This window comes from Pseudomonas sp. P129 (genome assembly GCF_020312195.1).
Lineage (GTDB): Bacteria > Pseudomonadota > Gammaproteobacteria > Pseudomonadales > Pseudomonadaceae > Aquipseudomonas > Aquipseudomonas fragariae.
This window is the reverse complement of the sequence record NZ_JAGPYS010000003.1, coordinates 170,286-285,628: the sequence shown is the minus strand read 5'-3', so window position 1 is coordinate 285,628 and position 115,343 is coordinate 170,286. Positions and strand designations below refer to the sequence as shown.

Sequence of the window (115,343 nt, the reverse complement as noted above, 5' to 3'; positions counted from 1 at the left end):
GGCCGGCAGCCAGCAGCTCGCGAATCAGGAACGACATGCCGCCTGCCGCCTGGAAGTGGTTGATATCGGCCTTGCCGTTGGGGTAGACGTGACTGAGGGTCGGTACCACTTCCGACAGATCGGCCATGTCCTGCCAGGTCAGCTGAATGCCGGCGGCCTGGGCAATGGCCGGCATGTGCAGCGTGTGGTTGGTCGAGCCGCCAGTCGCGTGCAGCGCAACGATGGAATTGACCAGCGAGCGCTCGTCGACGATCTCGCCGATCGGCATGAAGCTGCCACTTTGCTTGGTCATACGCGTTACCTGGCGGGCCGCCTCGGCCGTCAGCGCATCACGCAAGGGCGTATAGGGATTGACGAACGAGGCACCGGGAAGGTGCATGCCCATCACTTCCATCACCAGCTGGTTGGTGTTGGCGGTGCCGTAGAAGGTGCAGGTTCCCGGACCGTGATACGACTTCATTTCCGAGTCGAGCAACTCTTCGCGGGTGGCCTTGCCTTCCGCATAACGCTGCCGTACGTCGGCTTTTTCCTTGTTGGAGAGGCCTGAAACCATCGGCCCGCCGGGCACGAAAATGGTCGGCAGATGACCGAACCGCAAGGCGCCCATCATCAGGCCGGGCACGATCTTGTCGCAGATGCCCAGCATCATGGCGGCGTCGAACATATTGTGTGACAAGGCAATCGCCGTGGACATGGCAATCACTTCACGGCTGGCAATGGCCAGCTCCATGCCCGGCTCACCCTGGGTCACGCCATCGCACATGGCCGGCACACCGCCGGCAAACTGACCGACCGAACCAATGTCACGTAAAGCCTGTTTGATCTGGGCTGGAAAGTGTTCGTAGGGCTGATGCGCCGAAAGCATCTCGTTGTAGGAAGAGACGATGGCCACGTTGGCGGCGTTCATCAGACGCAGACTTTGCTTGTCTTCCGGTCCGCAGGCGGCGACGCCATGGGCAAAGTTGGCGCATTGGAGCTTGCCGCGCATCGGGCCATCGCTCGCTGCGCCGCGAATCAATTGAAGGTAGCGCTGACGGGTATCGCGACTGCGGGCGATGAGACGCTCGGTTACTTCAAGGACGCGGGGATGCATGTGATGAACTCCAGGCTAACGTCTAAGGTCACCCGTAAAGACGGCTCCGGTTTTCGAGCAGTGACTGTCAGGGAGCAAAACCCTGATCTCGATCAACTGGGAGGGCCTTTCAGGCTTGTAGTTGTAGATAAAACAAAATATTGCCACTAAAAAGGCTTGTTTTCTATTTCTATGAGAATAATCTTGTAATTCCAACAACAAATTCAGAAGGACGGCTGTATGACTCTTCGTATCGCAATCAACGGTTTTGGCCGAATCGGCCGCAACGTCCTACGCGCACTGTATACCCAAGGCTACCGCCAGGACCTGCAGGTCGTCGCCATCAACGATCTTGGCGACAGCGAAATGAACGCACACCTGCTGCGCTTCGACACCGTACACGGCCCTTTCAGCGGCACGGTCGAGTGCGACAAGGACAGCCTGACCGTCAATGGTGACCGTATTTCGGTCAGTGCCATTCGCAATCCGGCCGAGCTGCCGTGGAAAGCGCAGGACATAGACGTGGTGTTCGAATGCACCGGTCTGTTCACCAGCCGTGACAAGGCTGCCGCGCACCTCACCGCCGGCGCCCGCAAGGTGATTATCTCCGCGCCAGCCAGCGGTGCCGATGCCACCATCGTCTATGGTGTCAACCACGACACGCTGCGCCAGTCGCACCAGATCATCTCCAGCGCCTCGTGCACCACCAACTGCCTGGCACCGGTCGCTCAAATACTGCATCGCGAGCTGGGTATCGAAAACGGTCTGATGACCACCATTCATGCCTACACCAACGACCAGAACCTGATCGATGTCTATCACACCGATCCGTACCGCGCCCGCTCGGCCACGCAGTCGATGATCCCGAGCAAGACCGGCGCTGCCGAAGCGGTAGGTCTGGTACTGCCGGAGCTGGCAGGCAAACTCACCGGCATGGCTGTGCGCGTACCGGTCATCAACGTTTCGCTGGTCGACCTGACCGTGACCCTGAAGCGCGAAACCACCGCCGATGAAGTCAACGCGCTGATGAAAGAAGCCAGTCAGCACTCCAAAGTGCTCGGTTACAACTCATTGCCGCTGGTCTCCCACGACTTCAACCACAACCCGCTGTCGTCGATCTTCGACGCCAACCACACCAAGGTCAGCGGCAAGCTGCTCAAGGTACTGTCGTGGTACGACAACGAATGGGCGTTTTCCAATCGCATGCTCGACAACTGCCTGGCACTGCATAACGCGCAGTAAAGGACAGACGTCCAGACAAGCGCCTGCTCTCATGCCCATGCACTGCGTGGGCATGCGGCTTCGGGCGTCCTCGCGCGGTCTTGAGCGCGCCTCTGGCGGACAAATATTTACAGATCCAGGCTTGACCCTCCCAGAAGATGAGAAGCATTATCATTTGCTCGAATCTCCGGTCGGGCTCCTTCGTGTCGCACTCAGACTTCAACAACGTGTTTCTGGCCCAGCGCCCGGTCCTGTTACGTACTCTGCAACGCATGGTTGGCAATCAAAGCGCTGCTGAAGACCTGCTTCAGGAAACCTGGCTGCGCGTCAGCCGTGCATTGACCGAACACCCGGTCGCTCATCTTGAACCCTTCGTTTTCCAGACCGCTCGCAACCTGGCGCTGGATCATTTGCGTGCGCGGCGCATCCACGGCCGGACCATGCTCGAAGACGTGTCGCCTGCACGGCTCGAAAATGTCGTGGCCCAGCTGGGCTCGCCCGAAGATGCTGCACACGCCAAGCGCCTGCTGGAGAACCTGAGCGCCAGTCTGAGCACGCTGAGCCCGCGCCAGCAGAAAATCTTTACCCTCAGCCGCCTCGATGGCCGCAGCTATCTGGAAATTGCCGAGCAGTTGCAGGTCTCTGCCAGTACCGTACAAAAAGAATTGAAACTGATCATGGCGATCTGCATAGGCGTCCTTTCCAGGCTTGACCCGCCCTGAACCCTACCGCACGCTGCCACACTCATATCGATACAGTTTCAGGATTGCCGAGGAACACCGTGGCCCCGAAAACAGAACGTCCGCACGCGATCGCGCAGGACGTGTTGAGCAACGCTGCAATGGATCAGGCCCTGACCTGGCTGATCGAGCTGGAAGGCGCAGACGATGCGCACCAGGCGCGTTTTCAGGAATGGCTGAATGCCGATCCCGACCACGCTCGCGCATTCGAGAAGGCCCGGACGCTCTGGAGCTCGCAGCCGGTTCGGTGCGCAGCCGAAAATATCGCACCACCGCGCAAGCGCTCGGCATGGCAGCGTGCCCGTTCCCACTGGAAACCTCTGGCCACTGCTGCGGTGCTGCTGTTGGGGTTGTTCAGCTTCAGCAATCTGCCCTTGCGCCTGCAGGCCGATCATCTGACGGTCGTCGGTGAACGCCAGCGCCTGGAACTGGCGGACGGCTCGAAGGTGCTGCTCAATACTGATTCGGCTTTCTCCAGTCAGGTCGGAGAAAAACAGCGCTCTGCCCGCTTGTACCAGGGTGAAGCCTTCTTCGATGTCACGCCCAGGCCCGGGCTGCCCTTGGAAATCGAAGCAGGCCCGGTGCGCATGAGCGCCAACAGCACCGCGTTTTCGGTGCGCTACCTGAACGGCGTCGCGCAGGTACACGTGCAACGCGGCGCTGTCGACGTGCACGCCAGCCATGGCGACTCCAGCCTCAGTCTGGGCGCTGGAGACAGCGTTCGCGTGGGGCCTGACGGGTTTGGGCAGCGTGAAAAGCTTGACCCGGCCCGGGACCTGGCCTGGGTGCAGGGCCGACTGATCTTCGACAACTCCCCGCTGGGCGACGTACTGGCTGAGCTGCGCCGTTACTATCCAGGCTGGATCGTCAGCACCAATGCGCAACTGGACCGTGTTGCCGTAACCGGCAACTACCGCCTGGACAACCCGCTCGACGTGGTGCGTTCGCTGGCGCAGATCACGTCGGCAAGCATTCACGAAATGCCCGCGCTGGTGATTCTCAACTGAAGAAAAGTTTTTTTACTCGATAGCGACTGGCCGTTCGTCTAGTCATAGCCAATGCAACTGATTCTCATTGTGAAACAGCTTGTAAACACTATGACGAGCAACACCCCAGGGAGCGCTACCGATGTCATCCACGTTCACGCCTGTCGCCCGACAACGCGCAAGGCTTACGCTTTCTCTGCTGACGATTGCGGTACTGGGCGCCAGTCTGCAGCTGACAAACGCCAGTGCTGCCAGTGAAAGTACTCATGCGACCCGCCCGGCGGCCACCTACCCCTTCTCGATCAGTCAGCAACCCCTGGTATCGGCGCTGAACGAGTTCAGCCGCGTGACCGGCTGGCAGGTAGGCATGTCGGCGGGCCTGGCCCAAAACGTCATCTCCCCTGGGGCCAGCGGGGAACTGAGCGCTGCCCAGGCGCTGGACAGCATGCTTTCCGGAAGCTTGCTGAGCTACCGCAATCTGGGCAACAACAGCGTCGTGCTGGAAAAACGCGCCCCCACCGCTGGCGTCATGGCGCTGGATCAGATCACTGTCAGCGCCACACGCCAGGCCCAGGATGTCGCCACGGTGCCGAGCACTGTCAGCGTACATTCCCGTGAGGAACTGGACCGCGACAACGTCAACACGCTCCGCGACCTGGTGCGTTACGAGCCTGGGGTTTCGGTGGGTGGCGCAGGCCAGCGTGCGGGCACGACCGGCTATAACATTCGCGGCATCGACGGCAACCGGATCCTGACCCAGGTCGACGGCGTCGAGGTGCCCGACAGCTTTTTCACCGGTCCCTATGCACAGACTCACCGCAACTATGTCGACCCGGAGATCGTCAAGCGCGTGGAAATCCTCCGCGGTCCCGCTTCGGCCCTCTACGGCAGCAGCGCCATTGGTGGTGTGGTCAGCTACTACACACTGGACCCGGACGACATCATCAAGCCCGGCAAGGATGTCGGCGCACGGTTGAAAACCGGCTACAGCTCGGCAGACCAAAGCTGGCTCAACTCGGCCACCGTCGCAGGCCGTCAGGGCGAGTTCGACGGCTTGCTGCACCTCAGCCAGCGCAATGGCCATGAAACCGAATCCTATGGCAGCACCGGCGGTAGCGGATTGAGCCGCACGCAAGCCAACCCTGAGGATGCGCGCAGTACCAATGTGCTGGGCAAACTGGGCTGGAATTACGGCGACGGTTCGCGTCTGGCGCTGGCCTATGAAAAGTACAAGGACGACCGCGACAGCAATCTGAAAAGCGCAGTCGGCGGGCCATTCGCCAACGGCAGCGGTCTGGGGATGTATCAGGCGCGCGAAGGTAACGACACCATCACCCGCGAGCGCTTTGGGATCGAAAACAGCTTCGCCCTCGACAGCCTGCTGGTCGACAACGTCAAGTGGAGCTTGAACTATCAGATCGCGAAAACCGATCAGAGCACCCGGGAACGTTACTTTCCGTTCTCCCGCGATGTCATTCGTGAACGCGACACGCAGTATCAGGAAAAGCAGTGGGTGTTCGATGCCCAGCTGGACAAGGCATTCTCCGTTGCCAGCACCGACCACGTGCTGACCTACGGCACAACGATCAAGCGCCAGAAAGTGACCGGATTGCGCAGCGGCAGCGGCACTTGTGCGCGAGTCTTCGGCTCCTGCCGCGCTGTCGGTGCAGACAGCCCGAGTGACCGACTGGCCGCAACGAGTGATTTCCCCGACCCGACCATCACCAGCTACGCGTTGTTTGCGCAGGACCAGATCAGCTGGAATGACTGGACCTTCCTGCCCGGCGTGCGCTACGACCATACCCGGCTCGATCCGACATTCACCTCGCAATTCCTCAGATCGGTCAGCCTGACCGACCCAGACCAAGCGAACGATGAAACGCGAACCTGGCATCGCCTGTCACCCAAGCTGGGCGTGACGTACGCACTCAGCGATGCCTACACGTGGTACGGCCAGTATGCCGAGGGCTTCCGCACGCCTTCAGCCAAGTCACTGTACGGACGCTTCGCAAACCCGACCGCCGGGTACGTGGTCGAGCCCAATCCGAACCTGAAGCCCGAAACGAGTAAAAGTTACGAAACCGGGCTGCGCGGTCGCTTCGAGTCCGGCTCGTTCGACATCGCGGTGTTCTACAACAAGTACCGCGACTTCATCAACGAAGACGCCATCACTCCCGGCTATAGCGATCTCACCTTCCAGTCCAACAACATACGCCACGCCACCCTCAAAGGCGCCGAACTCAAAGGCCGTCTGAACCTCGACAGCCTGGGTGCGCCGAACGGTCTCTACAGCCAGGCCTCGGTCGCCTATCTGCACGGCCGCAACGACGACACGGGCGAGCCGCTCAACAGCGTCAACCCGCTGACCGGTGTCATGGGGCTCGGTTATGACCGCGATCACTACGGCGGTCTGTTGAGCTGGACTCTGGTCAAGCGCAAGAACCGCGTGGATGACAGCAACTTCCACACGCCGGACGGCACCTCCAGCCAGTTCAGGACACCGGGCTTCGGCATTCTGGACCTGACCGGCTACTACAAGGTCAGTGATGACGTGACCGTCAACGCAGGCCTGTACAACCTGACCGATAAAAAATACTGGCGCTGGGACGATGTGCGCGGCTACGACGGCGTGGGAGAAGCCGGCGTAACCGCACCCGCCAACCTCGATCGCCTGACCCAGCCGGGACGCAATTTCAGCGTCAATGTGGTGTGGGACATCTGAGCCCGAACGTCTCTGAAGGCCGCCGCTGGATGATCGAGCGGCAGGCTTTTTTTACGCTTTCGGGCCTGACTGTTCGTCTATTCAACAAGCCCTTTTTCAGCAAGGAAGACTACGATGCCCCTTGATCAGAACCGACCGACCCTGCGTTCGCAACGCCTGAGCCAGATCACCCACGCACCGCATGAACAGCTCGACAAGGCGGTCAAGGCACATGCGCCGTTTGACACCCTGGCCAGCTATTCGCGCTTCGTGGTTGCCCAGTACCTGTTCCAGAAAGAGCTGCAACCCCTGTACAGCGACCCCACGCTTCAAACGATCATCAGTGACCTGCCGGCCCGCTGCCGGGCCGAACAGGCCAGAGCAGACCTTGCCGACCTGAACATGGACCTTCCCCTGCCGGTGGCGGGCGCGGTACAAAAGCCGAGCAGCGCTGAAGCGCTCGGCTGGCTGTTCGTCTCCGAGGGCTCCAAGCTCGGTGCAGCATTCCTGATCAAACGTGCCCAGGCCCTGAACCTGAGCGACAGCTTCGGCGCGCGGCACCTGGGCGAGCCTGCCGGAGGCCGGGCTGCAGGCTGGAAAGCCTTTGTCCGAACGCTTGATGAACTGCCACTGACTGCCGAACAGGAAGCAGAACTCGATCGCGGCGCCATCGCCGCATTCGAGCGTTTCAACGTGTTGCTGCAGTGCGCCTACGCCGATGCTCCCGTTGCAGACATGGCACAGGCATGAAAAAGCGCCCGGTGCTGTTAAGCTGGCCGGGCTCCCCGAACCTGCCTGTAGAGACCATGACGTACAAACCACCCGGCTCAAGACTTTCACGCCTTTTATACGGCATCCTCGCCTACACCGCGCTGGGCATAGGCATCGTTGCGATCTTCGTTCCCGGCCTGCCAACCACCGAGTTCATTCTGCTGGCCGCCTGGGCGGCAACACGCAGTTCGCCGCGACTGAACGCCTGGCTGGAAAATCACCGGGTGTTCGGACCGATACTGTACAACTGGCGTAACGGCCGACTGGTCGCGCGCAAGGCCAAGATCAGCGCTACCATCAGCATGCTTGTCTGTGCCGTGGTGATGCTGAGCCTGATCGGCCATGCCTGGTGGCTGTACCTGGCACTCACGGGGATGGCGCTGGGCAATCTATGGATCTGGTCGAGGCCGGAGCCGGACAAGATAGAGCGTTGAGCGCAGGCATGATGCGCGTGGCACCCTGCGCAAGGCTGAACCGTCCTGTCTCGGTCAGTGTCAGACTGAGCACACTCACACCTTGATGGAGTCACTTCATGTACGAGCCAGGCCATCTGCACCTCACCCACGTGGCGCTTCAACCGTCGGATATCAGCTATGACATCCACTTGCGCTACAACGTGGAGGAAGATCCCAAGCAAGGCACGTCCATGCACTTCACCATGCAGGGCGAAATCAACGGCAAGCCGTTCGAGGAGCAATTCCAGTTGCCCCGTGACCTTGCCTTCAACTTCGCCCATGACGCGAGTCGCATCGCGATAAGGCACGGCTTGCCCAACTCGGCCGCACTGCCCATCGCCCAGCACAAGGACTATGACCGAATGTTCGCGGACATTCGCGACAAACTCCACGCCAAGTCAGGCGACCCGGTTAAACCGGAGCATCTGGAGTAAGCCAGCGCAGCCGAGGCCTGGAGAACACCAGCGGGCAGTAGCTGGAGGAATCAGGCATCGGAAAACACCATCGTGCCCATGCTCCGCGTGGGTATGCCGTTCTGGACGCTCTGCGTCCTCGCCTGAATAGGCGGCATGGCATAAATCCATGACGCAGAGCGTCACGAAGGGCATTCCACTGGGCCGTGAGGAACGATAGGTGCCTGCAGGAGCGTGAAGAGTGACAGGTGTCTGCAAGGACACCAGCGGATTTCACCAAACCTGCCGCCACAAGGCATACTTGCCGCCTTCTCATTCGCGAACCGTCAACGCCTCATGCGCATCCATGTCAGCTTCATCGACCGCGTCGGTATCACCCAGGAAGTGCTGGCGATTCTGGGTGGACGCAATCTGAATCTGGACGCGGTGGAGATGGTACCGCCCAACGTGTACATCGATGCGCCGACGCTCAGCCATCAAATGCTCGAAGAGCTCAAGGACGCGCTGTTTCGGGTCCGTGGTGTGGAAGCGATCACCGTGGTCGACATCCTTCCGGGTCAGCGTCGCCACTTGCAGCTGGACGCGTTGCTCGCCGCCATGACCGATCCGGTGCTGGCTCTGGATAGCGCCGGGCACGTGCTGCTGGCCAACCCGGCACTCATTGCACTGATCGGCAGGGAGCCGGCGGGCGAATCGATCGGTGAGCTGTTCAGCGACCCCAGTCTGCACGTCGCGTTGCTGGAAAACGGCTTTCGCCTGCCGCTGCGCGAGATCACCCTCAATGGTGAAGCACTGCTGCTGGATGCCACGCCGATCACCGAGGCCGGCGCGCTGATTACCCTGTACCTGCCCAGCCGAATCGGCGAACGCCTGTCGGCATTGCACCATGATCACGCCGAAGGTTTCGACGCTCTGCTCGGCGACTCGGCCGCCATCCGCACTCTCAAGGCACGCGCGCAACGGGTGGCGGCGCTGGACGCACCGCTGCTGATTCAGGGCGAAACCGGCACCGGCAAAGAGTTGGTCGCCCGGGCCTGTCACGCCAGCAGCGCACGCCACGGCGAACCGTTTCTGGCCCTCAACTGCGCGGCGTTGCCGGAGAACCTCGCCGAAAGCGAACTGTTCGGCTACGCCCCGGGAGCGTTTACCGGGGCACAGCGTGGCGGCAAACCGGGATTGATGGAGCTGGCCAACCAGGGCAGCGTATTTCTCGATGAAATCGGCGAAATGTCACCCTATCTGCAGGCCAAACTGCTGCGTTTTCTCAACGATGGCAGCTTCCGGCGCGTCGGTGGCGATCGCGAAGTACGGGTCAATGTGCGCATTCTCAGCGCCACCCACCGCGATCTGGAAAAGATGGTCAGCGAAGGCACCTTCCGTGAAGACCTGTTCTACCGCCTTAATGTCCTCAATCTTGAGGTTCCACCGTTGCGCGAGCGCGGTCAGGACATTCTGCTGCTGGCCCGATACTTCATGGAGCAGGCATGCGCACAGATTCAGCGCCCGGTCTGCAGACTTGCACCCGGCACCTACCCTGCACTGCTCGGCAACCGCTGGCCAGGCAATGTGCGGCAATTACAGAATGTGATTTTTCGCGCAGCTGCCATCTGCGAACACACTCAAGTGGATATAGGCGACCTGGATATCGCCGGCACCGCAGTGGCGCGCCAGAACGACAGCCCGATCGACAGCCTCGAAAATGCCGTCGAAGCCTTCGAGCGGAATCTGCTGGAAAAGCTTTACGCGGATTACCCTTCCACCCGCCAACTGGCCAATCGCCTGCATACTTCGCACACCGCCATCGCTCATCGCCTGCGAAAATATGGAATTCCTGGCAAGCGTTAGTCGATTGAAGTCGCTCATCGAAAATATATTCCGAAAGGATTCATTTAATAACTAGTTTGCCGATAACGATCTGGTATCGTCCATGAACCTCTTATCATCCATTTGAATGGATGTCCGTAGTGTGATTACGGCCGTAATGGCAAAAAGGTCAGGTAGTACCGGGAAGTCATATGCCAACCTCGCCAGTGGACCGCCCGCTTGTCGACGCTCAGTCTCGCGCTGAAAAAATCGTCGAATCTCGCCGTCAGAAAATCCTTCTCAAGACCGGCGCGCTGCAGGACGCAATTTTCAACAGCGCCTACTTCTCCAGCATCGCAACCGATGAGCACGGCGTTATCCAGATATTCAATGTCGGCGCCGAACGGATGCTCGGCTATCACTCCGAAGACGTGGTCGACAAGATCACACCTGCGGACATCTCCGACCCCGCCGAGCTCATCATCCGCGCGGCGGCCCTCAGCCATGAACTCAACACGCCCATCACGCCGGGTTTCGAAGCCCTGGTATTCAAGGCTTCGCGCGGCATCGAAGACATCTACGAACTGACCTACATCCGCAAGGATGGCAGCCGCCTGTCGGCCATGGTCTCGGTCACGTCACTGCGCGACAGCGCCGAAACCATCATCGGTTATCTGCTGATCGGCACCGACAACACCGCGCGCAAGCAGGAGGAAGAAGCTCAGGCCTTGCTCGATCAGCGCTTGCGGGACCAACAGTTCTATACCCGTTCGCTGATCGAATCGAACATCGATGCGCTGATGATGACCGACCCGCAAGGCATCATTTCCGACGTCAACAAGCAGATGATGGCGCTGACCGGGCGCACCCGCGACGAATTGATCGGCGCGCCCTGCAAGAACTTCTTCACCGACCCGGCGAGTGCCGATGCCGCCATCAAGCGCGTGCTCAGCGAGCACAAGGTCAGTGACTACGAACTCACCGTGCGCGCCTACGACGGCACTGAAACCGTGGTGTCCTACAACGCCGCGACCTTTCATGACCGTGACCGCAAGCTCAAGGGTGTCTTCGCCGCGGCCCGCGACGTGACCGAGCGCAAGCGTTTCGAGCGAACGCTGGAAGAAAAGAATATCGAGCTGGAACACGCCAGCCACATGAAGTCCGAGTTTCTTGCCACCATGTCGCACGAGTTGCGCACCCCGCTCAACGCCGTGATCGGTTTCTCCGAGGCACTCAGGGACGGCATGGTCGGCGACATGACCGATGCCCAGCGACGCTACATAGGCGATATCTTCAACAGCGGCCAGCACCTGCTGTCGCTGATCAATGACATCCTCGACCTGTCCAAGGTCGAGGCCGGCATGATGACGCTGGAGCTCGAGTCGGTCGATCTGGACGAACTGCTGAGCAACAGCCTGCTGATCGTGCGTGAGCAAGCCGCCCTGCAACACATTCAGCTGAAACTGGAAACAGAGGCCGAATTCGGTGAGCTTGAGCTCGATCGACGCAAGACCAAGCAGATCGTCTACAACCTGCTGGCCAACGCCGTGAAATTCAGCGAGCCCGGTGGCTGGGTGACGCTGGCGGTGCGTCTGGTGCCGGCTTCCCAGGCAGGTCTTATCGACGGTGACTGGCCGACCTACGGGTTTGCGCTTGCGTCCGGTGACTGTGAGCAGTTTCTGGAACTGAGTGTCAGCGACACCGGAATCGGCATCGCCCAAAGCGACATGAACAAGCTGTTCAAGGCGTTCAGCCAGATCGACAGCGGCCTGGCACGCAAATTCGAAGGCACCGGACTGGGTCTTGCGATGGTCAAGCAACTGACCGAACTTCACGGCGGCTGCGTCGCGGTCGCCAGCGTGAAGGACCTCGGCGCACGCTTCGTGGTCTGGCTGCCCATCCGCTCACCTGAATCAGCGGAGGCGCGATGGCCCAGATCCTGATCATTGAAGACAATGCGGCGAACATGCGTCTGGCAGAACTATTGCTGACCAGCGCCGGGCACACTGTGCTGTCGGCCGTCGATGCCGAAACCGGCCTGAAACTGGCTCGCGAGCGTCAGCCCGACCTGATCCTGATGGACATCCATCTGCCGGAAATGGATGGCCTGACCGCCACAGCGCTGTTGAAGAAAGACGCCGGCACCGCCGCGATCCCGGTGGTCGCACTGACCGCGATGGCCATGAAGGAAGACAAGGAGAAGATCCGCCTGGCGGGCTGCAACGCTTATGTCATCAAGCCGTTGCGCTACAAGGAGCTGTACCGGGTCATCGACACACTGCTGGAAAAAAATCTGCCTCAACAGCCCATTACCTGAGCATTCGATATGACCCAGAGCGCCGCGACCATCCTGATTATCGATGACGACGTCCATGTCCGGGACCTGCTGGAGGTTCTCTTGCAGAACCAGGGTTACCGGACACTGACGGCGGAATCAGGCGAGCTGGCGCTGGCCATGATCAAACGACAGGCACCCGACCTGATTCTGCTGGACATCATGATGCCGGGCATGGACGGCTATGAAGTCGCCAGCCAGCTCAAGGCCGAAAAGGGCACCGCCAATATACCGATCATCATGCTCTCGGCACTCGACGACCAGAGTTCCCGTCTTTCAGGGCTGGAAGCGGGGGCCGAGGAATACCTCAACAAGCCTGTGGACAGCGCCGAACTGTGGCTGCGCGTGCGTAACCTGCTGCGTCTCAAGGCGTTCGGCGACTACCTGAAGAGCCACAGCCTGATCCTCGAAGATCAGTTGCAGCAGCGCACCATCGATCTCGAGCGTTTTCGCACGGTAATGGACGCCTCCGAAGACGCGATCTTCCTGATCAACCGCAACACCATGAGCCTGATCGAATTCAACCGCCGGGCCTGCCAGTTGCTGGGCTACACCGCCGAGGAGCTGTCGCACAAGACACCTGCGGAACTGGGCGAGACGTCCATGGAGCAGCTTGAGGTCGTGTATGACCAGATCATCGCCGGCAAAGGCCCCAGCGAACCGCTGGAAACCCAGATTCGCGACAAGAGCGGCCGGGATGTCGAGGTCGAAATCCATCGCCAGGCCTACCGAACCGGCGAGGACTGGGTCATCGTCGGCATCGTGCGCGACATCACCCGGCGCAAGGAAAGCGACCAGCGCCTGCTGACCATGGCCCACTACGACACGCTGACCGGCCTGCCCAACCGGGATCTGTTTTTTACCAGCCTGCAAATGGGCATGACCCAGGCGGCCATCAGTCGCTGGAAGCTGGCGGCATTGACAGTCAATATCGACGGTTTCAAGAACATCAACGAAACCTGGGGGCATGTGCTGGGCGATGAGGTGCTGCTGGAAGTCAGCCGCCGACTGTCGAACTGCCTGAATGCCAGCGACACCCTCGGCCGCGTGGACGGCGATCAGTTCGCCCTGATTCTGATGCTTCGTCCCGGCCAGGCGGATACCCGGCAAACGCTCGAACGCATCCGCAACGCATTGCGAGCGCCCTTCCGCATAGAAGGCCAGAGCCTGGTCATGACCGCCAGCATCGGCATTGCCCTGTACCCGGAGGATGGCGAAGACTCGCGCGAGCTGATCAGACATGCCTACACCGCCATGAACAGCGCTCGAAAGATCGGCCCGGACAACTACCGGTTCTATACGCCGCAGATGAACGCCGACGTTTCGGCCCGTCTGGACCTTGAGGCCGCGCTGCGCGAAGCGGTGCGCAACCAGGCCTTCGAAATCGTCTACCAACCCAAGCTGGACCTGAACAACGACCGTATCTGCGGACTTGAGGCGCTGTTGCGCTGGCCACGCCCTGGTCATCCAGGCGTTTCGCCTGTCGTATTTGTCCCCGTACTGGAAAGCCTCGGCCTGATCGGTGAAGTCGGCAACTGGGTGGTCGACAGCGTCTGCGCCCAGATTGCGCGCTGGCAACGCTCCGGATTGGGCTCGTTTCAGGTCGCGGTCAACATCTCCGGGCAACAGATTTCCAGCAGCAGCCTGGTTGCCGACATCCGTCAGGCCCTCGAAAAACACAATGTTGCGCCGCAGTGGCTTGAGGTCGAGCTGACAGAAAGTTCGTTGATGGAAAATACCGCACACACCATCGCCACCCTGGGAGCACTGCGAGCCAACCGCGTGAGTATTTCCATCGACGACTTCGGCACCGGCTATTCAAGCCTGGCGTACCTGCGCCGCTTCCCTATCGACAAGCTGAAAATCGACATCGCATTCATTCGCGAGGTGACCAGCAACCCACAGGACGCGGCCATCGCCAGAGCCATCATCGAGCTGGCTCACAGCCTCGACCTGCAGGTGATCGCCGAAGGGGTTGAAACCCCAGAGCAACTGGCGTTCCTGCGCGAAAACCATTGCGATCAAATTCAGGGCTATCTGATCAGCAAGCCACTGCCGCTTGAAGAGCTCGAAGCGTTTTTGTGCTCACCGGCAAGCCGCGTCGGGTAACTGCCGACGCGCTAGCGACGGGTTCCGGGTGATAGCCATTGGTAGCCGGGTGCAATCATGCCGGCCCGATCGTAACGAAAACGCTCCAACGTAACGATTTCGCTCCAAAACAGCTCACTCCCCACGCATCAAGGCCTTGATCAGTCAGGTATTTTCAAATACCTGACGACCGTAGCGTTTTCGCTACACCCGATATCGTCAAGCGTAGCCAAATAACATACAAACCATTGATTTAAAAAGAAAAATAAAACATGGCCGCTAAATTGCTAGGTCATGGCTCATATTGTTCGCGTCCTGCGCGAGCCCTGTTCTCCGAGGAGTTTGTATGAGCGATTTGCGATTCACCGTTGACCATGAATGGCTGCGTGCCGAAACCGACGGCAGCGTGACGGTCGGCATTACGCCCTACGCACAGGAATCGCTGGGCGATGTGGTCTTCGTGCAGCTCCCGGATTTACAGGCCTACACTCAACACGCTGAAGTGTCGGTGGTGGAATCGGTGAAGGCCGCCAGCAGCATCAACATGCCGCTGGACGGTGACGTCGTCGAGGTCAATTCCGCCCTCGATGCCACGCCGGAGCTGGTCAATGAAGATGCCCTCGGTGCGGGCTGGTTCTTTCGCTTCGTTCCACAAGACGCCAACGCCATTCACGGCTTGCTGGATCAGGACGCCTACGACCGCCTGATCAAAGCCAACGCCGAAGCCTGAGGAGCACGCCATGACTGACCGTATCGAACTGACCACTGCCAACGAATTCATTGCCCGTCACATTGGCCCGCGCGCGGCTGACGAGCTGGCCATGCTGCAAACACTGGGTTTCGATTCCATCGAAGCGCTGAGCGAAAGCGTTATCCCGGAAAGCATCAAGGGCACCAGCGTTCTGAACCTGCCTGCCGGGCAGAGCGAAGCCGATGCGCTGGCGTCCATCAAGGCCATCGCCAGCAAGAATCAGCTGTTCAAGACCTACATCGGCCAGGGTTACTACAACACCCACACGCCAGCACCGATTCTGCGCAACCTGTTGGAAAACCCGGCCTGGTACACCGCTTACACGCCTTACCAGCCAGAGATTTCCCAGGGCCGCCTGGAGTCATTGCTCAATTTCCAGACACTGATCAGCGACCTCACCGGCCTGCCGATTGCCAACGCCTCTCTGCTCGACGAAGCCACCGCCGCCGCCGAGGCAATGACCTTTTGCAAACGCTTGAGCAAAAACAAGGCCAGCCAACAGTTTTTCGCGTCCAGCCACTGCCACCCGCAGACCCTGGATGTATTGCGTACCCGCGCCGAGCCGTTGGGCATTACCGTGGTCGTGGCCGATGAGCACGAGCTGGGCGATGTCGGCGATTACTTCGGCGCACTGCTGCAATATCCGGCCAGCAATGGCGACGTGTTCGATTACCGCGAACTGGTCGAACGCTTCCACGCGGCCAACGCACTGGTCGCCGTGGCTGCCGACCTGCTGGCCCTCACCCTGCTGACCCCGCCAGGCGAATTCGGCGCTGACGTGGCGATTGGTAGCGCGCAACGCTTCGGTGTGCCACTGGGCTTCGGTGGCCCGCATGCGGCCTACTTCTCGACCCGCGATGCGTTCAAACGTGACATGCCGGGCCGTCTGGTCGGCGTGTCGGTGGACCGTCACGGCAAGCAGGCCTTGCGCCTGGCCATGCAGACCCGCGAACAGCATATTCGTCGCGAAAAGGCCACCAGCAACATCTGCACCGCACAGGTGCTGCTGGCCAACATCGCCAGCATGTACGCCGTCTACCATGGTCCACGCGGACTGACACAGATCGCCAATCGTGTTCACCAGCTGACCGCGATTCTTGCCGAAGGCTTGAGCGCGCTGGGCCTGAAGGCCGAGCAGGCATTTTTCTTCGACAGCCTGACCCTGCACACCGGCGACAGAACCGCTGCACTGCATGCCGCCGCACGCGCCAGGCACATCAATCTGCGCGAAATCGATGACCAGCGTCTGGGTCTGTCACTGGACGAGACCACCTCGCAGTCGGCCGTCGAAACGCTGTGGGCAATCTTCGCCAGCGACGGCCAGAGCCTGCCGGACTTCGCCGCGCTCGCAGACAGCGTGCAGTCGCGCCTGCCGGCCGGGCTGTTGCGTCAGTCAGCGATCCTCAGTCATCCGGTGTTCAACCGCTATCACTCGGAAACCGAGCTGATGCGCTACCTGCGCAAGCTGGCCGACAAGGACCTGGCGCTGGATCGCACCATGATTCCGCTGGGCTCGTGCACCATGAAGCTTAACGCCGCCAGCGAAATGATCCCGGTGACCTGGGCCGAGTTCGGCAACCTGCACCCGTTTGCCCCGGCCGAGCAGAGCGCCGGTTATCAGCAACTGACCGATGAGCTGGAGGCCATGCTCTGTGCAGCCACCGGTTACGACGCGATCTCGCTGCAACCGAACGCCGGCTCGCAGGGCGAATACGCCGGGCTGCTGGCGATCCGCGCCTATCACCAGAGCCGTGGCGACGAACATCGCGACATCTGCCTGATCCCTTCCTCGGCGCACGGCACCAACCCGGCGACCGCCAACATGGCCGGTATGCGCGTCGTGGTGACCGCCTGCGATGCACGCGGCAACGTTGACATCGAAGACCTGCGCGCCAAGGCCGTTCAGCATCGCGACCAGCTTGCGGCGATCATGATCACCTACCCGTCGACCCACGGCGTGTTCGAAGAAGGCATTCGCGAAATCTGCGGCATCGTTCATGACAACGGTGGCCAGGTCTATATCGATGGCGCAAACATGAACGCCATGGTTGGCCTGTGCGCACCGGGCAAGTTCGGCGGCGACGTGTCGCACCTCAACCTGCACAAGACTTTCTGCATCCCCCACGGCGGTGGCGGCCCGGGCGTTGGCCCGATCGGCGTGAAATCCCATCTCGCCCCGTTCATGCCCGGTCATGCCCGCATGGAGCGCAAGGAAGGCGCGGTCTGCGCGGCACCGTTCGGCAGCGCCAGCATTCTGCCCATTACCTGGATGTACATCCGCATGATGGGCGGTGAAGGCCTCAAGCGCGCTTCGCAACTGGCGATTCTCAACGCCAACTACATCTCGCGCCGTCTGGAGGAGCATTACCCGGTGCTCTACACCGGCAGCAACGGCCTGGTCGCGCACGAGTGCATTCTCGACCTGCGCCCGATCAAGGACAGCAGCGGCATCAGCGTCGACGACGTGGCCAAGCGCCTGATCGACTTCGGCTTCCATGCCCCGACCATGTCGTTCCCGGTCGCCGGAACACTGATGATCGAGCCGACCGAGAGTGAATCCCGAGAAGAACTGGACCGCTTCTGCGATGCCATGATCAAGATCCGCGAAGAAATCCGCGCAGTTGAAAACGGCACCCTGGACAAGGATGACAACCCGCTGAAAAACGCGCCGCACACCGCTGCCGAAATCGTCGGCCAGTGGAGCCATCCTTACAGCCGCGAACAGGCGGTGTACCCGGTCGATTCACTGATCGAGAACAAGTACTGGCCTCCGGTCGGTCGTGTCGACAACGTCTTCGGCGACCGCAACCTGGTCTGCGCCTGCCCGTCCATCGAGAACTATCAGGAAGCGTGACAGCCGCTGCCTGGCACTGCCTGATTGCGCTGCACGCACAGGCAGTGCCACCGGTATGACCCGCTCAACAAGGAATCGAACATGTCCACAGAATCACTGCTGACCACTCCCCTGCACGCCCTGCACCGCGAACTCGGCGCGAAGATGGTGCCCTTCGCCGGTTACGACATGCCTGTTCAATACCCGGCGGGCGTAATGAAAGAGCACCTGCACACCCGCGCTCAGGCCGGTCTGTTCGATGTCTCGCACATGGGCCAGATTCGCCTCACCGGTGCAGACGCCGCCAAGGCGCTGGAAGCCCTGGTGCCGGTAGACATCATTGACCTGCCGGTCGGCATGCAGCGTTACGCGATGTTCACCGACGAGAACGGCGGCATTCTCGATGACCTGATGGTTGCCAATCTCGGTAACGACCAGTTGATGCTGGTGGTCAATGCGGCCTGCAAGGATCAGGACCTGGCGCACTTGTGCAGGCACCTGGCCGGGCATTGCAAAATCGAACCACTGTTTGAAGAACGCGCCCTGCTCGCGCTGCAAGGGCCTGCCGCTGTAACCGTACTGGCACGCCTCGCCCCGGAAGTCGCCAAAATGACCTTCATGCAGTTCAACAGCGTCACGCTGCTGGGCGTCAAATGCTATGTCAGTCGCTCGGGCTATACCGGCGAAGACGGCTATGAAATTTCGGTGCCTGCCGAACAGGCTGAAGCCCTGGCACGTCGCCTGCTGGATGAGCCGGAAGTGGCCCCGATCGGTCTGGGTGCACGTGATTCGCTGCGGCTGGAAGCCGGTCTGTGCCTGTACGGCCATGACATGGACACGCAGACCTCGCCGATCGAGGCCAGTCTGCTATGGGCGATTTCCAAAGTGCGTCGCGCCGACGGTGCGCGTGCAGGCGGCTTCCCGGGAGCCGAGCGCATCTTTGCCCAGCAACAGAGCGGTGTCAGCAAGAAGCGAGTCGGCCTGCTTCCGCAGGAGCGCACGCCCGTGCGCGAAGGTACCGAGATCGTCGATGAACAGGGCGCGGTCATCGGCACGGTATGCAGCGGCGGCTTTGGCCCTTCGCTGGCTGGCCCACTGGCCATGGGTTATCTGCATAACGATTACACGGCGCTGAATACACCGGTGTGGGCAATGGTGCGCGGCAAGAAAGTCCCCATGCTCGTTGCAAAAATGCCTTTCGTTGCGCAACGTTACTTCCGCGGTTAAATAGCGGCGTCAAAAAAACAGCAACACTTCGGTGTTGCTGGGGCACTGTTCCCCTGCAGTGTTTCGTGAGTATTTCAGCCGCGTGAACAGCCTGTCATATATGCAAAAAATGCACCTATAAAGTGCAAAATGTTATGACGGATCAAACACCGTGCACACCATGCAAACACTGCAGGTATAAGGCCAAAGCCCCGAAAACAGGGAGCCAGGCAAGGGGGTTGTATTTGCAACGAGAGTTGGCGTAGAGTTTCCGGACTGTGTTTGCATGGGTCGCCGAATCTGGACCTGGGCAGTAGCTCTAGGTTTGCTACAACCCGTTCTACGTTTCTTACTTCCTGCAACCAGCCCCAGTGCTCTTTCATGCGAAAGAGGCTGTAACCAATTCAAGTCAAGCGTCAAGGAAATAAGAAAATGGCTGAACGTCAGAGCGGTACCGTCAAGTGGTTCAACGACGAAAAAGGTTTTGGTTTTATCACTCCTGAGAGCGGGCCGGATCTGTTCGTACACTTCCGCGCTATTCAGGGTAACGGCTTCAAGAGCCTGAAAGAAGGCCAGAAAGTTACCTTCGTTGCAGTTCAGGGCCAGAAAGGCATGCAGGCTGACGAAGTTCAAGCCGAAGGCTGAGAACGACGCACCACGCATTTACAAGAAAGCCTCTGGCAGCGATGCCAGAGGCTTTTTTGCATGCGGGATTAGCAAGCGCCCATGAAAAAGCCGACCCGGGGGTCGGCTTTTTCAGTCCGGCTGATGCATTACCCGGCCCGGCGTAACAGAAGTACTCCGGCCAGCGCACAGGCGGCAGCTGGCAGCAGCACCGCCAGCAACGGCGGGAAACCGAACAGCAGGCTCGATGGACCGAGCAGGTCCTGAATGATGCGGAAGGTAAAGCCCACCACTACACCCGTAAATACGCGCTGCCCCAGGGTAACCGAGCGCAGCGGGCCGAAGATGAACGAGATCGCCATCAACACCAGCGCGACGGTCACCGCCGGTTGCAGGACCTTGGTCCAGAACGCCAGCCAGTAGCGGCCATTGCTCAAACCCTGATCAGCCAGGTAATGCGCGTAGCTCCAGAGGCCGCTGATGGACAGCGACTCGGGCGGCATGATTACCGTGCTCAGCAGTTGCGGGCTCAACGCCACGTCCCAACGCTCGACCGGGGTGTTGATGACCTCGGTGCGGCCGTCATTGAAGTGCGTGGTGGTGACGTCCTTCAATTCCCAGTAATCGGTCTTGAAGTTGGCTTCTTTGGCAAAGCTGGAGGTCTGCATGTGGCGCTGGTCATCGAAACGATAACGTGTCACACCGAGCATCAGGCCATTGGGCTGTACCGTGTTGATATGGATGAACTCGTCACCCTGGCGGTGCCACAGACCATGGCGGGCGCTCTGCGCATCACCTGAGCCCTGGGCCAGCGAGCGCGCGGCCTGAGCCTGGTTCTCGGCATAGGGAGCCACGTACTCGCCGACCAGCACGCCTGCGATCATCAGCACCAGCATGGGCTTCATGACCGCCCAGACGATGCGCCCGATGGACACGCCCGCCGCACGCATGATGGTCAGCTCACTGCTGCTGGCCAGCGTACCCAGACCGATCAGGCAACCGATCAGGGCGGCCATCGGCAAGGTGTCGTAGACGCGACGTGGCGCCGTCAGCATGACGTAGCTGAGCGCATCCGCCAGTGTGTAGGTGTCGCTGATATCGCCCATCTCGTCGATGAACGCGAACAGCGAGACCAGCCCCAGAATGATGCCCAGAACCGCGAGAATCGCCAGCAGGACGCTTTTGCCAATGTATCGATCAAGCTTGACCACGAGTCACCTCCGTGACGCTGCGACGACTCGCCATCTTCAGGCGCAGAGGCTCCCAATAGAACAACAGCAGTCCGATGGACAGGTAGATGGCATGCACCCACCACATCCCCAGGCTGAGCGGCAGCTTGCCTTTCTCCAGCGAACTGCGCACCGAAATCAGAATGGCCAGGTAAGACATATACAGAAGGATCGCCGGCAGCAGTTTCAGGTAACGGCCTTGACGCGGATTGACCCGTGACAGCGGGATGGCCATCAAGGTCACGATGAACACCGACAGCGGCAGCGAAATACGCCACTGCAGCTCGGCCACGGAACGCGGTGCCGGGTTGCCGATCAGCTCGCTGGTCGGAATGGCTTCACGGTCGGTGATTTCCTCACTGATTTCCGGCTTGGGCAGCATCGCCCCGTAGGTGTCGTACTTGATCACGCGGTAGTCGGCAGCCCCCGGATTGCCGTCATAGCGATAGCCGTTCTCGAGGATCAGGAAGCGACTGCCATTGGGCCGTACCTCCTGGTGGCCCTTCTCCGCGACCAGCACGGTGATGCCGTTGTCCTTGCTCTTGTCGCTGGACATGCGCTTTTCCGAGATGAACACGCCGGCCAGTTGCGAGCGGTCTTCCGACAGCTCCTTGGTGTAGGTGATACGCGTACCGTCACGCAGCGCCTGAAAACGGCCCGGCACCAGCGTGTCGAACTCGGTCATGGCGTCCTGCTGATTGATCAGCAACGAAAATTGCGTCGCACCCTGCGGAGCCAGGCTGAAGCTCAGCCAGGCGACCAGCAGACCCACCAGCGTGGCCGGCCCCATGGTGATAGCCAGCAGGCGCTGCTGACTCATGCCGGTTGCGGCCAGCACGGTCATCTCGCTTTCCAGATACAGGCGTCCGTACGCCATGAGGATGCCGAGGAACAGGCCCAGCGGCAGGATGACCTGCAGAAAGCCCGGCAGGCGGAAGCCCATGATCAGGAACAGTACGCCAGGATCGAGCGCACCGGACGCGGCCTGCGCCAGGTACTTGATGAAGCGCCCGCTCATGATGAACACCAGCAGTACGGCGCTGACCGCACTCAAGGTAAGCAGCACTTCTCGGGACAGATAACGGAAGACAATCAAACCAGACACTCCAGAGTTGTCAGGCTCAGGCAGCCAAACAGGGAAAATTTGTGAGCCACGGCAACCAGAGCTTCACGCCGACAAAAAGCGTGGGCCTCAAAAAATATGCGGCATTATCCTGTGATTGTGTGTTTCTGTCACTGCGCACCGGGGATAGTTCGCACATAGACGCCAGACAGGCAGCTCTGCGGGGTTGTCAGCAGTCGTGCAGCGGGGTCAAACTGCAAGGCTTAGCGCAGGCATCGCCCCTGAAAACACTCGGGCCATGCTGCGTACGACATTCATATTGCGACTCTCATCGTCTATTCGGGGACCCCACATGGAATTGGTTGTTAAAAGCGTAAGCCCAGAAACCTTGAAAACCGCAACTCTGGTGGTCACCGTCGGTGAAAGCCGTGTACTGGCCGGTGCTGCCAGAACTGTGGATATTCTCAGCGGCGGAGCCGTTTCGCTGATCCTCAAGCGCGGCGATCTGGCCGGCAAGGTCGGCCAGAGCCTGCTGTTGCACAATCTGCCCAACATCAAGGCCGAGCGCGTTCTGCTGGTCGGCACCGGCAAGGAAGACGAGCTGTCGGACCGTCAGTTGAAAAAGATCGTCGGCGCAGCGCTCACCTGCCTCAAGGGCCTGGGCGGCACCGATGCAGCGATTGCGCTCGATGACCTGTCGGTGAAAAACCGCGACACCTATGGCATGGCTCGCCTGCTGGTCGAAGCCCTGGCCGACGGCGAATACGTCTTCGACCGCTTCAAGACCCAGAAAGCCGAAGTTCGTGCCCTGAAGAAAATCACCCTGTTGACCGACAAGGTCAAGGCGGCCGACGTCGAACGCGCTTCGACTCACGCTCAGGCAATCGCCACTGGCATGGCGCTGACCCGCGACCTGGGTAATCTGCCGCCGAACATCTGCCACCCGACCTACCTGGGCGAAGAAGCCAAGGCACTGGGCAAGGCACACAAGAACCTGAAAGTGGAAGTCCACGACGAGAAGAAACTGGCCGATCTGGGCATGGGTTCGTTCCTCGCGGTAGCACAGGGCAGCGCCCAGCCGCCGCGCCTCATCGTCATGAACTACCAGGGTGGCAAAAAAGGCGACCAGCCGTTCGTGCTGGTCGGTAAAGGCATCACCTTCGATACCGGCGGTATCAGCATCAAGCCTGCTTCGGGCATGGACGAGATGAAGTTCGACATGTGCGGCGCAGCCAGCGTGTTCGGCACCCTGCGTGCGGTGCTCGAATTGAAGCTGCCGATCAATCTGGTGTGCATTCTGGCCTGTGCCGAAAACATGCCGAGCGGCACTGCGACACGTCCAGGCGACATCGTCACGACCATGAGCGGCCAGACCGTCGAAATCCTCAACACCGACGCCGAAGGCCGTCTGGTGCTGTGCGATGCACTGACCTACGCCGAGCGTTTCAAGCCGCAGGCGGTGATCGATATCGCAACCCTGACCGGCGCCTGCGTCGTTGCACTGGGTGGCCATACCTCCGGCCTGCTGGGCAATAACGACGCGCTGATCAATCAGTTGCTCGACGCGGGCAAACAGGCCGATGACCGTGCCTGGCAGCTGCCGTTGTTCGATGAGTACCAGGAGCAGCTCGACAGCCCGTTCGCCGACATCGCCAACATCGGTGGCCCGAAAGGCGGCACCATCACCGCGGCCTGCTTCCTGTCGCGCTTCACCAAGGCCTACCACTGGGCTCACCTAGACATCGCCGGCACCGCATGGCTGAGCGGCGGCAAGGAAAAAGGCGCCACCGGGCGTCCGGTTCCACTGCTGACCCAATACCTGCTCGACCGCGCCGGCGTATAAGAAAGAGACCCTGGCGTATCGGCTGCACAGTCGATACGCCTCCGGTTCTGGAACCCACATGACTCAAGTCGACTTCTACATCCTGCCCAGCGCCGATCCTGCGGCCCGCCTGGATTTTGCCTGCAAGCTGACGGAAAAGGCCTGGCGCCTGGGTCACAAGGTCTATCTGCATTGCAGCGATGCTGCGCAGCGTGAGGACCTCGATGCCCGGCTCTGGCGTTTCAGAGGCGAAGTGTTCCTGCCCCATGGCGACGCCGAGAGCGATCACGATGCGGCCGTGGTACTGGGTCTGGGCGACGACTCGGGCGAACACAGCGACCTGCTGGTCAATCTCGACCTGAGCATTCCGGCCTTCTTCAAACGTTTCGCCCGCGTGGCCGAAGTCGTTGTCGAAGACCCGGCCATACGTCTTGCCGCACGCGAGAGTTTCCGTTCCTACCGCGAACAGGGCTATCCTCCGCAAGATCACCGACTGCAGCGCCTTTGAGGACACGATGGATACTTCAAAAAAAGCTGAATCCGCGCACTTGCTGAACGACCTCGAGTCGATCCGCCAACTGCTCGGCGATGACCCCGCACATTCCCCCCAGTCGAACGACACAGCTCGTCCCGAAGGTCAGATTCCCCTGTTGTTCGATGTTGTCGGCGCTCGCCCCGACGCGGCGTATCAACAGGACTTCGACGAAGACGACATCCCGACGCTGACACCTGATGCGCACACAGCACCCGCCCCGCAGGCGCAGCAGGCAGCCCAGCCGCAAGCGCTGCCCAACCCTGATGCACTGCTGCACCTGGACAACGAGTTGCGCGCAGCCGCGCGATTGATCATGCAGGACGTCATCGACGACTTCGCCCCGCATATCGAAAACGAAATCAAACGCCGGCTGGAGGCAAGGCTGGAGCGGTTATTGGCGCAGCAGCAGAAGTGAGCGTGTGATCAGGAGTCCGGAATACACGCACATAGAGACGCTGTCAGGGAGTATTCAATAGGGAGCGGATATCTGCTACGCGCCGCTCCATTTTCCCCTTGAGACCAATTTGGGTGTACCAGGCTCCCATGAGCGTCGTGCGTCTAGCCACATCTCTATTAATATTTAGCAGCATTTCGAGAGACCCTTCGTGCTCCTTGCGCTTACTAACCAATGCTTTCTTGAAATCGTCGTAACTGGTATTGGGTTTACCCGTGAATTTATCAGAGAATGATTGCTCGGCATGCTTGGCCTCCTTGATTCGATCACTCATTTTTTGGCTGGCGTTCGCCACGACCTCATCAAATCGTGTTTTGAAGTCTTCACTCTTGAATACACTGGGCAAAACACCCGTTTCGCTTTTTATAGCGCTGCGAAGGTTCGACAGTACGCCTGGGTCACTGGCGTCTACAAAACGCTTATTTAACTGCAAGGCTATCAGCCCGGCTCCTCTCTCATTCAATGTATTAGACGCTCCACTCACTGCGGCCATGTCCTTGAAAGACAAGTGCCTGAATATTCTGCCAAGCGCCAGGTCCGGTAACTTGTCGAGAAAGAGTATGTGGACCCCGACGTGCCCACCCGGATCACTCCGATTAACCGGATCGCCCTGACAGTAGGCATACGCATTCAGGCCTCCCCGCCCAAATGGACTCAGCGAGTCTGGTCGGTTGAAACGCATCAGCACCGGGTTGAACGCGCGGTAGCCGTTACCCAGCAGGTAATGCCCGGTCACAGGGTCCGCGCCCTCGCCGTTGAAGCCGGAAAACGGGCCGCCCTGCGCGCGATGTCCGTAAGGGCTATAAGCCAGCGGCTGCCGCCCCTCTGAACTCAGGGCATGCAGCACACTGCTTTGCCTGTCGGTGCCCAGCAGGTCCACTCGCTCGGCAGCGCCGTCAGCCTGATATTCCGCCAGCAAACGGTCTTCACCGAGAAACACACGACGGCGCATTGCACCCTGTATCTCGACCGTCAAACGTTTCTTTTGATAGAACCGCGACACTGCTTCCTGTGCATCGGGATCGACAACCGCAACCCGGTCCAGCGCGTCATAGCGATATCGACACAGCACGCGTCTGCCTTCAGGCGTATCGTCCATGGCAGCATCCGCCCTGCAAGTAAAGTCTGAATACCGATCATGCCGTCTGGAAGACACGCCGCCTACTGACAGAACTACCAGCTTGCAGCTTGAAGCTTGAAGCTCACAGCTGCTCCTGTGGCTTGTCGCTGGCCGTCAGGTCTATACTTACCGGTTTCCGAATCAATGCCACAGGTTCCCGCCGCGCATGGACAAGACTTACCAGCCGCACGCCATCGAAACTTCCTGGTACCAGACCTGGGAGTCCGAGAACTACTTCGCTCCGCAAGGCGTGGGTGACTCGTACACCATCATGATCCCGCCGCCGAACGTCACCGGCAGCCTGCACATGGGTCACGGTTTCAATAACGCGATCATGGATGCATTGATCCGTTTCCGTCGCATGCAGGGCCGCAATACGCTGTGGCAACCGGGCACCGACCACGCGGGTATCGCCACGCAGATGCTGGTCGAGCGTCGTCTCGAAGCGCAAGGCGTAAGCCGTCATGAACTGGGCCGCGAGAAGTTTCTGGACAAGATCTGGGAATGGAAAGCCGAGTCCGGCGGCAACATCAGCCGCCAGATCCGCCGCCTGGGCTCGTCCGTCGACTGGAGCCGCGAGCGCTTCACCATGGACGACGGCCTGTCCGAAGCGGTAAAGGAAGCTTTCGTGCGTCTGCATGAAGACGGCCTGATCTACCGTGGCAAGCGCCTGGTCAACTGGGACACCAAGCTGCACACCGCCATTTCCGACCTCGAAGTGGAGAACCACGACGAGAAAGGTCATCTGTGGAACCTGCGTTATCCACTGGCTGACGGCGCAAAGACCGCCGAAGGTCTGGATTACCTGATCGTGGCTACCACGCGCCCGGAAACCATGCTCGGTGATGCCGCCGTTGCGGTGAACCCGCAGGACGAGCGCTACAAGGCGCTGATCGGCAAGTTCGTCGAATTGCCTCTGGTAGGCCGCCGCATCCCGATCATCGCGGATGATTACTGCGATCCCGAGTTCGGCACCGGCTGCGTGAAAATCACCCCGGCCCACGATTTCAACGACTATGAAGTCGGCAAACGCCACAACCTGCCGCTGCTGAACATTTTCGACAAGAATGCCAACGTATTGCCCGCCGCTCAGGTGTTCAACCTTGATGGCACATTGAACGAAAGCGTCGACGGCAGCCTGCCTGCAGCCTATGCCGGGCTGGATCGCTTCGAAGCGCGCAAACAGATCGTTGCCGCGTTCGACGCCGCCGGGTTGCTGGTCAGCGTTGATGATCACGCACTGAAGGTGCCGAAAGGCGACCGCTCCGGCACCATCATCGAGCCGTGGCTGACCGATCAATGGTACGTCTCCACCAAGCCGCTGGCCGAACCTGCGATTGCCGCTGTCGAAGACGGCCGCATCGCGTTCGTGCCCAAGCAGTACGAAAACATGTACTTCTCGTGGATGCGCGACATCCAGGACTGGTGCATCAGCCGTCAGCTCTGGTGGGGCCACCGCATTCCGGCCTGGTACGACGAATCCGGCAAGGTTTACGTCGGCCGCGACGAAGCCGAAGTCCGTGCCAAGAACAACCTTGGGCCTGAAGTCGCGCTGCAGCAGGACAACGACGTGCTGGACACCTGGTTCAGCTCGGGCCTGTGGACCTTCTCCACGCTCGGCTGGCCGGAAAAGACCAAGGCACTGGAAACCTTCCACTCCACCGACGTGCTGGTCACCGGCTTCGACATCATTTTCTTCTGGGTCGCCCGGATGATCATGCTCACCATGCACTTGGTGAAGAACGAGGACGGCACGCCGCAAGTCCCGTTCAAGACCGTCTATGTGCATGGTCTGGTGCGCGATGGCCAGGGCCAGAAGATGTCCAAGTCCAAGGGCAACGTGCTTGACCCGCTGGACATCGTCGACGGTATCGACCTCGAAACGCTGGTAGAAAAACGCACCAGTGGCCTGATGCAGCCGCAACTGGCGAAGAAGATCGAGAAGCAGACCCGTCAGGAATTCGCCGACGGCATCGCCAGCTACGGCACCGATGCCCTGCGCTTTACCTTCTGCTCGCTGGCATCCACCGGTCGCGACATCAAGTTCGACATGGGCCGCGTCGAAGGCTACCGCAACTTCTGCAACAAGATCTGGAACGCGGCGCGCTACGTACTGGACAAGGGCGAAGACTGCGGCCAGAACGGCGAAGCGGTCGAACTGTCGCTGGCTGATCGCTGGATCATCTCGCAGTTGCAGCGCACCGAAGCCGAAGTGACCCGCCAGCTGGATCAGTTCCGCTTCGACCTCGCCGCCCAGGCGTTGTACGAGTTCATCTGGAACCAGTATTGCGACTGGTATCTGGAACTGTCCAAGCCGGTACTGTGGGACGAGACAGCGCCGGTCGAGCGTCAGCGCGGCACACGCCGCACACTGGTTCGCGTTCTGGAAGTGGCGTTGCGTCTTGCGCACCCGTTCATGCCGTTCATCACCGAAGAAATCTGGCAGCGCCTCGCGCCGCTGGCCGGTGCGCAAGGCAAGACCATCATGCTGCAACCCTGGCCGGTGGCCAATGAAGCACGCATCGATCAGGCGGCCGAAGACGACATCGAATGGCTCAAGGGCCTGATGCTCGCCGTGCGTAACATCCGTGGCGAGATGAACATCGGTCCGGGCAAGCCGCTGCAACTGTTCCTCAAGAACGTCAGCGCCGAAGATCAGCGTCGTTTGAGCGAAAACGATTACCTGCTCAAGAAGCTCGCCAAGCTCGAATCCATGACCGTACTGACCGAAGGCGCAGAAGCACCGCTGTCCGCCACCGCCCTGGTCGGTGACATGGAAGTGCTGGTGCCGATGGCCGGGTTGATCGACAAAGGGGCCGAGCTGGCGCGCCTGGACAAGGAAATCCAGCGCCTGCAAGGCGAAGTGCAACGCGTCGGCGGCAAGCTGTCCAACGCCGCCTTCGTCGACAAGGCGCCGCCTGAAGTCATCGCCAAGGAACGCGCCAAGCTGACCGAAGCCGAACAGGCACTGGGCAAGCTGGCCGAGCAACACGCACGCATCGCCAGCCTGTAAGGTGGCCAGAAAAGCCAGCCCGATCATGGGCTGGCTTTTTGTTATCTGAACGTCTGTACTGACTTATTCGCGAGCAACGCGTACTACGCCAAAGGCGACGCTGCGCTTGCTCGCGAATAAGCCAGGCAACTCAACCTCACGGCTGACATCGAATCCATGACCGATACCCGCAAACCACCGCGCAAGAAGCCTCAGCGGCCAGCCAAACCTGCTGCGCCGCGTGAAAAGGCCACCTTGCACCCGCGCAATCGGCATCAGGGCCAGTACGACTTTGCGAAGCTGATCAAATCCAGCCCCGAACTGGCAGCGTTCGTGATCCTCAATCCTTACGGCAAGGAAAGCATCGACTTCGCCAATCCGCAGGCGGTACGGGTGTTCAATCGCGCGCTGCTCAAGGCGTTCTATGGCATCGCCCATTGGGACATTCCGGCCGATTACCTGTGCCCGCCAATTCCCGGGCGTGCGGACTACCTGCACTTCCTCGCCGACCTGCTGGCCGAAGACAATGAAGGCGTGATACCACGCGGCGCCTCCATCAAGGCGCTGGACATCGGCACTGGCGCCAATTGCATCTACCCGTTGTTGGGGCATAGCGACTATGGCTGGCAGTTCGTGGGTTCGGACATCGACAGCACCGCCATCGCCGCAGCCACCACGATTGTGAAGGCCAACGGCCTCAGCAAGGCCATCAGCGTGCGCCAGCAGGCCAATCGCAGGCAGATCCTGCTCGGGCTGCTCGACAGCAGCGAACGCTTCCACGTCAGCCTCTGCAACCCGCCCTTCCATGCCTCGCTGGAAGAAGCGCAGCGTGGCAGCCAGCGCAAGTGGCGGGCGCTGGGCAAGGCTGATCCCAAGCGCAAGCTGCCGGTGCTCAATTTCGGTGGACAGTCGCAGGAGTTGTGGTGCGACGGCGGCGAGATCGGCTTCATAACGCAGTTGATCCAGGAAAGCGCCTTGCTGCCGAACCAGGTGGCGTGGTTCAGCACACTGGTGTCCAAGGCCTCCAACCTGCCGCCGATCCACAGCGCCCTGAAAAAAGCCGGCGCGCTGGAAGTGAAGGTCGTGGAAATGGGCCAGGGCCAGAAGCAAAGTCGTTTTGTGGCCTGGACCTTCCTCGACAAGGCACAGCGCGCACCAGGCTGACTCGACTATCGTGAACACGCGCCTAATCTCGACTATCGTGCGACGCCGCGTCGGCAGGCCGTAATCTCGACTATCGTGCGACTCCGCAGCGACATGCCTTAACATCGACTATCGTGCGACGCTCCGCGTCGGCATGCCGCTCTGGACGCTCTGCGTCCTCTCTTGAGTATGCAGTGCGGCACAGATCTGTGACGCAGAGCGTCACGCAAGGCATTCCCACGCTGGAGCGTGAGGAACGATAATCTCGACTATCGTGCGACGCCGCGCCGGCAGGCCGTAATCTCGACTATCGTGCGACGCTCCGCGTCGGCATGCCGTTCTGGACGCTCTGCGTCCTCTCTTGAGTATGCAGTGCGGCACAGATCTGTGACGCAGAGCGTCACGCAAGGCATTCCCACGCTGGAGCGTGAGGAACGATAGGCGTCTGGAGGACCGTTATGGACGCTCTGCGTCCGACTTTGCGGGAGGTGTCCAATCAGGCGCCCACAAAAAAGCCGTGCCCGGTTAACCGGTGCACGGCTTTTTCACAGCAAGCGGTTGCTTACTTGTTGATCGAGTCGGTCAGCACTTTGGCTGGTACGAACTTGATAACTTTCTTGGCAGCGATTTCGATGGCAGCGCCAGTCGAAGGGTTGCGGCCAGTGCGAGCTGGACGCTCTGCAACTTTCAGTTTGCCGATACCTGGCAAAGTAATTTCCACGCCGTTTTCCAATTGGTCGGCAACAATTTGGCCCAATTGCTCAAGAGCATTACGCGCGGTGGTTTTTGGCGCTTCGATAGATTCAGCGATATCGGCGATCAATTGGTCTTTAGTAAGAGCCATGGTGGTGTTCCTTCCCTATCAAATTCATTTGGATTGCAGAGCGCAACGTCGGCCCGTGGCCAGGCAACGAACCTGGCCACCCGCTAGCAGCCACGATTAATCGCGAAAGTGTAGATACTGAAACCGGGTAATGGTTCGACCTACGTGTGCGCTAACTGCACGCTTGACGCGCTAAGTGCGCAAGACCGCGCAAAACTAGCACAGAGCCGGGCAAATATCCGCCTCTACCTATCCTTTTGGTCAGGTTTTAATGTTAATTGCACAAAAAACATCCAGCAAACACTCGCTGCTGGCGAAAACCAGCCCGTCCGGGGCCATCAGGCGCATGCGTGCGTTACACTGGGCATCTTGCAACGAGCTGCACGCTCTTCACCTTTTTCAGCCGAGAAGCCCATGCCGATCCGTCACTGCATCGTCCACCTGATCGAGAAGAAACCCGACGGTACGCCCGCTGTTCTCCATGCACGCGACTCCGAACTCGCTGAGTCCCAGGCCATCGAGAACATGCTGGCCGACCTCAACGAAAGCTATAACGCCAAACAGGGCAAGGCATGGGGCCTGTTCCATCCCGAGTCCGGTGCGCACCCTTTCAGCGGCTGGCTGAAAGAATATATCGACGGCGGCAGCGACTTCACGGCGTTCTCCCGGGTGGCAGTCGAGCACCTGCAAAAGCTCATGGAAGAATCCAATCTGTCAGTGGGTGGCCACGTGCTGTTCGCCCATTATCAGCAAGGCATGACCGACTACCTGGCCATCGCCCTGCTGCACCACAGCGAAGGCGTGGCAGTGAATGCCGAACTGGACGTGACCCCGTCCCGGCACCTGGACCTTGGCCAGTTGCACCTCGCCGCCCGAATCAATATTTCCGAGTGGCAGAACAACAAGCAGTCCAAGCAATACATCTCGTTCATCAAGGGCAAGAACGGCAAGAAGGTTTCCGAGTACTTCCGCGACTTCATCGGTTGCCAGGAAGGCGTGGATGGCCCCGGCGAAACCCGCACGCTGCTCAAGGCGTTCAGTGATTTCGTCGAAAGCGAAGACCTGCCGGAAGAATCGGCCCGCGAGAAGACCAAGACCCTGGTCGACTACGCCAGCAGTCAGAGCAAGATGGGCGAACCGATGGGCCTGGAGGAACTGTCCGAGCTGATCGACGAAGAGCGTCCGCGTGCCTTCTACGATCACATTCGCAACAAGGATTACGGCCTGTCCCCGGAAATACCGGCGGATAAGCGCACCCTCAACCAGTTCCGCCGCTTCACCGGCCGCGCCGAGGGCCTGTCGATCAGTTTTGAAGCGCACCTGCTGGGCGACAAGATCGAATACGACGAAAGCGCCGGTACCCTGATCATCAAAGGGCTGCCGACGCAACTGACCGACCAGTTGAAGCGACGGTAACCGAGATGCTGCTGCGTACCCTCAAGAAGTTTGCCCTGATCATGCTGGTGGTCGTGATTTACCAGAACTGGGGCAGGATCGAGCACTTCGTCAACCCGCCCCCGGCAGACGTCGCACAGAGCTACAGCCAGGCCAAAGTGGTGATGTACGCCACTGACTGGTGCGGCTACTGCAAGCAGACCCGGCGTTTTCTGGACAGCAAGGGGATTGCGTATCAGGAGTTCGACATCGAGAAGTCGGAAGAAGGCCGCAAGGCCTATGAAGCGCTGGGTGGCAGAGGCATCCCGCTGATCGACGTCAACGGCACACTGATCCGGGGGTTTGACCCGGATCAGATACTGGCGGCGTTGAAGTAACCCGCCTGGCTAGCGTGCCAACGCTCCGCGTCCTCTTTGCGACGCAGAGCATCGTTGAACCTCAGCGCTTCTCGATCCGATAGCCCATTCTCGGGAAGTGTACGTGCACGACACCGGCACGCTCGTCCTCGCGGCGCAGGATGAGCTCTTCGCGGCCGTTAAATACCAGCTCGCCCTCAACCGCTTCGACGCCATAGTCGACCGCAGAAACCGCAACCTTTTCACCTGCCTTGAAGCCATTTGGATCGACGAGAGTTTCATCGGGCAATGGCGCAGGCGTGGCGTTTCTGGCGATTTCGATGGCATCTGCCGAGCTCAGGTCGCTGAACGTGCCATGACCAAAACCCAGCACACGATCGAGCCAGGCCCTGACACTCGGATACTCATCGACAAAGGGTGCGGTCACCGGCGTCTGCTTGAGAAACCACAACGTATGGGCAACCGAGAAATCGGCAATCGACGCTACGCCGAACAGGAAGTCACCGCCGTGCGAGAGTTGCAGCTCCAGGCGTGACATCAGAGTGGGCCATTGGTGCTTGACCTGCTCCACAAGCGGGCGCGACGCAGTGCCGCCGTTTAACAGCGTCGAACGGTCGGCGACGAAGGCCTTGGCGGCGTCTGGCGGCACCTTGGCGAAGCGCACAGCCATTGATTCAGGCTGAAATACCAGACTCACGGCATGCATGAACAGCACCGAGTCGGCCCAGGCGGCCAGGCCGGCAACCGTGAACTCCTGCCCTTTCGGGTAAAACGCTGGCGAAGCTTTTTCCTGCTCCAGACGCCGCGCCATCAGCGCCGTATCACAGTAGATGTCCGCTCCGGCCTGCAATACCGGGGTCCTGCGATAACCGCCGGTCAATGCAGTCAGGTCAGGCTTGGGCATGATCGAAGGGATAGTCACCGAACGCCATGTGAGGCCTTTGAAACCCAGCATCAGACGGGCTTTTTCGGCGAACAGCGAGGTGGGGTAGTGGTGAAGGATCAACTCGGACATGTTCAGCCTCTGTGCACATGGGAAAAACACAGCTTAACCCGCAGTACCCTGGCCGCCCACGACCTCAAACTGATGGGACACCATCACGCGCATGGATCGGTGACATTACGTAGCTGGCAGCCAACGCCTCTTTGGCGCTTTTTTTGAGCTTCTTGATCAGCCGCTCATGGCGTAACGCCTCGCCCTTGCTGGGCCATTGTTCAACGTAGACCAGCGCCATCGCCGGACTCGAAGAGAAAAAGCGCGCGCCCTTGCCGCTCTGGTGCGCAGCGAACCGCCGCTGCGGATCATCGCTGATGCCACAGTACAGCGAGCCGTTGGCAGCGCGCACCAGATAGACAAACCAGGGTTTGCCGACCGCCTGTTCGGCAGTCGACGCACTGGCGGTGCAGGCGACCTCAGGCACGGCGGCTCTCTGAAAAGGTCTTCAGGCCCTTGAGCGCCTGAGCCCTGACGGCGTTGCGCACCAAAGGCGTCCAGCCAAGCAACAGGCCCTTCAAACCCAGGGCCTGGCGCGACCAGCGCCACATATCGAAATGATCGCGATGCTCGCAGATCCTGCCATCACGAAACACGAAACGGGCCTGAATATCGTTGACCACCGTGCGCCCGGTCTGACTGAACAGGTACGTCGCCACCCAGTGCGCACTGCCAGTCTGGTCATCGGCTCGCACCTGATCGAAGACCACCGAAAAATTCTTTGCCCGGGAAGTCAGCATGCGCCACATGTCACCGACCTGAGCACCGCGCAATTCACCAAAGGCAGGGTCGCTGAACAACACGTCATCGGTATAGCAGGCACTCATCGCCTCGGCATCCAGCTGCGCAAACGCCTCATAAAACCGGGTGATCAGTGCGCTGTTGGCCTGACTTTGTTCTTCGTAGTTCATGCGTGCACACCCCTTGGCGAATTATCCGTGCACGATAAGCGGCGCCGAAGAAAATGGCGAGGGGTTGATGGCGCATCAGCCATCACGTTTACCTGTCCAGATAACGATTTCGCGCCGCACTGAACGCCTCCGAATTTTCAATCACCCAAGTCCACAGCGGAATCATCTGTACCAGCAGCCCCATGCCCAGGTCGGTCAACGAATATTCCACCCTGAGCGGCTTCTCGCGGTAGTCGTGGCGGGTGATCAACCCGTCCTGTTCGAGCTGGCGCAAGGTATGAGTGAGCATGCGCTGGGTGACACCGTGCAGTTTTCGGCGCAATTGGGCGTGGCGCAAAGGGCTGCTGACGCCAAGGGCATGGACCACGCCCAATGACCAGCGATTACCGGCGTGGCCGAGAATGTCACGCTTGAGACCATCCTCATCATCGCTGAGCGCAGCACAGGCCGCTTCGGAGCGTCTGACCACTTCCTGCGCGTCCAGCCCGCCCGGTATCACCGATGTGCCTACTTTTTGTATGTCGACAGGCATGCCAGCATCTCTCCCGCCTGAATTGAAAGGCTGTCCAAAGGGATCACCATGCAAGCCGATAACGCAAACGTCAAACAACGCATTCTGGTAATAGGTGCAGGAGAGCTTGGGCTCGCGGTGTTGCGAGGGCTGGTCGAGAAAGCCGGGGCACATGGCTTGAGCATTGCCGTGCTGCTACGCCAGAGCAGCTTGAGCACTCAGGCGCCTGCCAAGCGTGTGGAAATCGAAGAAATCCGCGCGCTGGACATTGCCATCGAAACAGCCGATCTGGCCGTTGCCAGCGTGGACGAACTTGCCACTGTCATGACGCGCTACGACACGGTAATCAGCTGTGCGGGGTTTGCCGCTGGCCGGGGCACTCAACGCAAACTGACCGATGCAGCGCTCAAGGCCGGCATAAAACGCTACCTGCCCTGGCAGTTCGGCGTTGACTACGACCTTATCGGCCGGGGCAGCCCTCAGGATCTGTTCGATGAACAACTCGATGTGCGAGAAAAGCTGCGCGCCCAGCAGCGCACCGAATGGGTGATCGTTTCGACCGGCATGTTTACAAGCTTCCTGTTCGATCCCGCGTTCGGTGTCGTCGATCTGCAAGGCGGGCGGATCAATGCGCTGGGCAGCCTCGATACTGCCGTGACAGTCACGACCGCAGAGGACATTGGCAGGCTGACTGCTGCCATCGTGATGCACGAGCCGCGCATCGTGAATCAGGTGGTGTACACCGCTGGCGACACATTGACGTACGCCGGGCTGGCCGATCTGGTGGAGCGTGTCACGGGGCGCGACATCGAGCGGCACGTATGGAGTGTTGCGCAGTTGCAAGCTGATCTGACGGAAATGCCGGATGACAATCTGGGCAAATACCGGGCAGTCTTTGCCATGGGCCGAGGCGTGGCATGGGACGTCGCCAGTACCTACAACGCGAAATCAGGGCTGAGCGTCACCCGTGCCGAACAATGGGCACGGGCCAATCTGACCCAGACCTGAAGCAACTTAAGCCCGGGTCGCACGATCATCAATCATCGAACATCAAACCTTCTCGCTACTGACCTGCACCTGCAGCGCCCGACCGGCGCCCATGCCCGCGATGATGGCGCCCAGCCCGAGTACCGCGAAGATCCAGCCAATCGCGCTCCAGCTGCCGGTCATGTCATGCACCACGCCCACGGCAAACGGGCCGGTCGAGGCGATGGTGTAGCCGACGCCTTGCGCCATGCTCGACAGGTTGGCGGCGACATGTGAGTCGCGCGAGCGCAGGACGATCAAGGCCAGCGCCAGACTGAACGTGCCGCCCTGCCCGATCCCCAGCAGGATCGCCCAGCCCCACAGCCCGCCAAGCGGCGCATACAGGCAGCCGAACAGACCGATCAGGGTCAGCGACATGACCAGCATGATCGCCAGACGCTGATCCTTGCCGCGTGTGGCCAGATAAGGCACCGCCAGCGCGCTGATGACCTGCGCAATGATCGAGCCGGACAGCAGCAGGCCGGCCTGGGTGGGCGTCAGGCCGCGACCGATGAGGATCGACGGCAACCAGCCGAAGACGATGTACGACAGCGACGATTGCAGGCCCATGTACAGCGTGACCTGCCAGGCCAGCGGGTCACGCAACAAACCACGGACCCGGTAAACATCGCGATGCGTGCCATGCACTTCACGCGCCTGCGGAAACCATAATGCGGCGGCAATCAGTGCCGGAACCAGCCAGAAACCCAGGCCAATCTGCCAACTGCCACCCACGTACTGACTGAGCGGCACCGTCGAACCGGCTGCAATGGCCGCGCCCAGGCACAAGGCCATGGTGTAGACACCGGTCATGGCTCCGGCCTTGTGCGGAAAATCACGTTTGACGATACCCGGCAGCAACACGCCGATGATTCCGATGCTCGCACCCGCCAGCAGGCTGCCGCCAAACAGCCCGACCTGACCAAACAGACTGCGCACTGCCAAGCCTGCAGCCAGTGTCAGAAGCACCACCATGACCACCCGCTCACTGCCAAACCGGCGGGCGAGGATCGGTGCGAGCGGCGCGAACAGGCCCAGGCACAAAACCGGCAAGGTGGTCAGCAGTCCGGCCTCGGCAGCGGACATGCCCAGGCTGTCGGACACCGTGTCAAGCAGCGGCGCAATGCTGGACAACGCCGGGCGCAGGTTGAGGGCGACCAGCACCAGACCCAGCAGCAACAGCCAGGGGCGCTTCAAGGCAGAATGAGGTTGATCGGCAGTCGGTTGGGGGCTGAGTTGAGCCTTGGCAGTCATCAGTTTCTCGGTCATCAAGTATGTCGACCCTTTTCAGGGGGGCGGTATCCTGTTGGAGAATCATCGCGAATACAAGGTTCAGATCAATTGCATACAACCCACACAGCAACGACAGGCATAAAAAAACCGGGCACAGGGCCCGGTTTCCTTGTTCAGCAGAAGTCCACTCAGTGGATGATCTGACTGAGGAACAGCTTGGTACGGTCGCTCTGCGGGTTATCGAAGAAGTCGTTCGGCGCGGCCTGTTCGACGATTTCGCCCTTGTCCATGAAGATCACCCGGTTTGCCACGGTACGGGCAAAGCCCATTTCGTGGGTCACGCACAGCATGGTCATGCCTTCTTCAGCCAGACCGACCATGGTGTCGAGCACTTCCTTGACCATTTCCGGGTCAAGGGCCGACGTCGGTTCATCGAACAGCATGATTTTCGGCTTCATGCACAAGGCACGGGCAATCGCCACACGCTGCTGCTGACCACCGGAAAGCTGACCCGGAAACTTGTGGGCCTGCTCCGGAATCCGCACACGCTCCAGATAGTGCATGGCGATTTCTTCGGCTTTCTTCTTCGGCATCTTGCGCACCCACATCGGTGCCAAGGTGCAGTTCTGCAGGATGGTCAGGTGCGGGAACAGGTTGAAGTGCTGAAACACCATGCCCACTTCGCGGCGGATGGTCTCGATCTGCTTGAGGTCCGAGGTCAGTTCGGTGCCATCGACAATGATGCGACCCTGCTGGTGCTCTTCCAGACGGTTGAGGCAGCGAATGGTGGTCGACTTGCCCGAGCCCGACGGGCCGCACAGCACGATACGTTCACCCTGGCGCACATTCAGGTTGATGTCCTTGAGTACATGGAACTGGCCGTACCACTTGTGTACGCCCTCCATGCGGATCATGCCTTCAGCGCCCAGAGGCTTATTGATAACTTCACTCATCACAAAACTCCTAACGCTTGTGGCCTGTGTCCAGCTTACGTTCCAAATGCATGGAATAGCGGGACATACCGAAACAGAAGATCCAGAACACCAGGGCCGCGAAGACGTAGCCTTCAGTGGCCATACCCAGCCATGCCGGGTCGGCGGTAGCCTGCTTGACGCTGTTGAGCAGGTCGAACAGACCGATAATGATCACCAGACTGGTGTCCTTGAACAAGGCAATGAAGGTGTTGACGATGCCGGGAATGACCATCTTCAACGCCTGCGGCAGGATCACCAGACCCATGCTGCGCCAGTAACCCAGGCCCATCGCCGAGGCAGCTTCGTACTGGCCCTTGGGAATGGCCTGCATGCCGCCACGCACCACTTCAGCGATGTACGCCGACTGGAACAGGATGACGCCGATCAGCGCACGCAGCAGCTTGTCGAAGTTCATGCCCTCTGGCATGAACAGCGGCAGCATCACCGACGACATGAACAGCACGGTGATCAGCGGCACGCCGCGCCAGAACTCGATGAAGGTCACGCACACCACACGCACGGCCGGCATGTTGGAACGACGACCGAGCGCCAGCAGGATACCCAGCGGCAAGGCACCGACGATACCCACGGTGGCGATCACCAGGGTCAGCATCAGACCGCCCCACTGGCTGGTCGGTACGTTGGTCAGACCGAACGCGCCGCCATGCAGCAGGTAGAACGCGACAACCGGGTAGATCACCAGGAAGGCAATACCGTAGACAGCCTTGCGCGGAAACTTCGAGATGAACAGCGGCGCAGCGCCGACGATCGCCAGGATGGCGGTCAGGTCGACCCTCCAGCGCAGTTCATTGGGGAAGTAGCCATACATGAACTGACCGAAGCGCTGCTCGATGAACACCCAGCAGGCGCCCGCCTTGGTGCAGTCTGCCTTGGTCGTGCCGATCCAGTTGGCGTCCAGCAGGGCCCAACTGATGATCGGTGGTACGACCAGATAGATCAGATACAGCGAGAACAGGGTCAGCAGGGTGTTGATCCAGCTGGAGAACAGGTTCTGCCGCATCCACGCCATCGGGCCGAACACTTTGCCCGGTGGTGGCATATCAGGTTTGAAAGTATGAGTTGTCATGCGCTTTTCCTCACCGCTCGATCAGCGCAATGCGCTTGTTGTACCAGTTCATCAGCAGGGAAATGCTGATACTGATCGCCAGGTACACGCTCATGGTGATGGCAATGACTTCAATGGCCTGCCCGGTCTGGTTGAGCACCGTACCGGCGAACAGGGAAACCATTTCCGGGTAGCCGATGGCGGCTGCCAGCGAAGAGTTCTTCGCCAGGTTCAGGAACTGACTGGTCAGCGGCGGAATGATCACGCGCAGCGCCTGCGGGATGATCACCTTGCGCAGCGTCGGCCCAGGGCGCAGGCCCAATGAGCGAGCAGCTTCGGTCTGGCCATGGCTGACCGACTTGATGCCGGAACGCACGATTTCAGCGATGAACGCCGCCGTATAGATAGTCAGTGCCAGGGTCAGGGAGATCAGTTCAGGGATCAGCACCCAGCCGCCCGAGAAATTGAAGCCCTTCAGCTGCGGCAGCTCCCAATGCACCGGGCTGCCGAAGATCAGCATGCTCAGACCGGGGATAACCAGCAACAACGCCAGGCCGACCCAGAACTTGTGAAACGGCTGGCCGGTGGCTTCGAAGCGCTTGTTGGCCCAGCGCACCATCATCACGATGGCGATCACGGCAACCACCAGACTGATCAGGAATGCCCAGGCGCCTTCGGCAGGCAATGCTCTGGGCATGTTGAGCCCGCGGCTGCTGACGAAGAACATGTCCAGATAGCCATGCGCCTGACGCGGACCAGGCAGCGTGAGGAATACGGCGGTATACCAGAAAAGGATCTGCAGCAATGGCGGAATGTTGCGGAAGACTTCGACATACACGGTGGCCAGCTTGCTGATCATCCAGTTCGGAGACAGGCGAGCGACACCAATGACAAAGCCCAGCAAGGTCGCCAGGACAATACCGATAACCGACACCAGCAAGGTATTCAGCAGGCCGATGACGAACACACGGGCATAGCTGTCCGCTTCGCTGTAGTCGATCAGGTGCTGAGCGATACCGAAACCGGCACTGTTCTCAAGAAAACCGAAACCCGAGGTAATACCACGGTGTTGCAGGTTGGTCTGGGTGTTGTCGAAAATGAACCAGCCCAACGCGATCACCGCCACGACAGTGATGATCTGAAATAACCACGCGCGCACTTTCGGATCGCTCAGAGAGAGCTTTTGCTTGGGTGCGACGATTTGCTTTTCCATGAAATGCCCCAGGAAAAATCCAACAGAACAACGCCCGACAGGCTGGGAAGCCTGTCGGGCGCCGGGTCAATCAACGAATAGGTGGAGCGTACTGGATGCCACCGGCATTCCACAGAGCGTTCTGGCCACGCTTGATTTTCAGCGGGGTGCCTTCGCCCAGGTTGCGTTCGAACACTTCGCCGTAGTTGCCGACCTGCTTGACGATCTGCACGACCCAGTCTTTCTCGAGCTTCAGGTCTTTGCCGTAAGTGCCGTCTGCGCCGAGCATACGGGCTACGTCAGGGTTCTTGGTCGACTTGGCTTCAGCTTCAACGTTCTTGGAAGTGATTTTGGCTTCCTCGGCATTGAGCATGGCGAACAGGGTCCAGCGCACGATCGAGAACCAGTCTTCGTCGCCTTTACGCACGACAGGGCCCAGAGGCTCCTTGGAGATCACTTCAGGCAGCACGATGTAATCGTCCGGCTTGGCCAGCTTGCTGCGCTGCGCGTAAAGTTGCGACTGGTCGGAAGTCAGCACGTCGCAACGGCCGCCTTCCAGCGACTTGGCGCTTTCGTCGGAGGTGTCGAAGGTGATCGGGGTGTATTTCAGGCCGTTCGAGCGGAAGTAGTCGGAGACGTTCAGCTCGGTAGTGGTACCGGCCTGGATGCAGATGGTTGCACCGTCCAGTTCCTTGGCGCTCTTGACGCCCAGCTTGTTGTTTACCAGGAAGCCGATACCGTCGTAGTAAGTCACGCCGGTGAACACCAGGCCCATGCCCGCGTCGCGGGAGCTGGTCCAGGTGGTGTTACGCGAAAGGATGTCGATCTCGCCCGATTGCAGTGCGGTGAAGCGCTCCTTGGCGTTCAACTGGCTGAACTTGACCTTGGTGGCGTCGCCGAATACTGCGGCGGCTACTGCGCGGCAGACGTCAGCATCGATACCGGTGATCTTGCCGGTAGAGTCCGGAACGGAAAACCCTGGCAGGCCATCGCTGACGCCGCACTGGATAAAACCTTTCTTCTTGATAGCGTCAAGGGTGGTACCGGCGTTTGCAGCCCCGATCACACCAAATGCGGCCAAGGCAGTGACGACAGCCACGGTGGATTTCAACATCTTCATTCAAAAACCTCCAGTTTGCTCTTTGTTGTGTAGGTGTTTCAGTCGCGTCGCACCTTTGTGAGGCGCTAATGACCCGTGCTGGCTTATTTTTGGGTCATGCGACGCTGGGCCTGAATCATGAATTGCCTGCAGGATCATCCCGTCATTCGTCTTCATGATTCAGAATCGGCCCCGTGGACTGAAACCCCATGATTTTCCCGGACCTGAGCGGTACAGGTTGAATCGTGCCGCGAATCCTGACGCATGGACTCCCGAGCTGCTTTTCGATCGCTATAAGTAATAGCCTTATAGTGTTACCGAACGATGTGAGCGACTCGACTCCAATGCTGCTGTAGCAAAGCCCGTACCAGCATGCTGGCTAAGTCGAATTAGCGACAGGTCAAGACAAAAACTTGTAACCTTGCGACATCTTCTTTCATTTTTAATCTACCTGCGCACCTTATTAATGCGCTCAAAAAGAGCCCGCGCACACAAATGGAGCAGTCATGAGCGATTCCTTGATCATTGAACCTTCCAGCCCCGCCGACGCCTGCGTTATCTGGCTGCATGGATTGGGCGCCGACCGCTATGATTTTCTGCCGGTCGCCGAAGCACTGCAGGAGTCGTTGCGCACCACCCGCTTCGTACTGCCTCAGGCACCGACACGCGCTGTGACCGTCAATGGCGGTTATGCAATGCCCAGCTGGTATGACATCAAGTCCATGAGTTCAGAGGCCAGGGCCATTGACCATGATCAGATGGAAGCCTCGGCGCAGAAGGTGCTGGACCTGATCGAGCAGCAGCGCGACAGCGGCATCGACCCGGCACGAATCTTCCTGGCCGGCTTTTCCCAGGGTGGCGCGGTGGTCTTGCATGCCGGCTACCGCCGCTGGCAGGGTCCGTTGGGCGGCGTACTCGCGCTGTCCACTTATGCCCCTACATTCAGCAACGAGATGACCCTGTCAGCGAGTCAGCAACGCATCCCGGCCTACTGCCTGCACGGCAAGCACGACGCGGTGGTGCCTTATCCGATGGGCCGCGCCGTCTACGACCATCTCACCGCCCAGGGTGTAACCGTTGAATGGCAGGAATACCCAATGGAGCATCAAGTGTTACCGGAGGAAATTCGCGACATCGGCGTCTGGCTGGCTGAAAGGCTTCGCTGAAGCGCTCTGACCCCCTTGCGACGGACCGCTTTTGTAGCTCGCCATGGATGGCACTACGCCGAGCACGGTTCTTGCTTTACACTGCTCGGCGTACATTCCTTAACCAATTGATGAGATGACCGTGCTCAAAGCACTTAAAAAGATGTTCGGTAAGAGCGAGGCTGAGCAGCCTGCGCCTACTCCGATAACCTCTATTCCCGCCTCTCCCGCTGCCACAGGCGACACACCGGATCATGCTGTCCAGACTCAGGCTCTGGACACGACCAGCGAGCCCTCCAAAGCCAGAGCGCCGCGCACCGACAAGCCAAGGGCCGAGCGCCCGCGCCGCGAACGCGTAGCCAAACCGCCCGCCCCGGAATGGAAACTCGAGGATTTCGTCGTCGAGCCGCAGGAAGGCAAGACCCGCTTCCATGACTTCAACCTCGCGCCTGAACTGATGCACGCGATTCAGGACCTGGGTTTCCCGTACTGCACACCGATCCAGGCGGGCGTACTGGGCTTCACCCTCAAGGGCAAGGATGCGATCGGACGCGCCCAGACCGGCACCGGCAAGACTGCTGCGTTTCTGATCTCGATCATCGAGCAACTGACCCAGACGCCGCCGCCTGCAGAACGCTACATGGGTGAACCGCGCGCGCTGATCATCGCTCCGACCCGCGAGCTGGTGGTGCAGATCGCCAAGGACGCCGCCGACCTGACCAAGTACACCAACCTGAACGTCATGACCTTCGTCGGTGGCATGGACTTCGACAAGCAGCTCAAACAACTCGAAGCACGCCACTGCGACATCCTGGTCGCCACGCCAGGCCGCCTGCTGGACTTCAACCAGCGCGGCGAAGTGCATCTGGACATGGTCGAAGTGATGGTCCTCGACGAAGCCGATCGCATGCTGGACATGGGCTTTATCCCGCAGGTACGCCAGATCATTCGTCAGACGCCGCACAAGGGTGAGCGCCAGACCCTGCTGTTCTCCGCGACTTTCACCGAAGACGTAATGAACCTCGCCAAACAGTGGACGACGGACCCTTCCATTGTCGAGATCGAATCGTTGAATGTTGCCAGCGACAACGTCGAACAGCATATCTATGCCGTCGCCGGTGCCGACAAGTACAAGCTGCTCTACAACCTGGTGACCGACAACGGTTGGGAACGGGTCATGGTCTTCGCCAACCGCAAGGACGAAGTCCGACGCATCGAAGAGCGCCTGGTGCGCGATGGCGTGAACGCGGCGCAGCTGTCAGGCGATGTGCCTCAGCACAAGCGCATCAAGACCCTTGAAGGCTTCCGCGAAGGCAAGATCCGCGTGCTGGTCGCCACCGATGTGGCCGGTCGCGGCATTCACATCGACGGCATCAGTCACGTGATCAACTTCACCCTGCCCGAAGTGCCGGACGATTACGTGCACCGCATCGGCCGTACCGGTCGCGCTGGCGCCGATGGCGTGTCGATCAGCTTTGCCGGTGAGGATGACTCTTACCAGTTGCCCGCCATCGAGGAAAAACTGGGCCGCAAGATCAGTTGCGAGACACCGCCGACTCATCTGCTCAGGGCTGTGGTGCGCAGCAACGCCTGATGCTTACTTCCAGCGATCAGCCGCTTGGTGATCGCTGTGACGACCTTCGACCCAGCGCGTGCCTTCTGACGTGTTTTCACGCTTCCAGAACGGCGCGCGGGTCTTGAGGTAATCCATGACGAAATCACAGGCTTCGAACGCCGCCTGACGGTGCGCGCTGGCAACGCCGACGAACACGATCGGCTCGCCGGGCTCCAGCGCGCCAACCCGATGCAGTACGTCAACGCGTAGCAACGGCCAGCGCTGTTCGGCATCGGCAATGATTTTTGCCAGTGCCTTCTCGGTCATCCCCGGATAGTGCTCGAGAAACATGCCGGACACTTCACGCCCTTCATTGAAATCCCGAACATAGCCAACAAAACTGACCACCGCGCCGATGCCCAGATTCGCGGCATGCAGCGCGTTGACTTCAGTGCCGGGGTCGAAAGCCTCTGCCTGGACACGAACGCTCATCATCAACCTCCGGTCACGGGCGGAAAGAACGCGACTTCATCGCCATCGGCCAATGGTTCGGTCGGCTTGCACAGCTCCTGGTTGCGAGCACACATCAGGTTCTGTTCGGCAAGCACTTGCCAGACCTCGCCGCGCTGCAGCAGCGTCTGGCGCAATGCGTCCAGCGTGGCGAACTCGCCTTCAACGGACTCGCTGTCCAGGCCCAGGACTTCACGGTAACGGGCAAAATACTGAACCTGAACCTTCATGAGGAAACCTGTGCCTGGTCGGCAATGAAGTGACCGCTCTTGCCGCCCAGCTTTTCCAGCAGCCGGACCGACTCGATGACCATGCCGCGGTCTACCGCCTTGCACATATCGTAAATGGTCAGCGCAGCAACGCTGGCGGCGGTCAGGGCTTCCATTTCCACACCGGTCTGCCCGGCCAGCTTGCAGCTCGCGGTGATGCGCACGGCATCATCACCCTCGGCGGCGAGGTGCACCTTGATGCTGGTGAGCATCAACGGATGGCAAAGCGGGATCAGATCGCTGGTTTTCTTCGCCGCCTGAATGCCGGCGATTCGCGCGACGGCAAACACGTCACCCTTGGGATGACCACCGCTGACGATCATTTGCAGCGTCGTCGGCAGCATGCGCACGAAGGCTTCGGCCACCGCCTCTCGGGACGTCACGGCTTTATCCGTGACATCGACCATATTGGCGCGACCCTGGGAATCAAGATGAGTGAGCACAACGTTACTCCTTGGCAGAAGCAAGAAGTGTGGCAGCTGCAAGCTGCAAGCTACAAGCTGAAAGTGCCCGGCGTTTTACACAGGTTTTAAAGCGTACGAAAATCCTGGCTTCTGCCCGGAGGGCGTAGGAGCGAACTTGTTCGCGAAGAGGGCTGTACATGCACAAATGATTTATCGCCCACAATATAGCCTTCGCGAACAAGTTCGCTCCTACGCCTTTCGGCCAGAAGCGAACTTGTGTGTGGCGATAAGCTTGGCGCATGGGCGCGACAATCAAAAGCTGCAAGCGAGGGCTCTCGTACACCGAAGTCCCCCACTTGAAGCTTACAGCTGCTTTTCAGCTAAAGATGACTCTCCGCGTATTCGGCCAGTATCGAGCGTGGCACGCCTTGCAGGGTGATGTGCACGCCGTTCGGGAAGTCCTTGAAGCGCTCCGTCAGGTAGGTCAGCCCGGAACTGGTGGCCGACAGGTAAGGGGTGTCGATCTGCGCCAGGTTGCCCAGGCAGACCACTTTGGAACCGGCGCCGGCACGGGTGATGATGGTTTTCATCTGGTGCGGGGTCAGGTTCTGGCATTCATCGATCAGAATCAGGCTTTGCTGGAAGCTGCGACCTCGAATGTAGTTGAGGGATTTGAACTGCAACGGCACCTTGCTGAGGATGTAGTCGACACTGCCATGGGTGTTTTCGTCATCCATGTGCAACGCTTCGAGGTTATCGGTGATCGCGCCAAGCCATGGCTCCATCTTCTCCGCCTCGGTGCCGGGCAGGAAACCGATTTCCTGATCCAGACCCTGAACGCTGCGGGTGGCGATGATGCGCCGATAGCGCTTGGTGACCATGGTCTGCTCGATGGCAGCGGCCAGGGCCAGAATGGTTTTACCCGAGCCAGCAGCGCCTGACAGGTTGACCAGATGAATATCCGGGTCGAGCAGCGCGAACAGCGCCAGCCCCTGATAGATGTCGCGTGGCTTCAGCCCCCAGGCCTCCTGATGCAGCAAAGGCTCCTGGTGCATGTCGAGAATCAGCAGTTCGTCGTTCTTGACGCCCTTGATCCAGCCTACGAAGCCCTGCTCATCGACAATAAACTCGTTGATATGAACCGCCGGCAGCATTTCAGTGAGCTGCACGCGGTGCCAGGTACGGCCGCGCTCCTGACGGGTGTCGACCTTGCTGACGCGGTCCCAGAACGAACCGCTCATGTCATGGTAGCCACGCGACAACAGTGAAACGTCATCGACCAGCTGGTCGGTGCTGTAATCCTCGGCAGCAATGCCGCAAGCGCGCGCCTTGAGGCGCATGTTGATGTCTTTGGTCACCAGCACGACGCTCAAGTCCTTGTTGCGCGCGTGCAGGTCAATCAATTGGTTGATGATGATGTTGTCGTTCAGGTGCTCGGGCAGCAGGCTGTTGGGTTCCTCGCGTTTGCTCATCAAAATCGACAGGTAGCCCTTGAGCACGCCTGTACCACGGTCGATGGGCACGCCCTTCTCGACTTCCTCCGGCGAAGCTTCGCCCAGGGTCTTGTCGATCAGGCGGATGGCCTGGCGGCATTCGGCAGCAACCGAATGTTTACCGGCCTTGAGTTTGTCCAGTTCCTCCAGAACCGTCATGGGGATGGCGACGTGGTGTTCTTCGAAGTTCAGCAGTGCGTTTGGATCATGAATCAATACGTTGGTATCGAGCACGTAAAGGATTGGCTGGTTGGTGGAAGGGGTGCGTCCGTGGTCATCCATACTCGCTCACCTTTGTAGAAGCCGGGCGACGCAGAACCACGACAGTACTGCGCCACGAAAAGGCCGCCGGATTCTCCCCTTCAGGCAGGGCAGAAATGTCGCTCAAGGTGGGTCTTGGAAGACGCCACCTGTGTTGCAGGTTTCGGCGGTCTGTATTCGTAATACAGCAAAAGGGATGACAGAAAAAAGCTCTTTGACAGTTTTTTGAAGTTTATTTCACAGCCTGACGAATAGAGCTTGGCGGACGTACCCGGCACGTTTAAAGTCGGAAGTCCGCCCACGCCGAATCTGCCTTCACTCCGCTTCCGGCGCAGGCTCTTCACTGCTCTGCAGCCCTTGTTCCTCGGGCGCTTCAGAGATATTCCGGCAATCGTCCCAGATCAACTCGCTTTGCGCGGTATTGGCCAGCAGCAATGGCAGCGCCGACTGCGCCTTGTTGGCCACGTCGTGGAATACCACCGTCCCTTTGCGCCAGAGCAGCATGAGGGTCAGCACACGGTCGCCCACCTGCTCTGCAGAAAGCCGTCCGGTGTCGTCTTCAGCGTCGATATTCCACAATGACACGCGCAAATGCTCGGTGCGGAAGAAGTCGCCGCTGTCGGCACGTCGATGGCCATAAGGTGGGCGAAACAGCGGCACGAAGTTGTCCGGCAACACTTGCTGAACCAGTGCCGCGCTGCGTCGCACCGAGTCCTGCCAGTCCAGCCACTGGCTGTGCGAGCGGTACTCCCAGCCCTGAATGCCCACACACTGCTGGCGATACAGCGCCTGCACACCTGCAACCGACGTGCTGTCGAGACGCTCCTGAAGGCTCTTGCCCAGCACAAAGAAAGTGGCGGTCATTTTCTGCTGGCGCATGAAGTCGGCCAGCCAGTCGGTGCCACCGTCGGCCGGGCTCGGGCCACTTTCGAAGTTGAGCATGAACGTGCGATCCGGCATCTCGTCGCCACCCATCTCATCGGAGTTGTAACGCTCGATCTCGCTGCTGGTCTGCGGAAACAGGGCCGCCATGAACAGCAGCTCGTTCAGATAACGCTGGTGGAATGCGGCGCCGGGTCTGGCCCAATTGGCATAGAACGAATCGTTGGATACCTGATATTCCTCGGCGCGCTGTCGCAACTGGTCCATGTCCTCGACCAGCACACAGAAATTGGCGTCCTGCTCGCAGCTCTTTTGCGCGTTCTGGTAGTTCTCCAGCAAACGCATCCACAGCCGATGACGAACCACGTTCAACGACGGCACGTTGACGAAGCGCAGGCCGAGGCGCTGCTTGAGGCCTTCCTCGTCGAGCTTTTCGCTGAGGTACAGCTCGTGGGCAAAGGCGAGGATCTCCGCACGCGATGCGACGTCGAACAACCCCGGCGTCTCGAGCCGCTCAGGCCAGACGCTGCGGTCAATGGTGGCAATGACCGGCGCTGCCGCCTGCGCCTGAAGCCAGAACAGACCTGCACACACTGCTAAAACGATACGCAAACCCGATGCCCTCTCGATCAACCATTAACGTCATGACCAGCGCGCCACTATAGCTGATATGTGCCTGGCTTCTTATGTCGGCGCGCATACAAAGCTGCAGGTCCTGCTGCCATCTCCGGCGGAGCGACCTCTATCGCCACCATAGCTGGAGTCGCAGGCTGTCAGCCCCTAGAATCCACGGACGATAAAAGGAGACGACTTCATGCTGATGGTGATTTCCCCGGCAAAAACCCTCGATTTCGAGACACCGCCCACGACCGGCCGCTTCACTCAGCCGCAGTACCTGGACCATTCCCAAGAGCTGATCGACCAGCTGCGTGAACTGACGCCGGCGCAGATCAGCGAACTGATGCACCTGTCCGACAAGCTGGCCGGATTGAACGCGGCGCGCTTTGGCAGCTGGAACCCGGACTTCACCCTCGACAACGCCAAGCAGGCACTGCTGGCCTTCAAGGGTGATGTCTACACGGGCCTGGAAGCGGAAACGCTGAGCGAAGCGCAGCTCGACTACGCGCAGGGGCACTTGCGCATGCTGTCGGGTCTGTACGGCCTGTTGCGCCCGCTGGACCTGATGCAGCCCTACCGCCTGGAAATGGGCACCCGACTGGCCAACGCTCGGGGCAAGGACCTCTACGCCTTCTGGGGCACGCGAATCAGCGAATGGCTGAATGAGGCGCTGGCTGACCAGGGCGACGACCTGCTGCTCAACCTGGCCTCTACCGAATACTTCTCTGCCGTCAAACGTTCGTCGCTCAAGGCGCGAATCATCGACACCGAGTTCAAGGACTTCAAGAACGGGCAGTACAAGATCATCAGCTTCTATGCGAAAAAGGCTCGCGGCATGATGAGCCGCTTCGTTATAGAAGAGCGCATCAACGATCCCGAAGCATTACAAGCGTTCGATGTACAGGGCTACCGTTACAACCGCGAACAGTCGACCCCCGACAAGTTGGTGTTTTTGCGCAACATCGCAGAAGACTAGAGGCTGTAACCGTCGTGTAACGGAGCGCTGTTACACGACCTGTCCTACGATCCAACACCGAATGCCAACTTCATGACGCCAGACAAACGTCAAGTTTTCGACTCTTAACTGGCGTGCAATTTTTTCCAAAAAAAAATTCCACTTTTTTAAGTAGTGGCATTTCAGATTTTTGCAGTAGTGGCACTTCAACTGCCACCCCTCCAAACCCCTTATAATTCGAGGCTTTTAAGAAAAAAGCCATCACCTCGATACTGCGTGTGTCACAGAACGGATACACCAAAATTCGCAAATCAGGACGAGCGGCCAGGAACTAAATGCGAATTCGTACGCTCCTACATCCCGTAACAATTCTGGGCTGACGTGTAAGAGATCACTTACAGGTCGCCTTGGGAAACGGGAAGTTACCGACAAGGAAGCCAGGTCCACGTGATCCTGGTGTCAGGTACCAGAACTAAACTCACATCACTAGTTGATGTTGTAGACAGGCGAAGCGCCGGCCCGGTGCGACGCGCAGGATTCGAACAGGACGGCCCTGGCTAGCGCCAGAGGCAGTCTCACAGAGGTCCGCCGTCAATCGTCGAACAAGGAGTGGTTTACTGCATCCAAGGAGAGCAGGGCCCTGACCGAAAGGACAGGTTACTTGCCGCTTGCACTTAGTGTCATTTGAGTTCGCCTTACTTGTTTTGGGCACTCACTCATTAAATATGCCTGCGTTAGTTCTACGGCGTTGTTAGCCGTAAGGGATAGCGCGTGACATCTGCTGGCCAAAATTAATATCCAGCCAATCTATGGCGTGAAAAATCGAGGAGAATACGATGCGTATCAGCATATTTGGTTTGGGTTATGTCGGTGCAGTCTGTGCCGGTTGCCTGTCTGCCCGCGGTCACGAAGTAGTGGGTGTGGATATTTCCAGCACCAAGATCGACCTGATCAACAACGGCAAATCACCTATCGTTGAACCGGGTCTGGAAGAGCTGTTGCAGAAAGGTATCACTACCGGAAAACTGCGCGGCACTACAGACTTCGCCGAAGCCATTCGCGCCACCGATCTGTCGATGATCTGCGTCGGTACGCCGAGCAAGAAGAACGGCGATCTGGAACTGGATTACATTGAGTCGGTGTGCCGCGAAATCGGTTATGTCCTGCGTGACAAAGCCACCCGCCACACTATCGTGGTTCGCAGTACCGTACTGCCGGGCACTGTTGCCAACGTCGTTATCCCGATTCTGGAAGACTGCTCCGGCAAGAAAGCCGGTGTTGACTTCGGTGTCGCCGTCAACCCTGAGTTCCTGCGCGAAAGTACTGCGATCAAGGACTACGACCTGCCGCCAATGACCGTCATCGGCGAGTTCGACAAAGCGTCGGGCGACGTTCTGCAATCGCTGTACGAAGAACTCGATGCACCGATCATCCGCAAGGACATCGCCGTTGCCGAGATGATCAAGTACACCTGCAACGTGTGGCACGCCACCAAGGTTACTTTCGCCAACGAAATCGGCAACATTGCCAAGGCTGTCGGCGTCGATGGCCGTGAAGTGATGGACGTGGTCTGCCAGGACAAGGCGCTGAACCTGTCCCAGTACTACATGCGCCCTGGCTTCGCATTCGGCGGCTCGTGCCTGCCGAAAGACGTTCGCGCCCTGACCTACCGCGCCAGCAGCCTGGACGTTGAAGCCCCCCTGCTCAACTCGCTGATGCGCAGTAACACCTCGCAAGTGCAGAACGCGTTCGACATGGTTGCCAGCTACGACACCCGCAAGGTTGCACTGCTGGGTCTGAGCTTCAAGGCCGGCACTGACGATCTGCGTGAAAGCCCGCTGGTAGAGCTGGCCGAAATGCTGATCGGCAAGGGCTTCGAACTGAGCATCTTCGACAGCAACGTTGAATATGCACGCGTTCACGGCGCCAACAAGGACTACATCGAATCCAAGATTCCGCACGTTTCCTCGCTGCTGAACTCGGACTTCGACCAGGTCATCAATGACTCCGACGTCATCATCCTCGGCAACCGCGATGAGCGTTTCCGCGCCCTCGCCAACAAGACCCCTGAAGGCAAGCGCGTCATCGATCTGGTGGGCTTCATGGCCAACGCCACCAGCGAAGACGGTCGTGCCGAAGGTATCTGCTGGTAAATCAGCCGCAAGCCACAAGCGCCAGGCTCCAGGCCACAGGCTCAAGCAATGTGCTTGCAGCCTGGGGCTTGAGGCTCGCAACTGACTTAGGGATACGATTATGCAGAGGCTCAAGCACGGCCTGTTACAGGCCGCAGGTTGGCTGTTCTATTTAAGTTTACTCATGGGCCTTGCCGCGGCATTGCCTACCAGTATCTTCGACTCACAGTCGAAGAACTTTATATTCCTGATTGGCGCCGTTGGCATCTGGCGCTACTCGATGGGGATCACGCACTTCGTGCGCGGGATGATTTTCCTGTACATCGTGTACCCGCACTTGCGCCGCAAGGTTCGCAAGCTGGGCAGCGCAGCAGACCCGTCCCATGTGTTTCTGATGGTCACCAGCTTTCGTATCGACGCGCTGACCACCGCACAGGTCTACAACTCGGTTATCCGCGAAGCCATCGACTGCGGCCTGCCGACGACGATCGTCTGCTCGCTGGTGGAAATGTCCGATGAGCTGCTGGTCAAGAGCATGTGGGCCAAGTTCAATCCGCCGGAGCGCGTCAAGCTGGACTTCGTACGCATCCCGGGCACCGGCAAGCGCGATGGCCTGGCCTATGGCTTCCGTGCCATCTCGCGGCACTTGCCTGACAGCCGTGCCGTGGTTGCGGTGATCGACGGCGACACCGTGCTCAACGAAGGTGTGGTCGCCAAGACCGTACCGTGGTTCCAGCTGTTCGACAATGTCGGCGGCCTGACCACCAACGAGTTCTGTGAAGTGCGTGGCGGCTACATCATGAGCGAGTGGCACAAGCTGCGTTTCGCTCAGCGTCACATCAACATGTGCTCGATGGCCCTGTCCAAACGCGTGTTGACCATGACCGGTCGCATGTCGGTGTTCCGCGCAACCGTGGTAACCGACCCCGAGTTCATTGCCGACGTGGAAAGCGACTCGCTCAATCACTGGCGTCTGGGCACCTTCCGCTTCCTGACCGGCGACGACAAGTCCAGCTGGTTCAGCCTGATGCGCCTGGGTTACGACACGTTCTACGTGCCGGACGCAGCGATCAACACCGTGGAACACCCGCCCGAGAAGAGCTTCCTGAAGGCCAGCCGCAAGCTGATGTATCGCTGGTACGGCAACAACCTGCGTCAGAACTCGCGTGCACTGGGTCTGGGCGTACGTCGCCTGGGGATCTTCACCAGCATCGTGCTGTTTGACCAGCGTGTGTCGATGTGGACCTCCATTCTCGGTCTGACCGTCGCCCTGATCGCCAGCTTCAAGTATGGCGGCGCGTTCCTGCTGATGTATCTGCTGTGGATCGGCATGACCCGCCTGATCCTCACCCTGCTGCTGTCCCTCTCGGGACACAGGATCGGGCCTGCCTACCCGATCATTCTCTATTACAACCAGATCGTCGGTGCGCTGATGAAGATCTATGTCTTCTTCCGCCTGGACCGCCAGTCCTGGACTCGCCAGGACACCAAACTAAGCCGCGACATGGCCAGCTTTCAGGGCTGGTTCAACACGTGGTCGTCCCGAACCATGACTTTCTCGGCTGGCACCATCTTCGTCGCTGTGCTGTTGACGATGGTTTGACCGGGCCAACGGATTAATCGCTTAAGTAGGAAAAATAGCCATGAATACAGCCGTGAATGCGAACGTCGTACATGAATCCGAAGCCCAGCGCCAACACGCGCGGATCAAGATCCCTGCCAAGCTGCGCCTGCTGAATGATCAGCCCAACGCGCCACTGGTACGTGTCGAAGACCTGTCGGCCGGTGGCCTGAGCTTCGTTGCTCCATCCGGGCAGAAATTCAGCGAAGGTCAGATCGTCAAGGGACGCCTGCAATTCATCATCGACAACCTTGGCCTGGCCATGGACGTCGATCTGCAAGTGCGCTCGATCGACAACGCCAGCAACCGCATCGGTTGCCAGTTCCAGAACCTGGAACCTCAGGACATCGCAACCCTGCGCCACCTGATCACCTCGCACCTGTCCGGCGAAGTCGTCACCCTGGGCGAAGTGCTGGCCACGCTGCAGCGCGACAACTTCACCAAGGCACGCAAGGTCAAGGGCAAGGACGGCGGCATGAGCGCCATGGGTCGCCTGCGCGCCGTAACGTTCAGCCTGGGCGTGTTCATTGTCGGTCTGGCCGCTTTCGGCTTCATCTTCAAGACAATCTATGGCCTGTACTTCGTCAGCCATGCATCGGCCGGCCTGGTCACCATTCCAAGCATGGACGTGACCATGCCGCGTGAAGGTACCGTGCAAAGCCTGGTCGCCCCGAACGGCGAAGCCGCCAAAGGCGCACCACTGGCGTCCTTCAACACCAGCATGCTGGAAATGCTCAAGGGCAGCCTGACCGGTGAAGACCTGCAGCCAGCCAAGATCGAAGAGCTGTATGGCAAGCAGATGAGCGGCACCATGACCAGCCCGTGCGATTGCGTCGTGGCTCGCCAACTGGTGGCCGACGGTCAGTTCGCGTCCAAGGGTCAGGTGATCTTCCAACTGGTGCCACGCAACGCGCCGGCCACGGTTGAAGCACGCTTCACCTATCGCCAGTTCAACGACGTCAAGCCAGGCACACGTGTCAGCTTCCAGATCGCTGGCGAAGACAAACTGCGCACCGGCCAGATCGTCAGCAGCACCAACCTGAGCGACGCCGACCTGTCTACCGACATCCGCGTGCAGATCAAGCCTGACGAAAGCCTGAGCAGCTCGCTTGCCGGTCGCCCTGTCGAAGTGGTCAGCGATCGCGGCCCGTCCGTGAACTGGCTGATCGATAAAGCCATGGCTGCGGGTCTGTAACCATGAACAGCCCACTACGACGCCTGTCGACCCCCACGCTATTGAGCCTCGCCGTCGCGCTCGGCCTGAGCGGCTGTGCCGGCCTGCCTGATCAACGCCTTGCCAATGAAGCCCTGAAAAACGGCGACACGGCATTGGCGGAGCAGAACTATCGGCAGCTGGCGGACCTGGGCTATAGCGACGCGCAAGTCGGCCTGGCCGATATTCAGGTCGCGACTCGCGACCCCGCTCAGCTCAAGCAGGCCGAGGCCACTTATCGTGCTGCAGCAGAGACGTCGCCTCGTGCGCAGTCGCGCCTGGGCCGTCTGCTGGCGGCCAAGCCCGATGCCACAGAAGCCGAACACCGCGAAGCCGAAGGCCTGCTGAAGAAGGCCTTCGCCAATGGCGAATCCGGCACGCTGATCCCGCTGGCCATGCTGTATCTGCAGTACCCGCACACCTTCCCTGAAGTGAATGCGCAGCAGAAGATCAGCGAGTGGCGCGCCGCCGGTTATCCGGAAGCAGGTCTGGCTCAGGTGCTGCTGTATCGCACCCAGGGCACTTATGCTCAACACCTCGACGAGGTCGAGAGCATCTGCAAGCAGGCACTGTCGGCCACGGATATCTGCTACGTCGAACTGGCCACTGTCTACCAGACACGCGGCCAGGCCGAGCAACGCACGGCCTTGATCGAAAAGCTCAAGAGCGAATACGCCGCTGGCCGCGTCAATGCCCAACGAGTGGACAGCGTGGCGCGCGTACTGGGTGACTCCACCATCGGTACGCCGGACGAAAAGACCGCTCAGCAATTGCTGGAAAGCGTTGCGCCGGGCTACCCGATCTCATGGGTCACGCTGGCCAAACTGCTTTACGACTTCCCCGAACTGGGCGACGTCAACAAGATGATGGAATACCTGAACAACGGCCGCGCGGCGGATCAGCCACGCGCCGAGCTGCTGCTCGGACGCCTGTACTACGAGGGTAAATGGGTCACGCCCGATGCCGTCAAGGCCGAGGAGCACCTGAAGAAAGCCACCGCAACGGAAATCTCTGCCCATTACTACCTGGGTCAGATCTACCGTCGCGGCTACCTGGGCCAGGTCTACTCGCAAAAAGCCGTGGACGAGCTGCTGACCGCCGCCCGTGGTGGCCAGAACAGCGCCGACTTCGCCCTTGCGCAGCTGTTCTCGCAGGGCAAGGGCACTATGCCCGACCCGGTCAACGCCTGGGTGTTCGCGCAACTGGCGCTGGCCAGTCAGACCCCGCAAGCGACCGAGCTTGCCGAGGCCCTCAATACACAACTGCCGCCTGAAAAGCTCGCCACCGCCAAAGACCTGTTGGCACGCGAGCAAAAAGTCCGGGGCGCTACCGCCACTCAGAACGCGATGGCATTGCAGGCCCTGCAAGAAGAAAAAGACGGTGAGGAAGCATTATGAAGTTGAATCCCCTGATGGCCGCCGGCATGGGCCTTGGCTTCACCCTGTTGTGGGCCTGCCCGACGCTGGCAGCGCTGACCGAACAACCGCAGAATTTCGGTATCGAAATCAAAGCCACGGCGCAGGCCGAGGATGATCGCGATCTGGGCACCCGTTCGGGCGGCGACGTCAACGGTGTGGGCCTGGACCTGCGTCCCTGGGTCTATGGCGAGCGCGGCGACTGGAGCGGTTACGCGATGGGCCAGGTGGTCACCGCCACCGACATCATTCAGACCGACCCGCTGGAGCAGAGCAACAGCGACGGCAGCGGCACCCAGACTTCGCGTGGCACCGCCAGCGAGCGCGAAGCCGACAAAACCTACGCGGCACTGCGTGAGTTCTGGATCGGCTACAGCGGTTTCACGCCCTACCCTGGCGAGATCCTGAAAATCGGTCGTCAGCGTCTGCGCAATGACGACGGTCAATGGCACGACACCAACATCGAGGCCATCAACTGGTCGTTCGATACCACACTGTTGCGCGCTGAACTGGGTGCTGCCCAGCGTTTCAGCGAATACCGCACCGACCTGACCGAACTGGCACCTGACGATGAAGATCGCAAGCACCTGTTCGGCTCGGTCAGCTATCAGTGGACACCAGGCAACTGGGCCGGTATCCGCGCTCACCACAGTGCTGACGACGGCAAACTCAAGTCGCAGGGCCAGGTGCTGGATGATCTGGACAAGACGTCCAATGGCGATCTGACCTGGGTCGGCCTGCAGGCTGACAGCGATGCCTACAACTATCGCAGCAACACCAATCAGCTCAACTACTGGGGCAGCCTGACCTGGCTGAACGGAACGCGCGACGAAATCGGCGTGACCTCTGCTCCCAACGACCAGTTCATCGCCGGCGAAAAGAACAGCCGTGACATGAATGGCTGGGCCACCGACCTGGGCCTGCGCCTGCGCCTGGACCCGCAATGGCAAGTCGGCGCCGCCTACTCGCGCGCCAGCAAGGACTACGTCCAGAACGGTCTGGAAAGTAACCGCTCCAACTGGACCGGCACGCGTTCGCGCATCCATCGCTTCGGCGAGGCCTTCCAGGGCGAAATGGCCAACGTGGAAACCGGCTCGCTGTTCGCTTCGTGGCAGATGAACGAGGAATACGACGCATCGCTGATCTACCACAAGTTCCGTCGCGTGGACGGCAACACCGGTATCGGCGGCTCGGGCATCAACGCGGTGAACGACAACCAGGACGGTACGTTCAGCTCGCTGCCACTGGAAGACGGCAGCAAGGACCTGGGTCAGGAAATGGACCTGGTCGTGACCAAGTACTTCAAGCAAGGCCTGTTGCCGGCTTCGCTGAGCCAGTCGTTCGATGAACCTTCGGCACTGGTGCGCCTGCGCGCAGGTGTCTTCAAGCCAGGCGACGCGTATCAGAACAACGTGGACAGCTACATGCACCGCGCTGTTGTCGACGTCATCTGGCGCTTCTGATGCGAACCGCCAAAGGAGTGCCAGAGATGAACAGTCATACAAGCAACGGGCGCAGCCGGCACTGGCCGCACGCCCTGCTCGAAAGCGCACTGCTGACCAGCGCCCTGCTGCTGGCCAGCGGTGTGGCGCTGGCCAACGCGCCTGTCGTACCCGACGCACAGAAGGCGGTGGTCAAAGAATTGCACCAGGCCAAGACCTACACCATCACCAGCCCGCCGACCGCGCCGCTGGAAATGGCCAAGCCGGTGTTGCCCGACCTCAAGGGCTACACCGCCGAAGCCGCCTTGAAAAAGATCGTGCGCAACAAGCCGGGCAAGGTCACTGTTTCGCGGATGATGGAAGAAACCGGCCTGAAGGAATTCATCGGCGGTGACAACAAGATGGCCGAATGGGTCAACCGTCAGCGCGGCATCCCGCAGGCGATCATGATTTCCGACGGCTACGTGAACCTGCAGGACCTGGCCAGGAAGGTGCCCAAGCAGTTCCTCAACGAAGTCTCGCCAGGTGTCTACGTGGCGCGCCTGCCGATCCTGATCAAGGAAACCGGGACCTTCGAGATCGACAGCAAGACCAAGGAATTGCGTCTGTCTCAGGAAAAGGGTTCGTTCATCGTCAGTGAAGGCAAGATGCTGATCACTCACACTCAGGTCAATGGCTGGAGTGAAACCCGCAACAGCCTGGCGACCTATCGCAAGCCTGAAGAGTTTCGCCCGTTCCTGCTGACCTGGGGTGGCTCGGAAACCTGGATCGCCAACACCAAAATGGCGAGCCTGGGCTACGACCAGAGCAAGTCCTACGGCATCAGTATTTCCCAGTACACGCCCAACACCGCGAAGGTGCTCAAGCGTCCCGAACCGACCGGCTGGATCATCGATTCAGAATTCTCGGACATGTGGTACGGCTTCTACTGCTATGAAACCCGTGACTTCGTGGTCAAGGGCAACACCTACCGCGACAACATCATTTACGGCATTGACCCGCACGACCGTTCGCACGGTCTGATCATCGCCGAAAACGACGTTTACGGGACCAAGAAGAAGCACGGCATCATCATTTCCCGGGAAGTGGACAACAGCTTCATCTTCCGCAACAAGAGCCACAACAACAAATTGTCCGGCGTGGTTCTGGACCGTAACAGCGTCGGCAACATCGTCGCCTACAACGAGATTTACCAGAACCACACCGACGGCATCACCCTGTACGAAAGCGGCAACAACCTGCTGTGGGGCAATCGCGTGATCGCCAACCGCCGCCACGGTATCCGCGTACGTAACAGTGTGAACATCAAGCTGTACGAGAACGTCGCCATGGGCAACGGCCTGATGGGCGTCTACGGCCACATCAAGGACTTGAGCGACACCGACCGCGACATCGAGCTCGACCCGTTCGATGCTCAGGTATCGCTGATCATGGTTGGCGGCGAACTGTCCAGCAATGGCTCCGGCCCGCTGTCCATCGACTCGCCACTGAGTGTCGAGCTGTATCGCGTCTCGATGCTGATGCCTACCAAAGAAGTCGGCATCAGCCTCAACGGCGTCCTCGGTGAGCGCCAGGACGAAATCCTCGATCTGCTGGTACGCCAGAAAAAAGCCGTATTGATCGACCCCGTCGAAAGCCAGACCGAGCTGCGGGAATGAGGAAGGGTATTGTTATGCACGCACATCTGATCAAGCTGTTGAGCCTGTCCAGCCTCACCGCCGCCTTGATGGCCGCCGCGGGTGTCGCTCGGGCAGACGACTCGCAAGCGCCGACGTTCAAGGCCGAGCCTTGCTGCTCGCTGTGCCCGGCCGCGCATGACGCGAAAAACTACACCACGCGCTATCAGCAGAACTTCACCACGCTGGTCCAGGCGCAGGGCGACTGGCTGTTCCGGACTCAGGAAGACCTGCGCACCGAGTTCGACACCACGCCTGCCGGCTATCGCCGCATGAAAGAACTGCACGATGCGTTCAAGAGCAAAGGCGTCGAACTGGTCGTAGTTTATCAGCCGACCCGTGGTCTGGTGGATCGCAACAAATTGTTCCCGGCCGAACGCGACAAGTTCGACTACGACAAGGCGCTGAAAAACTATCAGGCCATGCTCGGCCGCTTCAGCAAGATGGGCTATTGGGTCCCTGACCTGTCGCCGTTGACCAACGAGCAGCAGGCGCATGACTTCTACTTCCGCGGTGACCAGCACTGGACGCCGTATGGCGCGCAGCGTACGGCGAAGATCGTTGCCGAAACCGTGAAGAAAGTTCCGGGTTACAGCGACATCCCCAAGCGTGAGTTCGAAAGTCATATTTCCGGACGCATGGGCAAGACGGGCACTTTGCACAATATGGCGGGTCAATTGTGCGGCACCAGTTACGCGATCCAGTACATGGACCAGTTCACCACCGAGCCCAAGGGTGAGGCAGGCGACGGCGACCTGTTCGGCGATTCCGGTAACCCGGAAATCACCCTGGTCGGTACCAGCCACAGCGGCAAGAACTACAACTTCGCTGGCTTCCTCCAGGAATACATGGGCGCTGACGTGTTGAACGTGGCGTTCCCTGGTGGTGGCCTGGAAGGTTCGATGCTGCAGTACCTGGGCAGTGAAGACTTCCAGAAGCGTCCGCCGAAAATTCTCATCTGGGAATTCTCGCCGCTGTATCGCCTGGATCAGGAGACCATCTATCGCCAGATGATGTCGCTGCTGGACAACGGCTGTGAAGGCAAGCCTGCCGTGATGAGCGCCAGCACCACCCTCAAGCCGGGCACCAACGAAGTGTTGGTCAACGGCAAGAATGGCATCAAGGACATTCGCAACGGCAGCAATCAGATCGACATCAAGTTTGACGACACCTCGGTGAAAGTCCTTCAGGCCAGGCTCTGGTACATGAACGGTCGCCACGAGGATCTGAAAATCGAGAAACCGGAAACGTCAGACACCGATGGACGCTTCGCCTTTGAATTGCGCGAGGATGAGGATTGGGCCAACCAGCAACTGCTGGCGCTGGAAATCCAGGGACCGGAAGCAGGCACGGCACCACAAAAAGTCGAAGCCAAAGTATGCAAACGCAACGTGTTCCCGAGCGCTGCGACACACACCGCTCAAGCCGGACTATGAGGTGACTTATGCAGACTCCTAAACTGATTCGCCCTACCCTGCTGTCGATGGCAATCCTGTCATCGATGGCCTGGGCCACGGGCGCATCCGCCGCACTGGTTCCACCCAAGGGCTATGACGCCCCGATCGAAAAAATCAAGACTGGCGATCACAACTTCAGTTGTGAAGCCATTCCAAAGCCCTACACCGACAAGCTGGTGTTCCGCAGCAAGTACGAGGGTTCGGACAAGGCACGCGCAACGCTCAATGCGGTATCCGAAGAAGCGTTCCGTGATGCGACCAAGGACATCACCACCCTTGAGCGTGGCGTCAGCAAAGTCGTGATGCAGTACATGCGCGACGGTCGTCCGGAACAACTCGATTGCGCGCTGAACATGATGACCACCTGGGCCAAGGCCGATGCGCTGGAGTCGCGCGAGTTCAACCACACCGGTAAATCCATGCGCAAATGGGCTCTGGGCAGCATGTCCTCCGCCTACCTGCGCCTGAAGTTCTCCGAGTCGCACCCGCTGGCCAATCGTCAGCAGGACGCGAAGATCATCGAAGCCTGGTTCAGCAAACTGGCCGATCAGGTGGTCAGCGACTGGAGCAATCTGCCGCTGGATAAGATCAACAACCACTCGTACTGGGCTGCCTGGTCAGTGATGGCAACCGCTGTCGCCACCAATCGTCAGGACCTGTTCGACTGGGCCGTGAAGGAATACAAGGTCGCTGCCAATCAAGTGGACAAGGACGGTTTCCTGCCCAACGAGATGAAGCGTCGTCAGCGTGCACTGTCGTATCACAACTACGCATTGCCACCGCTCGCGATGATTGCCAGCTTCGCCCAGGCCAACGGCGTGGATCTGCGTCCGGAAAACAATGGCGCCCTGAAGCGTCTGGGTGACCGGGTTCTGGCCGGCGTCAAAGACCCTTCGATATTCGCTGAACACAACGGCGAGAAACAGGACATGACGGACCTGAAGAAAGATCCGAAATTCGCCTGGCTCGAACCGTACTGCTCGCTCTACACCTGCAGCCCGGATGTGCTGGAAGAGAAACACGAAAAGCAGCCGTTCAAGACGTTCCGCCTGGGCGGTGACCTGACCAAGGTCTACGACCCCTCGCACGAGAAAGGCGACAAGGGCGATAACGACGGTTCGTGATTCACAGAGTTCTTTGTGGGAGCGAGCTTGCTCGCGAAGAGGCACGCCCAGGCGCTAAATCCGTAAGACCGGACCTCGCCTGAGCTGCTTCACCGACAAGCCGTAACGCGACGTGTTTTACCCCCCAATTTCAACGGGGGGTTTGGGGGGGCTTTGAGCCCTTGAATGTTGGACAAACGGAGAGATAAGGATGGTTTTCTCATCCAACGTGTTCCTGTTCCTGTTCATGCCGATCTTCCTCGGCTTGTACTATCTGAGCGGGCAACGCTATCGCAATCTGCTGCTGCTGATTGCCAGCTATATCTTCTACGCCTGGTGGCGAGTGGACTTTCTGGCGCTGTTCATCGGCGTGACCGTCTGGAACTACTGGATCGGTCTCAAGGTGGGCGCAGCAGGTGTGCGGACCAAGCCGGCACAGAAGTGGTTGCTGCTTGGCGTGATTGTGGACCTGTGTATTCTGGGCTACTTCAAATACGCCAACTTCGGCGTGGACAGCATCAACGCAGCCATGACCTCGATGGGTCTGGAACCGTTCATCCTGACTCACGTGCTGTTGCCGATCGGTATCTCGTTCTATGTCTTCGAGTCCATCAGTTACATCATCGATGTGTACCGCGGCGACACCCCGGCCACGCGCAACCTGATCGACTTCGCTGCATTCGTCGCGATCTTCCCGCACCTGATCGCCGGCCCTGTACTGCGTTTCCGTGATCTGGCCGACCAGTTCAACAACCGTACCCACACGCTGGACAAGTTCTCCGAAGGTGCCACGCGCTTCATGCAGGGCTTCATCAAGAAAGTGTTCATCGCCGACACCCTGGCCGTGGTCGCCGACCACTGCTTCGCCCTGCAGAACCCGACCACCGGCGATGCCTGGCTGGGGGCGCTGGCCTACACCGCGCAGCTGTACTTCGACTTCTCCGGTTACAGCGACATGGCCATCGGCCTGGGTCTGATGATGGGTTTCCGCTTCATGGAAAACTTCAAACAGCCTTACATCAGCCAGTCGATCACCGAGTTCTGGCGTCGCTGGCACATCAGCCTGTCCACCTGGCTGCGTGACTATCTGTACATCACCCTGGGCGGCAACCGTGGCGGCAAGGTCGCGACCTACCGCAACCTGTTCCTGACCATGCTGCTCGGCGGTCTGTGGCACGGTGCCAACGTCACCTACATCATCTGGGGTGCCTGGCACGGCATGTGGCTGGCGATCGAAAAAGCGGTCGGTATCAACACCAAGCCTTACAGCTTCAATGTGATTCGCTGGGCACTGACCTTCCTGCTGGTGGTCATAGGCTGGGTCATCTTCCGCGCTGAAAACCTGCACGTCGCCGGTCGTATGTACAGCGCCATGTTCAGCTTCGGCGAGTGGCAATTGTCCGAACTCAACCGCGCCAGCCTGACCGGTCTGCAAGTGGCAACGCTGGTGGTGGCTTATCTGACGCTGGCGTTCTTCGGTCTGCGTGACTTCTACCAGAACCGCGAAAAAGACACCGGCAAGAGCACCAAGGCCGACGGTCCTGCAACCGCTCAACCGGGCACCATCAAGGCAGTTCCTGGCGACGCGCCTGGCAGCCTGCATATGCCTGGCTACACCGTGGGCAGCGAAGCTCAGGTGCAACCGGCCTATTGGGAAGCCGACTGGCCACGTTACGCCATGCGCGCACTGATCCTGCTGCTGTTCGTGGCTTCGATTCTCAAACTTTCGGCGCAAAGCTTCTCGCCGTTCCTTTACTTCCAGTTCTGAGGAGCCTGACATGACCCGTTCATTACGAATCCTCTATATCGCCCTCTTTCTGGGCATTCTGCTGGTCCTCGGGATCTGGTCGCTGCGCAGTTTCAGCACCTTCTCGACGTCGGCGGAAACCACTGTGCTCAACGGCAAGTGGACCAAGGCGGCGGAAACTCATTACGACGATGAGTTCCCTATCAAGCGCCTGGGCACCAACCTCTGGGCGGCGCTGGATTTCAAACTGTTCAACGAAGGTCGTCCGGGCGTCGTGCTCGGCAAGGACCAGTGGCTGTACACCGACGAAGAGTTCGACGCGGTTGCCAACGGCGAGCAGAACGAAGCCGACAACCTGGCGATCATTCAGGGTGTGCGTGACGCACTGGAAAAACAGGGCACCAAACTGGTCCTGGCGATTGTTCCGGCGAAGATCCGTCTGTACCCGGAACACATCGGTAACACCAAGCCTGCCAGTCTGCACGCCGACCTGTATCAGCAGTTCCACGCCCAGGTGGCCAAGGCCGGGATCTTTGCCCCGGACCTGCTGGCGCCGCTGCAAGCTGCCAAGCAACAGGGCCAGGTTTTCCTGCGTACCGACACGCACTGGACGCCAATGGGTGCCGAAGTCGCCGCGCAGCAACTGAGCGCCGCGATTGCCCAGAAAACGCCACTGGAAGGCGAACCTGAGCAGTTCGTCACACAAGCCAAGGGAACCGAAGCCTACAAAGGCGACCTGACTACATTCCTGCCGCTCGATCCGCTGTTCAGCAACATGCTGCCCAAGCCGGACGAGTTGCAGAAACGCAGTACCGATCCGGTAGCAGGCGAAGCGGCAGGCGGTGACGCACTGTTCGCAGACAGCGACATCCCGGTGGGTCTGGTGGGCACCAGCTACAGCGCCAACCCTAACTGGAACTTCGTCGGCGCCCTGAAAGAAGCGCTGCGCAGCGATGTCGTCAACTACGCCGAAGACGGCCATGGCCCGATCCTGCCGATGCTCAAGTACCTGCAGACCGATGCCTTCAAGAACACCCCTCCGCAAGTGGTGATCTGGGAATTCCCGGAGCGCTACCTGCCAGCACACAACGATCTTGGCGAGTTCGATCCGAAGTGGATCGCCGAGCTGAAGAAATCGCGTGACACCCAAGAAAACGTGGCGCTCAACGCCAAACAATCCGAGTCGCCCAACCGGGCGCAAAACTGAGAGGACTGACTCATGACTTTCAACACTACTGCCAACCGTTCGGCCGCAAAACGCCTGTTCAAAACCTGCGCAATGGCCGCAGGTCTGGGCCTGATGTCCCTGCAGGCTTTCGCCGGCGACTCCGCCCTGTACGGCCCGACCGCACCAAAAGGCTCGACCTTCGTGCGTGTCTACAACGCCAGCAACGCCGAAATCAACGCCACCGTTGGCAACACCAACCTCAACGAAGTGGCGCCACTGGGCAGCACTGCGTTCAGCTTCATGCCGCAGGGCGACTACACCGCCAAGCTGGGCAGCCAGAGCCTGCCGGTGAAACTGGCCGGTGATCACTATTACACCATCGTCAACAACGCCAGCGGCAAACCACAGCTGGTCGAAGAGCCACCGTTCAAGAACAAGCAGAAATCCCTGGTTCGTGTGCAGAACCTGAGCGACAAGTCCCTGACCCTGAAAACCGCTGACGGCAAGACCGATGTGGTCAAGGCTGTAGCGGCAAAAGGCACCGGCGAGCGTGAAATCAACCCGGTCAAGGTCAGCCTGGCGCTGTACGACGGCGACAAGAAAGTCACCGATGTGAAACCTGTGGCACTGGAGCGTGGCGAAGCCGCTGTGCTCTACATCACCGGCAGCGGCAGCAGCCTCTCGCCAGTGTGGGTCAAGCCACCGGTCGCAACCCGCTAATACGGATTATGCCGGCCGGTTCAGGGCATCAGCACTGAACCGGCCCGCGCGGAACAAGAACAAGACAGAAACGACAGACACCTCGTACAGCCCTAATTGAATGCTTTTGGAGAAACAAAATGATTCCAGTTATCTTGTCAGGCGGTAGTGGTTCACGACTCTGGCCGCTTTCGCGTAAACAATTCCCTAAACAGTTCCTGGCGTTGACCGGCGAGCACACCCTGTTCCAGCAAACCCTGGAGCGTCTGGTGTTCGAGGGCATGCAGGAGCCTATCGTGGTCTGCAACAAGGACCACCGTTTCATCGTCAACGAGCAGCTCGCTGCATTGAACCTGGAAACCCAGGCGATCCTCATGGAACCGTTCGGCCGCAACACGGCACCCGCCGTTGCACTGACCGCCATGAAGCTGGTCAATGAAGGCAATGACGGCCTGATGCTGGTGCTGCCAGCCGACCACGTCATCGAAGACCAGAAAGCCCTGCAACGTGCACTGGCACTGGCAACCGTCGCCGCAGAACGCGGCGAAATGGTGCTGTTCGGCGTACCGGCCAACAAGCCTGAAACCGGCTACGGCTACATCAAGTCCACCGCCGATGCCCTGCTGCCGGAAGGCGTCAGCCGCGTGTCGCAGTTCGTCGAAAAACCTGACGAAAAACGCGCCAAGGAGTTCGTTGAAGCCGGTGGTTACTACTGGAACAGCGGCATGTTCCTGTTCCGCGCCAGCCGCTTCCTCGAAGAGCTGAAAAAGCATGATCCGGACATCTACGACACCTGCCTGCTGACCCTCGAGCGCAGCGTGCAGGACGGCGACGCGCTTGAAATCGACTCCTCGACCTTCGCCTGCTGCCCGGACAACTCCATCGACTACGCGGTCATGGAAAAAACCCAGCGCGCCTGCGTTGTACCGCTGTCGGCCGGCTGGAGCGATGTCGGCTGCTGGTCGTCGCTGTGGGAAGTCAACGCCAAGGACGCCAACGGCAACGTCACCAAGGGCGACGTCGTCATCCAGGACAGCCGCAACTGCATGATCCACGGCAACGGTAAACTGGTGTCGGTGATCGGTCTGGACAACATCGTGGTCGTCGAAACCAAGGACGCGATGATGATTGCCCACAAGGACAAGGTCCAGGGCGTCAAGCAGATGGTCGCCACCCTGAACGAACAGGGCCGCACCGAGACCCAGAACCACCTCGAAGTGTACCGTCCGTGGGGCTCCTACGATTCGGTGGACATGGGCGGTCGTTTCCAGGTCAAGCGTATCTCCGTCAAGCCGGGCGCCTGCCTGTCGCTGCAGATGCACCACCACCGCGCCGAACACTGGATCGTGGTATCCGGTACTGCGCAGGTCACCTGTGACGAGAACGTGTTCCTGCTCACTGAAAACCAGTCCACCTACATCCCGATCGCCTCGGTCCATCGCCTGCGCAACCCGGGCAAGATCCCGTTGGAAATCATCGAAGTGCAATCGGGCAGCTACCTGGGCGAAGACGACATCGAGCGTTTCGAAGACATCTACGGTCGCTCGAACGCGCTTGAAGCGGGTGTGAAAACACAGACAATCGCTCGCTGACAGACGCTTTTAGCTGCAAGTGAGACAGCCCTCGGCAACACGTTGCGTAGCCTTACCCGCAACGTGTTGTCGAGGGCTTTTTATCGTGAGATCCAGACCATCATTGCCCTGTAACAGATGGTTCTCATATTCAGGTTGCTCATACGGCCTCACCGGCGCTATTTCCATGAGTGGCTGCCTCCCATGTTTATGAAGTTCGAGAGTGGCATTCTTTTTTGGGCTTCTGCCTGATAACGCTTCGGGTTTTTTAATGGTTTACCTTTAATATGGTGATCGATCATCGTTGAAAACAGCTTGCTCAGCCCGCGCCCCTCTTTAAGCAATACCTCTGTGAACACCCTGGGCCCCGTGACAGCAGAAACGATTCTCATCCTGTCATTCACATCGGCGGTGCTACTGAGCACTGCGCCAAGGCCAGTCTCACGATAAACGCTGTACCGGTCGACGATCTCCTTTTCCAAGGTGCTCAGCACCGGATTGTTGGCAGGTGACGCGAACGAATTATTGTTAATCACGATTTCATCCCGGTTCCAAGGTGTGTCCGTCGGGCGCATCGTGAAAATCCTCTTGGGCTTGGGAATGAAATCGGTATCCCTGACACCGCGCTTGAACATGTCGTCCGTGTCCGAATAAATACCGCCATAATGGTTGATCAAGCTGTAGCGAAGCACGTCACTGGATGCAGAGTAGTGTCGAGGGTCATCCCCATACAAATCCTTATAAATCTCGTACGACGGGGTTTTCTGGAATTTTCTGAAAAATTCTTCTTCCCTGAGATCGGAAATATGGACGTTCCTTCGCCCGCGCAGCGCTGCAACTATTTCCGTTTCATCACCCTTTCGCAGGTCCAGATGCAGATGCAGCGTCAATTGATAGTCAGGGTTCAGCACAGAAGTGTTTTCAATCCCTCCCAGGTGCTTCATCAGTGGTTCCGCAGCGCCCAACCAGATGTAATGAATATGCTTGGGGATTTCAGCGACTTCTCCCGCAGCGTCGATGAAGGTGAGCGGATTGTTTCTCAACATACCGTATAGATTAAGCCCGTCTTCAAGCCCAGCCGGGTCCGGATTGATCCAGCGCTGTAACCACGGCGCGTAATACCGCATCCCGTAATAATAAAGCCCCGTCGCATCGCGTTCCTTGCCCGAGTAACGCACGGTCTTGTAGTTCGCTTCGATGGCATTTCGACCTGCCCACCATGATGTTCCGCCAAACGGGTAGTAACTTTCCTGACTGATCAGTTGCCCCTGCGCGTCCAGTTCAAGCGTGCCGGACCCCAGGTGGTCGTTCACTGTGTAGCGAGTCTGATCATTTTCAAGCGCGTCGGGCTTTCCAGACGCCCAATGCAGCACGCGCACGTTATTGCGCCCGGCCTGGGCCACAACAACGTGCAGGGTTTCGCCAGTGGCCGTATCGGTACGGATTTCAAGACCGGGCAGGTAACGCACATCGGCCGTATGGGTAATGGTTTTGGCTTGCGTGGTACGCACCTTGCGCAGGCGCTGGCCGCTGGCGTCGTAGCTGTAGCGTTCGCTGTCATCATTGCCGGATTCACGAACCACTGGACGCACTTGCTGCAGCTGGTTGCGTCGATCCCAACTCAGATCTTGCCCGGCTTGCAGGGCGAGCAAATTGCCATTGGCGTCGAAGGCTGCAGCAATTTCAGCTTCACCGGGTATATGGTCATTGATCACCGGCAGACTGCGGTTGCTGTAACGCGCAGTCACCAGCGTTCGCGAATGGGACTGCGCGCCTGTATGGGTAAGCTGTTGCAGGTTGCCACCCGCGTCGTAGCGGTAGGTCTGGGTGTAATTGGCCAGTTGCGCAGGGTCGGCAGGGCTTTGAAAACCCGGAAACACCGGACCGTGATTGACGACCGCTGATTCCCGACCTGTGGCTTCGATCAGTTGGTACAGCGTGTCGTAGCCATAGGCCGAAACAGGGTCGATGCGCTGATTGCGGTTATAAGCCGTTGACTGAGCGCGGTCCTCGATACGGATGACATTACCGACCGGGTCGTAGTCGTACAGCAAGTCCTGCAGCATCAGCCCATCGGCCCGTCTGGCACTCAACGCCAGCAGACGACCGTCTTCAGTGGCATAGAGCGCCGTGCTGATCACACCATTGCCAGCCGTTTCCGACACCACCCGCTGCTGCGCGTCGTATTGAATGGCACTGACCAAAACCTGTTCAGCCTGACAGTTCAGTTGCAAACGACTGTTTTTCAACTGCCCCGCAACGGTGTAATCCAGCAACTGAACATTGCCCTGCGCATCGATTTGCCGAATTGTTTCGTTCAACGGGTTGTAGTGCCAGCAGGTGGTTGCGCCGTCGCCGGGTTCCAGCAAGACATCACGCCCGGTCAGCGACTCGGGCCAGTCAGGCTCATTGGCAGAGTGCAGAAAGCGCCGCGTTTGACGAATAACACTTCCCGAAAGACCGTACGCATCATCAAGCCGCGTGCCTGCCGGATCATCATGACGAATCAACTGACCGCACTGGTTATACACGGTCGAATCAGGGCCGCCATAAAGCAGGCGCTCGACGCAGTGCTCATCTTCAAAAACCTCGGTGGGCCTGAGCAGCGCATCGTACTCAGTACGTCGCACAATGCCCCGGCCATCCCAGGCCTCCAGCACCTGCCCGGCCTCACCCGCCAACAACACCCGCCAGCCCGCGTCCACACTGTCGCTGGCCAGAACCTGACCGCTGAGCGAATGAATGACGCTGAGATTGGCAGGTGCCCGATCAGCCCACAGGCGCGGATCCCAGCTCATCGACGGACGACCCGCGACATCAAAGGCCGTATGACTGTGCCTGGCCTGCGGTTCTTCAGCAGGCTTCAGACGGCAGAACACGACTGAACCGGTCAGCAGCCGACGCGGATCTACCACCTGTAGATGCGGGGTGTAACGGTGCAGGACAGCGCTCGTAGCATTCATGGTTCAGTCATCCTTGATCCGACTTGCCAGGTAGTGCACTGAATACTTTTTCAGCTTGAAACCATCACGATTGACTCGGCACATAGACTCACAACCCGGGCGAGATCCCGTTGGAAATCATTGACGTGCAATCGGGTAGCTACCTGGGCGAAGACGATATCGAGCGTTTCGAAGATAGCTACGGTCGTTCGAACGCGCTGGAAGCGGGTGTGAAGACCCAGACTATCGCTCGCTAACAGACGCTTTTAGCTGCAAGTGAGACAGCCCTCAACGGCTCTTTGTGTATATTGATATGCACAGAGAGGTGTTGAGGATTTTTTAATTTATTTCATTCTCAAACTTCACCGCGTAGTAGAAACGCTATCCGGCGGTCTTTTTATTAAGCACCCGCTGCATAAGACTTCGCTTTTTCCCAAAAGAAGCCGTTCCTTGATCAATATGTTTTTGCACAGAAATTTTTGTTTGTGCAACACGGTTTAAAAAAGCGTCTATCTCCGCGTCCTTCAATGTCGAACCCGACTGAGCAATAATCTTCCGCCACTCCCCCCCTCCGACACTGTTAAATGCGGCCCATCGGTCCACATCAAAAACGCTCAGAAGGTCTATATTTTCAAGCGTGTACGCCTGATTGTTTATTGTTGAGAACGTCGATTCGTGATCTATCAGATACACACTGCCGTCCTGCCGCCAAAGTTGATTACCTGAATTGTCATCTATTTGATTCACCAGGTAGTAAAAAAATTTGGCATCTTCCGGAAACTTAACTCCCGAAGTTGTGTTTTTTTTCCCACCTACGATCATTTGCTGAACCGCTATTTTTGCCTTGGCGATGGTGGGAGGAACAAGGTTTAGCTTTAATTTATGACTTACTATAAAAGCCAACTCCTCACGCTGAGCGCCCGTACTAAAATTTACTTTTTTAATGATTAACTTAATACTGCTATCCGGCACATCCATTGTCAATAGCGTATTATTAAGCCTATTATCAAATCTTTTGGCATCACTTATTTTTGTAACCCTCATCAATGAAACCAGCCACTCATTTATCGATGCTACATCGTTGAAAGCTCGCGCATCACGAGCTAGAGTTTGAGCCTCTAAATAGGAGCCGCTGCGGATTGCTGCCAATACCTTCGGATTATTTAGTTTTTCAAAAGGGAATGGTGTCAACCCGCCGATATCGACAAACACAATCGGGCTGTTGGCACTGAAATTAAAAAAATTCAAACCGCTTTCAACGCCCTCCGGGTCCGGATTGATCCAGCGCTGCAACCACGGCGCGTAATACCGCATCCCGTAATAATAAAGCCCCGTCGCATCGCGTTCCTTGCCCGAGTAACGCACGGTCTTGTAACTCGCCTTGATCGCACTGCGCCCCGCCCACCATGACGTGCCGCCGAACGGGTAATAACTTTCCTGACTGACACGCTGCGCCTGCCCGTCCAGTTCCAGCGTGCCGGACCCCAGGTGGTCGTTCACTGTGTAGCGAGTCTGATCATTTTCAAGCGCGTCGGGCTTTCCAGACGCCCAATGCAGCACGCGCACGTTATTGCGCCCGGCCTGGGCCACAACAACGTGCAGGGTTTCGCCAGTGGCCGTATCGGTACGGATTTCAAGACCGGGCAGGTAACGCACATCGGCCGTATGGGTAATGGTTTTGGCTTGCGTGGTACGCACCTTGCGCAGGCGCTGGCCGCTGGCGTCGTATATATAGCGTTCGCTGTCGTCCGCAGCGTCATCGCGAACCACTGGACGCACTTGCTGCAACTGGTTGCGCCGGTCCCAGCTCAGGTTTTGCCCGGCTTGCAGGGCGAGCAAATTGCCATTGGCGTCGAAGGCTGCAGCGATTTCTGCTTCATCGGGTATATGGTCATTGATCACCGGCAGACTGCGGTTGCTGTAACGCGCAGTCACCAGCGTTCGCGAATGGGACTGCGCGCCTGTATGGGTAAGCTGTTGCAGGTTGCCACCCGCGTCGTAGCGGTAGGTCTGGGTGTAATTGGCCAGTTGCGCAGGGTCGGCAGGGCTTTGAAAACCCGGAAACACCGGACCGTGATTGACGACCGCTGATTCCCGACCTGTGGCTTCGATCAGTTGGTACAGCGTGTCGTAGCCATAGGCCGAAACAGGGTCGATGCGCTGATTGCGGTTATAAGCCGTTGACTGAGCGCGGTCCTCGATACGGATGACATTGCCAACGGGATCGTAGCCGTAGAGCAAGTCCTGCAACATCGGCCCATTGCCATGCCTGGCATTCAACTCCAGTAGACGACCGTCTTCAGTGGCATAGAGCGCCGTGCTGATCACACCATTACCAGCCGTTTCCGACACCACCCGCTGCTGCGCGTCGTATTGAATGGCACTGACCAAAACCTGTTCAGCCTGACAGTTCAGTTGCAAACGACTGTTTTTCAACTGCCCCGCAACGGTGTAATCCAGCAACTGAACATTGCCCTGCGCATCGATTTGCCGAATTGTTTCGTTCAACGGGTTGTAGTGCCAGCAGGTGGTTGCGCCGTCGCCGGGTTCCAGCAAGGCATCACGCCCGGCCAGCGACGCGGGCCAGTCAGGCTCATTGGCAGAGTGCAGAAAGCGCCGCGTTTGACGAATAACACTTCCCGAAAGACCATACGCATCGTCAAGCCGCGTACCTGCCGGATCATCATGACGAATCAACTGACCGCACTGGTTATATGCGGTCGAGTCAGGGCCGCCATAAAGCAAGCGCTCAACGCAGTGCTCATCTTCAAAAACTTCGGTGGGCCTTAGCAGCGCATCGTACTGAGTACGTCGCACAACGCCCCGAGCGTCCCAGGCTTCCACTACCTGCCCGGCCTCCCCCGCCAGCAACACTCGCCAGCCAGCGTCCACACTGTCGCTGGCCAGAACCCGACCGCCGAGCGAATGAATGACGCTGAGATTGGCAGGTGCCCGATCAGCCCACAGGCGCGGATCCCAATGGCTGACAGGTCGACTGGCAAGGTCGAATGACGCCTGGCTGGTACGGAGTTCCGGCTCGTGGTCGATGCTTGAGCGATGCAGCAAAATCGACGCCACAGGCAAGCCACGCGGGTCCACCAACTGTAATGCCGGCGTGTGCTGATGAAGGGCAATCGAGCGTTCAACCATGACTGGCACCTGCATAAGTCCGACGAAGCTGGAAGATTCCGCGCTGTCCCACACTCTAGATAAGTGGGGCCGTAGCGCCTACTGACACTTATGACAGTGGAACAACAAGGGCAGACTGCAGCGCTCTCCGCGCCGATGCCTTGCCCATTGGTCAACGCCTGCCCAATGTCTGTAGTATCTCTGACATTGCATCTTGCTGGAGACCCGCCGCATGTTGATCGGCATCCTGTTAATCCTCACCTGGCTGATCCTTCTGCTCCGTTATCCGGCGAAGGCCCTGCCCGTCTCGCTGGCTGCCGCGGTCGCGCTCGGCGCGGTGGCGGCCATCGTCATCTGGCAGGACAGTCGGGAAACACGCCAGCTTGAGCGTCTGGATATCCGCCTGAGTTACGATCCGCAAGGCTGCCCGGCAGATCGTCCGTTGCAGGTCAGCATCACCAATACCAATCAGGTCACCCTGCAGGAACTGCGTTGGCGTATCGCGGCCTATGCGCCCGGGGATTCGGTGAATCTGACCGACAACACCTACGCGTCCGCACGCTATCGCGGCCCCGGTGAACTTCAGGCCAATGGCACGTGGCAGGATTGCGTGCCGGTGCCGGCACTGCGTAACGGGTACCGCCCGCAAACCCTGGAATTTCGCGCAGAACATCTACAAGGCAGTTTCTCGGACTGACCACAAGGATCTCCCATGCCCATCGCTTTGATTACAGGCTGTTCCAGCGGAATCGGCCGTGCTCTGGCCGACGCGTTCAAGGCCACCGGCTATGAAGTCTGGGCCACTGCGCGCAAAGCCGACGATGTCGCGGCACTCAGTGCAGCCGGTTTCATCGCCGTACAACTGGACGTCAACGACAGCCTGGCGCTGGAGCAACTGGCCGCCGGTCTGGCGCACAGCGGCCTGGATGTGTTGATCAACAACGCGGGCTATGGCGCGATGGGTCCCCTGCTCGACGGCGGTGTGCAGGCCTTGCAGCGGCAGTTCGAAACCAATGTATTTTCCGTGGTGGGGGTGACCCGGGCGTTGTTTCCGGCACTGCGCCGCAACAAGGGTCTGGTGGTGAACATCGGCAGCGTATCCGGCGTGCTGGTCACGCCGTTCGCGGGGGCTTATTGCGCCTCCAAGGCGGCGGTGCATGCGCTCAGTGATGCACTGCGTCTGGAACTGGCGCCGTTCGGCGTACAGGTGATGGAGGTTCAGCCCGGCGCGATCGCGTCGAGCTTTGCACAGAACGCCAGCCACGAAGCCGAGCAGTTGATCAGCGAACAATCGCCGTGGTGGCCGATTCGCGAAGGCATTCGTACACGCGCCAGGGCTTCTCTGGACAATCCTACTCCCGCCACGGAATTCGCTCGCGACCTGCTCAAGGCCGTGCAACACACCCATCCGCCGCGCCTGCTGCGCCTGGGCAACGGCTCACGCCTACTGCCGCTGATGGCGTGGTTGCTGCCCAAAGGGCTGCTGGATATGGGCCTGAGAAAACGCTTTGGGCTGAACGCTGATCTGTAGCCGAGCCTTGTCACTATCGTGCCAATGCTCCGCGTTGGCATGCCGTTCTGGACGCTCTGCGTCCTCAAGTATCAGCCGTCTACCGGCCTGACAATCACCGTGCAGGTCATCCCCGCCGCCAGCAACACATCCTGCGGTACTTGATCGAGGTGGATACGCACCGGCACGCGCTGGGCCAGGCGCACCCAGTTGAAGGTCGGGTTCACGTCGGCGATCAGTTCTCGGCTTTGCGGGTTGTCACGGTCGTAGATGCCGCGGGCGATGCTTTCGACATGGCCCTTGAGCACCTCGCCGCTCATCAGTTGCAGATCCGCAGGGTCGCCCACTTTCAGGTGCGGCAACTTGGTTTCCTCGAAGAAGCCGTAGACCCAGAACGAGTTCATGTCGACCACGGCCATCTTCGCTTCGCCGATGCGCGCATAGTCACCACGATGCACATTGAGGTTGGTGACGTAACCGTCCACCGCCGCCAGTACCCGCGTGCGGGACAGGTTGAGTTCGGCCGCCTCCAGTTGCGCCTGGGCCAACTGGTAATCGGCCAGGGCCGAGGTGGCAACGTTGCTCGCGTCGTCACGATTTTCTGCCGAGATGACCAGCTCATCCATATCGGCACGCCGCCTGGCATTCAGTTTGCGCATCTCCCAGGTCGCCTTGCGTGAAGCCAGCAACGCCTGCGCCTGCTTCACGGCGATCCGGTAATGCTCCGGGTCGATCTGCATCAGCAGATCGCCACGTTTCACCCACTGGTTATCATGCACCGGGACATCGACCACGGTGCCGGACACATCGGCAGCCACGTTGATGATGTCGGCGCGTACCCGACCATCGCGGGTCCAGGGCGTATCCATGTAGTCGACCCATAACGCGCGACCGATCCAGAGCGCGATTGCCAGCACCAGCAACGTGGCAAACAGACTGAAGAACTTTTTCATCCAGAGATTTTTCCCGACTCAGGCGTCAACGATAAAGGGGCAGCGCCAACGCGCCGAAGATGCAGATAAACAGACTCAGACGCAGCAGGGCCGGGTGCCAGAAATGCCGATACAGGTCATAACCGGCCAGCAGTCGATCCAGCGCCCATGCCAGAACCACGGCCAGCAGAAAGATCAGCGTGAGGGTCGGCATGTACAGGCCGTGGAAGGCTATTTCACGCGGCGGCATGGACGACTCCTGAAGCGGTTCGCGCAACGCTGTAAGCGGCCAGCGGCGATTGCGGGTCCAGCAGCGACGTGCGGATAAAGTGCAGGTAGCTTTTTACCCGGCGCAGCACCGACGTATCGAAATGCGAGGCGAAGGGTTCATCGGCCTCCTGCACCCGTTTGATGGCCTGATCGACGGCCAGCAGACAGCGCTGCAGATTGATCGCGTCAGGCTGGATGAACAGGCGCACCAAGGCGCGCCCCATGACTCGCAGCGCGATGCGCCAGGGCTGGTACTCGGCGTAGGCAGGGTGAATTGGCAGAATCGCCTGTTCATGGCGCAGCTCGATAATGGCGTGGCCGATTTCCAGCACCACGAACATCCAGCGCAACAGCTCGCGCTGTACCAGCGGTTTGCCGATCGCCAGGCCGTACGCCTGATGCATCAGGTCGCGAGTCTGGCTTTCGAAGCTTGAGCCCAGACGCTTGAGCGGCGCGCTGATCGCAAACACCACCTGATTGCGCAAGGCCTGCTCCAGGCGCCGCCACATCCAGCGGCTGTTGGGCGGCAGGATAATTGCCCCGGCAGCGGCACAGATCAGCATGCCGATGACCATCGCGATGTAATTGTTGATGAAGGTGTAGGGGTCGTAGACCGTCAGGTTGTCCGGCACCGAGCCCAGGCTGAAAAAAATCAGCAACCCCAGGCCGTATCCCGTCCACTGTGGACGTGAGCCCAGGTACGCGCCGAGCACAAACACCGGGGTCAACAGCAGGCACAGCAGCGGAAAACCGTCGATGTGCGGGAACAGAAAAAACGTTTCGAGAAAGCCCGACAGCGCGCCGAGCAATGTACCGCCGGCCATCTGCAGCGACATGCGCCTGGGGTTGTGGGTGGTCGACGACAGCGCAACGGTGGCCGCCGAGGCCAGGACCATGCTCGCGCCGCTGGGCCACGCCGTCAGCACCCAATACAGACTCATCAGCCCGACCACGCAGGTCGCCCGGGCGCCGGCTGCCAGCGCGGTCATCCAGTGGGTACGCGCTACGAACGAGCCCTTCCACTGTTCACGCTCATGGCTGTGGTCGGCCAGCGATGCGTGGGTTCGTGCGTAGTCGAGCAACTCGCTGAGCAGCCGGTACAGCAGCTCGAACGAGGTGTGAAAATCCAGTCGTTCGGCGTCGCTCGGCAGGGTGCGCTCCAGTTCGGCGCGCAGGCTTCTGACCTGCTCGGGAAACTGCGCCCTGTACGACTCCAGACGCGTGACCAGCAGCGCCGCGTCATCGTTGGTCAAGGCGCGGTCGGCGAATCCGTCGAGCAGCTCTGCAAGGTGTTCAAGGCCGGGATCGATATGCGTCAACACCTGATCGGCCTGTTCGAGACGCAGACGCTCGAGCAATTGGTGCAGGGCATTGAAGCGCGTGGTGACGGTCATGAATTCGCTGTTCAAGCGGTTGAGTCGACCGTTGCGGCGACGCATGTGCGGGTCTTCGAATACCGTGACGCTGCGCAGCCCTTCCAGGCCGATGGCTTCGGCCACAAAGCGTACGTTGCCAGTTTCGAATTCAGCGCGTGAAATGTCGCCGCGCAGGCCGTTGACCACGAAGCGCGCGAACCCGCCGAAGCGCAGATACAGCGCATTGCGCATCGCAGCGCTGGAACTCTGCGGCAGCACCGCGGCGCTGATGGCCGTGGAACACAGGATCCCCAGGGTGATTTCCAGTACCCGCCACACCGCCGACATGAACGAACCTTCCGGATGCGCCAGCGCAGGCAGCCCGACCATGGCTGCCGTGTACCCGGCCAGCACAAAGCCATAAGCGCGAAAGTTGCGATAGCGCGCCGCGCCGGCCGAACACAGGCCGACCCAGAGCGCGAGACTGCCGAGAAACGGCAGCGGATTCTGCGCAAACAGGGCCATCAACAGCACCATCATCGCCGATCCGGCCAGCGTCCCCAACAGGCGATAAAAACTCTTGGCGAACACTTGTCCGCTCTGCGGCTGCATGACGATGAACACAGTGATCATCGCCGTGTGCGGTTGCGGCAGTTCCAGGCGCAGTGCCAGCCAGTAGGTGAGAAACGCGGCGAGCAGCACCTTGAAGATGTAAACCCAGGTCACCCCGTCACTGCGCGCCCAACTGTGCAACTCGCGACGCCACGCCAGGTCGGTGATGCGTTGCAGAGCGGCGATCATTGCCCGCCCCCGGACTCGGCGGCGGTGTGTGCGGAATGACCATTGCCATCCCCGTCACCGCCCAGCGCCACCACCAGCCCGGCGTAGGCTTCCAGTCGCGCAGCCTCGACCTGTTGCTGAACCTGTTGCTGGCGGAACAGTTGCGTGCGCGCATTGAGCACGTTCAGGTAATCGGTCAGGCCGCGCTGCCAGGCGATCAGGGCAATGTCATAGGTCTTTTGTGCCGACGCCACCGATTCAGCGGCGAGCGCCTGCTGCTTGTCCATCGAGGCACGCCGAATCAACTGGTCGGAGACACTTTTCAGCGCCATCACCAGCGTCTGGTTGTAATGCGCCACGGCCTGATCATAAGCAGCCGACGCCCGCCCCAGCTCCGCCCGCAAGCGTCCAGCGTCGAAGATCGGCAGGCTGATGGCCGGCCCGACCTTGTAGCCCAGCTTGCTGCCGGTCAGAAACTCCAGCGCGCCGCCGCCCGTGGCCATGTAACTCAGGCTGCCGACCAGATCGACATTGGGATAAAAGCCGGCATGTGCAACGTCGATACCGCGTGCCTGCGCCGCCACCTGCCAGCGCGCAGCCACCACGTCAGGTCGCTGACCCAGCAGTTCGGCAGGCAGTGCCGAGGGCAATGTCAGTGCGGTGTGCAACGACAGCGCAGGCCGCTGCAAGGCCGCGCCCTGCCCCGGCCCCTTGCCTGCCAGCGCGGCCAACTGGTTGCGACTCAGGGCAATGGCCTCTTGCAGCGCGTCGATCTGCCGATGCGCCTCAGGCAGCGGGGTTTCGGCCTGACTGACGTCGAAGTGCGTACCGATCCCGCCCTTGAGGCGGCGCTGCGCCAGGTCGAGTATCTGTTGCTGCTGGGCCAGGGCCGCTTCGGCGATATCCAGTCGGGCGTAGTCGAGGGACAGCTGGATATAGGCGCGGACCACGTTTTCCTGCAATTCGAGCTGCGCCTGACGCTGCTCGGCAGCACTCACATGCGCCAGATCAACGGCCTGCTCGCTGGCGTTGCGTTCACGTCCCCACAGGTCCAGCGCGTAGCTCAAGCCCAGCGACGCATTGTTGTCCCAGGTGCGAGTATCGGCCAGCGCTCCGGGACCATAAAACTGATCCTCGGGCCAGTCGTGACGCATCAGGCTGGCGTTGCCCTGCAGTTGCACGGACTCGGCGGACTCGGCGACCTGCGCCATCGCCCTTGCCTGGCGCACCCGAGCCGCGGCAAGTGCCAGACTCGGGCTGCCCAGCGTCGCGATCTCGACCCAGCGGTCCAGTTGCGCGTCGCCGTAGGCACGCCACCATTGCGCTGCGGGCCAATGGGCGTCGAGGGCAGCGCTCTGAATCGCCTGATCGGTGACCAGGCTGTCAGCGTGCAGGAGACTGCCCTGCGATTTGATTCCATGTGTTCCGATACAGCCGCTGATGACCAGCGTAAAAGCCAGAATACCGACGGGCCAGAGCCCTCTGATGATGCGACGCGGCACAGCTGCAAGTTCCCGAACGAAGGTGACACACCTTGAATGGCGGCGATTCTAGGCGGCGCTCGATGCGGCGATAAGCAGGGAGATTTGTGAATCTTTGTTACTGAAACGGCGATAATCCTTTGGTCTGGATATATGCATCCGTTACTTCATGTCACAATTTGCCATCTACTCAGAGAAGTACCCATGGACACCCTGCAAAACATGCGTGCCTTCAGCTGCGTGGCGCAAGCGGGCAGCTTCACTGCTGCCGCCGCCGTGCTGGATACCACCACCGCCAACGTCTCGCGTGCGGTCTCCAACCTTGAAGCGCATTTACAGACGCGCCTGCTCAATCGCACCACCCGGCGCATTGCCCTCACCGAAGCAGGCAAGCGTTATCTGTTGCGCTGCGAGCAGATTCTCGCCTCGGTGGAAGAAGCCGAGGCCGAAGCCAGCGACGCTCATGCCCGCCCGGCCGGGCAGCTCAAGATGCATTCGATGCCGGGCGTCGGCCAGCATTATGTGATCGACGCCATTGCCCGTTACCGGCGCAACCACCCGGACGTGGCGTTCGACCTGACCATGACCCACCGCGTGCCGGACTTGCTGGAAGAAGGCTATGACGTGTCGATCGTGCTCGCCAGCGAACTGGCCGACTCGGGCTTTGTGTCTCAGCGCCTGGGCATTACCTACAGCATCGTGTGCGCGTCCCCCGAGTACGTGAAAACCTTCGGCATGGCCCACAAGCCTGCCGACCTGCTGAATCATGCATGCCTGCGTCTGGTGAGCCCGGTGTTCCCGCTGGACAAATGGCTGTTCGATGGCCCGGAAGGTCAGGAGATGGTCACCATCAACAGCTCGCCGCTGCTGGTCAATTCTGCGGATGCGATGAAAACCGCGATTTCCAGCGGCATGGGGGTCGGCATCCTGCCGATCTACTCGGCGATCGAGGGGCTGCGCAACGGCACCCTGGTGCGCGTGTTGTCCGATTACCGCTCGCAAGAGCTGAACCTGTACGCCATCTACCCGTCCCGCCAGTATCTGGATGCAAAGATCAGAACCTGGGTTGAATACCTGCGCGGTTCGTTGCCGGAAATTCTCGCAGCCGACGAAGCCGATCTGCATGTGCAGGCGCTCAAGTCCTCGTACTGACATCGTACAACTGCAAAAAGCGGCTGCCAAAGAGCGGGGAGGAATGTTAGCGTGCTACTCATTCAACCGCTCGAGAGTGACTGCCCAATGAAAAAAACCGTACTCGCCTTCAGCCGTGTTTCTCCTGAAATGGCCGAGCGCCTGGCGCAAGATTTCAACGTGATCGTGCCCAACCCCAAGCAGGGTGATATCAACGCGCAGTTTGCAGAAGCCTTGCCTGAATCCCACGGACTTATAGGCGCAGGCCGCAAGCTGGGTCGCGAACAACTGCAGAGCGCCACCAGGCTGGAGGTGGTGTCCAGCATCTCGGTGGGCTACGACAACTACGACGTCGACTACCTGAGCGAGCGCGGCATTCTGCTGACCAACACGCCGGATGTACTGACCGAAAGCACCGCCGACCTGGGCTTCTCGCTGATCATGAGCAGCGCCCGCCGAGTCGCCGAACTGGACGCCTATACCAAGGCCGGACAGTGGACGCGCAGCATCGAACCGCCGCACTTCGGCACCGATGTGCATGGCAAGACGCTGGGTATCGTCGGCATGGGCAACATCGGCGCAGCCATTGCCCGCCGCGGGCGTCTGGGCTTCAACATGCCGATTCTGTACGCCGGCAACAGCCGCAAGACCCAACTCGAACAGGAACTGGGCGCACAATTTCGCAGCCTGGACCAGTTGCTGGCCGAAGCGGATTTCGTCTGCCTGGTGGTACCGCTGAGCGAAAAGACCAAGCACTTGATCGGCCGCCGCGAGCTGAGCCTGATGAAGCCCGGTGCCATCCTGGTCAACATCGCCCGCGGCCCGATCGTCGATGAACCCGCCCTGATCGAAGCGCTGCAGAACGGCACCATTCGCGGTGCCGGTCTGGACGTCTACGAAAAAGAGCCGCTGAGCGAATCGCCGCTGTTCCAGCTCAAGAACGCGGTGACCCTGCCGCACGTCGGCTCAGCCACCACCGAAACCCGCCAGGCCATGGCCGACCGCGCCTACGGCAACCTGCGCAGTGCGCTGCTCGGTGAACGACCGCAGGATCTGGTCAACCCGCAGGTGTGGAAAGGCTGAGGCCACGCCTCTGCCGATCTGCAGGCAATGCACGATCACCACCGACTCAGGCCAGTTTGCCGCCGACCACGACGGCAACCGGTCTGACCTTCCTGAACACCAGCACGTTGCCGACCATCACCAGCCCCAGCCCCAGCAGGGCCGCCAGCGTCCACTGGTAGCCTTCGACCCACGTCGAGATGTTCAGCGCCACAATCGGGAACAACACGGTGCAGTAAGCCGCGCGTTCCGGGCCCATGCGTCCTACCAGGGTCAGGTAGGCAGTGAATGCAATCACCGAGCCGGGGATCACCAGGAACAGCAGTGAGCCTACGTAGCGCGTGTTCCATTCAAAGGTGAACGGCGTGCCACTCAGCAGGCAATACATGCCCAGTATCGTCGCACCGTAGAGCATGCCCCACGCATTGGTGGTCAGCGGACGCAGACCGGCTTTCTGCTGCAGGCTCGACAGCATGTTGCCCGCCGAGAAGCACAGCGTGCCCAGCAGGGCCAAGCCCAGCCCGATCAGGGTCTCGCGGCTGGCGCTGTGCCCGGACAGTTCGGGCCAGAACAGACACGCCAACCCAAGCAGGCCCATCGCGCCACCGGCCATGACGTTGCCAGCGATTTTCTGGCGAAAGAACACCCGTGCGTTCAGCGCATTCCACAGCGTCGAGGTCGAGAACACCACCGCGATCAGGCCGCTGGGTATCCACTGGCTGGCCGTGTAGAAGCACATGAAGTTGACGCAGAACAGGCACACGCCCTGCGCCAGACAGATCAACTGGCCACGACGATTGACTGGTTGCAGCCGCTTGCTCAGCAGTAAAAACGCGAACAGCACCAAGGCCGCCAATGCGAAGCGATAGACGATCGATACCGGAATCGCGACATCGCCGAGTTGAAGTTTCAGGGCGATCCAGGTGGTGCCCCAGATCAGCACGGTCAGCAGATAAAGCGAGAGGTTCATGGTGCAGGCTCCTTGATGAGCCATCAGTCTGCGGCGTGCCGGCCTGCCATCGCTTGCACAATCTTGCGCATTTGATTCAAGCGCTACTGGCAGCGGCGTCACCAGCGAGTAGGATACAAATCCTAGAGGAATCGTCATGTCCGCCATTGAATCCATCCAGGTCTTTCAGGCCCTGAACAGTTCACCCAATGCCAATCTGGAGCAGAGCGCGCCGCTGGGCGACGGGCTGGTGGCGGCGTTGTGGAACAATCGGCACGACTCGCAGGAATATCACGCACCGACCCACCATACCCTGTCGTGCTATATCGAGGACGGTACCGGGACCTTTCGCCGCGGAAGACCCGACCAGAAAGGCGCGCCGGGCAAGCTGTGCATCTTGCCTGCCGGTCATGAGTCCGCCTGGGTGGTGAACGGCGAGATCCGTCTGGCGCATCTGTATTTCAGCCCGGAACAGTTTGCGCTGGGCTGCGTCACCCTGCTGGATCGCGAGCCGCGCGAGATGCAGCTGCGGGAAAACACCTTTCTGGAAGACCCCATACAGGCGGCACGCTTCCGGCAGCTGATTCGCCTGAACTGGGCAGAACCCGGCGAGCGCCTGCTGACCAGCAGCCTGGCGCACGAGATGGTCAGCCATGCGCTGCTCAATCAGGCAGGCCTGCGCGACGGGCTGCGCTTGAAAGGCGGCCTGGCGCCGCATCTGCGCCGACATCTGGTGGACTTCATCGAAATGCATCTCGCCGACCCGCTGAGCGTTGGCCAACTGGCCGGCCTGTGCGCGCTGTCGGAATACCACTTCGCACGCATGTTTCGCGAAAGCTTCGGGTTGCCGCCGCACCAGTACCTGCTGGCGCGGCGCATCGAGCAGGCGCGCCAATTGCTGCGCAGTACCGGCAAGCCACTGGGCGAAATCGCGCTGGCTTGCGGGTTCGCCAGCGCCAGCCATTTCAGCAACCGTTTTCGTCAGGCCACTGGGGCGACACCAGGTGAGTACAGAACGGCTTTAGGCCAATAGCTGACTCACCGCTGCCCATGCTCATCAACCGCCACCCAGCCGCAGTTGCTCTCACCACGCATTACGACACTGGTTCTGGCTTTTGCCGTGCGTTTTTTCGATCCCGGGCGGGAAAAATGAACCGCAATATTAATGATAAATATTCTCATACGCAAAAGAGTCTGCCAGAATCCACGCCACCAATGAGTCCCCGTGGATTGTTTCCCCGTGATGCCCGTCGCCCACTCCGCTCTCAATCACACTGTCGAAGGCCTGTACAGGGCTCACAACGCCTGGCTGACGACCTGGTTGCGGCGCAGGCTCGGCTGCCCGCACAGCGCGGCGGACCTGGCGCAGGACACCTTTATCAAGGTGCTGGGCGCACGCGATACAGCGCAAATCGTCGAGCCGCGAGCCTTTCTGACGACGATTGCCAAGCGTGTGCTGTGCAATCACTACCGGCGTCAGGACCTGGAGCATGCCTACTATCAGGCACTGGCCGAACTGCCGGAGCGCGTGGCGCCTTCGGAAGAAGAGCGGGCGATCATTCTCGAAACCCTGGTCGAACTCGATCAACTGCTGGACGGCCTGCCAGCACTGGTCAAGCGGGCGTTTCTGCTGTCGCAGGTCGACGGCTTGAGCCATGGCCGGATCGCTGCCGAACTGGGTATTTCCATCGCCACGGTCAAGCGTCATCTGCACAAGGCCGCCCTGCGCTGCTATTTCGCCCTATGAATCCGAACAACGAGTCTTTGAACAAATCCGACATCTCGCCTGCCGTGGCACAGCAGGCCGTTGGCTGGCTGCTGGAAATGCAGGAAGGCACGCTGGATGCCCGCCGTCAGCACGCCTGGCAGCTGTGGCTCAATGGCAACGCCGAGCATCAACGGGCATGGGCGCACATGCAGCGGGTCAACCAGCGCCTGAGTGGACTGTCCTCGCCGCTGGCGCATGCGGCACTCAATGCGCCGAAGTCCGCCAACCGTCGGCATGCGCTCAAACTACTATTGCTGCTCGGCGCAGGCTCGGCAGCGGGCTGGAGCCTGCGCGAGCAGATCGCCCGGCAACCCTTGCTGGCCGATTACGACAGCGGCGTGGGCGAACAGCGCAAGGTGGCGTTGAGCGACGGCAGTCAGGTGCAGTTGAATACTGCCAGCGCGGTGGATGTACGTTTTGATGCGCAGCAGCGCCTGATCGAACTGCTGCAGGGCGAAATCCTCATGACGGCCTCGGCGGACACGCGCCCGCTGAACCTGTTGAGCGCGGAAGGCACGGTCAGGGCGTCGACAGGCGCCAGTCGTTTCAACCTGCGTCAGCTGAATGGGCGTACGCAATTGGCCGTGTTTGCCGGGGCCCTTGAAATAGCCCCTGCCGGCAAGAGCGGAGCGGGCTTGATGCTGCGCGCCAGCCAGCAGGTGACGTTCAGCCGTGATGCCTGGGACAAGGTTCGTCCGCTGGACGCAGGCAGTGGCGCCTGGGCGGACGGGATGCTGGTGGCGTCGCGCATGAGGCTGGCGGATTTTCTTGCAGAGTTGAGTCGCTACCGCCGCGGTCGTCTGAATTGCGATGCGAGGGTTGCAGGGCTGCTGATTTCCGGCAGCTACCCGCTGGCCGACAGCGAGCGCATCCTCGACATGCTCGAACTCGCCCTCCCGGTACGCGTGCAGCGCTTCACGCGGTATTGGGTGAACGTGCAGGCGCGGGTTTGATCGTGATTGCTCGTTTCCACTCAGCGCGGTAATGCCGTTCGTGACGCTCTGCGTCACACAGCGATTCTGTGGCGTCATTGATGACTATCGTTCCCATGCTCCGCGTGGGAATGCAGTTCGTGACGCTCTGCGTCACACGGCGGTTCTGTGGCGTCAGCGATGACTATCGTTCCCATGCTCCGCGTGGGAATGCAGTTCGTGACGCTCTGCGTCACACGGCGGTTTTTCTTTGTCAGGTAGATTGGGGGTCGGCTCAGGTCACCTTTTCGCCCCTCGGCGACTCACTTTGAGGGACCAAAGTGAGCAAAGTCCTTAGCTCCGTTTCCGGCCCGACTTCGTCGGGTTCCTTCGCCCTGTCACTGATCCGGGGGTCGCCGCAACGCGCCATCCATGGCACGGTGCGGCTAGCCTGGCGTCCTGCCAGGCTACCCCCGGATCAGCGCCAGGACTCAGCCGTCACTTACGTCGCACTCTGCGTCGTCAGTGCCATCGTGGTCGAAAAGCATTTCGATGGTAGTGAACGCGATTTTGACTATCGTCCCCACGCTCCAGCGTGGGAATGCCGTTCGTGACGCTCTGCGTCACACAGCGGTTTGGGGATGTCAGGTGGATTTGCGCTGGCCGGCTAAAATTTTTCAAAAAGCGTGAGCTGTTTTTCGATCCTCGCGTGACAGACAGGGAAAGCCTCTCTCAACCTTCCGGTCAAAGGACTCCTGCATGTCAGCCCGCCCTACCCAACTTTCGCCGCTGGTGCGTACATTGCGCCATGTCATTTTCGGCGCCAGCCTCTCGGTCGGCAGCCTGTCGATGGCGCAGGCCGCCGAGGTCGCACCCAAGGTGTATCACATTGCGCCGAGCGAGCTTGAAGCGGCGCTGAACCAGTTCGGTCGTGCGTCTGGCGTGCTGATTTCATATGGTTCGCAGATCACCAGCGGCCTGAAAAGCCGTGGCCTGGAAGGTCAGTACACGCCCGAACAGGGCCTGAATGCCTTGCTCGAAGGCACCGGCCTGCAGGCCATGGCCGATGGGAATAACGGCTTCACCCTGCAACCGGCCAATACCGCTGGCGCGCCGATCGAGCTGGGTGTCTCCACGGTGGTCGGTGACTGGCTGGGCGCTGCGCAGCAAACCAACGTTTTCGAGCATCCGGGCGCGCGTGACGTGATTCGTCGTGAGGAATTCGAGCGGGTCGGTGCGACATCGGCGCGTGAAGTGCTCAATCGCATTCCGGGCGTCAACGCGCCGGACAACAACGGCACCGGCAGCCATGACATGGCGCTGAACTTCGGCATTCGCGGCCTCAATCCACGCCTGGCGTCGCGCTCTACCGTGCTGATGGACGGTATCCCGGTGCCGTTCGCGCCCTATGGCCAGCCGCAACTGTCGTTTGCGCCGATCAGCATGGGCAACATGGACGCAGTCGATGTGGTGCGTGGCGGTGGTGCAGTGCGTTACGGTCCGCAGAACGTGGGTGGCATCGTCAACTTCGTGACCCGCGCGATCCCCGACGCCCCGACGCTCAAGGGCGGCATACAAACCGAGACCAGCCCGTCGTCCAGCCATGACGGCTTCAAGACCACCGGCAACCTGCTGGCCGGCGGCACTGCGGACAACGGCCTGGGCGGCGCGATTCTGTATTCCGGCGTGCGCGGCGGCGACTGGCGCGAGCACAGCGACACCGAAATCGACGACCTGATTCTCAAGGGCAAATACCAGATCGACGACGCCAACAGCCTCAACGCCATGGCGCAGTACTACGATGGCGAAGCACAGATGCCTGGAGGCCTCAGCGTCGCGGACTACGATGCCGACCCGTACCAGTCGACACGCCTGAAGGACAAGTTCTGGGGCCGTCGCACCATGTTCAATTTCGGCTATCGCTATGAGCAGGACGCGCGCGTCTTCACCGCCAACACGTTCTTCACCAAGACCTTGCGCAGCGGCTATCTGGATCAGGGCAGCTTCGTTTCCCTGTCGCCCCGCGAATACTGGGTGCGCGGCCTGGAAACACGCTTCTCGCAAGGCTTTGCGCTGGGCGAAACCTGGCATGAAGTCGGCGTTGGCTACCGCTACGTCAACGAGGCCGGTCATGAGTTGCGCTATCGCGAACCGGTGACGGGCGAGCTGCCAACCACCGCCAGTCGCAACGACCGCGACACACGCGGCGCGACCGAAGCGCATGCGTTCTACATCGACGACCGCATCGATATCGGCAAGTGGACCATCACGCCGGGCATTCGCTACGAGATGATCGACACTGCGCAGAACAACAACCTGACCAACGCCCGCTACCAGGGCGACTACAGCACCGCACTGCCCGCGTTGAACGTGCTTTACCACCTGACCGACACCTGGAACCTGTACGCCAACACCGAAGGCTCGTTCGGCAGTGTGCAGTACAGCCAGATGCCCAACCGCGTCACCGGCGATGAAGTCAAACCGGAAAAAGCCCGCACCTGGGAACTGGGCACACGCTACGACAACGGCAACCTGCGGGCCGAGATCGGCGCGTTCCTGATCAATTTCGACAACCAGTACGACAGCAACCAGACCAATGACACGGTGATCGCACGCGGCGAGACTCGCCATCAGGGCATCGAGACCAGCGTCAACTATGCGCTGGAGGGCCTGAGCCCGGTGCTGGCCGGCTACGATGTCTACGCGACCTACGCCTTCGTCGACGCCACGATTCGCGAAGACGGCCCGAACAAGGGCAATCGCGTGCCGTTCTCGTCAAAGCACAAGGGAACCATGGGCGTCAGCTACACCGAAGGGCCGTGGAAGCTCAATTTCGACAGCTCCTTCCAGAGCGACCAGTTTGCCGACAACGCCAATACCTCGACTGAAAGCGCCGATGGCAGCACCGGCAAGATCCCTGGGTACATGCTGTTCAGCACCCGCGCCAACTACGATTTCGGCCCGCAACTGTCTGACCTCAACGTTGCGGTCGGGATGAAGAACATCTTCAACCGCCAGTACTACACCCGCTCGTTCGACGACAACAACCGCGGCAAATACGTCGGCGAACCACGCACGGTGTACGTACAGACGTCGGTCGCGTTCTAGTTTCGGACGCCAGAGCGCGAGAGCAGTGTTCTTCCGGACACCTCTCGTTCCTCACTATCCGCGTGGGAATGCCGTTCTGGACGCTCTGCGTCCGCTGCTGATTCGTAACCTCGCGCCAGGGAAGCAATTTTTTGCTGCGAAATATTTCTTACACATTGGGGTTGAATTGTCAGGCGATTGCCGCCAACACTGTGAATGAGCGCAAACGAAAACGATTCCGACAGGAATCATGCAGTCCAGCCTCGCACGAGCAAGCCCTAATAAGGATTAACTATGCAAATCCAGGTCAATAGCGATAATCACATCGAAAGCAGTATCCGACTGGAGGAGTGGGTTCGTACCACCGTTGAAAGCACGCTCGAACACTACGATGAAAACCTGACCCGCGTGGAAGTCCACATCCGCGATGAAAACGGCGACAAGCCTGGCCCACACGACATCAAGTGCCAGATGGAAGCTCGCCCCAAAGGACACCAACCCATTTCTGTTTCCCACAAGGCCGATACGGTAGATCAGGCTGTGGATGGCGCTGCTGTAAAACTCGATCACGCCCTCGAGCATCTGTTTGGCAAACTGCGCGGCAAACGAGGCGCCGCACCGACCATCGCCGAACAGGATGAAGATCCGGTCAGCCCGGACGCGCTGCTCGAAGAAGAATTTCTGGAAAAAGAGCAGGAGAAAGAAGCCGCTCGTCTGACCTGATGTTCCACTGACACGTTTTGCAAAAAAAGGGCGAACCGGCAACGGTTCGCCCTTTTTGTTCGCCATAGGCCGGCAAGCGCAGTGCACACCGACAGCGTGGCCGACACACGTCTGTATGCCCCAATCGGTGCGCACCACAAAAGGTCGCTGCACAGCTTTGGCCACCCTGATCCACCGCTCGCCTTGCAGCCGTTTCGATCGCCGGTTGCCGTCCATCGAATTTAACACGCCGCACCAGGCGCCCGTCGAGCGGCACCGCAAAGCCATCGGCGAGCAAAAAAAGCACGCCGCTCACCTCTGTGAGTGTGCTGGTCAGCCATGCATGCCCACAAGCGCTCAATATGCATCTCGCCGTTCCGCAGCACCGCGCTCAACACCGGAACCTGAACAGCACGCGAGGACGGTTTCGACCCCGTCGTTACGAATCTCTGGCGTCAAGAATCGGTTGTCCGAGTGTCAGACAATCACTCGAAAAAACCCTGCAAAACGTCATTCGCGAGACAACCAGATCATGTCCGGGACGCACCCCCGGCACGTTTTGGAGAGCGCTTTTTTCAACCGGACTGACTGGCTTGTCTTGCCGCAAAGCAAGCCAGAAAGCGGCTGCGCAGCACTCCCGCTCGGCAGCTTTTAGCGTATCGCCCCGGCAATATGGCCCGAACCATGCAAAGCCCTGTACTACGCACCACGAGGCAGGCCATCAGGACGGCCACTTCCTGGCGCGGACTCATGTCGAGAGTGCGTTAAAGCGTCTTAAACGAACCTGTCATCAACGCGAAAGACGACAGCAAAACGGTCAGCAGCAGGCGCAGGAGTAACGCAACCGCTGATCAGTCGTCGAGAACCAAAAGGACTACGACCCGGTCAACTTATGCAGACCATTGAGCAGGTGAATGATATGGACAATCCTTTTCAAATGATCACGGACACGTTTCACCCCGACTATCGGGTGAATCTGAGCATTCAAGGGCTGGACGGCAGCATCATGCTGACCTTGTCCAACGAATGCGGCGTCGTTGCCAAGCGCTTGATCAGCGCCGCCCAACGCAATGACCCACAACGCCTGCGCAAGCTGATAGAAAGCGTGCAATTTGGCATCGCCATCGAACGTGGCGACAGCGCGATCAAGATCCTTGCGGCGTTGACCGACGGCGCGACCCTGAAAAAGACACCTGCCCCGGCCAATGGTCCATGGCCGCAGAGTCAGGCAACGGTGAATGCCGGAGCTTGATGGACACCTGCCCTTCCCCTCTGTGCAGCGCCGTTAATGGCGCTGCACAGAGCCAGAATATGTTGATGCCACGCCATCGTCTCCAGACGGCTTGAATGACCTCCTCCCCCCGTAAAACCGGCCTTTAGCTATCATTCCCCCCTCCCTCTTCTTCAGCAAAAGTACAGATACATCCTGCTACAACAATCCTTGCGCAGAAACATTCGAGCGACTGGGCACTGAGTTCAGCGCCACTGCACCTGCGGGTTATTCCGAGGAGGCAACATGTATTTACGTTATGGGGTATTGATCGCATCACTTGCGATCGCGTCAGGCTGTGTCGAGGAGCGTGTAGTCCATGAACGACCGCACGTCCATCATGAATACGTCGAAGAAGTGATCGCGCCGCAACCGCCACCCGAACGCGTCGTCGAGGTGGAACCGGCCCCTCGCCCAGGCTATGTATGGGCACGCGGTTACTGGCACTGGAACGGCCAGCGTTTCGTGCCGGTGCATGGCCACTGGGAAGCCGAGCGACCCGGCTATCACTATGTGCATCCGCACTGGGAAAGCGCTGGTGATGGCTGGCACTGGCGTGCCGGGGTCTGGCTGAACTGATTGCCTTCTTCTATAAGCAGCGTGCTGGCGGCATCTTGCACAGATGCCGCCATTGCCTAGATCAGATTTCGCCCTTCTCTTCCGTCACCGCGCCTTTGACGGTGCTGGACGAGTCGGGAATCTTCGCTGAAGGGTATTTGTAAGACGCATAGCGCACCACCAGAATCGCAAACGCCAGCAACAGAATGCCGCCACACAGGTAGATGATGCCGATGTCCGGCGGGTTGTGGTGGGACACGTCGGAAATCAGCAGCCGCGTCAGTGCAGTGATCGCCACGTAGATGAGGAAGCGCACGGGCATGTGGTTGGTCTTGAAATAAATCCCGGTCATCGCCCCCAGCTCGAGATAGATGAACAGCAGCAGGATGTCATCGACCGTGACGTTGCCTTTCTCGACCATCCCCAGAAATGCAACCACTGACGCCCATGCAGTGATCGCGCCGATCGCGAACAGGGCGAGAAAGTGGAAGCTCTCCACACACAGGTTGCCCAGCGACTCGGCCTGCGCATGCACGCGGTGTCTTATCTTTACTGCCCATTTGTTTCCCATGAAGCGCTACCTCTGAACCTTCGTTTATGCCGACCGGATGATGCCGTGTACGCGTGACACTGTTGTGGCCTGCTTTTTAAAGCAGGAACAGGGCCATAGGCTATGGTTGAGAGCGCGGCGGGTTGTCGCAAGGCACATTTGCAACGCAAAAAAGATGCGTAAACGCCACTATTCAGGCGGGGCTTGATTGGCACATGGCTTTTACTGTATAAAAACACAGTAATCGAGAAATCGCTTTCGCTGTTGCGTCGCAGGCCAGTTTCCCTAAAGGCCTTCACGCAGTGCCCCGCTACACCTGACCGGCGCGCTGGTCATGCACGATCAATGCTTTGCATACCCGCTGGTCAGAGCACAAAGCGCTGAACGTCCGGGTCTAGCCCTTTCAATACTGGATAAGACGACGAGGCCAAAATGGCTGTTGAAACCCTTTACCGCAGTACCCGCGATCTGGAGACTACTTTCGTGGACCGTAAACTCGCCGATGCGCACGACCAAATGCTCGAGCTGGCCGAGCTTCTCACCGACGTCCTGATCAAGAACGTGCCGGGGATCTCGGAGAAGCATGCAGAGGACGCGAGCATTTACATGGCCAAGAATCGCGCCGTGTTCGCAGCGGCGTTCAAGAACAACGCGAGCGCACTCAGCGAACTGTCGGAGCCGGCCGAGGCGAAAGACTGATTCCGTTGTGGGCTGCGACTCCCCTCATTGCGAGGGGGTCGCCAATCATTCTCATTTAATGGCTGGGCAATCACCCGTATTGCTGCTACAACTCAATACTGTATATACCGCACAACTTGAACAGTATCTAAGCCAACTCCTAACCTCCCGCCTGCCCGTCAGCGTGTCAAACTCGATACCTAATCAAAGTTCCCGACCGTCATTATATCAGCGTCATTTTTGTGAACCCCTTCTCTCTTCCTGTCATTAAACAGGCGTCAGGATTCTGCTGTAGTGACGCACGCCCCAGCGCGACTGCCTTTGTTGAAACTTTTTGCCATCATCCATAACTACCGCTGGAAATCCGGCATTCAAAACAGCTGGAAAAGTGTTGCAAAAACCCCATGAAACCCCCGTATTCATTGGCCAAAACGCTATTTCTCAAAAAATTTAACCCTGTACTGACCGTGGTGAAATTCCAAAGTTCCTGGCCATTGTTACTTTGAAAAATACTTAATAAACGTTTTGCTTTATTACCTTGTTCTGTTAATAATCCCGACAACTCCGGGTAACAAGGCATATTGCTACATTCACACTGAAGTGAACATCGAGCCACAAACTCCGATCTTTCCGCCCGAGAAACTCATCAACTCGCAAGCTGACCACGCTGCTCTCAGTCTGGTTTTTGCTGCCGTGCGACGCGCTCAGGGCGCGGGAGGAAATAATGGCTGGTCTGCACCCCAGAATGAAGGTCCTTTCCATTTTCGGTACTCGTCCGGAGGCCATCAAAATGGCTCCTCTGGTCAGAGCACTGGCTGCAGAGCCGGGTATCGACTCAAGAATCTGCATTACCGGGCAGCATCAAAGCATGCTGCAACAGGTGCTGGACATGTTCGAGCTCAAAGCCGACTACAGCCTTGATGTGATGCGCCCGGATCAGACGCTGAACTCGCTGACCGCTGCGCTTTACGCGGCGATCGACCCGATTCTGGACGAGATGAAACCGGACAGGGTGCTGGTTCACGGCGACACCACATCAGCAATGGTGGCGGCCATGTCGGCCTTTCATCGCCGGATCCCCATCGGCCACGTCGAAGCAGGTCTGCGTACCGGTGACATCCGTCAGCCATGGCCTGAAGAGATGAACCGTCGTTGCATCGATCTGATTTCCGATCACCTGTTCGCCCCCACCGCCGAGTCGCGCCGCAACGTGCTGGGCGAGCGCCTGCAGGGTATCTCGTTCGTGACCGGCAACACCGTGATCGACGCCCTGCACCTGACGGCACAGCGAATCGACAGCAATCGCCAGCTGCGCCATGCACTTGATCGCCAGTTTTCGTTCCTGGTGCCCGAGCGCCGGGTGTTGGTGGTCACCGGTCATCGTCGCGAGAACTTCGGCGACGGCTTCCTGAACATCTGCAAGGCGCTGGGCGAACTGGCCAGACGCGACGACATACAGATCGTTTACCCGGTGCACCTGAATCCCAATGTACTTGGGCCGGTGACCGAGCACCTGGGCGATCTGCCCAACGTGCACCTGATCAAGCCGCTGGACTACCTGTCGTTCGTGCGCCTGATGCAACGCGCTCACGTCATCCTCACCGATTCCGGTGGCGTGCAGGAAGAAGCGCCGTCGCTGGGCAAACCGGTATTGGTCATGCGCGATGTCACCGAGCGCCCGGAAGCGGTCGCGGCAGGCACTGTGCGCCTGGTGGGCACCGAGACGGACGCCATCATTCGCGGTGTGAACGCCCTGTTTGACGATGATGCGCTGTGGCAGAACGCCTCCCGTGCAGCCAACCCCTATGGCGACGGCAAAGCCAGTTCACGGATCGTCGATGCCCTGATGGGCCGTCCGGTGGATGAGTTTGTCGCCGAGCTGCCGCGTCAGCGCCAGGACCCGGTGGACAGACACCTGGATACACGAATCAAGCCCCAGCAGGAACATGCAGAGTTGCGCTCGATGGCCAGTTAGCCAAAAGGACGCGCAGGTAGCGCAAACGAACCCCAAAAAAATCCGCAGGAAGCAGTCCGCAAACGATACGGGCACCCGGTTCAGACCGAGTGCCCGAAAAACGTTGTAGCAGACCGGCAGCCTGTATCAAGACCCAATGGCCTTGAGCCTTTACCGAGATCTGCACGATGAAATCTTCCGTTGCCGTAAACATGGGCGCGTTTGGCGTACTTGCCTGCGGGATGAGCCTGCTGGCGCTGATGCCTGCATTCGCCCTGGCTGCCGAAAGCCCGCTGACCCAGGCGATCAACCGAATCACTGCCGACAATCGCCAGGAGCGCGTGATCGAGTTGAGGGAGCTGGGTATCGATCGCCCGATCATCCTCAATGCCTCCGATGCCCGCCGCGAGCTGTATCTGCCGGTGCCTGCCAATGTGCCGTTGACCGAGGCCACGCTGAATTTCGATGCCAGCTACCTGAACGGCGAGGCCGGCCGCAACACGCTGCTGCTGTCGCTGGACGGTTATCCGGTACGTGCGCTGGGCCTCAATGAAGAACAGGGCAACGCCAGTGCGACGCTGGGCGTCGACAAGGCAGCGCGGGAAAGCGGTTCGGTACGGTTGGGGATTGCCTGGTCGTCGGTGATCTCGAAAGCGCTCTGCGAGGATGAACGCGCGATCGGCAACGTGTTGCGCATCGATCCGCACACGCGCCTCACTTACAGCTATGACGCCAGCCAGTTGCAGGACGTCGGCGCGGTATGGAACGCACTGCCCGGCAAACCCGGCCTGCTGGTCGCACCCGGCACATTGTCGAACGCCAGCTACGATGCCGCCTGGCGTCTGGGCGTAGCGCTGGAGCGCATCGGCAAGCAGGCACGCATCCTGCCGTTCCCTGCGGTGCAGGACAGCGTAGACCTGAGCGACCTGACTATTCCGGCGGAACTCAAGCAGATTCCGGCGTTTGCAGGGCTCGAAGGCAAGGGCCAGTACACCCTGCGCGACCCGGCGGAAATCGGTGCATTGCTGATGCTCGGCCAGACACCTGCGTTGCAGGCCGACCTGGCGATCAGCGATCCGCAGTTGCTCAAGGCTATCGACGGCGCCATGGACGCTCTCCAGGCGCAGGTGCAGGGTCTGGATGCTTCGGCGGCCAGTGCACTGGCCCAGTGGCGCGAGCGTCACATCAAGAAGCCGCTTGCCAACAGCGCCGGGGATGACGTGAGTCTGGCCCTGCTGGGCAATCGCGCGCTGCTGATGATCAAGCCGGAGTCGGCCAACAAAGCCATCGGCCTGTTCAGCTCGGCGTGGAATAAACTGGCGCGCAATCGCCAGCTGACCATTGGCGAAGAAGCCGCCATGCCTCTGAGCGAAGACGGTCGTGTCGCACTGACCCGTCTGGGCGGCAAGCCCGGCACGGTGGACGTGCTGGCAAAAACCGACTGGAGCGCCTCGTTCCCGCTGGGCAGCGTTGCCTATGACGGTCGCGTACCGGTGACTGCGATGATCGATATCGCTGCCGCCCCCGGTGCATCGGGTACCCCGCCGGTTGCCACGTTGTTCCTCAACGATTACCTGATCGGTGCAATGCAACTGACTCCCGATGGCAAGAAAGAGCGCATCGAAGCCCGCATTCCGCAATACGCACTGGCGGCGCAGAACGTCCTGCGCGTGTCTTTCCAGCGTCAGCCGGTCAGCAACCAGTGCCTGGAGACGCCGCAGGCGTTCCCGATCTCGGTACTGCCGACCAGCCACATCGTGCTGGACAAGGTCACGCCTGACGAAAACTTCTCCGGCATGGCGGCACGCTTCGCCACCGACACGCAGATCATGGTGCCCAAGGGCTACCTCGAGCGCCCGGCCAGCAGCCTGCCGCAAGTCATCCGCATCGCCAGCGCCTCCGGCGTCTCGCCGCTGCGCGCACAGCTCAGCGTCAGCGATGACGCCAGCGTAGCCGTGACACCTGCCAAGGCGTTCCTGGCCTTCGAACTGCCCGTCAAGGACGGCGCCGAGTCGGTCAAGGCCAGCAACGACGGGCATCTGCTGATCAACCATAAAGAGCAGACGCTGCTCGACCTCAAGTCGCTCAACCACCTGGCTTCGTTGCAAGTGATCGAAGCCGGCGGCCAGCACGGCATGGTCTATCGCTCGCTGGGCGGTCAGGCTCCGGTGTTCGAACGTCCGCTACTGCTGGAACGTGGCAACGCCGCGCTGCTGGCTGACAGCGGCCCGATCGCCACCTTCGACGCCAAGGACCCGACCGGCAGCCAGATGATCGAGGAGGAGGAAAGCACCGGCATCGAGGCCTGGCGCAAACCATCGCTGCTGTGGCTGATCCCGGCCGGCATCGTACTTTTTCTCATTCTGTTGCTGGCTGGCCGTAGCGCCCGTCGCAATCGCTCGTAACAGGCCGCCGCAATGACGTCGCTCTATTGGCCTTACTGGCTGGCCCATTACTACAGCGTGCTGGAAGTCGCGACGATCGTTGTCGGGCTGATCATCCTGGTATCGAGTATCGATGACCTGTTCATCGATATCTGGTACTGGTCGCGCCGGCTGTACCGCAAGTTCACCGCCGAACGTCGCTACCGGCCACTGACTGCCGAGCAGTTGACTGCCCGTGACGAGCAGCCGCTGGCAATCATGGTCCCGGCCTGGCTGGAATACGACGTCATCGCGCCGATGATCGAAAACATGGTGTCGACGCTCGACTATCAGAACTACGTGGTGTTCGTCGGCACTTACATCAACGACCAGCGCACCATCGATGAAGTGGAGCGCATGCGTCGCCGCTACAAGCAGTTGCACCGTGTGGAGGTGCCGCACGCCGGCCCGACCTGCAAGGCCGACTGCCTGAACTGGGTGATCCAGGCGATTTTCCTGTACGAGAAGACCCACGCCGTACAGTTCGCCGGGACTATCCTGCACGACAGCGAAGACGTGCTGCACCCGCTTGAACTGCGCCTGTTCAATTACCTGTTGCCGCGCAAGGACATGATCCAGTTGCCGGTCGTGTCGCTGGAACGCAACTGGTACGAATGGGTAGCCGGCACCTACATGGACGAGTTCGCCGAATGGCACGGCAAGGACCTGGTGGTACGCGAAAGCATGACTGACACCGTGCCTTCGGCCGGTGTCGGCACTTGCTTCTCGCGACGTGCGCTGATGGTGCTGGCGGATGAAAACCAGAACCAGCCGTTCAATACCGAAAGCCTGACCGAGGACTACGACGTCGGCGCGCGACTGGCGAAGTACGGCATGCAGGCGATCTTCGTACGCTTCCCGGTGCAATTTCGGGTGCTGCGCAAATCGTGGTTCCGCAAGCCTTACGAATCGACGCTGGAAATGCCGCTGTGCGTGCGCGAATTCTTCCCGGACACCTTCCGCACTGCCTTTCGCCAGAAAGCGCGCTGGACGCTGGGTATCGGCTTGCAAGGCTGGGAGCAAATGGGCTGGACCGGCTCGCTGGCAAACCGTTACCTGCTGTTTCGCGACCGCAAGGGTGTGGTGACATCGTTTATCAGCATCATTGCCTACCTGATCCTCATCCAGCTGCTGGCACTGATCGTTCTGCGCTCCAGCGGGCTGTGGAATACCAGCTTCCCGACACCGTTTGAAACCACCGGACTGATTCAGTATCTGCTGGTGGCCAACGGCATCGCGTTGCTGTGGCGGATCCTGCACCGCTGCTACTTCACTACCGTGCTTTACGGCTGGCAGCACGGTTTGCTGTCGATACCGCGCATGGTGGTCGGCAACTTCGTCAACTTCATGGCTGCGGCTCGGGCCTGGCGGATGTTTCTGGTGGGCAAGGTGCTCAACCGCAAGCTGGTCTGGGACAAGACCATGCACGACTTCCCGTCTTCCGACCTGATTGCCGTCGCGCCCCGCCGTCTGGGCAGCGTGCTGTTGTCCTGGCAAGCCATCAACGACGAAAAACTGCAGACCGCACTGACTGAACAGCAAACCCGTCAGGTGCCCCTGGGCAGGATTTTGCTTAGCCACGGCTGGCTCGACGATGAAACCCTGGCTGAGGCCATCGCCTTCCAGAATGACCTGCCGCGGGTGTTCGACATCGCCAGCAAGCGTGCCGACAACAGTGTGCTGGCGGATGAGTTCTGCCTGCGCTGGCGTGTCGTGCCGTTGCAAATGAATGCGCTGGGCCGCCAGGAAATCGCAGTGGCCAGCCCGCTGCCGCCTGACGGTCTGCAGCAGATTAGCGAACAGCTGGGTGCCGAGCCGGTGCAGTTGATTGCCCGTGAAAGCGACATCGTCGCGCAGTTGCGTCAGCTTCAGGTGGGCGAGGGTCAGCCGCTTCCAGCCAGAGCGCCACTGCTGGGCGATCTGCTGATCGAGCAAGGCCTGCTGGACCGCGAAGTGTTCCAGAAAGCCATGCTCGGCTACCGCCCGCATGTGCATGGCCGGATCGGCGACTACCTGGTCGACATTGGCGTGCTGCCCAGAGAAACCATCGAACAGGCTGTGGCACGTCAGCACAACCATTACCGATCTGACGATCAAACGGAGCAGCCACTATGAAGCGCCCCTTCATCCTGTCGCTGCTGGTGACCGGCCTGAGTCTTTCTTCGCCGTTCAGCCAGGCAGAAACCCTGCCTTTGCCGTTGACCGGCCCGGCGTATGCCATCGCCAACGAAGCCTACATGGCCTACAACCGCAAGGATTACGACCTGGCCATCGCCAAAGCGAACGAAGCGTTGCGTCAGCGCGGTGACGCTCAGCAGTTGCGTGACCTCATTACGTTGGCCGAACGCGACAAGTACCGCCGCGATCATCCGCAACGCGCTTACAAGACGCGTCCGCAACCTGGCTATCTGGAAGGCAATCAGGCGCTGCGCGCCTACGCCAACCGCGACTACGACGGCTCGGCCAGTCATGCGCGCAAGGCCATTGCCCAGGCACCGAAGAACCTCGATTACCGCATGATGCTGATCGAGGCGCTGCAACGTCAGCAGCATCTGGATGAAGCACAGGCAGCGATCAACGATGCCGAGCAGGCACTGGGGCCGCAACAGGTGCTGACGCGTCGTCGGCAGGCGATTCAGGAGCAGGTGGCGGTCAACAAGGCGGCCACCGGATACAAGGCATTGGCTCGCGGAGATAACGACACCGCGGTCAGCGAGGCGCGGGAGGCCGTCCGCAGTTTCCCAAAGCAGATGGCCTACCGGAAATTACTGGTCAGCGCCCTGATTGCCCAAGGGCAGTATGCCGAAGCGCGTTCTGCGGCCACCGAAGCGCTGGCTCTGAATGGCAACGACGCCACCCTGCTCGTCCAGCGCGGACAAATGCGTCAGCGCCTGGGCGATCAGGACGGCGCGCGTCAGGACTTCGCCCAGGCCATGGCGGTCGGCAACCTGCCGCTGCGTGAACAGGCCTCGTTGTACGCCGCCATGGGCCAGCCGAGTGAGGCATTGCAACGCTTGCAGAAAGCACGCGACGCGGGCGAACTGCAACCCGGCGATGAAGTGCAGATAGCCTATTTCCTCAGCCAGGCGGGCGATGATCAAGGTGCGCTGGATACGTTCAAGCGTGTTGACCGTCAGTCCGGCCTCAAGCCACGCGAAGTGCAGGATGCCGCCTACAGCGCGATGCGCACGTCGAACGATGCGCAGGCCATCGCCTACTTCAAACGCGTGCTCGATTATCAGCAGACCGGCGATTTGCAGATGCCCGCGCAACAGGTGTTCGACACCCGACGCGCCGTCTCTGATCTGTCCCGTGAATGGGGATTGACCAACACCACGACTTATCGGGGTGCCAGCACCAGCAGCGGCCTGAGCGGCACACCCGGCGGCAGCAATGACAGCGTGCAGAACAGCACCGAAGTGTTCTGGCGACCCTTCGGTTACCGCAATGCGCGCTTCGTCGAGCTTTACGGACGCGTCACCGACACGCTGTGGAGCAAGGAAGGCGACTCCGACACAGGCGCGGACGCTTTGCAGGGCGCGCTCGGTATCCGGGTCAAGCCGTTCAGCGCAGTCAACGTGATCGGTGCCTTCGAACGCACCTTTCCGCTGGGCAACTCGAACGCCGACGGCGACTGGCTGGTGCGCTTGGGCTACGGCTCGAGCATCGGCACCGACCTGCGCGTCGATGTACCGAGCTGGTGGACGTCGCAGCTGTACGCTGAAGGCGGGCGCTATCTGCAGGACAAGCGCAACTATTTCAACAGCGAGTGGCAGGTCGGACGCAGCTTCCGTCTGGACAGCATCAGCCCGCGGCTGGTGGTGTTTCCCCATGTGGTCGCCGCAGTGGACTACGATTCGAAGATGCGCAGTGAGGTCGACAGTCTCGGCCGTAGCAGCACATCATCGAGTAATGCTGGCGGGCTTGGTGTCGGTACGGGCGTGCGTTACTGGTTCCGCGAGGATAAGTACAAGGCGCCGCAGTCGTATGTCGACTTCTCCGTGCAGTATCGCGAGAAAGTGTTTGGCGATGACCGCGCAGAAGGCGTTTTCGCACGCATGACGTTCTCGTGGTGACCCGCGCCCGTCACCCATCAGGGAGTAATGTTTGAAGGCTCTGGCCGCACTGCTGCGACAGGCAACATTGATCAAGACCTCGGTGGCCGCCCTGCTGGTGGGGGCGATCGCCTTCGGCACCAGCGAGCTGTATCTGCTGATCCAGCCCAAGGGCCCGGGCGTGGTCGGCATCGTCTGGCAACCGGATAACGCAACCGTAGGCATAAGCGGCAACTGGGACAGACTCGGCGCACGGCAATTGCTCGTGCAGTGGACGGCGGTCGATGATCAGGCGTTCATACCGGGCACGCCGATGGCCAGTGTGCCCGTGTTGCCGGACTGGACACGCATCGGCAAGGAGCCGTGGGCGCAGGAGGTGATCCTCGGGCTGGCCGGGTACTTCAGCGAAGCCCGCTCACGGGACAATATCGAGCAACTGGCGGTGCTTTCGGCGCAATTGGCCAAGGTGAAAACGCCGCTCAATGTCACCGGCTGGTACTTCCCCGCCGAGGTCGATCCCAGCTGGAGTCGGGCCAAGGAGTTACCCGCACTGTTGGCGAAACTGCCCAGACCGTTATGGATCAGCGTCTACGATGGCGGCAATATCGGGCCCGCCGCCACGGCAGACTGGCTGAAAACCTGGCTGCCGGACGATATCGGCGTGTTCTTTCAGGATGGTGTGGGTGTTTATGCCCGCACCGCCCCGGTTGCCCGAACCTATGCCGATGCCTTGCGCAACAGGCTGGGCAAGAATCGCGTAAGAATCATCGTCGAAGCCTTTCGTCCGCAGGTAGGCGGCGGCTTCCGCCCGGCAACGGCGGCCGAACTGAAACCGCAGATCGCCGCATTCGATGGCTATCCGCTGTATCTGTTCGACGGTCCGCACTATGTGACACCCGACCTGATAGAAGCTCTGAACAAGTAGAAACAAGTGGCGCTGGACGAAATTCGCGCACAGGGCTACAAAGAGTCTTCGTACTGGATTTCGAGCCGCACGGAGTGGTCAATGACGCCACGTCAGCATTGCCTGGCCTGCCTGCAACAGACACCGCCCGCGGTGTTTGAAGCTGCGTTATGGGTGTCGACCGAACATGACGCGCACTTCGCCTGGCATGAGGTGATGAGCGAAATGGACCAGTTGCAGCGCCAGATAAATTCAGCGCTGCCTGTCCTGCCTGCGCCTGAACTTGCCCAGCCGCTGTTGCGGCATCTCAACGCCCTGGGTTTTCAGCAGGATGACTGGAACCCTCCCAAACCCGACTCGGCCCTTTTGCACAAGATCGTGCGGCAGCGTCGAGGCCAGCCACTGGGGCTGGCAATGATCGCGCTGGAGATCGCACGGCGCCTGGATATCGCACTGGAAGGCGTTAACTTCCCGGGTCACTTCCTGCTGCGCGTGCCGGGTGCCGATCACCTGCTCGACCCCTGCAGCGGGCGCAGGCTCTATCCCGCCGATTGCCGCGAGCTGTTGATCCGGCAGTTCGGCCCGACCATGCAGCTGCGCGCCGAACATATGACACGCGCCACCCCGACCAGCATGCTGCAACGGTTGTCGCGCAACCTGCGGCACCTGCACCAGATCAACGATAATGCCCTCGCGGCGCTCAAGGATGCCGACCGCATCGTCGAACTGGGCCAGGCCACCAGCAGCGATCACCTGGCTCGCGCCAGTCTGTATCAGTTTCTTGAATGCCCGCAGGCCGAACGTTTCGATCTGGAACGCGCGCTGTTGCTCAGTGAAGACCCACTGCAAAGACTCCAGCTTGCCGAGCGCCTGAGCCATTTATCGGTAAACCACCGCGTTCATTGAGCATCCTGCTCATTCGCGGCGAATTGTTACCTGCCGGGTAATGCTGCATATCCTGCGCGGGGATTTTTCAGACGCGTGATGGCGGTTAACCTGCGCGCGTTAAATCGACGTGGATTTGCAAGCTCCCTTGATCCTGCGTTTTGTTTGGCCGCCGTGCAGGTCTCTGCGCAGCGGCCTTTTTTATTGCCTGCAGGTTTAACGCCTTCAGCCTTCATGCGTACTGCGTGCCTCAGCCCTTGGCATTCGGCGTTTTTTTGATCAGCCCCTTGCTTTCCATGTCCTTGATCTTGCGCATCTCGTAGCTGTCACCCGACTCGGCAAACACCTGAAGATTCTGCAGGATATGGATGGTCTTGATGTAATCAGGCAAGAGCGCGTTGGCGTATGGATCACCGCTCAGCGCTTTCTCTTTCATGTCGATGATCCGACTGGCAAAAAACTCCAGCGCATTGATTTCCTTGCTGGGGTCGACCAGTTTGCCTTTCTTGTCGAACTCGTCGCCTGCGCGACTCATCAACTCAGCGGTGTGATTATCGATCATGCCGAACTTGTACAGGATCATCCCCGCTCTGTTGAGATCCTTGGGGCTTATCTGTTCAGGATTGAAGCCCTTGAACAGCGGTTTCATCTTGCGTTTTTCCATCGCCAGGGAATTGAGCGCAATCGAATTTTCGCCCACCTCCTGAAGCACCTGGGTCACCTGTGCCGCAGCTTTCTTGACCTTGACGCGTTCAGGAGGCGCCGCGATGTTTACCGGCGGAAAGTCGCCCCATATTGATTTGGCCATGTGTCACTCCAGATATGAATGTGTTCGAACTTCATATCGGGGCCAGCACGGCATGATTGATAGGCGTGCAAAAATCCATACCTGCCCTACAGTGCCACAAGACAGCACTTACATAACTCGGTGAAACTTCTCACACATAATCAAGCCGTCAGCGTGAATAAGCGCGCACGCGCAACCGATAACCGCGGTCTTGCAGCAACTGCCAGAGGCTGTTCATTTAACGTACTTCTGCAGGTTGGCCATCATTTCCTTCAGCGCCTCGCCAGTGTCGGCAGGGTGCGCTGCGTTGGCGAAATCACCAATCGCCTGCCACTGCGCCGCGACGTCTTCCGGGCTGAAGCCTGCCTGCGGGTCGAAACAGGCTCCCTGACTGCGCTGCCAGCGGACCTTGCCGATCCAGCCACCGCCCACTTCGAACAGCTCGCCACTGCTCTGGCATTGTGCGCTGCACAGGTACACCACCAGCGGGCTGACCAGCTCGGGCTTGAGCAGCTCGAAGACATTGGCGGGAATCAGCCCCTCGGTCATGCGTGTACCGCCCGTCGGCGCTATGGCGTTGACGAAGATGCGGTGCTTGCGACCTTCCAGCGCGAGGGTGCGGGTCAGCCCGTAAAGCCCCAGCTTGGCCGTCGCATAATTGGCTTGCCCGAAGTTGCCGTAGATACTGGACGTCGATGACGTGAAGATCACCCGTCCGTCATTCTGCTCGCGCAGATAAGGCCAGGCGGCATGGGTGACCTTATAGGCCCCCTCGACATGGACGCGATAGACCAGGTCCCAGTCGGCGTCCTCCATGTTGGCGAAGGTCTTGTCACGCAGGATGCCAGCGTTGTTGACCAGCACATCGATGCGCCCGAATGCGTCCAGCGCATGCTGCACAATGCGGCCGCCCTCGGTCACCGAATCATGGTTGGCTATTGCAGTGCCGCCTGCCGCGCGAATCTCGGCCACGACGCAATCGGCGGCAGACGCGCTGGCCCCTTCGCCATGCGCAGAACCGCCCAGATCGTTGACCACCACTCGCGCACCATGTTTCGCAAACAGAAGCGCATGAGCCCGACCCAGCCCCCCCTGCGCCGGTCACAATCACGACTTTATCGTCAAAACGCACTGACTCGCTCATCGCTGGCTCCATGCCTCAGAAAGACGTTGCGATGAGTGTCGTCCACGCCCTGCACAGCCACAATCAACACCTGCTGTGCTGAATCATTCCCCATAAAGGAGCGCGATATTTTCAGCCCAGATGCTTGATGAACGCTTCCAGCCACGGCTCGGCGTCGGTTTCCGGGGTGACGCTTTCGCTTCCGTCCAGACGCAACATGTCCTGCACTTCGCTAACGCCCAACTCAGCGAACAGTTCGCGCATCTGCTCACCGCCTGCGCAGAAGGTGTCGCCGTAACTGGCATCGCCCAGTGCGATCACCCCACCAGGCAATCCACGCAGCTCGCCTGGCAGACCGTCGCGCAGCGCTGCATAAAGAGGCATGAGGTTGTCGGGCAACTCGCCCATCCCGGTGGTCGACGTCACAGCAAGGAGCGCCTGAGGCTCGAAGGCGAGCAGATCCGGCAGCATTAGGCGCGGATTGACGAGGGTCTCATGGCCGGCGGCACGCAACAGTGCAGCGGCGTGTCTGGCAACTTCCTCGGCCGATCCGTAGACCGTTCCACACACGATGGCGACTTTCATGGTTATTCCTGCAGCAGCTTAAAAAAGTGAAACATTATGCCTTAGAATGCCGTCTGAATTTTCTACGGACCATTCTGCCTTCGGTCTGCCCGAAGAAGCACAGCAGAGCTGAAACACTTGAATGAAAAAATATGACGGATGGCCAGAACACTTTGCGGAATCAATGGTCTGTGTTCTCAATAACCGGTTAGACCGAGCCTCCGCCCATGCAACCTGATTCACTTCTCACCCAGGCTGAGCTGGATTTTATCCAGAGCATGCAGCGCAACCCCCAGTTGAACGTACGTGACAGTACGCGCAGTCTGCTGGTCAATGGCGGCATCCAGATCCAGGATCTGCTGACAAAGCTGGCCGCTCATGAGCAGGTCACGATTCATGCGCAGTTCGAGAATCAGCAGATGAATTTCCCTCTGCATCTGGTCGAGGACGAATTCCACGCACTGCATCTGGAGCTCGGCGCGCCGAGTATCTTCGAAGAAGGTCCGAAGATCCGCCCATGGCGACTCGTGCTGGAAGAGCCGATCCCTCTCGAAACCGAAAAGGGCGCACTGAGAGCGCTGTGGGTCCACGAGTTGTCGTTCAAGGGCGTACTGCTCGAGTACCGCAAGGAAGGCAAGCTGCCGAGAAACTTTTCAGCCTGGTTCAACCCGCCGGGTCAAGCGCCTATTCCAATGCGCGGCAAGCTGGAGCGAATGATCGGGCAAAACGTCGGTGCCTATCACTTCAGCAAGCATGGCAAGGACGATGCCGAGCGCCTGCGTCAGTACATCCTGCAAGAGCATCGTCGCAAACATCCGTCCCTGCACAAGTAACCCGCCTGCCCGGCAACGCTCTACCGGTCTCTCAGCGTTTCAGGAATAATCCTTGCTTGCTGTTCACGTGAAGCTGTCGCTATCCACCATCCCGGATCGCGGCATGTGACCTCCCTACCCGGGAATTTCACGCCTCTACCGGAGATATACAATGTCTACCTCACCCGTCACCTTGATGGTTGCCCGCCGCGTGGCGCAGGGTCGTTACCATGAAATGATGGCCTGGCTGCACGAAGGCGAACAGTTGGCCACGGACTTTCCGGGGTATCTGGGTTCAGGGGTACTGGCTCCCCCGCCCGGCGATGACGAATTTCAGATCATTTTCCGCTTCACCGATGAGCACACCATGCACGCCTGGGAGCATTCCGCCTCTCGGCGCTCCTGGCTGGTGCGCGGCAGCGGTCTTTTCGCACAACCCTCGGAGCATCGGGTCAGCGGTATCGACGGCTGGTTCGGCGCAATCGATCAGCGCCCGCCACGCTGGAAACAGGCCGTCGCGATCTGGCTGGCGTTCTTCCCCGTGTCGCTGATCTTCAACTTTCTGCTGGGCCCGTTGCTCAATCATCTGGACCTGTTGCCGCGCATCATGATCAGCACCGCGGTGCTCACCCCGCTGATGGTCTACCTGTTCATCCCGCTGTCCACGCGCCTGCTGGCACCCTGGCTACAGAGCACGCCGGCACCGGCACGCCCGACGCAATCACCTTCCCCTCGCTAAGCTCATAAAGACCTGTACACCCCCTACCCTTCGGTACAGGTCTTGGTCGCTCCTCGCTCCCTCTCATTTCCCCGGCCATCCCGTGCCCAGCGGCTGCGCGCGCTGGCTTGACGAGTTTCATGATGCCCAGGGTTGTACAAAAAAATTCTCTGGTATAACTTTGCCTGTAAACCGGAAGAAACAATCGACCGTACAATCCCCGTCCACTCCCGATAACCGATACGTGAGCTGTCGATGGCAATCTCTTCTGCACCTGTCCTGATCACCGGCGCCAGCCAGCGCGTAGGTCTGCATTGCGCCTTGCGTCTGCTCGAACACGGGCAACGGGTGATCATCAGTTACCGCACCGAGCACGAAAGTGTGACGGAATTGCGCCAGGCTGGAGCGGTGGCCATCCACGGGGATTTTTCTTGCGAGGCCGGGATCATGGCCTTTGTCGAGCTGTTGAAAACCCAGACCTCGAGCCTGCGGGCCATTGTCCACAATGCTTCCGAGTGGCTGGCAGAAACACCGGGCGATGAAGCCGGCAACTTCACCCGCATGTTCAACGTGCACATGCTGGCGCCCTACCTGATCAATCTGCATTGCGAGTCGTTGCTGACCGCCAGTGAGGTCGCTGACATCGTGCATATCAGCGATGACGTGACCCGCAAGGGCAGCAGCAAGCACATCGCCTACTGCGCAACCAAGGCCGGCCTGGAAAGCCTGACGCTGTCCTTCGCTGCCAGGTTCGCCCCGCTTGTCAAAGTCAACGGCATAGCACCGGCGCTGTTGATGTTTCAACCCAAGGATGATGCGGCCTACCGCGCCAACGCCCTGGCCAAATCGGCCCTGGGCATAGAGCCTGGTGCAGAGGTGATTTACCAGAGCCTGCGTTATCTTCTGGACAGCACCTATGTCACCGGCACAACACTGACCGTAAACGGCGGACGGCACGTCAAGTAAGCCGCCCCGAGGATCATTCTGATGAGTTCGTCCCTGCCCCAGCACTATCGAGACATTCTGCTCGGCCTTGGTGAAGATCCAGACCGCGAAGGTCTGCTGGACACGCCGAAACGCGCTTCCAAAGCCATGCAGTACCTGTGTCATGGCTACACCCAGAGCGTCGAAGAAATCGTCAATGGCGCGCTGTTCGCCTCCGATAACGATGAGATGGTCATCGTCCAGAACATCGAGTTGTACTCGCTTTGCGAGCACCACCTGCTGCCGTTCATAGGCAAGGCGCATGTGGCCTACATTCCGACCGGCAAGGTGCTGGGTCTGTCGAAGATCGCACGCATCGTCGACATGTTTGCCCGCCGTCTGCAGATTCAGGAAAATCTGACCAAACAGATTGCCGATGCGATTCAGAAAGTCACCGGAGCCGCCGGTGTAGCGGTGGTCATCGAAGCCCAGCACATGTGCATGATGATGCGCGGCGTCGAAAAGCAGAATTCGACCATGAATACGTCAGTGATGCTCGGCGCCTTCCGTGACTCGAGCACCACGCGCATGGAGTTTCTGCAATTGATCGGACGGAGCAGACAATAATGGCAAGACTCGAACCTGGCACCGCACGCATCCGCGTCAAGGACCTGCGCCTGCGCACGTTCATCGGCATCAACGAGGACGAAATCCTCAACAAACAGGACGTGCTGATCAACCTGACGATTCTGTATGCCGCTCAGGAAGCCGTGCGGGATAACGACATCGAGCATGCCCTCAACTATCGCACCATCACCAAGGCCATCATCCAGCATGTCGAGGGTAATCGCTTTGCCCTGCTGGAACGACTGACCCAGGAAGTGCTGGACCTGGTGATGAGCCACGAGGCGGTAACCTACGCTGAAGTGGAAGTCGACAAGCCGCATGCCCTGCGCTTTGCCGAATCCGTATCGATCACGCTCGCCGGTCAACGCTGAAACTCTTATCATGACCTCAACCGTCAACTGAAAAGAGCCCGTCATGACCGAGCAAGAACGCCTCGAACTCGAAGCCGCAGCCTTCCGCCGACTGGTCGCGCATCTGGACAGCCGCAAGGATGTCCAGAACATCGACCTGATGAACCTGTCCGGCTTCTGCCGCAATTGCCTGTCCAAGTGGTACAAGGCCGCTGCTGACGAAAAGCACATCGACCTCAGCCTCGATGATGCGCGTGAAGTGGTTTATGGCATGCCGTACAGCGAGTGGAAAGCCCGCTACCAGAAAGAAGCGAACGCCGAACAACAGGCGGCGTTCGTCAAGGAAACCAAACAACATGACTGATCTGAATTCCCTGCGCACCAGCCTGAGCAGCGGCGAGCATGCGTTTGCCGACACCCTGGCATTCATCGCCGACGGCTATGACTATCAGCCTCAGGCCTTCAGAAACGGCGCCGTCGACAATGCTGCCGGGCAAAACGAAGGGTCGTGCAAGACCCTGGGCCTGGCATTGCTGGAAGGCTTGACTGACGAAGAGGCACTGCTGGCGTTCGGCGAGCATTACCGCTCGGTGCAAGCCACACCTGAAGGCAGCGACCACGGCAATATCCGTGCGCTGATGGCGAATGGTCTGGCGGGTGTGAAGTTTGCAGGCGAGCCGCTCAAGCGCAAGGCTTGATCAGAGCTTGAGCGCCGCTGCTCCTTGTCGCGCGGCGCACATATATCCAGCAGAGCGCAGCGAACTTCGTGCCAATGCAAAGCATTGGCACGAAGTGAATCAGACGGCAACGATCAGAACGATACGTCAGCCAGCCCGTCCAGGTAGCGCTCGACATCGAGTGCCGCCATGCAGCCGGCACCGGCCGAGGTAATGGCCTGGCGATACACGTGGTCGGCCACGTCGCCGGCAGCGAATACGCCTTCGACGCTGGTCGCTGTGGCATTACCTTCACGGCCACCCTGCACAACCATGTAACCGTCCTTCAAGGCCAGCTGGCCGTCGAACAACGAGGTGTTCGGCGTGTGGCCGATCGCGATGAACACGCCGTCGACTTTCAGCTCGCTGCTGCTGCCGTCGTTGTTCTTCAGGCGCGCACCGGTCACGCCCATGTTGTCACCCAGGACCTCGTCCAGCGTGGCGTTGAGCTTGAGTTCGATCTTGCCTTCGGCGACGCGCGCGTGCAGCTTGTCGATCAGGATCTTCTCGGCACGGAAGGTTTCGCGACGGTGAACCAGGGTCACCTTGCTGGCGATGTTGGCCAGATACAGCGCCTCTTCCACCGCGGTGTTACCCCCACCGACCACCGCGACTTCACGGTTGCGATAGAAGAAACCGTCGCAGGTGGCGCAGGCAGAAACACCCTTGCCCATGAACGCTTCTTCAGAAGGCAGGCCCAGGTAGCGGGCGCTGGCGCCGGTGGCAATGATCAGGGCGTCGCAGGTGTAGGTCGCGCTATCGCCCTGCAGGCTGAACGGCTTGCCGGCCAGATCAACCGAATTGATGTGGTCGAAGACGATTTCAGTCTCGAAACGCTCGGCATGCTCACGCATGCGCTCCATCAGGGCAGGACCGGTCAGGCCGTGCGGGTCGCCTGGCCAGTTATCAACTTCTGTAGTCGTGGTCAATTGGCCGCCAGCCTGCATGCCGGTGATCAGCAGAGGCTTGAGGTTGGCGCGAGCGGCGTAGACCGCAGCGCTGTAACCGGCAGGGCCGGAACCGAGAATGATCACTCGGGAATGACGTACGTCTGACATGACACACTCCTATCGACCGACCGTTTACGCCGCGGTCGGGACGGCTGGATAAAAAGGACCACCGAAACGCTTGGGGAAGCGTCATTTGCTTCGGCGGGTCCTGAAAATTCTGACCTGAAGGACAGGTCCTGGATTGCCGAACAGCCTATCGGGGCCGCAGAGGTTAAGGAAATATCGTTTCACAATCCACCCTATAGGTCACTTCTATAGCGTGGGCGCCTGAAAGCAGCGCATGGGTGACGAGCCATTCGGATAATCTTCCTTCGCCAAGGATACGCCACAAGTCTGGCATGCTCAAAAACCGTCGGCGCTCAGCTCTTTCATGGCCATCACAAAGCCGGTAAGGTCACGCCTTTCAAGCACTCGGAGACTCCCATGCCCGCTCCCGCCCTTACCGGCCCGCAATACCTGAGAGAGGGCCTGAAACTGGTCCTCAGCCCAGGCTTGCGCTTGTTCGTTCTACTGCCATTGAGCATCAATGTGGTGTTGTTCTGCGGCCTGATCTATCTGGCGGTGCATCAGTTCGAGCTGTGGGTCGACACCTTCATGCCGACCCTGCCTCATTGGCTGAGCTTTCTCAGTTACATCCTCTGGCCACTGTTCGTGGCGCTGGTGCTGCTGATGGTGTTTTTCACCTTCACCGTAGTCGCCAACATCATCGCCGCGCCATTCAACGGGTTTCTGTCCGAAAAGGTCGAAGCCGTGGTTCGTGGCGTAGACGAATCGCCCGATTTCAGCTGGGCCGAACTGGTCGCCATGGTGCCCCGCACCCTGGCCCGCGAAGCACGCAAGCTGGGCTACATGTTGCCGCGCATGCTCGGCCTGTTCATCCTGTCGTTCATCCCGGTCGCCAACATCATCGCCGCCCCGCTATGGCTATTGTTCGGGGTGTGGATGATGGCGATCCAGTACATCGACTACCCCGCCGACAACCACAAACTGGGCTGGAACGAAATGCTCGGCTGGCTGAAGAGCAAACGCTGGCAGAGCCTGAGCTTCGGCGGCATCGTCTACGTTGCCTTGCTGATCCCGGTGGTCAACCTGCTGATGATGCCTGCTGCAGTGGCCGGTGCAACGCTGTTCTGGGTGCGCGAGCGCGGCGCGGATGCATTGCCGGTGACTCACGCACGCGGCTGACACGCGGCTGAATGAAGACATGCCGGACCGCGCCATGCGGTTCGGCACACCCGAAGAAAAAAATCACACACATATAAATATGCACCGCAACTCAACCTGCCAGTTGGGGCTAAATGGGGCCTCAACCAACCCGTTCATGTGAAGCCACTTTCCATGAAACCAGGCGACACATGAACTTAACAAGGAAGTTAAATCATGAATGCTCAAGTAAATCCTGCTGCACTGGCCGCTGACAACGCTACCGTTCAGGAAAAGATCCGCGCCTTTCTGGTCAGTGAACTGGCCGAATGGTCGATCAACCCGGACAACGTGTACCTCAACGGTGTGAACGACCCCGAAGAGCGCATCGTCATCAGCTCCACTTCGCTGACTGCCGAAGCTGAAAACCGTGTTTTCGAGAAAGACGCCCCTGCCTACTCCACCCGCACCGCCGGCCTGTTCACCGTGGCGTATTCGTATGCCGATGAACATCGTCTGGCGGCACCGGATCTGGCCAAAGTGGGCGAAGTGATCGGCCAACTGGTTCGTGATCTGGGCTGAGTGCCCCGCTTGACCGGCTGAGTGACGACTACGCCTGAGAGCGTGCCGAACAGATAACGAGTTATCTGTTCGGCACTTCGGCGTTAAAAGGGAGGCTTCTTACAGCTATATATCAGTATTCCCACAACCAGCTTATATAACTCCATTCCGTGTAACGGCAACAGCTTGCCGCAAGCAGACACTGTTTGCCGAGATATGAAAAAACATTACACGTAGGAATATTGCGCAGGACATATCTTCCCGACCTCTAATACAAGATCGCAACGGCGTAGGAACAAGCAATATATTAAATATGGCATCATCCTTGCTCTCCTGATTGAAAAAAACAGGAGTAATCGCTACGGAAATAAAAACAGAATCTGTCCCAGAACAACTCTCCTCCTACCGACCGGCATCCTTCGAAAGACTACCGGAAAACCGTTCAGGTCGGTTTGCAAACCTGTTGAACGATGCCATCACACAGACAGAGAAAAAACCTCCAGCCGCAGCACCCGCAACACTCGGCAGCTCGGCAATGCCCCGCTCGACTCGCTTCATGGATAGCATGACTATCGAACAACGCAGATCCAGTGTGGAGGATAAAGACTTCGTGCCTATGCCTGCGGCAATGGAACGTGCGCGAGGGATTTTCAAATGACCCACACCGACAATACTGTGCCATTTCCTAATGTCACCCCGTCGGGTGTACGGCCTATGCATTTACCTATTAACTATCCCGCGCAGTCTCACACCAACTTGCTCACCTTACCGGCGCCCTATCACCAATCCATCACACAACCGCCACATAACCGAAATGTAATCAGTCGACACTGCTCTCATGAGCCAAATTCTTAATGTCACCCTGATCACTGAAACCTTTACTCCCGAGATCAACGGCGTCGCCAATACCCTGGGGCGGCTGTGTGAAGGGTTGCGTTTGCGCGGGCATCGGGTCGAGCTGGTCCGGCCACGTCAGAACGACGAGACCGGCGCGGGCACTGCAGAGGATCTGCTGCTCTGCCGGGGCTGGCCGATACCGGGTTACCCGGGTTTGCAGTGGGGTCAGTCTTCGATGCACAAGCTGCTGCGGCGCTGGCAGCGGCGTCGGCCGGATGTGCTGTACATCGCCACGGAAGGGCCGCTGGGGCTCTCGGCACTGCGCGCAGCGCGGCGTCTGGGGATTGCGGTGATCAGTGGCTTCCATACCAACTTCCCACAGTACACGCAGCAGTACGGCATGGGTTTCATCACCCGTTTGCTGACGCACTACCTGCGCTGGTTCCACAATCGCTCGCGCATGACGCTGGTGCCGAGCATCAGTCAGAAGGTCGAGCTGGAGCGGCGTGGCTTTGAGAGGATCGAGCTGTTGTCGCGAGGCGTCGACAGCCAATTGTTCAGCCCGTCCAGACGCTCGCAGCCTTTGCGCGAGAATTGGGGTCTGCAAGCCGATGATGTCGCGGTCCTGCATGTCGGCCGCCTTGCCCCCGAAAAAAACCTGAGCCTGCTCAAAGCCTGTTTCGAGGCGCTCAAGGACAGTTACCCGCAGCGTAATCTGAAATTGGTGGTCGTTGGCGACGGGCCTCAACGCGCGCAGCTGGAGCAGCAAATTCCGGAGGCGATTTTCTGCGGGACGCAGCGCGGCGAGGTGCTGGCGACGCACTATGCCTCGGCCGATATGTTTCTGTTCCCCAGCCTCACCGAAACCTTCGGCAACGTGGTTCTCGAAGCACTGGCCTCAGGCTTGGGGGTGGTCGCCTACGATGAAGCCGCAGCCGGGCAGCATATCCGCCATGGCCACAACGGTGCGTTGGCCATGCCGGGTGACGAGGCGGCGTTCATCGACGCGGCACGCTGGTTGCTGGAGGACAGTGAGACGCTGCGCCGCGTGCGTCTCAACGCCCGGCAGCATGCCAGCCGCCAGGGCTGGACAGCGGTCATCGATCAGTTCGAGCGTCAATTGCGCGAGGCCTGCCCGAGCCAGAACGCTGCAAGCGTCAAAGAGATCAGGTCGGTAGCCAGCAAGAAAATCAGACCAGTGTCGTCAGTGCGTCTCGACTGAAGGGCAGGATGTCCTGCTCGCGCCCCTCGCGCACTTTCAGTGCCCAATCAGGATCGACCAGCAGCGCGCGCCCCACCGCCACCAGATCGAACTCGTCGTTGCCCAGTCGCTTCAGCAGATTTTCCAGGCTGGCCGGTTGAGCGACCTTGTCGGTGTTGACCATGAATTGCAGGAACTCGCCGTCCAGTCCGACGCTGCCGACAGTAATGGTCGGTTTGCCGGTCAGCTTGCGCGTCCAGCCCGCCAGGTTCAGGTCGGAGCCTTCAAACTCAGGCTCCCAGAAACGCCGGGTAGAGCAATGAAAGATATCCACACCTGCATCAGCCAGAGGCTGCAGGAACTCGCCCAGCGCCTCGGGCGTTTGCACCAGGCGCGCGGTGTAATCCTGCTGTTTCCATTGTGAGAAACGGAAAATGATCGGGTAGTCCGGGCCTACTGCGCCGCGCACGGCCTTGATCAGTTCGAGAGCAAACCGTGAGCGGTTGGCGAGGCTGCCGCCGTACTCGTCGCTACGCTGATTGCTGCCCTCCCAAAAGAACTGATCGACCAGGTAACCGTGAGCCCCATGAATTTCGACACCGTCCATGCCAATCGCCCTGGCATCGGCGGCAGCCTGGGCAAAGGCCGCTACGACCTCGTCGATGTCCTGCTTGCTCATGCCATGCACCAGCACCTGACCGTCCTTGACCTTCTCCATCGGCCCGTAGGCAGGCACGCTGCCGTCCGGCTCGGTGCCAGGACGGCGAACTGCGCCGACGTGCCAGAGTTGCGGGACGATCTTGCCGCCCTCCGCATGCACCGCCTCGACCACCTTGCGCCAGCCGGCCAGCGGCGCTTCGCCGAAAAACTGCGGGACGTTCGGATAACCGTTGGAGGCCTTGTGATTGACCGTCGTACCTTCGGTGATAATCAGCCCGACGCCTGCAGCAGCGCGCCGCCGGTAGTACTCGACGACCTTCGAGTTGGGCACGTGCCCTGGCGAGAACGAGCGGGTCATGGGGGCCATGACCACACGCGAGGACAGCTCCAGGCTGCCCAGACGGAAAGGCGTGAACAAGGCTTCTGCCGACATGCGCAACTCCTGTGAAATGGTCGATTGCCATCAGGCGCGCAGAATATCGCCGGGCGTCAGCGGCGGCCCAGTACTATTGATCTGGCTGATTTGAGTTCAGAAGCGACGAGCGCGCAAGAAAGCCGGGCGAATGCTAAATGCTACCCCGGCTCTACGATCAGCTTTGCGCCAGGGCCTTTTCGATGGCCTGGATCACCGCAGGATCATCCGGAGTGGTACGCGGAGAAAAACGTGCGCTTACACCGCCGTTCTTGCCAACCAGAAACTTTTCGAAGTTCCAGGTGATATCCCCGGGAAACTCGGCACCCTCGCCCGCCA

General features: G+C 59.6%; 99 protein-coding genes and 2 pseudogenes (2 of these 101 cut by a window edge). 68 read left to right on the top strand and 33 right to left on the bottom strand.

Going from position 1 to position 115,343, the window contains the following annotated elements; all coding sequences use genetic code 11:
- Nucleotides 1-1,093, bottom strand: partial view of a phosphogluconate dehydratase gene (gene edd, locus KBY02_RS11030; protein WP_004406660.1) — the 5' portion only. Its footprint begins 734 nt before the window's first position; 1,093 of the gene's 1,827 nt are visible here — the first part of the coding sequence; the start codon lies at nucleotides 1,091-1,093; its stop codon lies off the left edge, out of view.
- Between the two features lie 219 nt (nucleotides 1,094-1,312).
- On the opposite strand from edd, the gene gap reads away from it, so the two are divergent.
- From gap to KBY02_RS10955, 15 genes are all read left to right on the top strand, one after another.
- A complete protein-coding gene (gene gap, locus KBY02_RS11025) occupies nucleotides 1,313-2,314 on the top strand; it encodes a type I glyceraldehyde-3-phosphate dehydrogenase (protein ID WP_004406661.1) in 1,002 nt (333 codons plus the stop codon).
- A 182-nt stretch (nucleotides 2,315-2,496) separates the two neighbouring features.
- Nucleotides 2,497-3,015 (top strand): RNA polymerase sigma factor, encoded by a 519-nt coding sequence (locus KBY02_RS11020; protein WP_003415260.1) that lies wholly within the window; start codon nucleotides 2,497-2,499, stop codon nucleotides 3,013-3,015.
- 59 nt (nucleotides 3,016-3,074) lie between these two features.
- Nucleotides 3,075-4,040, top strand: a complete 966-nt coding sequence (locus KBY02_RS11015; protein ID WP_024640387.1) for a FecR family protein — start codon at nucleotides 3,075-3,077, stop codon at nucleotides 4,038-4,040.
- A 121-nt stretch (nucleotides 4,041-4,161) separates the two neighbouring features.
- Entirely contained in the window at nucleotides 4,162-6,741 is a 2,580-nt protein-coding gene (locus KBY02_RS11010) for a TonB-dependent receptor (protein ID WP_225650350.1), read from the top strand.
- 114 nt (nucleotides 6,742-6,855) lie between these two features.
- On the top strand, nucleotides 6,856-7,470 hold the full coding sequence (locus tag KBY02_RS11005) for a biliverdin-producing heme oxygenase (protein ID WP_011266826.1): 615 nt from the start codon (nucleotides 6,856-6,858) through the stop codon (nucleotides 7,468-7,470).
- Nucleotides 7,467-7,925 (top strand): YbaN family protein, encoded by a 459-nt coding sequence (locus KBY02_RS11000; RefSeq protein WP_004406667.1) that lies wholly within the window; start codon nucleotides 7,467-7,469, stop codon nucleotides 7,923-7,925. The genes KBY02_RS11005 and KBY02_RS11000 overlap by 4 nt, the downstream gene beginning before the upstream one ends.
- Nucleotides 7,926-8,023: 98 nt before the next feature.
- Nucleotides 8,024-8,380, top strand: a complete 357-nt coding sequence (locus tag KBY02_RS10995) for a DUF5064 family protein (RefSeq protein ID WP_002552307.1) — start codon at nucleotides 8,024-8,026, stop codon at nucleotides 8,378-8,380.
- A gap of 315 nt (nucleotides 8,381-8,695) precedes the next feature.
- Nucleotides 8,696-10,204, top strand: a complete 1,509-nt coding sequence (locus tag KBY02_RS10990; RefSeq protein ID WP_004406678.1) for a sigma-54-dependent transcriptional regulator — start codon at nucleotides 8,696-8,698, stop codon at nucleotides 10,202-10,204.
- 170 nt (nucleotides 10,205-10,374) lie between these two features.
- Nucleotides 10,375-12,105 carry a PAS domain-containing sensor histidine kinase gene (locus KBY02_RS10985; protein WP_011266825.1) on the top strand — a complete coding sequence of 577 codons (1,731 nt, stop codon included), beginning with the start codon at nucleotides 10,375-10,377 and terminating at the stop codon, nucleotides 12,103-12,105.
- On the top strand, nucleotides 12,090-12,479 hold the full coding sequence (locus tag KBY02_RS10980) for a response regulator (protein ID WP_004406684.1): 390 nt from the start codon (nucleotides 12,090-12,092) through the stop codon (nucleotides 12,477-12,479). The genes KBY02_RS10985 and KBY02_RS10980 overlap by 16 nt, the downstream gene beginning before the upstream one ends.
- A gap of 9 nt (nucleotides 12,480-12,488) precedes the next feature.
- Entirely contained in the window at nucleotides 12,489-14,606 is a 2,118-nt protein-coding gene (locus KBY02_RS10975) for a putative bifunctional diguanylate cyclase/phosphodiesterase (RefSeq protein WP_104683774.1), read from the top strand.
- Between the two features lie 325 nt (nucleotides 14,607-14,931).
- Nucleotides 14,932-15,315 carry a glycine cleavage system protein GcvH gene (gene gcvH, locus KBY02_RS10970; RefSeq protein ID WP_032656283.1) on the top strand — a complete coding sequence of 128 codons (384 nt, stop codon included), beginning with the start codon at nucleotides 14,932-14,934 and terminating at the stop codon, nucleotides 15,313-15,315.
- Between the two features lie 10 nt (nucleotides 15,316-15,325).
- A complete protein-coding gene (gene gcvP / locus KBY02_RS10965; protein WP_032656281.1) occupies nucleotides 15,326-18,190 on the top strand; it encodes an aminomethyl-transferring glycine dehydrogenase in 2,865 nt (954 codons plus the stop codon).
- Between the two features lie 81 nt (nucleotides 18,191-18,271).
- On the top strand, nucleotides 18,272-19,396 hold the full coding sequence (gene gcvT, locus KBY02_RS10960) for a glycine cleavage system aminomethyltransferase GcvT (protein WP_024660496.1): 1,125 nt from the start codon (nucleotides 18,272-18,274) through the stop codon (nucleotides 19,394-19,396).
- A 411-nt stretch (nucleotides 19,397-19,807) separates the two neighbouring features.
- On the top strand, nucleotides 19,808-20,020 hold the full coding sequence (locus tag KBY02_RS10955; protein ID WP_003365337.1) for a cold-shock protein: 213 nt from the start codon (nucleotides 19,808-19,810) through the stop codon (nucleotides 20,018-20,020).
- Between the two features lie 128 nt (nucleotides 20,021-20,148).
- On the opposite strand, the gene lptG is transcribed toward KBY02_RS10955, so the two are convergent.
- Both lptG and lptF read right to left on the bottom strand, forming a co-directional pair.
- Nucleotides 20,149-21,210, bottom strand: a complete 1,062-nt coding sequence (lptG, locus tag KBY02_RS10950; protein WP_004406700.1) for an LPS export ABC transporter permease LptG — start codon at nucleotides 21,208-21,210, stop codon at nucleotides 20,149-20,151.
- On the bottom strand, nucleotides 21,197-22,324 hold the full coding sequence (gene lptF / locus KBY02_RS10945) for an LPS export ABC transporter permease LptF (protein WP_003316899.1): 1,128 nt from the start codon (nucleotides 22,322-22,324) through the stop codon (nucleotides 21,197-21,199). The genes lptG and lptF overlap by 14 nt, the downstream gene beginning before the upstream one ends.
- Before the next feature lie 319 nt (nucleotides 22,325-22,643).
- Between lptF and KBY02_RS10940 the strand changes: the two genes are divergently transcribed.
- The 3 genes from KBY02_RS10940 to KBY02_RS10930 are packed head-to-tail and all read left to right on the top strand — an operon-like array spanning nucleotide 22,644 to nucleotide 25,063.
- Nucleotides 22,644-24,134 (top strand): leucyl aminopeptidase, encoded by a 1,491-nt coding sequence (locus tag KBY02_RS10940; RefSeq protein WP_011266820.1) that lies wholly within the window; start codon nucleotides 22,644-22,646, stop codon nucleotides 24,132-24,134.
- Nucleotides 24,135-24,192: 58 nt separating this feature from the next.
- Entirely contained in the window at nucleotides 24,193-24,621 is a 429-nt protein-coding gene (locus tag KBY02_RS10935; RefSeq protein ID WP_002552284.1) for a DNA polymerase III subunit chi, read from the top strand.
- Nucleotides 24,622-24,628: 7 nt separating this feature from the next.
- The gene (locus KBY02_RS10930) at nucleotides 24,629-25,063 is read left to right on the top strand and encodes a hypothetical protein (RefSeq protein ID WP_024660495.1); all 435 of its coding nucleotides are present in this window, start codon (nucleotides 24,629-24,631) and stop codon (nucleotides 25,061-25,063) included.
- A gap of 43 nt (nucleotides 25,064-25,106) precedes the next feature.
- Here KBY02_RS10930 and KBY02_RS10925 read toward each other — a convergent pair whose 3' ends face one another.
- Nucleotides 25,107-26,201, bottom strand: a complete 1,095-nt coding sequence (locus KBY02_RS10925) for an RHS repeat-associated core domain-containing protein (RefSeq protein WP_225650345.1) — start codon at nucleotides 26,199-26,201, stop codon at nucleotides 25,107-25,109.
- Between the two features lie 187 nt (nucleotides 26,202-26,388).
- On the opposite strand from KBY02_RS10925, the gene KBY02_RS10920 reads away from it, so the two are divergent.
- Both KBY02_RS10920 and rlmF read left to right on the top strand, forming a co-directional pair.
- Entirely contained in the window at nucleotides 26,389-29,235 is a 2,847-nt protein-coding gene (locus KBY02_RS10920; RefSeq protein ID WP_065087487.1) for a valine--tRNA ligase, read from the top strand.
- Nucleotides 29,236-29,391: 156 nt separating this feature from the next.
- The gene (rlmF, locus tag KBY02_RS10915; protein WP_024660492.1) at nucleotides 29,392-30,378 is read left to right on the top strand and encodes a 23S rRNA (adenine(1618)-N(6))-methyltransferase RlmF; all 987 of its coding nucleotides are present in this window, start codon (nucleotides 29,392-29,394) and stop codon (nucleotides 30,376-30,378) included.
- 541 nt (nucleotides 30,379-30,919) lie between these two features.
- Here the strand turns inward: rlmF and KBY02_RS10910 are convergent.
- Complete coding sequence (locus KBY02_RS10910) at nucleotides 30,920-31,201, bottom strand: HU family DNA-binding protein (protein WP_004406710.1); 282 nt, start codon at nucleotides 31,199-31,201, stop codon at nucleotides 30,920-30,922.
- Between the two features lie 393 nt (nucleotides 31,202-31,594).
- Between KBY02_RS10910 and yejK the strand changes: the two genes are divergently transcribed.
- Entirely contained in the window at nucleotides 31,595-32,596 is a 1,002-nt protein-coding gene (yejK, locus tag KBY02_RS10905) for a nucleoid-associated protein YejK (protein WP_004406712.1), read from the top strand.
- Nucleotides 32,597-32,601: 5 nt separating this feature from the next.
- Nucleotides 32,602-32,952: a glutaredoxin family protein gene (locus KBY02_RS10900; RefSeq protein WP_004406715.1), complete on the top strand. Its 351-nt coding sequence runs from the start codon at nucleotides 32,602-32,604 to the stop codon at nucleotides 32,950-32,952.
- Nucleotides 32,953-33,013: 61 nt separating this feature from the next.
- Here the strand turns inward: KBY02_RS10900 and KBY02_RS10895 are convergent, their stop codons facing one another.
- The 4 genes from KBY02_RS10895 to KBY02_RS10880 all read right to left on the bottom strand — a co-directional run bounded on the left by KBY02_RS10895 (nucleotide 33,014) and on the right by KBY02_RS10880 (nucleotide 35,368).
- Nucleotides 33,014-33,946, bottom strand: a complete 933-nt coding sequence (locus KBY02_RS10895; protein WP_225650344.1) for a glutathione S-transferase family protein — start codon at nucleotides 33,944-33,946, stop codon at nucleotides 33,014-33,016.
- A 64-nt stretch (nucleotides 33,947-34,010) separates the two neighbouring features.
- Nucleotides 34,011-34,352, bottom strand: coding sequence for a GIY-YIG nuclease family protein (locus KBY02_RS10890; RefSeq protein ID WP_024652202.1), 342 nt, complete (start codon nucleotides 34,350-34,352; stop codon nucleotides 34,011-34,013).
- The gene (locus tag KBY02_RS10885; RefSeq protein ID WP_004406721.1) at nucleotides 34,345-34,836 is read right to left on the bottom strand and encodes a nuclear transport factor 2 family protein; all 492 of its coding nucleotides are present in this window, start codon (nucleotides 34,834-34,836) and stop codon (nucleotides 34,345-34,347) included. Before KBY02_RS10885 ends, KBY02_RS10890 begins: the two co-directional genes overlap by 8 nt.
- Nucleotides 34,837-34,924: 88 nt before the next feature.
- Nucleotides 34,925-35,368, bottom strand: coding sequence for a winged helix-turn-helix transcriptional regulator (locus KBY02_RS10880; protein ID WP_011266811.1), 444 nt, complete (start codon nucleotides 35,366-35,368; stop codon nucleotides 34,925-34,927).
- Between the two features lie 48 nt (nucleotides 35,369-35,416).
- Between KBY02_RS10880 and KBY02_RS10875 the strand changes: the two genes are divergently transcribed.
- Nucleotides 35,417-36,355: an aromatic alcohol reductase gene (locus KBY02_RS10875; RefSeq protein WP_060400538.1), complete on the top strand. Its 939-nt coding sequence runs from the start codon at nucleotides 35,417-35,419 to the stop codon at nucleotides 36,353-36,355.
- A gap of 42 nt (nucleotides 36,356-36,397) precedes the next feature.
- Here the strand turns inward: KBY02_RS10875 and KBY02_RS10870 are convergent, their stop codons facing one another.
- From KBY02_RS10870 to KBY02_RS10850, 5 genes are all read right to left on the bottom strand, one after another.
- Nucleotides 36,398-37,627 carry a CynX/NimT family MFS transporter gene (locus KBY02_RS10870; RefSeq protein WP_024652199.1) on the bottom strand — a complete coding sequence of 410 codons (1,230 nt, stop codon included), beginning with the start codon at nucleotides 37,625-37,627 and terminating at the stop codon, nucleotides 36,398-36,400.
- 167 nt (nucleotides 37,628-37,794) lie between these two features.
- On the bottom strand, nucleotides 37,795-38,559 hold the full coding sequence (locus tag KBY02_RS10865; RefSeq protein ID WP_003408905.1) for an amino acid ABC transporter ATP-binding protein: 765 nt from the start codon (nucleotides 38,557-38,559) through the stop codon (nucleotides 37,795-37,797).
- A gap of 10 nt (nucleotides 38,560-38,569) precedes the next feature.
- Nucleotides 38,570-39,667 carry an amino acid ABC transporter permease gene (locus KBY02_RS10860; protein WP_011266808.1) on the bottom strand — a complete coding sequence of 366 codons (1,098 nt, stop codon included), beginning with the start codon at nucleotides 39,665-39,667 and terminating at the stop codon, nucleotides 38,570-38,572.
- Nucleotides 39,668-39,677: 10 nt separating this feature from the next.
- Nucleotides 39,678-40,859 (bottom strand): amino acid ABC transporter permease, encoded by a 1,182-nt coding sequence (locus tag KBY02_RS10855; RefSeq protein ID WP_011266807.1) that lies wholly within the window; start codon nucleotides 40,857-40,859, stop codon nucleotides 39,678-39,680.
- 70 nt (nucleotides 40,860-40,929) lie between these two features.
- Nucleotides 40,930-41,958: an amino acid ABC transporter substrate-binding protein gene (locus KBY02_RS10850; protein ID WP_024642131.1), complete on the bottom strand. Its 1,029-nt coding sequence runs from the start codon at nucleotides 41,956-41,958 to the stop codon at nucleotides 40,930-40,932.
- Nucleotides 41,959-42,443: 485 nt separating this feature from the next.
- Here KBY02_RS10850 and KBY02_RS10845 point away from each other — a divergent pair, with 485 nt between their 5' ends.
- Both KBY02_RS10845 and rhlB read left to right on the top strand, forming a co-directional pair.
- On the top strand, nucleotides 42,444-43,103 hold the full coding sequence (locus KBY02_RS10845) for an alpha/beta hydrolase (protein WP_003415217.1): 660 nt from the start codon (nucleotides 42,444-42,446) through the stop codon (nucleotides 43,101-43,103).
- A gap of 115 nt (nucleotides 43,104-43,218) precedes the next feature.
- Nucleotides 43,219-44,676, top strand: coding sequence for an ATP-dependent RNA helicase RhlB (rhlB, locus tag KBY02_RS10840; protein ID WP_161806391.1), 1,458 nt, complete (start codon nucleotides 43,219-43,221; stop codon nucleotides 44,674-44,676).
- A gap of 3 nt (nucleotides 44,677-44,679) precedes the next feature.
- Here rhlB and moaE read toward each other — a convergent pair whose 3' ends face one another.
- The 5 genes from moaE to KBY02_RS10815 form a co-directional block, all read right to left on the bottom strand.
- Nucleotides 44,680-45,129 (bottom strand): molybdopterin synthase catalytic subunit MoaE, encoded by a 450-nt coding sequence (moaE, locus tag KBY02_RS10835; RefSeq protein ID WP_011266803.1) that lies wholly within the window; start codon nucleotides 45,127-45,129, stop codon nucleotides 44,680-44,682.
- Between the two features lie 2 nt (nucleotides 45,130-45,131).
- Nucleotides 45,132-45,377: a molybdopterin converting factor subunit 1 gene (gene moaD / locus KBY02_RS10830; protein ID WP_004406746.1), complete on the bottom strand. Its 246-nt coding sequence runs from the start codon at nucleotides 45,375-45,377 to the stop codon at nucleotides 45,132-45,134.
- A complete protein-coding gene (moaC, locus tag KBY02_RS10825; protein ID WP_003341741.1) occupies nucleotides 45,374-45,859 on the bottom strand; it encodes a cyclic pyranopterin monophosphate synthase MoaC in 486 nt (161 codons plus the stop codon). Before moaC ends, moaD begins: the two co-directional genes overlap by 4 nt.
- A gap of 341 nt (nucleotides 45,860-46,200) precedes the next feature.
- On the bottom strand, nucleotides 46,201-47,595 hold the full coding sequence (locus KBY02_RS10820) for a PhoH family protein (protein ID WP_004406748.1): 1,395 nt from the start codon (nucleotides 47,593-47,595) through the stop codon (nucleotides 46,201-46,203).
- Between the two features lie 294 nt (nucleotides 47,596-47,889).
- Nucleotides 47,890-49,068 carry a polysaccharide deacetylase family protein gene (locus KBY02_RS10815; protein ID WP_225650342.1) on the bottom strand — a complete coding sequence of 393 codons (1,179 nt, stop codon included), beginning with the start codon at nucleotides 49,066-49,068 and terminating at the stop codon, nucleotides 47,890-47,892.
- A 202-nt stretch (nucleotides 49,069-49,270) separates the two neighbouring features.
- On the opposite strand from KBY02_RS10815, the gene yaaA reads away from it, so the two are divergent.
- From yaaA to KBY02_RS10750, 13 genes are all read left to right on the top strand, one after another.
- Nucleotides 49,271-50,050 (top strand): peroxide stress protein YaaA, encoded by a 780-nt coding sequence (gene yaaA, locus KBY02_RS10810; RefSeq protein ID WP_011266801.1) that lies wholly within the window; start codon nucleotides 49,271-49,273, stop codon nucleotides 50,048-50,050.
- Nucleotides 50,051-50,865: 815 nt separating this feature from the next.
- Nucleotides 50,866-52,182, top strand: a complete 1,317-nt coding sequence (locus tag KBY02_RS10805; RefSeq protein WP_024661232.1) for a nucleotide sugar dehydrogenase — start codon at nucleotides 50,866-50,868, stop codon at nucleotides 52,180-52,182.
- A gap of 100 nt (nucleotides 52,183-52,282) precedes the next feature.
- Nucleotides 52,283-53,764: a mannuronan synthase gene (alg8, locus tag KBY02_RS10800; protein ID WP_002552255.1), complete on the top strand. Its 1,482-nt coding sequence runs from the start codon at nucleotides 52,283-52,285 to the stop codon at nucleotides 53,762-53,764.
- Nucleotides 53,765-53,804: 40 nt separating this feature from the next.
- Entirely contained in the window at nucleotides 53,805-54,977 is a 1,173-nt protein-coding gene (locus tag KBY02_RS10795; RefSeq protein WP_011266799.1) for an alginate biosynthesis protein Alg44, read from the top strand.
- Nucleotides 54,978-54,979: 2 nt separating this feature from the next.
- Nucleotides 54,980-56,392, top strand: coding sequence for an alginate biosynthesis TPR repeat lipoprotein AlgK (algK, locus tag KBY02_RS10790; RefSeq protein ID WP_011266798.1), 1,413 nt, complete (start codon nucleotides 54,980-54,982; stop codon nucleotides 56,390-56,392).
- The gene (locus tag KBY02_RS10785) at nucleotides 56,389-57,873 is read left to right on the top strand and encodes an alginate export family protein (RefSeq protein WP_011266797.1); all 1,485 of its coding nucleotides are present in this window, start codon (nucleotides 56,389-56,391) and stop codon (nucleotides 57,871-57,873) included. Before algK ends, KBY02_RS10785 begins: the two co-directional genes overlap by 4 nt.
- Before the next feature lie 26 nt (nucleotides 57,874-57,899).
- Complete coding sequence (algG, locus tag KBY02_RS10780) at nucleotides 57,900-59,510, top strand: mannuronan 5-epimerase AlgG (protein ID WP_024643137.1); 1,611 nt, start codon at nucleotides 57,900-57,902, stop codon at nucleotides 59,508-59,510.
- A 14-nt stretch (nucleotides 59,511-59,524) separates the two neighbouring features.
- A complete protein-coding gene (locus tag KBY02_RS10775) occupies nucleotides 59,525-60,964 on the top strand; it encodes an alginate O-acetyltransferase AlgX-related protein (RefSeq protein WP_003408874.1) in 1,440 nt (479 codons plus the stop codon).
- 8 nt (nucleotides 60,965-60,972) lie between these two features.
- On the top strand, nucleotides 60,973-62,109 hold the full coding sequence (locus KBY02_RS10770; RefSeq protein ID WP_024643138.1) for a mannuronate-specific alginate lyase: 1,137 nt from the start codon (nucleotides 60,973-60,975) through the stop codon (nucleotides 62,107-62,109).
- A 190-nt stretch (nucleotides 62,110-62,299) separates the two neighbouring features.
- Nucleotides 62,300-63,856: an MBOAT family O-acyltransferase gene (locus tag KBY02_RS10765; protein ID WP_024643139.1), complete on the top strand. Its 1,557-nt coding sequence runs from the start codon at nucleotides 62,300-62,302 to the stop codon at nucleotides 63,854-63,856.
- 10 nt (nucleotides 63,857-63,866) lie between these two features.
- Nucleotides 63,867-65,042, top strand: coding sequence for an alginate O-acetyltransferase (locus tag KBY02_RS10760; protein WP_225650340.1), 1,176 nt, complete (start codon nucleotides 63,867-63,869; stop codon nucleotides 65,040-65,042).
- Between the two features lie 12 nt (nucleotides 65,043-65,054).
- Nucleotides 65,055-65,723 carry an alginate O-acetyltransferase AlgF gene (locus tag KBY02_RS10755; protein WP_024640264.1) on the top strand — a complete coding sequence of 223 codons (669 nt, stop codon included), beginning with the start codon at nucleotides 65,055-65,057 and terminating at the stop codon, nucleotides 65,721-65,723.
- Nucleotides 65,724-65,842: 119 nt separating this feature from the next.
- Complete coding sequence (locus tag KBY02_RS10750) at nucleotides 65,843-67,294, top strand: mannose-1-phosphate guanylyltransferase/mannose-6-phosphate isomerase (RefSeq protein ID WP_003415201.1); 1,452 nt, start codon at nucleotides 65,843-65,845, stop codon at nucleotides 67,292-67,294.
- Nucleotides 67,295-67,452: 158 nt separating this feature from the next.
- Here the strand turns inward: KBY02_RS10750 and KBY02_RS10745 are convergent, their stop codons facing one another.
- A complete protein-coding gene (locus KBY02_RS10745; RefSeq protein WP_225650333.1) occupies nucleotides 67,453-70,236 on the bottom strand; it encodes an RHS repeat-associated core domain-containing protein in 2,784 nt (927 codons plus the stop codon).
- A gap of 63 nt (nucleotides 70,237-70,299) precedes the next feature.
- Here KBY02_RS10745 and KBY02_RS10740 point away from each other — a divergent pair.
- A pseudogene (locus tag KBY02_RS10740) lies at nucleotides 70,300-70,472 on the top strand (mannose-1-phosphate guanylyltransferase/mannose-6-phosphate isomerase); the annotation flags it as partial.
- Nucleotides 70,473-70,596: 124 nt separating this feature from the next.
- Here the strand turns inward: KBY02_RS10740 and KBY02_RS10735 are convergent.
- Entirely contained in the window at nucleotides 70,597-73,365 is a 2,769-nt protein-coding gene (locus KBY02_RS10735) for an RHS repeat domain-containing protein (RefSeq protein ID WP_225650331.1), read from the bottom strand.
- A gap of 211 nt (nucleotides 73,366-73,576) precedes the next feature.
- Here KBY02_RS10735 and KBY02_RS10730 point away from each other — a divergent pair, with 211 nt between their 5' ends.
- The gene (locus KBY02_RS10730) at nucleotides 73,577-74,041 is read left to right on the top strand and encodes a hypothetical protein (protein ID WP_004406770.1); all 465 of its coding nucleotides are present in this window, start codon (nucleotides 73,577-73,579) and stop codon (nucleotides 74,039-74,041) included.
- Between the two features lie 15 nt (nucleotides 74,042-74,056).
- Nucleotides 74,057-74,875: an SDR family oxidoreductase gene (locus KBY02_RS10725; RefSeq protein ID WP_024652089.1), complete on the top strand. Its 819-nt coding sequence runs from the start codon at nucleotides 74,057-74,059 to the stop codon at nucleotides 74,873-74,875.
- A 71-nt stretch (nucleotides 74,876-74,946) separates the two neighbouring features.
- On the opposite strand, the gene KBY02_RS10720 is transcribed toward KBY02_RS10725, so the two are convergent.
- Genes KBY02_RS10720 through KBY02_RS10705 form a run of 4 tightly spaced genes read right to left on the bottom strand, consistent with a single transcriptional unit; the run spans nucleotide 74,947 to nucleotide 79,693 of the window.
- Nucleotides 74,947-75,807, bottom strand: coding sequence for an HlyD family secretion protein (locus tag KBY02_RS10720; protein ID WP_011266790.1), 861 nt, complete (start codon nucleotides 75,805-75,807; stop codon nucleotides 74,947-74,949).
- 25 nt (nucleotides 75,808-75,832) lie between these two features.
- Nucleotides 75,833-76,036: a DUF1656 domain-containing protein gene (locus KBY02_RS10715; RefSeq protein WP_225650329.1), complete on the bottom strand. Its 204-nt coding sequence runs from the start codon at nucleotides 76,034-76,036 to the stop codon at nucleotides 75,833-75,835.
- Complete coding sequence (locus KBY02_RS10710; RefSeq protein WP_011266789.1) at nucleotides 76,023-78,212, bottom strand: FUSC family protein; 2,190 nt, start codon at nucleotides 78,210-78,212, stop codon at nucleotides 76,023-76,025. The genes KBY02_RS10715 and KBY02_RS10710 overlap by 14 nt, the downstream gene beginning before the upstream one ends.
- Nucleotides 78,209-79,693, bottom strand: coding sequence for an efflux transporter outer membrane subunit (locus KBY02_RS10705; protein WP_116886568.1), 1,485 nt, complete (start codon nucleotides 79,691-79,693; stop codon nucleotides 78,209-78,211). Before KBY02_RS10705 ends, KBY02_RS10710 begins: the two co-directional genes overlap by 4 nt.
- 183 nt (nucleotides 79,694-79,876) lie before the next feature.
- Between KBY02_RS10705 and KBY02_RS10700 the strand changes: the two genes are divergently transcribed.
- Nucleotides 79,877-80,824 carry a LysR family transcriptional regulator gene (locus KBY02_RS10700; protein ID WP_004406777.1) on the top strand — a complete coding sequence of 316 codons (948 nt, stop codon included), beginning with the start codon at nucleotides 79,877-79,879 and terminating at the stop codon, nucleotides 80,822-80,824.
- An 87-nt stretch (nucleotides 80,825-80,911) separates the two neighbouring features.
- Complete coding sequence (locus tag KBY02_RS10695) at nucleotides 80,912-81,886, top strand: 2-hydroxyacid dehydrogenase (RefSeq protein WP_057457035.1); 975 nt, start codon at nucleotides 80,912-80,914, stop codon at nucleotides 81,884-81,886.
- 46 nt (nucleotides 81,887-81,932) lie between these two features.
- Here KBY02_RS10695 and KBY02_RS10690 read toward each other — a convergent pair whose 3' ends face one another.
- A complete protein-coding gene (locus tag KBY02_RS10690) occupies nucleotides 81,933-82,835 on the bottom strand; it encodes a DMT family transporter (RefSeq protein ID WP_024652086.1) in 903 nt (300 codons plus the stop codon).
- A gap of 136 nt (nucleotides 82,836-82,971) precedes the next feature.
- Between KBY02_RS10690 and KBY02_RS10685 the strand changes: the two genes are divergently transcribed.
- From KBY02_RS10685 to KBY02_RS10655, 7 genes are all read left to right on the top strand, one after another.
- Entirely contained in the window at nucleotides 82,972-83,847 is an 876-nt protein-coding gene (locus KBY02_RS10685) for an AraC family transcriptional regulator (RefSeq protein ID WP_057457036.1), read from the top strand.
- 210 nt (nucleotides 83,848-84,057) lie between these two features.
- Nucleotides 84,058-84,561 carry a sigma-70 family RNA polymerase sigma factor gene (locus KBY02_RS10680; protein ID WP_004406806.1) on the top strand — a complete coding sequence of 168 codons (504 nt, stop codon included), beginning with the start codon at nucleotides 84,058-84,060 and terminating at the stop codon, nucleotides 84,559-84,561.
- Nucleotides 84,558-85,535, top strand: coding sequence for a FecR domain-containing protein (locus tag KBY02_RS10675; protein WP_225650327.1), 978 nt, complete (start codon nucleotides 84,558-84,560; stop codon nucleotides 85,533-85,535). The genes KBY02_RS10680 and KBY02_RS10675 overlap by 4 nt, the downstream gene beginning before the upstream one ends.
- Before the next feature lie 717 nt (nucleotides 85,536-86,252).
- Entirely contained in the window at nucleotides 86,253-88,601 is a 2,349-nt protein-coding gene (gene fecA / locus KBY02_RS10670) for a TonB-dependent Fe(3+) dicitrate receptor FecA (RefSeq protein WP_225650325.1), read from the top strand.
- Nucleotides 88,602-88,874: 273 nt separating this feature from the next.
- Nucleotides 88,875-89,303: an HPF/RaiA family ribosome-associated protein gene (locus KBY02_RS10665; protein ID WP_003365451.1), complete on the top strand. Its 429-nt coding sequence runs from the start codon at nucleotides 88,875-88,877 to the stop codon at nucleotides 89,301-89,303.
- 898 nt (nucleotides 89,304-90,201) lie between these two features.
- Nucleotides 90,202-90,534: a DUF3509 domain-containing protein gene (locus tag KBY02_RS10660; protein ID WP_011266781.1), complete on the top strand. Its 333-nt coding sequence runs from the start codon at nucleotides 90,202-90,204 to the stop codon at nucleotides 90,532-90,534.
- Between the two features lie 264 nt (nucleotides 90,535-90,798).
- Nucleotides 90,799-91,131 (top strand): YXWGXW repeat-containing protein, encoded by a 333-nt coding sequence (locus tag KBY02_RS10655; RefSeq protein WP_011266780.1) that lies wholly within the window; start codon nucleotides 90,799-90,801, stop codon nucleotides 91,129-91,131.
- A 61-nt stretch (nucleotides 91,132-91,192) separates the two neighbouring features.
- Here the strand turns inward: KBY02_RS10655 and KBY02_RS10650 are convergent, their stop codons facing one another.
- Nucleotides 91,193-91,681: a phosphate-starvation-inducible protein PsiE gene (locus KBY02_RS10650; protein WP_003316964.1), complete on the bottom strand. Its 489-nt coding sequence runs from the start codon at nucleotides 91,679-91,681 to the stop codon at nucleotides 91,193-91,195.
- A gap of 411 nt (nucleotides 91,682-92,092) precedes the next feature.
- Between KBY02_RS10650 and KBY02_RS10645 the strand changes: the two genes are divergently transcribed.
- From KBY02_RS10645 to KBY02_RS10615, 7 genes are all read left to right on the top strand, one after another.
- Nucleotides 92,093-92,359, top strand: a complete 267-nt coding sequence (locus KBY02_RS10645) for a YebG family protein (RefSeq protein WP_004406827.1) — start codon at nucleotides 92,093-92,095, stop codon at nucleotides 92,357-92,359.
- A gap of 703 nt (nucleotides 92,360-93,062) precedes the next feature.
- Nucleotides 93,063-94,313, top strand: a complete 1,251-nt coding sequence (wecB, locus tag KBY02_RS10640) for a non-hydrolyzing UDP-N-acetylglucosamine 2-epimerase (RefSeq protein WP_024652341.1) — start codon at nucleotides 93,063-93,065, stop codon at nucleotides 94,311-94,313.
- Nucleotides 94,314-94,480: 167 nt separating this feature from the next.
- Nucleotides 94,481-96,697 carry a cellulose biosynthesis cyclic di-GMP-binding regulatory protein BcsB gene (locus KBY02_RS10635; RefSeq protein WP_225650323.1) on the top strand — a complete coding sequence of 739 codons (2,217 nt, stop codon included), beginning with the start codon at nucleotides 94,481-94,483 and terminating at the stop codon, nucleotides 96,695-96,697.
- Nucleotides 96,698-96,709: 12 nt separating this feature from the next.
- Nucleotides 96,710-98,830: a glycosyl transferase family protein gene (locus KBY02_RS10630; protein ID WP_225650321.1), complete on the top strand. Its 2,121-nt coding sequence runs from the start codon at nucleotides 96,710-96,712 to the stop codon at nucleotides 98,828-98,830.
- Nucleotides 98,827-100,791 (top strand): bacteriophage N4 adsorption protein A, encoded by a 1,965-nt coding sequence (locus KBY02_RS10625; RefSeq protein ID WP_225650319.1) that lies wholly within the window; start codon nucleotides 98,827-98,829, stop codon nucleotides 100,789-100,791. The genes KBY02_RS10630 and KBY02_RS10625 overlap by 4 nt, the downstream gene beginning before the upstream one ends.
- A 31-nt stretch (nucleotides 100,792-100,822) precedes the next feature.
- The gene (locus KBY02_RS10620) at nucleotides 100,823-101,695 is read left to right on the top strand and encodes a hypothetical protein (RefSeq protein ID WP_024643039.1); all 873 of its coding nucleotides are present in this window, start codon (nucleotides 100,823-100,825) and stop codon (nucleotides 101,693-101,695) included.
- An 81-nt stretch (nucleotides 101,696-101,776) separates the two neighbouring features.
- Nucleotides 101,777-102,580 carry a SirB1 family protein gene (locus KBY02_RS10615; RefSeq protein ID WP_024643038.1) on the top strand — a complete coding sequence of 268 codons (804 nt, stop codon included), beginning with the start codon at nucleotides 101,777-101,779 and terminating at the stop codon, nucleotides 102,578-102,580.
- Nucleotides 102,581-102,809: 229 nt separating this feature from the next.
- Here KBY02_RS10615 and KBY02_RS10610 read toward each other — a convergent pair whose 3' ends face one another.
- The 3 genes and pseudogenes from KBY02_RS10610 to KBY02_RS10600 form a co-directional block, all read right to left on the bottom strand.
- On the bottom strand, nucleotides 102,810-103,367 hold the full coding sequence (locus tag KBY02_RS10610) for a hypothetical protein (RefSeq protein WP_024643037.1): 558 nt from the start codon (nucleotides 103,365-103,367) through the stop codon (nucleotides 102,810-102,812).
- Nucleotides 103,368-103,580: 213 nt separating this feature from the next.
- Nucleotides 103,581-104,490: pseudogene (locus KBY02_RS10605) on the bottom strand (SDR family oxidoreductase).
- 111 nt (nucleotides 104,491-104,601) lie between these two features.
- On the bottom strand, nucleotides 104,602-105,054 hold the full coding sequence (locus tag KBY02_RS10600) for a flavodoxin (protein ID WP_024652336.1): 453 nt from the start codon (nucleotides 105,052-105,054) through the stop codon (nucleotides 104,602-104,604).
- 206 nt (nucleotides 105,055-105,260) lie between these two features.
- Here KBY02_RS10600 and KBY02_RS10595 point away from each other — a divergent pair, with 206 nt between their 5' ends.
- From KBY02_RS10595 to KBY02_RS10565, 7 genes are all read left to right on the top strand, one after another.
- Nucleotides 105,261-105,866: a hypothetical protein gene (locus KBY02_RS10595; RefSeq protein WP_004406840.1), complete on the top strand. Its 606-nt coding sequence runs from the start codon at nucleotides 105,261-105,263 to the stop codon at nucleotides 105,864-105,866.
- A gap of 151 nt (nucleotides 105,867-106,017) precedes the next feature.
- On the top strand, nucleotides 106,018-106,584 hold the full coding sequence (locus KBY02_RS10590) for an antibiotic biosynthesis monooxygenase (protein WP_003346204.1): 567 nt from the start codon (nucleotides 106,018-106,020) through the stop codon (nucleotides 106,582-106,584).
- A 234-nt stretch (nucleotides 106,585-106,818) separates the two neighbouring features.
- Nucleotides 106,819-107,529: a dihydromonapterin reductase gene (gene folM / locus KBY02_RS10585; RefSeq protein WP_024640124.1), complete on the top strand. Its 711-nt coding sequence runs from the start codon at nucleotides 106,819-106,821 to the stop codon at nucleotides 107,527-107,529.
- Between the two features lie 21 nt (nucleotides 107,530-107,550).
- Nucleotides 107,551-108,114, top strand: a complete 564-nt coding sequence (gene folE, locus KBY02_RS10580) for a GTP cyclohydrolase I FolE (protein WP_003346200.1) — start codon at nucleotides 107,551-107,553, stop codon at nucleotides 108,112-108,114.
- Nucleotides 108,114-108,485, top strand: a complete 372-nt coding sequence (gene folX / locus KBY02_RS10575) for a dihydroneopterin triphosphate 2'-epimerase (protein ID WP_003316983.1) — start codon at nucleotides 108,114-108,116, stop codon at nucleotides 108,483-108,485. The genes folE and folX overlap by 1 nt, the downstream gene beginning before the upstream one ends.
- 43 nt (nucleotides 108,486-108,528) lie before the next feature.
- A complete protein-coding gene (locus tag KBY02_RS10570; protein ID WP_003365478.1) occupies nucleotides 108,529-108,828 on the top strand; it encodes a DUF1244 domain-containing protein in 300 nt (99 codons plus the stop codon).
- A complete protein-coding gene (locus KBY02_RS10565; protein WP_032656246.1) occupies nucleotides 108,821-109,162 on the top strand; it encodes a HopJ type III effector protein in 342 nt (113 codons plus the stop codon). Before KBY02_RS10570 ends, KBY02_RS10565 begins: the two co-directional genes overlap by 8 nt.
- A gap of 113 nt (nucleotides 109,163-109,275) precedes the next feature.
- On the opposite strand, the gene trxB is transcribed toward KBY02_RS10565, so the two are convergent.
- Entirely contained in the window at nucleotides 109,276-110,238 is a 963-nt protein-coding gene (gene trxB / locus KBY02_RS10560; RefSeq protein ID WP_003316986.1) for a thioredoxin-disulfide reductase, read from the bottom strand.
- 375 nt (nucleotides 110,239-110,613) lie between these two features.
- Between trxB and cysZ the strand changes: the two genes are divergently transcribed.
- The 4 genes from cysZ to KBY02_RS10540 all read left to right on the top strand — a co-directional run bounded on the left by cysZ (nucleotide 110,614) and on the right by KBY02_RS10540 (nucleotide 113,953).
- Nucleotides 110,614-111,375 (top strand): sulfate transporter CysZ, encoded by a 762-nt coding sequence (cysZ, locus tag KBY02_RS10555; protein WP_003408742.1) that lies wholly within the window; start codon nucleotides 110,614-110,616, stop codon nucleotides 111,373-111,375.
- A gap of 195 nt (nucleotides 111,376-111,570) precedes the next feature.
- A complete protein-coding gene (locus tag KBY02_RS10550) occupies nucleotides 111,571-111,915 on the top strand; it encodes a hypothetical protein (protein ID WP_004406859.1) in 345 nt (114 codons plus the stop codon).
- A 316-nt stretch (nucleotides 111,916-112,231) separates the two neighbouring features.
- Entirely contained in the window at nucleotides 112,232-112,552 is a 321-nt protein-coding gene (locus KBY02_RS10545; RefSeq protein ID WP_024652333.1) for a hypothetical protein, read from the top strand.
- Nucleotides 112,553-112,732: 180 nt separating this feature from the next.
- The gene (locus tag KBY02_RS10540; RefSeq protein ID WP_148193966.1) at nucleotides 112,733-113,953 is read left to right on the top strand and encodes a glycosyltransferase family 4 protein; all 1,221 of its coding nucleotides are present in this window, start codon (nucleotides 112,733-112,735) and stop codon (nucleotides 113,951-113,953) included.
- Here KBY02_RS10540 and KBY02_RS10535 read toward each other — a convergent pair.
- Together KBY02_RS10535 and KBY02_RS10530 are read right to left on the bottom strand one after the other, a co-directional pair.
- Nucleotides 113,922-115,025 (bottom strand): NADH:flavin oxidoreductase, encoded by a 1,104-nt coding sequence (locus KBY02_RS10535; RefSeq protein ID WP_011266766.1) that lies wholly within the window; start codon nucleotides 115,023-115,025, stop codon nucleotides 113,922-113,924. The genes KBY02_RS10540 and KBY02_RS10535 overlap by 32 nt on opposite strands.
- Before the next feature lie 157 nt (nucleotides 115,026-115,182).
- On the bottom strand, nucleotides 115,183-115,343 hold the 3' end of the coding sequence (locus KBY02_RS10530; protein WP_004406866.1) for a glutathione peroxidase. The gene runs 328 nt beyond the window's last position; only the last 161 of its 489 coding nucleotides appear in the window; the start codon falls outside the window, past its right edge; the stop codon is at nucleotides 115,183-115,185.

Excerpts from the sequence above, each read along its gene's own strand:
- yaaA (WP_011266801.1), top strand. The coding sequence starts at position 49,271 with ATGCTGATGGTGATTTCCCCGGCAAAAACCCTCGATTTCGAGACACCG.
- KBY02_RS11005 (WP_011266826.1), top strand. The coding sequence starts at position 6,856 with ATGCCCCTTGATCAGAACCGACCGACCCTGCGTTCGCAACGCCTGAGC.
- KBY02_RS10655 (WP_011266780.1), top strand. The coding sequence starts at position 90,799 with ATGTATTTACGTTATGGGGTATTGATCGCATCACTTGCGATCGCGTCA.
- yejK (WP_004406712.1), top strand. The coding sequence starts at position 31,595 with ATGCCGATCCGTCACTGCATCGTCCACCTGATCGAGAAGAAACCCGAC.
- KBY02_RS10935 (WP_002552284.1), top strand. The coding sequence starts at position 24,193 with ATGACTCAAGTCGACTTCTACATCCTGCCCAGCGCCGATCCTGCGGCC.
- KBY02_RS10985 (WP_011266825.1), top strand. The coding sequence starts at position 10,375 with ATGCCAACCTCGCCAGTGGACCGCCCGCTTGTCGACGCTCAGTCTCGC.
- KBY02_RS10995 (WP_002552307.1), top strand. The coding sequence starts at position 8,024 with ATGTACGAGCCAGGCCATCTGCACCTCACCCACGTGGCGCTTCAACCG.
- KBY02_RS10720 (WP_011266790.1), bottom strand. The coding sequence starts at position 75,807 with ATGAAAAAGTTCTTCAGTCTGTTTGCCACGTTGCTGGTGCTGGCAATC.
- fecA (WP_225650325.1), top strand. The coding sequence starts at position 86,253 with ATGTCAGCCCGCCCTACCCAACTTTCGCCGCTGGTGCGTACATTGCGC.
- KBY02_RS10710 (WP_011266789.1), bottom strand. The coding sequence starts at position 78,212 with ATGATCGCCGCTCTGCAACGCATCACCGACCTGGCGTGGCGTCGCGAG.
- KBY02_RS10635 (WP_225650323.1), top strand. The coding sequence starts at position 94,481 with ATGAAATCTTCCGTTGCCGTAAACATGGGCGCGTTTGGCGTACTTGCC.
- KBY02_RS10645 (WP_004406827.1), top strand. The coding sequence starts at position 92,093 with ATGGCTGTTGAAACCCTTTACCGCAGTACCCGCGATCTGGAGACTACT.
- gap (WP_004406661.1), top strand. The coding sequence starts at position 1,313 with ATGACTCTTCGTATCGCAATCAACGGTTTTGGCCGAATCGGCCGCAAC.
- algK (WP_011266798.1), top strand. The coding sequence starts at position 54,980 with ATGAACAGCCCACTACGACGCCTGTCGACCCCCACGCTATTGAGCCTC.
- KBY02_RS10875 (WP_060400538.1), top strand. The coding sequence starts at position 35,417 with ATGCAAGCCGATAACGCAAACGTCAAACAACGCATTCTGGTAATAGGT.
- wecB (WP_024652341.1), top strand. The coding sequence starts at position 93,063 with ATGGCTGGTCTGCACCCCAGAATGAAGGTCCTTTCCATTTTCGGTACT.
- KBY02_RS10900 (WP_004406715.1), top strand. The coding sequence starts at position 32,602 with ATGCTGCTGCGTACCCTCAAGAAGTTTGCCCTGATCATGCTGGTGGTC.
- KBY02_RS10615 (WP_024643038.1), top strand. The coding sequence starts at position 101,777 with ATGACGCCACGTCAGCATTGCCTGGCCTGCCTGCAACAGACACCGCCC.
- folM (WP_024640124.1), top strand. The coding sequence starts at position 106,819 with ATGGCAATCTCTTCTGCACCTGTCCTGATCACCGGCGCCAGCCAGCGC.
- KBY02_RS10665 (WP_003365451.1), top strand. The coding sequence starts at position 88,875 with ATGCAAATCCAGGTCAATAGCGATAATCACATCGAAAGCAGTATCCGA.
- KBY02_RS10735 (WP_225650331.1), bottom strand. The coding sequence starts at position 73,365 with ATGGTTGAACGCTCGATTGCCCTTCATCAGCACACGCCGGCATTACAG.
- KBY02_RS10930 (WP_024660495.1), top strand. The coding sequence starts at position 24,629 with ATGGATACTTCAAAAAAAGCTGAATCCGCGCACTTGCTGAACGACCTC.
- KBY02_RS10880 (WP_011266811.1), bottom strand. The coding sequence starts at position 35,368 with ATGCCTGTCGACATACAAAAAGTAGGCACATCGGTGATACCGGGCGGG.
- KBY02_RS10920 (WP_065087487.1), top strand. The coding sequence starts at position 26,389 with ATGGACAAGACTTACCAGCCGCACGCCATCGAAACTTCCTGGTACCAG.
- gcvP (WP_032656281.1), top strand. The coding sequence starts at position 15,326 with ATGACTGACCGTATCGAACTGACCACTGCCAACGAATTCATTGCCCGT.
- KBY02_RS10630 (WP_225650321.1), top strand. The coding sequence starts at position 96,710 with ATGACGTCGCTCTATTGGCCTTACTGGCTGGCCCATTACTACAGCGTG.
- KBY02_RS10925 (WP_225650345.1), bottom strand. The coding sequence starts at position 26,201 with ATGGACGATACGCCTGAAGGCAGACGCGTGCTGTGTCGATATCGCTAT.
- KBY02_RS10845 (WP_003415217.1), top strand. The coding sequence starts at position 42,444 with ATGAGCGATTCCTTGATCATTGAACCTTCCAGCCCCGCCGACGCCTGC.
- KBY02_RS10660 (WP_011266781.1), top strand. The coding sequence starts at position 90,202 with ATGGACAATCCTTTTCAAATGATCACGGACACGTTTCACCCCGACTAT.
- KBY02_RS10725 (WP_024652089.1), top strand. The coding sequence starts at position 74,057 with ATGCCCATCGCTTTGATTACAGGCTGTTCCAGCGGAATCGGCCGTGCT.
- KBY02_RS10565 (WP_032656246.1), top strand. The coding sequence starts at position 108,821 with ATGACTGATCTGAATTCCCTGCGCACCAGCCTGAGCAGCGGCGAGCAT.
- KBY02_RS10770 (WP_024643138.1), top strand. The coding sequence starts at position 60,973 with ATGCAGACTCCTAAACTGATTCGCCCTACCCTGCTGTCGATGGCAATC.
- rhlB (WP_161806391.1), top strand. The coding sequence starts at position 43,219 with ATGACCGTGCTCAAAGCACTTAAAAAGATGTTCGGTAAGAGCGAGGCT.
- gcvT (WP_024660496.1), top strand. The coding sequence starts at position 18,272 with ATGTCCACAGAATCACTGCTGACCACTCCCCTGCACGCCCTGCACCGC.
- KBY02_RS10540 (WP_148193966.1), top strand. The coding sequence starts at position 112,733 with ATGAGCCAAATTCTTAATGTCACCCTGATCACTGAAACCTTTACTCCC.
- alg8 (WP_002552255.1), top strand. The coding sequence starts at position 52,283 with ATGCAGAGGCTCAAGCACGGCCTGTTACAGGCCGCAGGTTGGCTGTTC.
- KBY02_RS10625 (WP_225650319.1), top strand. The coding sequence starts at position 98,827 with ATGAAGCGCCCCTTCATCCTGTCGCTGCTGGTGACCGGCCTGAGTCTT.
- KBY02_RS10895 (WP_225650344.1), bottom strand. The coding sequence starts at position 33,946 with ATGTCCGAGTTGATCCTTCACCACTACCCCACCTCGCTGTTCGCCGAA.
- KBY02_RS10700 (WP_004406777.1), top strand. The coding sequence starts at position 79,877 with ATGGACACCCTGCAAAACATGCGTGCCTTCAGCTGCGTGGCGCAAGCG.
- KBY02_RS10805 (WP_024661232.1), top strand. The coding sequence starts at position 50,866 with ATGCGTATCAGCATATTTGGTTTGGGTTATGTCGGTGCAGTCTGTGCC.
- KBY02_RS10980 (WP_004406684.1), top strand. The coding sequence starts at position 12,090 with ATGGCCCAGATCCTGATCATTGAAGACAATGCGGCGAACATGCGTCTG.
- KBY02_RS10775 (WP_003408874.1), top strand. The coding sequence starts at position 59,525 with ATGCACGCACATCTGATCAAGCTGTTGAGCCTGTCCAGCCTCACCGCC.
- KBY02_RS10955 (WP_003365337.1), top strand. The coding sequence starts at position 19,808 with ATGGCTGAACGTCAGAGCGGTACCGTCAAGTGGTTCAACGACGAAAAA.
- KBY02_RS10760 (WP_225650340.1), top strand. The coding sequence starts at position 63,867 with ATGACCCGTTCATTACGAATCCTCTATATCGCCCTCTTTCTGGGCATT.
- KBY02_RS10975 (WP_104683774.1), top strand. The coding sequence starts at position 12,489 with ATGACCCAGAGCGCCGCGACCATCCTGATTATCGATGACGACGTCCAT.
- folE (WP_003346200.1), top strand. The coding sequence starts at position 107,551 with ATGAGTTCGTCCCTGCCCCAGCACTATCGAGACATTCTGCTCGGCCTT.
- KBY02_RS10855 (WP_011266807.1), bottom strand. The coding sequence starts at position 40,859 with ATGGAAAAGCAAATCGTCGCACCCAAGCAAAAGCTCTCTCTGAGCGAT.
- KBY02_RS10745 (WP_225650333.1), bottom strand. The coding sequence starts at position 70,236 with ATGAATGCTACGAGCGCTGTCCTGCACCGTTACACCCCGCATCTACAG.
- KBY02_RS11010 (WP_225650350.1), top strand. The coding sequence starts at position 4,162 with ATGTCATCCACGTTCACGCCTGTCGCCCGACAACGCGCAAGGCTTACG.
- folX (WP_003316983.1), top strand. The coding sequence starts at position 108,114 with ATGGCAAGACTCGAACCTGGCACCGCACGCATCCGCGTCAAGGACCTG.
- gcvH (WP_032656283.1), top strand. The coding sequence starts at position 14,932 with ATGAGCGATTTGCGATTCACCGTTGACCATGAATGGCTGCGTGCCGAA.
- KBY02_RS10820 (WP_004406748.1), bottom strand. The coding sequence starts at position 47,595 with ATGGATGACCACGGACGCACCCCTTCCACCAACCAGCCAATCCTTTAC.
- KBY02_RS10865 (WP_003408905.1), bottom strand. The coding sequence starts at position 38,559 with ATGAGTGAAGTTATCAATAAGCCTCTGGGCGCTGAAGGCATGATCCGC.
- KBY02_RS10690 (WP_024652086.1), bottom strand. The coding sequence starts at position 82,835 with ATGAACCTCTCGCTTTATCTGCTGACCGTGCTGATCTGGGGCACCACC.
- KBY02_RS10850 (WP_024642131.1), bottom strand. The coding sequence starts at position 41,958 with ATGAAGATGTTGAAATCCACCGTGGCTGTCGTCACTGCCTTGGCCGCA.
- KBY02_RS10650 (WP_003316964.1), bottom strand. The coding sequence starts at position 91,681 with ATGGGAAACAAATGGGCAGTAAAGATAAGACACCGCGTGCATGCGCAG.
- trxB (WP_003316986.1), bottom strand. The coding sequence starts at position 110,238 with ATGTCAGACGTACGTCATTCCCGAGTGATCATTCTCGGTTCCGGCCCT.
- KBY02_RS10730 (WP_004406770.1), top strand. The coding sequence starts at position 73,577 with ATGTTGATCGGCATCCTGTTAATCCTCACCTGGCTGATCCTTCTGCTC.
- KBY02_RS10590 (WP_003346204.1), top strand. The coding sequence starts at position 106,018 with ATGTCTACCTCACCCGTCACCTTGATGGTTGCCCGCCGCGTGGCGCAG.
- KBY02_RS10550 (WP_004406859.1), top strand. The coding sequence starts at position 111,571 with ATGAATGCTCAAGTAAATCCTGCTGCACTGGCCGCTGACAACGCTACC.
- moaE (WP_011266803.1), bottom strand. The coding sequence starts at position 45,129 with ATGAGCGTTCGTGTCCAGGCAGAGGCTTTCGACCCCGGCACTGAAGTC.
- KBY02_RS10940 (WP_011266820.1), top strand. The coding sequence starts at position 22,644 with ATGGAATTGGTTGTTAAAAGCGTAAGCCCAGAAACCTTGAAAACCGCA.
- KBY02_RS10795 (WP_011266799.1), top strand. The coding sequence starts at position 53,805 with ATGAATACAGCCGTGAATGCGAACGTCGTACATGAATCCGAAGCCCAG.
- algG (WP_024643137.1), top strand. The coding sequence starts at position 57,900 with ATGAACAGTCATACAAGCAACGGGCGCAGCCGGCACTGGCCGCACGCC.
- KBY02_RS10755 (WP_024640264.1), top strand. The coding sequence starts at position 65,055 with ATGACTTTCAACACTACTGCCAACCGTTCGGCCGCAAAACGCCTGTTC.
- KBY02_RS10990 (WP_004406678.1), top strand. The coding sequence starts at position 8,696 with ATGCGCATCCATGTCAGCTTCATCGACCGCGTCGGTATCACCCAGGAA.
- KBY02_RS10570 (WP_003365478.1), top strand. The coding sequence starts at position 108,529 with ATGACCGAGCAAGAACGCCTCGAACTCGAAGCCGCAGCCTTCCGCCGA.
- KBY02_RS10610 (WP_024643037.1), bottom strand. The coding sequence starts at position 103,367 with ATGGCCAAATCAATATGGGGCGACTTTCCGCCGGTAAACATCGCGGCG.
- KBY02_RS10750 (WP_003415201.1), top strand. The coding sequence starts at position 65,843 with ATGATTCCAGTTATCTTGTCAGGCGGTAGTGGTTCACGACTCTGGCCG.
- KBY02_RS10600 (WP_024652336.1), bottom strand. The coding sequence starts at position 105,054 with ATGAAAGTCGCCATCGTGTGTGGAACGGTCTACGGATCGGCCGAGGAA.
- cysZ (WP_003408742.1), top strand. The coding sequence starts at position 110,614 with ATGCCCGCTCCCGCCCTTACCGGCCCGCAATACCTGAGAGAGGGCCTG.
- KBY02_RS10785 (WP_011266797.1), top strand. The coding sequence starts at position 56,389 with ATGAAGTTGAATCCCCTGATGGCCGCCGGCATGGGCCTTGGCTTCACC.
- KBY02_RS10885 (WP_004406721.1), bottom strand. The coding sequence starts at position 34,836 with ATGAACTACGAAGAACAAAGTCAGGCCAACAGCGCACTGATCACCCGG.
- KBY02_RS11000 (WP_004406667.1), top strand. The coding sequence starts at position 7,467 with ATGAAAAAGCGCCCGGTGCTGTTAAGCTGGCCGGGCTCCCCGAACCTG.
- KBY02_RS10680 (WP_004406806.1), top strand. The coding sequence starts at position 84,058 with ATGCCCGTCGCCCACTCCGCTCTCAATCACACTGTCGAAGGCCTGTAC.
- moaD (WP_004406746.1), bottom strand. The coding sequence starts at position 45,377 with ATGAAGGTTCAGGTTCAGTATTTTGCCCGTTACCGTGAAGTCCTGGGC.
- KBY02_RS10695 (WP_057457035.1), top strand. The coding sequence starts at position 80,912 with ATGAAAAAAACCGTACTCGCCTTCAGCCGTGTTTCTCCTGAAATGGCC.
- KBY02_RS10870 (WP_024652199.1), bottom strand. The coding sequence starts at position 37,627 with ATGACTGCCAAGGCTCAACTCAGCCCCCAACCGACTGCCGATCAACCT.
- KBY02_RS10715 (WP_225650329.1), bottom strand. The coding sequence starts at position 76,036 with ATGCCGCCGCGTGAAATAGCCTTCCACGGCCTGTACATGCCGACCCTC.
- KBY02_RS10910 (WP_004406710.1), bottom strand. The coding sequence starts at position 31,201 with ATGGCTCTTACTAAAGACCAATTGATCGCCGATATCGCTGAATCTATC.
- KBY02_RS10675 (WP_225650327.1), top strand. The coding sequence starts at position 84,558 with ATGAATCCGAACAACGAGTCTTTGAACAAATCCGACATCTCGCCTGCC.
- KBY02_RS10860 (WP_011266808.1), bottom strand. The coding sequence starts at position 39,667 with ATGACAACTCATACTTTCAAACCTGATATGCCACCACCGGGCAAAGTG.
- KBY02_RS10685 (WP_057457036.1), top strand. The coding sequence starts at position 82,972 with ATGTCCGCCATTGAATCCATCCAGGTCTTTCAGGCCCTGAACAGTTCA.
- KBY02_RS10535 (WP_011266766.1), bottom strand. The coding sequence starts at position 115,025 with ATGTCGGCAGAAGCCTTGTTCACGCCTTTCCGTCTGGGCAGCCTGGAG.
- KBY02_RS10595 (WP_004406840.1), top strand. The coding sequence starts at position 105,261 with ATGCAACCTGATTCACTTCTCACCCAGGCTGAGCTGGATTTTATCCAG.
- rlmF (WP_024660492.1), top strand. The coding sequence starts at position 29,392 with ATGACCGATACCCGCAAACCACCGCGCAAGAAGCCTCAGCGGCCAGCC.
- KBY02_RS10765 (WP_024643139.1), top strand. The coding sequence starts at position 62,300 with ATGGTTTTCTCATCCAACGTGTTCCTGTTCCTGTTCATGCCGATCTTC.